The sequence below is a fragment of the Aeromonas sp. Y311-2 genome, from assembly GCF_027706025.1.
In the GTDB taxonomy this organism is placed as follows: Bacteria; Pseudomonadota; Gammaproteobacteria; order Enterobacterales; family Aeromonadaceae; genus Aeromonas; species Aeromonas veronii.
Genome location: NZ_JAPDCL010000004.1, coordinates 1 through 115,343, shown reverse-complemented (window position 1 = coordinate 115,343; position 115,343 = coordinate 1). Strand labels below are relative to the sequence as shown.

The 115,343-nt window shown below is 59.2% G+C and carries 96 protein-coding genes and 2 pseudogenes (1 of these 98 running past the window's edge); 45 read left to right on the top strand and 53 right to left on the bottom strand.

The features are described from left to right. Positions 1–830, top strand: partial view of an alpha-amylase gene (locus OKC42_RS05715; protein ID WP_151286705.1) — the 3' end only. It extends 1,282 nt beyond the left edge of the window; the window shows 830 of its 2,112 coding nt (coding positions 1,283–2,112); its start codon lies beyond the left edge, outside the window; it ends in the stop codon at positions 828–830. Between the two features lie 75 nt (positions 831–905). Here OKC42_RS05715 and OKC42_RS05710 read toward each other — a convergent pair whose 3' ends face one another. Next, the gene (locus tag OKC42_RS05710; RefSeq protein WP_151286706.1) at positions 906–1,532 is read right to left on the bottom strand and encodes a glutathione S-transferase; all 627 of its coding nucleotides are present in this window, start codon (positions 1,530–1,532) and stop codon (positions 906–908) included. A gap of 171 nt (positions 1,533–1,703) precedes the next feature. Between OKC42_RS05710 and OKC42_RS05705 the strand changes: the two genes are divergently transcribed. The 4 genes from OKC42_RS05705 to OKC42_RS05690 all read left to right on the top strand — a co-directional run bounded on the left by OKC42_RS05705 (position 1,704) and on the right by OKC42_RS05690 (position 5,276). Then, positions 1,704–2,348: a response regulator gene (locus tag OKC42_RS05705; protein WP_100654298.1), complete on the top strand. Its 645-nt coding sequence runs from the start codon at positions 1,704–1,706 to the stop codon at positions 2,346–2,348. A 113-nt stretch (positions 2,349–2,461) separates the two neighbouring features. Continuing rightward, positions 2,462–3,058 (top strand): TetR/AcrR family transcriptional regulator, encoded by a 597-nt coding sequence (locus OKC42_RS05700; RefSeq protein WP_005347838.1) that lies wholly within the window; start codon positions 2,462–2,464, stop codon positions 3,056–3,058. A gap of 82 nt (positions 3,059–3,140) precedes the next feature. Next, positions 3,141–4,019, top strand: coding sequence for an alpha/beta hydrolase (locus OKC42_RS05695; protein ID WP_270819205.1), 879 nt, complete (start codon positions 3,141–3,143; stop codon positions 4,017–4,019). A 111-nt stretch (positions 4,020–4,130) separates the two neighbouring features. Beyond that, positions 4,131–5,276 carry a patatin-like phospholipase family protein gene (locus tag OKC42_RS05690; protein ID WP_124929983.1) on the top strand — a complete coding sequence of 382 codons (1,146 nt, stop codon included), beginning with the start codon at positions 4,131–4,133 and terminating at the stop codon, positions 5,274–5,276. A 28-nt stretch (positions 5,277–5,304) separates the two neighbouring features. Here the strand turns inward: OKC42_RS05690 and OKC42_RS05685 are convergent. Beyond that, positions 5,305–7,256: pseudogene (locus OKC42_RS05685) on the bottom strand (cation:proton antiporter domain-containing protein). Positions 7,257–7,374: 118 nt separating this feature from the next. Here OKC42_RS05685 and OKC42_RS05680 point away from each other — a divergent pair. After that, the gene (locus OKC42_RS05680; protein WP_108611918.1) at positions 7,375–8,277 is read left to right on the top strand and encodes a GGDEF domain-containing protein; all 903 of its coding nucleotides are present in this window, start codon (positions 7,375–7,377) and stop codon (positions 8,275–8,277) included. 89 nt (positions 8,278–8,366) lie between these two features. Here the strand turns inward: OKC42_RS05680 and tilS are convergent, their stop codons facing one another. Further along, positions 8,367–9,725 (bottom strand): tRNA lysidine(34) synthetase TilS, encoded by a 1,359-nt coding sequence (gene tilS / locus OKC42_RS05675; protein ID WP_270819204.1) that lies wholly within the window; start codon positions 9,723–9,725, stop codon positions 8,367–8,369. A 180-nt stretch (positions 9,726–9,905) separates the two neighbouring features. On the opposite strand from tilS, the gene OKC42_RS05670 reads away from it, so the two are divergent. Then, entirely contained in the window at positions 9,906–11,939 is a 2,034-nt protein-coding gene (locus OKC42_RS05670) for a M13 family metallopeptidase (protein ID WP_270819203.1), read from the top strand. A 58-nt stretch (positions 11,940–11,997) separates the two neighbouring features. After that, positions 11,998–12,435: a PliI family lysozyme inhibitor of I-type lysozyme gene (locus tag OKC42_RS05665; protein ID WP_040066645.1), complete on the top strand. Its 438-nt coding sequence runs from the start codon at positions 11,998–12,000 to the stop codon at positions 12,433–12,435. Between the two features lie 76 nt (positions 12,436–12,511). Here the strand turns inward: OKC42_RS05665 and pdxY are convergent, their stop codons facing one another. The 6 genes from pdxY to OKC42_RS05635 all read right to left on the bottom strand — a co-directional run bounded on the left by pdxY (position 12,512) and on the right by OKC42_RS05635 (position 21,992). Continuing rightward, positions 12,512–13,372 (bottom strand): pyridoxal kinase PdxY, encoded by an 861-nt coding sequence (pdxY, locus tag OKC42_RS05660; RefSeq protein WP_058056739.1) that lies wholly within the window; start codon positions 13,370–13,372, stop codon positions 12,512–12,514. A gap of 93 nt (positions 13,373–13,465) precedes the next feature. After that, entirely contained in the window at positions 13,466–15,598 is a 2,133-nt protein-coding gene (locus OKC42_RS05655) for a lysine decarboxylase CadA (RefSeq protein WP_139443216.1), read from the bottom strand. Between the two features lie 77 nt (positions 15,599–15,675). Next, positions 15,676–17,010, bottom strand: coding sequence for a cadaverine/lysine antiporter (gene cadB, locus OKC42_RS05650; protein WP_005347861.1), 1,335 nt, complete (start codon positions 17,008–17,010; stop codon positions 15,676–15,678). 754 nt (positions 17,011–17,764) lie between these two features. Continuing rightward, positions 17,765–19,318, bottom strand: a complete 1,554-nt coding sequence (cadC, locus tag OKC42_RS05645) for a lysine decarboxylation/transport transcriptional activator CadC (protein ID WP_151286707.1) — start codon at positions 19,316–19,318, stop codon at positions 17,765–17,767. 392 nt (positions 19,319–19,710) lie between these two features. Then, the gene (gene yjeH, locus OKC42_RS05640) at positions 19,711–20,991 is read right to left on the bottom strand and encodes an L-methionine/branched-chain amino acid transporter (RefSeq protein ID WP_151286708.1); all 1,281 of its coding nucleotides are present in this window, start codon (positions 20,989–20,991) and stop codon (positions 19,711–19,713) included. A gap of 101 nt (positions 20,992–21,092) precedes the next feature. Further along, positions 21,093–21,992 (bottom strand): LysR family transcriptional regulator, encoded by a 900-nt coding sequence (locus OKC42_RS05635; protein WP_064337066.1) that lies wholly within the window; start codon positions 21,990–21,992, stop codon positions 21,093–21,095. A 152-nt stretch (positions 21,993–22,144) separates the two neighbouring features. On the opposite strand from OKC42_RS05635, the gene OKC42_RS05630 reads away from it, so the two are divergent. Together OKC42_RS05630 and OKC42_RS05625 are read left to right on the top strand one after the other, a co-directional pair. Beyond that, a complete protein-coding gene (locus tag OKC42_RS05630; protein ID WP_151286709.1) occupies positions 22,145–23,110 on the top strand; it encodes an MBL fold metallo-hydrolase in 966 nt (321 codons plus the stop codon). A 91-nt stretch (positions 23,111–23,201) separates the two neighbouring features. Next, on the top strand, positions 23,202–23,921 hold the full coding sequence (locus OKC42_RS05625; protein WP_151286710.1) for a substrate-binding periplasmic protein: 720 nt from the start codon (positions 23,202–23,204) through the stop codon (positions 23,919–23,921). Between the two features lie 90 nt (positions 23,922–24,011). Here OKC42_RS05625 and OKC42_RS05620 read toward each other — a convergent pair whose 3' ends face one another. Beyond that, positions 24,012–25,304, bottom strand: a complete 1,293-nt coding sequence (locus OKC42_RS05620; protein WP_005338498.1) for an HAAAP family serine/threonine permease — start codon at positions 25,302–25,304, stop codon at positions 24,012–24,014. Positions 25,305–25,802: 498 nt separating this feature from the next. On the opposite strand from OKC42_RS05620, the gene OKC42_RS05615 reads away from it, so the two are divergent. Both OKC42_RS05615 and OKC42_RS05610 read left to right on the top strand, forming a co-directional pair. Then, positions 25,803–26,741 carry a LysR family transcriptional regulator gene (locus tag OKC42_RS05615; RefSeq protein WP_071912199.1) on the top strand — a complete coding sequence of 313 codons (939 nt, stop codon included), beginning with the start codon at positions 25,803–25,805 and terminating at the stop codon, positions 26,739–26,741. Between the two features lie 73 nt (positions 26,742–26,814). Then, a complete protein-coding gene (locus tag OKC42_RS05610) occupies positions 26,815–28,227 on the top strand; it encodes an MATE family efflux transporter (RefSeq protein WP_151286711.1) in 1,413 nt (470 codons plus the stop codon). An 86-nt stretch (positions 28,228–28,313) separates the two neighbouring features. On the opposite strand, the gene alsS is transcribed toward OKC42_RS05610, so the two are convergent. Further along, positions 28,314–29,984, bottom strand: coding sequence for an acetolactate synthase AlsS (alsS, locus tag OKC42_RS05605; protein ID WP_118854201.1), 1,671 nt, complete (start codon positions 29,982–29,984; stop codon positions 28,314–28,316). A gap of 18 nt (positions 29,985–30,002) precedes the next feature. After that, on the bottom strand, positions 30,003–30,797 hold the full coding sequence (budA, locus tag OKC42_RS05600; protein ID WP_151286712.1) for an acetolactate decarboxylase: 795 nt from the start codon (positions 30,795–30,797) through the stop codon (positions 30,003–30,005). Between the two features lie 108 nt (positions 30,798–30,905). On the opposite strand from budA, the gene OKC42_RS05595 reads away from it, so the two are divergent. Continuing rightward, complete coding sequence (locus OKC42_RS05595; protein ID WP_151286713.1) at positions 30,906–31,841, top strand: LysR family transcriptional regulator; 936 nt, start codon at positions 30,906–30,908, stop codon at positions 31,839–31,841. Positions 31,842–31,883: 42 nt separating this feature from the next. On the opposite strand, the gene tyrS is transcribed toward OKC42_RS05595, so the two are convergent. Continuing rightward, complete coding sequence (tyrS, locus tag OKC42_RS05590) at positions 31,884–33,083, bottom strand: tyrosine--tRNA ligase (RefSeq protein WP_151286714.1); 1,200 nt, start codon at positions 33,081–33,083, stop codon at positions 31,884–31,886. Between the two features lie 109 nt (positions 33,084–33,192). Between tyrS and OKC42_RS05585 the strand changes: the two genes are divergently transcribed. Both OKC42_RS05585 and OKC42_RS05580 read left to right on the top strand, forming a co-directional pair. Beyond that, positions 33,193–34,518: a peptidoglycan DD-metalloendopeptidase family protein gene (locus OKC42_RS05585; protein WP_111901543.1), complete on the top strand. Its 1,326-nt coding sequence runs from the start codon at positions 33,193–33,195 to the stop codon at positions 34,516–34,518. 313 nt (positions 34,519–34,831) lie between these two features. Further along, positions 34,832–35,953 (top strand): anhydro-N-acetylmuramic acid kinase, encoded by a 1,122-nt coding sequence (locus tag OKC42_RS05580; protein WP_151286716.1) that lies wholly within the window; start codon positions 34,832–34,834, stop codon positions 35,951–35,953. 22 nt (positions 35,954–35,975) lie between these two features. On the opposite strand, the gene OKC42_RS05575 is transcribed toward OKC42_RS05580, so the two are convergent. Next, positions 35,976–36,848 (bottom strand): hypothetical protein, encoded by an 873-nt coding sequence (locus OKC42_RS05575; RefSeq protein ID WP_019445246.1) that lies wholly within the window; start codon positions 36,846–36,848, stop codon positions 35,976–35,978. 1,168 nt (positions 36,849–38,016) lie between these two features. On the opposite strand from OKC42_RS05575, the gene OKC42_RS05570 reads away from it, so the two are divergent. Next, positions 38,017–39,282: a RidA family protein gene (locus OKC42_RS05570; protein ID WP_151286717.1), complete on the top strand. Its 1,266-nt coding sequence runs from the start codon at positions 38,017–38,019 to the stop codon at positions 39,280–39,282. A gap of 72 nt (positions 39,283–39,354) precedes the next feature. Here OKC42_RS05570 and OKC42_RS05565 read toward each other — a convergent pair whose 3' ends face one another. From OKC42_RS05565 to OKC42_RS05555, 3 genes are all read right to left on the bottom strand, one after another. Next, positions 39,355–40,077: a PA1136 family autoinducer-binding transcriptional regulator gene (locus tag OKC42_RS05565; protein ID WP_081042825.1), complete on the bottom strand. Its 723-nt coding sequence runs from the start codon at positions 40,075–40,077 to the stop codon at positions 39,355–39,357. After that, a complete protein-coding gene (gene hchA, locus OKC42_RS05560) occupies positions 40,074–40,937 on the bottom strand; it encodes a glyoxalase III HchA (protein ID WP_151286718.1) in 864 nt (287 codons plus the stop codon). Before hchA ends, OKC42_RS05565 begins: the two co-directional genes overlap by 4 nt. Positions 40,938–41,082: 145 nt before the next feature. Then, positions 41,083–41,955 (bottom strand): LysR family transcriptional regulator, encoded by an 873-nt coding sequence (locus OKC42_RS05555; protein ID WP_151286719.1) that lies wholly within the window; start codon positions 41,953–41,955, stop codon positions 41,083–41,085. Positions 41,956–42,090: 135 nt separating this feature from the next. Here OKC42_RS05555 and OKC42_RS05550 point away from each other — a divergent pair, with 135 nt between their 5' ends. After that, positions 42,091–43,119, top strand: coding sequence for an NAD(P)H-quinone oxidoreductase (locus OKC42_RS05550; RefSeq protein WP_270819202.1), 1,029 nt, complete (start codon positions 42,091–42,093; stop codon positions 43,117–43,119). A gap of 207 nt (positions 43,120–43,326) precedes the next feature. Here OKC42_RS05550 and OKC42_RS05545 read toward each other — a convergent pair whose 3' ends face one another. Both OKC42_RS05545 and tkt read right to left on the bottom strand, forming a co-directional pair. Then, positions 43,327–43,956: a hypothetical protein gene (locus OKC42_RS05545; protein ID WP_042010712.1), complete on the bottom strand. Its 630-nt coding sequence runs from the start codon at positions 43,954–43,956 to the stop codon at positions 43,327–43,329. 290 nt (positions 43,957–44,246) lie between these two features. Then, on the bottom strand, positions 44,247–46,238 hold the full coding sequence (gene tkt, locus OKC42_RS05540) for a transketolase (RefSeq protein WP_005338517.1): 1,992 nt from the start codon (positions 46,236–46,238) through the stop codon (positions 44,247–44,249). A 349-nt stretch (positions 46,239–46,587) separates the two neighbouring features. On the opposite strand from tkt, the gene metK reads away from it, so the two are divergent. From metK to ruvX, 7 genes are all read left to right on the top strand, one after another. Next, positions 46,588–47,739, top strand: a complete 1,152-nt coding sequence (gene metK, locus OKC42_RS05535) for a methionine adenosyltransferase (protein ID WP_270819201.1) — start codon at positions 46,588–46,590, stop codon at positions 47,737–47,739. A 68-nt stretch (positions 47,740–47,807) separates the two neighbouring features. Next, the gene (locus tag OKC42_RS05530) at positions 47,808–48,335 is read left to right on the top strand and encodes a SprT family zinc-dependent metalloprotease (RefSeq protein WP_042055152.1); all 528 of its coding nucleotides are present in this window, start codon (positions 47,808–47,810) and stop codon (positions 48,333–48,335) included. A gap of 73 nt (positions 48,336–48,408) precedes the next feature. Then, positions 48,409–49,113 (top strand): endonuclease, encoded by a 705-nt coding sequence (locus OKC42_RS05525; RefSeq protein ID WP_042055150.1) that lies wholly within the window; start codon positions 48,409–48,411, stop codon positions 49,111–49,113. Between the two features lie 118 nt (positions 49,114–49,231). Next, on the top strand, positions 49,232–49,963 hold the full coding sequence (rsmE, locus tag OKC42_RS05520) for a 16S rRNA (uracil(1498)-N(3))-methyltransferase (RefSeq protein ID WP_064338534.1): 732 nt from the start codon (positions 49,232–49,234) through the stop codon (positions 49,961–49,963). Between the two features lie 114 nt (positions 49,964–50,077). Further along, positions 50,078–51,028 (top strand): glutathione synthase, encoded by a 951-nt coding sequence (gene gshB, locus OKC42_RS05515; protein WP_040066605.1) that lies wholly within the window; start codon positions 50,078–50,080, stop codon positions 51,026–51,028. 202 nt (positions 51,029–51,230) lie between these two features. Beyond that, entirely contained in the window at positions 51,231–51,785 is a 555-nt protein-coding gene (locus OKC42_RS05510) for a YqgE/AlgH family protein (protein ID WP_005349793.1), read from the top strand. Positions 51,786–51,828: 43 nt separating this feature from the next. Next, entirely contained in the window at positions 51,829–52,251 is a 423-nt protein-coding gene (gene ruvX, locus OKC42_RS05505; protein WP_005343821.1) for a Holliday junction resolvase RuvX, read from the top strand. 57 nt (positions 52,252–52,308) lie between these two features. Here the strand turns inward: ruvX and dtpB are convergent, their stop codons facing one another. The 3 genes from dtpB to OKC42_RS05490 all read right to left on the bottom strand — a co-directional run bounded on the left by dtpB (position 52,309) and on the right by OKC42_RS05490 (position 56,678). Next, a complete protein-coding gene (gene dtpB, locus OKC42_RS05500; RefSeq protein WP_151286721.1) occupies positions 52,309–53,814 on the bottom strand; it encodes a dipeptide/tripeptide permease DtpB in 1,506 nt (501 codons plus the stop codon). A gap of 710 nt (positions 53,815–54,524) precedes the next feature. Further along, positions 54,525–55,487, bottom strand: a complete 963-nt coding sequence (gene yidZ / locus OKC42_RS05495; RefSeq protein ID WP_127006425.1) for an HTH-type transcriptional regulator YidZ — start codon at positions 55,485–55,487, stop codon at positions 54,525–54,527. An 18-nt stretch (positions 55,488–55,505) separates the two neighbouring features. Next, complete coding sequence (locus OKC42_RS05490) at positions 55,506–56,678, bottom strand: MFS transporter (RefSeq protein WP_151286722.1); 1,173 nt, start codon at positions 56,676–56,678, stop codon at positions 55,506–55,508. Between the two features lie 360 nt (positions 56,679–57,038). Between OKC42_RS05490 and OKC42_RS05485 the strand changes: the two genes are divergently transcribed. From OKC42_RS05485 to OKC42_RS05475, 3 genes are read left to right on the top strand one after another with little or no spacing between them, the layout of a single operon-like run. Further along, on the top strand, positions 57,039–57,968 hold the full coding sequence (locus OKC42_RS05485) for an AAA family ATPase (protein WP_421274871.1): 930 nt from the start codon (positions 57,039–57,041) through the stop codon (positions 57,966–57,968). Further along, positions 57,968–58,963, top strand: coding sequence for a DUF58 domain-containing protein (locus tag OKC42_RS05480; RefSeq protein ID WP_151286723.1), 996 nt, complete (start codon positions 57,968–57,970; stop codon positions 58,961–58,963). Before OKC42_RS05485 ends, OKC42_RS05480 begins: the two co-directional genes overlap by 1 nt. After that, entirely contained in the window at positions 58,950–60,965 is a 2,016-nt protein-coding gene (locus tag OKC42_RS05475; protein WP_270819200.1) for a transglutaminase family protein, read from the top strand. Before OKC42_RS05480 ends, OKC42_RS05475 begins: the two co-directional genes overlap by 14 nt. A gap of 64 nt (positions 60,966–61,029) precedes the next feature. Here OKC42_RS05475 and OKC42_RS05470 read toward each other — a convergent pair whose 3' ends face one another. Continuing rightward, entirely contained in the window at positions 61,030–62,460 is a 1,431-nt protein-coding gene (locus OKC42_RS05470) for an alanine/glycine:cation symporter family protein (RefSeq protein ID WP_151286724.1), read from the bottom strand. Between the two features lie 701 nt (positions 62,461–63,161). Here OKC42_RS05470 and tal point away from each other — a divergent pair. Both tal and OKC42_RS05460 read left to right on the top strand, forming a co-directional pair. After that, complete coding sequence (gene tal, locus OKC42_RS05465; protein ID WP_270819199.1) at positions 63,162–64,112, top strand: transaldolase; 951 nt, start codon at positions 63,162–63,164, stop codon at positions 64,110–64,112. Positions 64,113–64,272: 160 nt separating this feature from the next. Continuing rightward, positions 64,273–64,455 (top strand): DUF3545 family protein, encoded by a 183-nt coding sequence (locus OKC42_RS05460; RefSeq protein ID WP_005338547.1) that lies wholly within the window; start codon positions 64,273–64,275, stop codon positions 64,453–64,455. 285 nt (positions 64,456–64,740) lie between these two features. Here the strand turns inward: OKC42_RS05460 and accA are convergent, their stop codons facing one another. The 17 genes from accA to rpsB all read right to left on the bottom strand — a co-directional run bounded on the left by accA (position 64,741) and on the right by rpsB (position 84,061). Then, a complete protein-coding gene (gene accA, locus OKC42_RS05455; RefSeq protein ID WP_005338549.1) occupies positions 64,741–65,691 on the bottom strand; it encodes an acetyl-CoA carboxylase carboxyl transferase subunit alpha in 951 nt (316 codons plus the stop codon). Positions 65,692–65,706: 15 nt separating this feature from the next. Next, positions 65,707–69,186 (bottom strand): DNA polymerase III subunit alpha, encoded by a 3,480-nt coding sequence (gene dnaE / locus OKC42_RS05450; RefSeq protein ID WP_042081101.1) that lies wholly within the window; start codon positions 69,184–69,186, stop codon positions 65,707–65,709. Positions 69,187–69,224: 38 nt separating this feature from the next. Continuing rightward, positions 69,225–69,815: a ribonuclease HII gene (rnhB, locus tag OKC42_RS05445; RefSeq protein ID WP_005343795.1), complete on the bottom strand. Its 591-nt coding sequence runs from the start codon at positions 69,813–69,815 to the stop codon at positions 69,225–69,227. A 118-nt stretch (positions 69,816–69,933) separates the two neighbouring features. Next, positions 69,934–71,073 carry a lipid-A-disaccharide synthase gene (gene lpxB / locus OKC42_RS05440; RefSeq protein WP_270819198.1) on the bottom strand — a complete coding sequence of 380 codons (1,140 nt, stop codon included), beginning with the start codon at positions 71,071–71,073 and terminating at the stop codon, positions 69,934–69,936. Continuing rightward, complete coding sequence (gene lpxA, locus OKC42_RS05435) at positions 71,066–71,857, bottom strand: acyl-ACP--UDP-N-acetylglucosamine O-acyltransferase (protein WP_005338557.1); 792 nt, start codon at positions 71,855–71,857, stop codon at positions 71,066–71,068. The genes lpxB and lpxA overlap by 8 nt, the downstream gene beginning before the upstream one ends. Before the next feature lie 5 nt (positions 71,858–71,862). After that, the gene (fabZ, locus tag OKC42_RS05430; protein ID WP_005338559.1) at positions 71,863–72,324 is read right to left on the bottom strand and encodes a 3-hydroxyacyl-ACP dehydratase FabZ; all 462 of its coding nucleotides are present in this window, start codon (positions 72,322–72,324) and stop codon (positions 71,863–71,865) included. Positions 72,325–72,348: 24 nt separating this feature from the next. Continuing rightward, positions 72,349–73,368: a UDP-3-O-(3-hydroxymyristoyl)glucosamine N-acyltransferase gene (gene lpxD, locus OKC42_RS05425; RefSeq protein WP_005338561.1), complete on the bottom strand. Its 1,020-nt coding sequence runs from the start codon at positions 73,366–73,368 to the stop codon at positions 72,349–72,351. A 3-nt stretch (positions 73,369–73,371) separates the two neighbouring features. Further along, positions 73,372–73,884, bottom strand: coding sequence for an OmpH family outer membrane protein (locus OKC42_RS05420; RefSeq protein ID WP_005338563.1), 513 nt, complete (start codon positions 73,882–73,884; stop codon positions 73,372–73,374). A gap of 149 nt (positions 73,885–74,033) precedes the next feature. Beyond that, complete coding sequence (gene bamA / locus OKC42_RS05415) at positions 74,034–76,565, bottom strand: outer membrane protein assembly factor BamA (protein ID WP_151286726.1); 2,532 nt, start codon at positions 76,563–76,565, stop codon at positions 74,034–74,036. A gap of 34 nt (positions 76,566–76,599) precedes the next feature. Continuing rightward, entirely contained in the window at positions 76,600–77,952 is a 1,353-nt protein-coding gene (gene rseP / locus OKC42_RS05410; RefSeq protein WP_270819197.1) for a sigma E protease regulator RseP, read from the bottom strand. Beyond that, the gene (ispC, locus tag OKC42_RS05405; RefSeq protein ID WP_151286728.1) at positions 77,952–79,148 is read right to left on the bottom strand and encodes a 1-deoxy-D-xylulose-5-phosphate reductoisomerase; all 1,197 of its coding nucleotides are present in this window, start codon (positions 79,146–79,148) and stop codon (positions 77,952–77,954) included. The genes rseP and ispC overlap by 1 nt, the downstream gene beginning before the upstream one ends. Beyond that, on the bottom strand, positions 79,148–80,005 hold the full coding sequence (locus OKC42_RS05400; protein ID WP_026034918.1) for a phosphatidate cytidylyltransferase: 858 nt from the start codon (positions 80,003–80,005) through the stop codon (positions 79,148–79,150). Before OKC42_RS05400 ends, ispC begins: the two co-directional genes overlap by 1 nt. Positions 80,006–80,032: 27 nt before the next feature. Next, positions 80,033–80,809 (bottom strand): polyprenyl diphosphate synthase, encoded by a 777-nt coding sequence (gene uppS / locus OKC42_RS05395; RefSeq protein WP_005338574.1) that lies wholly within the window; start codon positions 80,807–80,809, stop codon positions 80,033–80,035. Positions 80,810–80,881: 72 nt separating this feature from the next. Continuing rightward, entirely contained in the window at positions 80,882–81,439 is a 558-nt protein-coding gene (frr, locus tag OKC42_RS05390) for a ribosome recycling factor (RefSeq protein ID WP_033137948.1), read from the bottom strand. 101 nt (positions 81,440–81,540) lie between these two features. Continuing rightward, on the bottom strand, positions 81,541–82,275 hold the full coding sequence (gene pyrH, locus OKC42_RS05385; RefSeq protein ID WP_005338577.1) for a UMP kinase: 735 nt from the start codon (positions 82,273–82,275) through the stop codon (positions 81,541–81,543). Positions 82,276–82,346: 71 nt separating this feature from the next. Continuing rightward, the gene (tsf, locus tag OKC42_RS05380) at positions 82,347–83,228 is read right to left on the bottom strand and encodes a translation elongation factor Ts (protein WP_005338578.1); all 882 of its coding nucleotides are present in this window, start codon (positions 83,226–83,228) and stop codon (positions 82,347–82,349) included. Positions 83,229–83,332: 104 nt separating this feature from the next. After that, positions 83,333–84,061, bottom strand: a complete 729-nt coding sequence (rpsB, locus tag OKC42_RS05375; protein WP_005303470.1) for a 30S ribosomal protein S2 — start codon at positions 84,059–84,061, stop codon at positions 83,333–83,335. 371 nt (positions 84,062–84,432) lie between these two features. Here rpsB and map point away from each other — a divergent pair, with 371 nt between their 5' ends. The 4 genes from map (at position 84,433) to OKC42_RS05355 (ending at position 89,457) form a co-directional block, all read left to right on the top strand. Continuing rightward, positions 84,433–85,221 carry a type I methionyl aminopeptidase gene (map, locus tag OKC42_RS05370; protein ID WP_151286729.1) on the top strand — a complete coding sequence of 263 codons (789 nt, stop codon included), beginning with the start codon at positions 84,433–84,435 and terminating at the stop codon, positions 85,219–85,221. Between the two features lie 86 nt (positions 85,222–85,307). Next, the gene (gene glnD / locus OKC42_RS05365; RefSeq protein WP_151286730.1) at positions 85,308–87,944 is read left to right on the top strand and encodes a bifunctional uridylyltransferase/uridylyl-removing protein GlnD; all 2,637 of its coding nucleotides are present in this window, start codon (positions 85,308–85,310) and stop codon (positions 87,942–87,944) included. 174 nt (positions 87,945–88,118) lie between these two features. After that, positions 88,119–88,946 (top strand): 2,3,4,5-tetrahydropyridine-2,6-dicarboxylate N-succinyltransferase, encoded by an 828-nt coding sequence (gene dapD, locus OKC42_RS05360; protein ID WP_005338581.1) that lies wholly within the window; start codon positions 88,119–88,121, stop codon positions 88,944–88,946. Positions 88,947–89,073: 127 nt separating this feature from the next. Next, positions 89,074–89,457 carry a DUF3461 family protein gene (locus tag OKC42_RS05355; protein WP_005338583.1) on the top strand — a complete coding sequence of 128 codons (384 nt, stop codon included), beginning with the start codon at positions 89,074–89,076 and terminating at the stop codon, positions 89,455–89,457. Positions 89,458–89,742: 285 nt separating this feature from the next. On the opposite strand, the gene ptsG is transcribed toward OKC42_RS05355, so the two are convergent. From ptsG to OKC42_RS05325, 6 genes are all read right to left on the bottom strand, one after another. After that, a complete protein-coding gene (ptsG, locus tag OKC42_RS05350; RefSeq protein ID WP_270819196.1) occupies positions 89,743–91,173 on the bottom strand; it encodes a PTS glucose transporter subunit IIBC in 1,431 nt (476 codons plus the stop codon). Positions 91,174–91,596: 423 nt separating this feature from the next. Continuing rightward, positions 91,597–92,556 carry a MalM family protein gene (locus OKC42_RS05345; RefSeq protein WP_042657220.1) on the bottom strand — a complete coding sequence of 320 codons (960 nt, stop codon included), beginning with the start codon at positions 92,554–92,556 and terminating at the stop codon, positions 91,597–91,599. 91 nt (positions 92,557–92,647) lie between these two features. After that, positions 92,648–93,946 carry a maltoporin gene (locus OKC42_RS05340; protein WP_042657219.1) on the bottom strand — a complete coding sequence of 433 codons (1,299 nt, stop codon included), beginning with the start codon at positions 93,944–93,946 and terminating at the stop codon, positions 92,648–92,650. A 529-nt stretch (positions 93,947–94,475) separates the two neighbouring features. After that, complete coding sequence (locus tag OKC42_RS05335; protein WP_219263294.1) at positions 94,476–94,916, bottom strand: flavodoxin; 441 nt, start codon at positions 94,914–94,916, stop codon at positions 94,476–94,478. A 90-nt stretch (positions 94,917–95,006) separates the two neighbouring features. Next, entirely contained in the window at positions 95,007–95,780 is a 774-nt protein-coding gene (gene truC / locus OKC42_RS05330) for a tRNA pseudouridine(65) synthase TruC (protein WP_270819195.1), read from the bottom strand. Then, complete coding sequence (locus OKC42_RS05325) at positions 95,777–96,112, bottom strand: YqcC family protein (RefSeq protein ID WP_005338596.1); 336 nt, start codon at positions 96,110–96,112, stop codon at positions 95,777–95,779. The genes truC and OKC42_RS05325 overlap by 4 nt, the downstream gene beginning before the upstream one ends. 276 nt (positions 96,113–96,388) lie before the next feature. Between OKC42_RS05325 and OKC42_RS05320 the strand changes: the two genes are divergently transcribed. The 5 genes from OKC42_RS05320 (at position 96,389) to OKC42_RS05300 (ending at position 99,320) form a co-directional block, all read left to right on the top strand. Continuing rightward, a complete protein-coding gene (locus OKC42_RS05320) occupies positions 96,389–97,429 on the top strand; it encodes a DUF3549 family protein (protein WP_216949530.1) in 1,041 nt (346 codons plus the stop codon). 110 nt (positions 97,430–97,539) lie between these two features. Further along, a complete protein-coding gene (locus OKC42_RS05315) occupies positions 97,540–97,839 on the top strand; it encodes a DUF3301 domain-containing protein (RefSeq protein WP_216949531.1) in 300 nt (99 codons plus the stop codon). Between the two features lie 74 nt (positions 97,840–97,913). Further along, a complete protein-coding gene (locus OKC42_RS05310) occupies positions 97,914–98,150 on the top strand; it encodes a DUF2789 family protein (protein WP_064338556.1) in 237 nt (78 codons plus the stop codon). Between the two features lie 84 nt (positions 98,151–98,234). Continuing rightward, a complete protein-coding gene (locus tag OKC42_RS05305; protein ID WP_219263292.1) occupies positions 98,235–98,531 on the top strand; it encodes a DNA-binding protein in 297 nt (98 codons plus the stop codon). A 3-nt stretch (positions 98,532–98,534) separates the two neighbouring features. Continuing rightward, entirely contained in the window at positions 98,535–99,320 is a 786-nt protein-coding gene (locus OKC42_RS05300; protein WP_219263291.1) for a Zn-ribbon-containing protein, read from the top strand. Between the two features lie 92 nt (positions 99,321–99,412). Here OKC42_RS05300 and syd read toward each other — a convergent pair whose 3' ends face one another. Beyond that, positions 99,413–99,961, bottom strand: coding sequence for a SecY-interacting protein (gene syd / locus OKC42_RS05295; protein ID WP_181269137.1), 549 nt, complete (start codon positions 99,959–99,961; stop codon positions 99,413–99,415). Between the two features lie 204 nt (positions 99,962–100,165). Here syd and queF point away from each other — a divergent pair, with 204 nt between their 5' ends. The 7 genes from queF (at position 100,166) to OKC42_RS05260 (ending at position 109,388) form a co-directional block, all read left to right on the top strand. Further along, positions 100,166–101,014, top strand: a complete 849-nt coding sequence (gene queF / locus OKC42_RS05290) for an NADPH-dependent 7-cyano-7-deazaguanine reductase QueF (RefSeq protein ID WP_270819194.1) — start codon at positions 100,166–100,168, stop codon at positions 101,012–101,014. Positions 101,015–101,223: 209 nt separating this feature from the next. Next, positions 101,224–103,506: a tetratricopeptide repeat protein gene (locus OKC42_RS05285; RefSeq protein ID WP_270656291.1), complete on the top strand. Its 2,283-nt coding sequence runs from the start codon at positions 101,224–101,226 to the stop codon at positions 103,504–103,506. An 83-nt stretch (positions 103,507–103,589) separates the two neighbouring features. After that, complete coding sequence (locus tag OKC42_RS05280) at positions 103,590–105,206, top strand: GGDEF domain-containing protein (RefSeq protein ID WP_244775407.1); 1,617 nt, start codon at positions 103,590–103,592, stop codon at positions 105,204–105,206. Positions 105,207–105,354: 148 nt separating this feature from the next. Next, the gene (gene ppnN / locus OKC42_RS05275; RefSeq protein ID WP_005338611.1) at positions 105,355–106,710 is read left to right on the top strand and encodes a nucleotide 5'-monophosphate nucleosidase PpnN; all 1,356 of its coding nucleotides are present in this window, start codon (positions 105,355–105,357) and stop codon (positions 106,708–106,710) included. A gap of 134 nt (positions 106,711–106,844) precedes the next feature. Beyond that, the gene (gene xni, locus OKC42_RS05270; RefSeq protein ID WP_123173615.1) at positions 106,845–107,645 is read left to right on the top strand and encodes a flap endonuclease Xni; all 801 of its coding nucleotides are present in this window, start codon (positions 106,845–106,847) and stop codon (positions 107,643–107,645) included. Between the two features lie 159 nt (positions 107,646–107,804). Then, the gene (locus OKC42_RS05265; protein ID WP_005349723.1) at positions 107,805–108,812 is read left to right on the top strand and encodes an isocitrate dehydrogenase; all 1,008 of its coding nucleotides are present in this window, start codon (positions 107,805–107,807) and stop codon (positions 108,810–108,812) included. Between the two features lie 117 nt (positions 108,813–108,929). Further along, the gene (locus OKC42_RS05260; RefSeq protein WP_005349721.1) at positions 108,930–109,388 is read left to right on the top strand and encodes a hypothetical protein; all 459 of its coding nucleotides are present in this window, start codon (positions 108,930–108,932) and stop codon (positions 109,386–109,388) included. Positions 109,389–109,470: 82 nt separating this feature from the next. Here the strand turns inward: OKC42_RS05260 and rlmM are convergent, their stop codons facing one another. The 6 genes and pseudogenes from rlmM to OKC42_RS05230 all read right to left on the bottom strand — a co-directional run. After that, on the bottom strand, positions 109,471–110,565 hold the full coding sequence (gene rlmM / locus OKC42_RS05255) for a 23S rRNA (cytidine(2498)-2'-O)-methyltransferase RlmM (protein ID WP_270819193.1): 1,095 nt from the start codon (positions 110,563–110,565) through the stop codon (positions 109,471–109,473). Continuing rightward, positions 110,558–110,944 (bottom strand): DUF423 domain-containing protein, encoded by a 387-nt coding sequence (locus tag OKC42_RS05250; RefSeq protein ID WP_270819192.1) that lies wholly within the window; start codon positions 110,942–110,944, stop codon positions 110,558–110,560. The genes rlmM and OKC42_RS05250 overlap by 8 nt, the downstream gene beginning before the upstream one ends. Before the next feature lie 51 nt (positions 110,945–110,995). After that, positions 110,996–111,626, bottom strand: a pseudogene (locus tag OKC42_RS05245) (alpha/beta family hydrolase). Next, positions 111,619–112,539 (bottom strand): transcriptional regulator GcvA, encoded by a 921-nt coding sequence (locus OKC42_RS05240; RefSeq protein WP_005338622.1) that lies wholly within the window; start codon positions 112,537–112,539, stop codon positions 111,619–111,621. The pseudogene OKC42_RS05245 and the gene OKC42_RS05240 overlap by 8 nt, the downstream one beginning before the upstream one ends. A 284-nt stretch (positions 112,540–112,823) precedes the next feature. Continuing rightward, positions 112,824–114,965, bottom strand: a complete 2,142-nt coding sequence (locus OKC42_RS05235; RefSeq protein ID WP_151286740.1) for a methyl-accepting chemotaxis protein — start codon at positions 114,963–114,965, stop codon at positions 112,824–112,826. A gap of 207 nt (positions 114,966–115,172) precedes the next feature. Continuing rightward, positions 115,173–115,343, bottom strand: a 171-nt coding sequence (locus OKC42_RS05230) for a transposase (protein ID WP_144033373.1), incomplete at its 5' end; no start/stop codon positions are given.

Below are 115,343 nucleotides of genomic sequence, written 5' to 3'. Positions count from 1 at the left end.
CCAAACCGGTAGGGCTGCCGCCGTTGCTGGCGGCGAAAAAAGATACCCTCGCCAAGGCGCTACCCGACGCTACCGTGAGCGACTACCTGATCGCCTGGCACACCGACTGGGTGCGCCGCTTTGGCATCGACGGCTTCCGCGCCGACACCGTCAAGCATCTGGAGCCCGAGGTGTGGGCCAAGCTCAAACAGGCGGGCACCGCTGCGCTCAAGGAGTGGAAGACTGCGAACCCGGGCAAGGCCCTCGACGATCTGCCCTTCTACATGGTGGGCGAGGTGTGGGATCACGGGGTAGCCAAGGATTTCTGGTATCAGAACGGTTTCGATTCCCTGATCAACTTCGACTATCAGCGCGAGTTCGCACTGTCACAGGCCCAGTGCATGGCCAGCGCCGAGCCCACCTATGCCAGCTACGCCAGCCGTATCAATCAGGATCCCGAGTTCAACGTGTTGAGCTACATCAGCTCCCACGACACCAAGCTGTTCTTTGGCGACTATCAGGATGTGCCGCTACAGCGCCGGGTCGCCAACAGCTTTATGCTGCTGCCGGGCGGCATCCAGCTCTACTATGGCGACGAGTCCGGCCGGGGGCTGGCCAAAGATGGCGGGGTGTTCGATCAGGCGTTGCGCTCGGACATGAACTGGCAGGAGCTGGCCAGCGGTGACAAGGCTGAGCTGGTCAAGCACTGGCAGCAACTGGGCCAGTTCCGCGCCGCCCATCCGGCCATTGCGGCAGGCAGCCACCAGAAACTCTCGGATGCCCCCTACGCCTTCGTGCGGGAGAAGGGGGATGACAAGGTAGTGGTGGTCTTTGCCGGTCGGCAGAAGTAACTCTTGGGCCATATATACCAGCAACAGAGAGGGGAGCCACTGGCTCCCCTCTCTCGTTTATCTATCTGCCAAGGCTCACTGTGACAGGCGCGCCGCCACCGGCCACTGCAACCGCGCCTTGAGCAGGGTCGCCTGCCACAGAGGCCAAGAAAGCAGCGCCTGCTGATAGGCTCCGGCCTGACCGGGCAACAGGATGCCGTAGCTGGCCAGCCGATAGGCCATCACCGCATAGAAGGCATCGACAATGCCCGCCTCGCCAAAGTAGAAGGGGCCCCGCGTCTGCGACCAGATCTCCTGCAAACGGGCCAGCTCACCGACCGCCTCCACCGGGGGATCGATACGGGTTGGCGCCCCAAGAAAGAAGGGGAGCAGAGAACGGATCTGCCGAAATCCCGCGTGCAACTCGGCGCAGAGGCTGCGAGCCAGTGCCCGCTCGGCCAGCGAAACAGGATAGAGCTGGCGGTCGGGACAGAGCTCGTGAACATATTCGGCGATGGCCAGCGAGTCGTGAACCCGCACGCCATCGTGTTCGAGCCAGGGCACCAGACCGGCCGGTGCCAGCCGCTTGAGCCGCGCCAGCGACTTGGCATCCTCCAGATCGAACACCTGCTCCTGCCACGTCAGCCCGCTCATGGCGAGCACTAGTGCCGCCCGCATCGCCCAGGTGGAGCCGGTGCTCACCGCCAATACCAAGGATCCCATCTGTTGCCTCCTGCATGAGTTGCCTGCGACCGGCCTGTCTGCCCTTGATGGCAAAACATCCGATGGTCGCTTCACATTTGCGCACCGGCGGGTTTGACCCTCTTGGTGAGCGATGCTAGTTTGATTTTTCAAAACAATCAGTTAGCAACAATGTGAGCCATTAACCGAAATATGGACAGCCAATTTACCATCGTCATCGCAGATGACCACCCCCTGTTTCGGGGCGCCCTTTACCAAGCGGTGCACATGGCCATCAACGACGCTCAATTGCTGGAAGCGGACTCCATCGACAGCCTGACCAACCTGCTCGGCGAGCACCCCGAAGTTGACCTGTTGCTGCTCGATCTCAAGATGCCGGGGGCCAATGGCTTCGAGGGGCTGGCCCACCTGCGCGGCCAGTATCCCGACCTGCCCATCGTGGTGGTCTCCGCCTCGGAAGATGCGGCCATCATCCAGCAGGTGTTGCGGCTCGGAGCGCTCGGCTTCATTCCCAAGTCGGTGCCGATGAAGGAGCTGGTCAATGCCCTCAATACGGTGATCGGGGGGGATAACTGGGTGCCGGAAGGCATCTCGCTCCATCCCGAATCGGAAGATGGCCCCGATTTCGCCAGCAAGCTGGCCAGCCTCACCCCCCAGCAGTACAAGGTGCTGATCATGCTGCGCGATGGCAGCCTCAACAAACAGATCGCCTGGGAGCTCAACGTCTCCGAGGCCACCATCAAGGCCCATATCACCGCCATCTTCAGAAAACTTGGGGTCAAGAACCGCACTCAGGCGGTCATCGCCCTGCAACAGCTCGATATCAAGGAGAACTGACCCCCGCGCGCAGTGACACGCGGGAGACGACATAGCCAGCCATGCTGGCTATTTGTTGCTCGACAATTAGCACGATCGTACTTTATGCTGCCAGCGCCAACGAGGAGAGAGTGATGAGCAAGGGGCGCCTGACCCGGGAAAACATTTTGCAGACCGCCTTTGAGCAGGCGAGCCAGCAAGGGCTGGAGAGCCTGACCATCGGCTCGCTGGCCAGCGCCTGCGAGATGTCGAAAAGCGGCCTGTTTGCCCACTTTCAATCCCGCGACAATCTGCAGATCGCCGTGCTGGAGTACGCCGCCGAGGTGTTTCGGCTACGGGTGATCCAGCCGGTACGCCAGCAGGAGCACCAGAGCCAGCACGACAAGCTGATCGCCCTGCTGCGCGCCTGGCAGGCCTGGAACCACTGCTTTGCCGGACGCTGCATGTTTCTCGACGCCTGGACCTCGGCGCAGGATGGCCATGAGCAAAAGAGCCAGGTGCAGCAAGCCGCCCGGCAACTGGTGCGCTTCTGGCTCGACTATCTGGCACGTCAGGTGGTGCAGGGGCAGGCCGCTGGTGAGTGGCGACGGGAGATGGATCCCTGGCGCGCCGTTTATCGCCTCTATGGCCTCTATCTGGCGGATCAGGTGTTCAACGATCTCGAACTGTGTCAGGATCCGGCCCGCCACTTCTGGCCCGAGGTGGACGCTCTGCTGAGCAGCTGGCGCTGATGTTTTGGCATCCGTTCAACACTAATTTTTAAAAACCAACAAAAAAGCACGACCGTTCGCACATAAAAACCACAGGATGACCATGAGCAGCAAGATCTACTTCAACACCCGCCGCTTCAGCCCGAGCAAATGGCTGCTGGGGATCGGCACCCGGTTACACCACAGACTCGCCCCCACCCATGCCAAGCGCACCGCCAGCAAGTTACTGCTCACCCCCCAGCGCAACCAGCGGGGTGGCCACGAACCTGCCGGTCTGGTGAAGCAGGCCGTCCATACCAGCGAAGGGGTATTGATGAGCTATCGGCTCGGTCAGGGGCCGCTGTGGCTGCTGATGCACGGCTGGTCAGGCAGCGCTAGCCAGTTCTATCCGCTGATGAGCCATATCGCCGCGCAGGGTTTCACCGCCATTGCCTACGATCATCCGGCCCACGGCCAGAGTGCAGGCAACACAGGCCACCTGCCCCGCTTCGTACGCGCCTTCGACGAGCTAGCGACCAAGCTGGCCAACGAAGTAGGTCAGCTGCACGGGGTCATCGCCCATAGCATGGGGGGCACCGTCACCCTCTCCAGCCGTCAGCCGGGTATCGATACCCTGCCGCTGCTGTTGATTTCGCCGGTGCTCGACTATGTGCCCCAGCTCTACGGCATGGTGGCGCGCTCCGGCTACTCCATCCGGTTGTTCGATGCGGTGGTCAAGGAGATTGAGCAAGAGTACCAGCACCCCTTGAGCACGGTCGATCCGCTGGGTCGCCTCGCCAGTCGCAGCGGCGCGGCGATGATAGTGCACGACGAGGAGGACAGGTTTGCCCCGCACGGCGATTCCTTGCGGGCCAGTCAGGATGGTCATACCCGGCTGGTGAGCACCCGGGGACTGGGCCACGGTCGCATCCTCGCCAGCGCCCCGGTATTCGCCGCCTTCGATCAGCTGGCTCGACCGGAAAATCCTCACCGCGCCCTTTGACATGGGGCCATGAAAAAACGGGCGAGCGCCCGTTTTTATATTTGATACAGCGCCTTATAGTTAACTTGTCAGTGGGAACATTCTTGTCAGAACACGATAAGGCGCCAGCATATGGCCAGACCCAATACAGCGTTGTTGCTCACCGGTGGCGGTGCTCGCGCCGCCTATCAGGTCGGTGCCCTCAAGGCGATTGCGGAGCTCTACCCGCGCAATCTCGGCATCCCTTTTCCCATCCTGTGTGGCACCTCGGCGGGGGCCATCAATGTCACCGCGCTCGCCTGCTACGCCTCCTGCTTCCATCTGGGGGTGCGCAAGCTGGAGTGGGTCTGGCGCCGTTTCGAGACCCACCACATCTTCGATTTTCACCCGGGGCGCCTGCTGTGGCGGCTGATGTACGAGGGGTCGGCGGGGCTGATCAATCCCCATACCAACCACGCCTTTCACCTCTTTGACAACGCGCCGCTGCACCGCCTGCTGGATCAACTCATCGACTATCACCGCATTGATGACAACATCCTCTACGGCAGTCTGGAGGCGCTGGCCATCACGGCGTCGGATTACGATGACGGCCTCTCCACCACCTTCTTTCAAGGGCGGGCCGACCACCATCCTTGGGAGCGAGCCAGACGGCGTGGGGTGCGCACCGTGCTTACATCTGAGCATCTGCTCGCCTCATCGGCTCTCCCCTTCGTCTTTCCAGCCACCCGGATCGGCGAGAAGTTCTACGGCGACGGATCCATCCACCAGCTGAGCCCGCTCAGCCCCGCCATCCATCTGGGGGCGGAGCGGATCCTGCTGATCACGCTAGATCCGCCTGAGCACTCGGCGCCGACCCATCACCACGGCCATCTCACCAGCTCCAATATCGCCAGCCATCTGCTCGATACCGTCTTTACCGATACTCTCAACTCCGATCTGGAGCGGCTGTGGCGCATCAACCAGACTCTGGATCTTATCCCTGAGCGGGAGCGCAATCGCCTCAAGCTGAAGCGGGTGGAGACCTGCGTGCTGAAACCGAGTCAGGATCTCGACACCATCGCACTGGCCTACCTGCGCAAACTGCCGCTAAAGTTGCGCCGCCTGTTGCGGGTGCTGGGCGTGAAGGGGGATGAGACCAGCAGTCTGGCGAGCTTTCTGATGTTCTATCCGGGTTATTGCCAACAGCTGATCAAGCTGGGCTATCAGGACACTCTGAGGGAGCGGGAGAGAGTCGTCGCCTTCCTCGATATCGAAGGGCTACCAAAAGAGCGGGAGTAAAGGGGGCGGCCGATGAGTGCGAGGGGACTCAGCGCCCCTCCAGCAAACGCTGCTCCGCCTGCTCCATCGCCACCACGGTACCAAACAGGATCAGCCGATCACCGGCCGCCAGCACCAGCTCGGGTCTGGGTTCCAGACTCTGATCCCCGCGCTGCACCTCCTTGATCCGCACCTCATCAAGCGGCAACTCGCGCACTTCACGGCCTACCGCCCACGCCTGATCGTGCAGCAAAAGCGGATGGAGGCGTTCGAGCAGCTGATCTGCCTCCAGATTACTGGCACTCTGATCCCCCCAGTAGAAGCCTGCAGGAAGCGATACTGGCTGCTGCGCTCCAGCTCCATCCGGCGGATCACCCGACCGATGGGGATATCGCAGTTGAGCAGCAGGTGGGAGACCAGCATCAGGGCCCCCTCTTGGGATTCGGGGATCACCTCAAACGCCCCCGCCTGCTTGTACTGCTCCAGAAAACTGTCATCCCGGGTACGTACCAGCACCTTGAGATCCCCCGCCAGTTCGCGGATCAGTGCCAGCATCGCCTCCACCCGCTTGCAATCATCGAAGGTGATGATCACCAGCCGCGCCCGCAGCAATCCGGCGGCCAGCAGAATATCGCGGCGGCTGGCATCGCCGAAGGCCACCTGCTCCCCCGCCAGCTTGGCCTCGCTCACCCGCTCGGGGTCGAGGTCTAGGGCCAGAAAGGGGATCTCCTCGATCTTGAGAAAGCGGGCACAGGTCTGCCCCGCCCGGCCAAAGCCGGCGATGATGACATGCTGGTTTTTGCTCAGGCCCGACTGTGCCACCTCGGAGCGAGTCAGCAGCGCCGGATCGGTGAGGCTGCGGGCCAGCGAATGGGCCTGGGTCACCAGCCAGGGGGTCATGGCGATGGAGATGATGCCGATGCCGATCAGCAGGGAGACCAGTTGCTGATCCAGCAAGCCGTGGTGGAGCGCCAGCGCCAGCAGCACGAAGCCAAACTCTCCCACCTGACTGAGCATGATGCCGGCGGCCATGCTGTCGCGCTTGCGCTCCCCCATCAGCCGCCCGGCCAGCAGCACCAGAAGAGATTTGCACAGCACCAGCAGCACAACGCAGATCAGTACCTGCCACCAAGCCCGCGCCACCAGCTCCCACTCCATGGCCATGCCGATGGTGATAAAGAAGAGCCCCATCAGCACGTCGCGAAAGGGCTTGATGTCCACCTCCAGCTGATGACGGTAGTGGGACTCCCCCAGCATCATCCCCGCCAGAAACGCCCCCAGCGCCATCGACAGCCCCAGTGAATGGGTCATGTAGGCAGCCAGCAGCGCCACCAGCAGGGCACTCAGCACGAACAACTCGTCGGAGCGGGCTCGCGCCACCTCGTGAAACAGCAGCGGCAGCAACCACTTGCCCACCGCAAGCAGAGTGAAGAGAGCAAACAGCCCCTTGAGGGTGGCCCAGGCGATCTCGGCGGCCAGGGCGCTCCCCTGCACTTCCGGCTGGGCGAGGATAGGGATCATCACCAGCAGGGGCACCACCGCCAGATCCTGAAACAGCAGCACGCTCACCCCCAGCTGGGCGCGGCGGGTATGGAGCTGCTTCTGCTCGCCGAGCTGCTTGATCACCACCGCCGTCGAGGAGAGTGCCAACGTTCCCGCCACCACCAGCGACTGCGCCAGACCCAGCCCCCACCACCAGCCGATGGCGAAAAAGAGCTGTGACGTGAGCAGCACCTGCAACATCCCGACCCCCAGCACCAACCGGCGCATCGCCAGCAATTTTGGCAGGGAGAACTCCAGCCCCAGCGAGAACATCAGAAAGACGATCCCCAGCTCGGCAATGGTCTGCATGATCGACTGGCCGGTGATCACCGCCAGCCCGTGGGGCCCGAGCAAGACGCCGGCAATCAGATAGGCAAGGATCACCGGCAAGCCGAGGCGCCGGAAAGTTGCCACCAGCAGAACGGCGGCGAACAGCAGGATCAACAGGTCGGTGTACAAATTTCCCTCTCCTTTTATCGACTTAAGCTTAGTCAGCCGATCTGGCGGGCAGGAAAGATATATTGGGCATGCCAATTGCAGGGAGGAGACAGTAGTCAGGTGTTACAGGTGGAAGACCATGGAAAATACGTCGTCACTTAATGGCTTTAGCCATGGCATCGAGCAGTGGGTTCGCCAGATGGAGCGGCTCACGCCGTTGCCCAGCGTTGAACGCAACCAGTTGCTCGAGCAGTTGTTGGGGCAGAGCGATCTCGGCGGTCTGCTGACAACTTTTGCCGATCGTGCGGCAAGAATTGTCAGGATCCACGGTCTCTACCTCGATTGTGGCCAGCCCCATGTGCTGATCCAGCACCCGCCGCTGGCCACCCTCAACCTGCACAACTATCCGTTCGAACTGCGCGGTCAGCATGGCCAGCTGCTCGGCCAGCTCCACTACGAGCTGGAACATCCGCTGAGCGGCAGCCAGCAACGGGTACTGATGCAATACCATCAGCTGCTCTGCCTGCTGCTGCCCCTCTATCTGCGACTGGAAAAACTGGATCAGCTGGTCCGGCTCGATCACCTGACCGGCCTTGGCAACCGCTCCTACTTTGACGAAGCCATTGGCCGCGCCATCGAGCAGCACAGCCGCGAGCCCCATGGTTTGGTGCTGGTGCTGCTGGATCTCGATCGCTTCAAGCAGATCAATGATACCTGGGGCCATCCGGTGGGGGATCTGGTGCTGAGCCGCTTCGCCCAGCTGCTCAAGGGGTGCATCCGCAGTACGGATCAAGCCTTCCGGCTCGGGGGAGATGAATTTGCCCTGCTGCTGCAACCGGCCGAACCCGAGGCGTGGCGCCCGGTCTGGCTGCGACTGCAGCATATGTTGATGACCAATAAGGAGCTCAGCACCTTCTCGGTCGGATGCAGCCTTGGCGCCGCCAGCTGGCAATCCGGGGTCGATGTGCCGAGCCTCTACGAGGCGGCCGACAGTCACCTCTACGCCCGCAAAAAAGCAGGCAAGGCCAGCTCTAACGAATAATCCCGAACTCTTCTTTGCTCCGGCACATGCGCGCCATGTGACCGGAGCTTCTTTTTTTGGGGCTAATCCTCCCTCACACCGAGATCACCTCATGCAAGATCCTGCTCGGGCAGGATTGGGGCGGCACCGTTTCCCTGCCAGTGACAGACCAGCCCGGCACTCTGTGCCATAAAACCGTCGCAGACAAAGAGCCCCACCACCGCCGCCACCTGCTCGCCATAGTAGAGGATGGGAATGCGTCCCCGTTGCCACGAGGGAACACCATACTCTTGCAGCAGCTTCTTCATCCGCCGACTGCCGCTTCGCCCCACCGGTTTGAGGGGGATCCCGGGCGCTACCTGAAAACGCACCGAGAGCGGCTCGTCCGCTCGGGGGGCACGCAGCAGCCCCTCGCCGTGCTCCGCCATGCGTACCACCAGCTCACCCAGCCCGTCCGGCAGGGTCAGCGGCTCACCCACTGTCAGCGGCAACAGCTGATGGCAGGGTTGCAAGTCCGGGCTCACCAGATAGAGCCGCTCCTGAAAACGGCGGCAGCTCTGGCGCCCCCAGTTGAGCCGGGGATTGGCATCGCCGCGCGCCAGCGCTACCTCCTGCCACAGTCGGGCAAGCTGTTCACGGGATGGCATCTCCCCCCCCTGACGGCGGATCCAGTAGCGCAGCAGGTTGTTGCGCCGGGTGGGTGAAAGGGCGTGCAGCGGGCCGATATGGAGCGCCTCCCCCTCGCCCGCCAGCTGCCAGTCGCTCTCGGCCAGCTCATCCAGCAGCGCCTCCTGCTCGGCGCACAGGGCCATGCTGCGCGCCGCGGTCTGGGCCATGGCGGGCCAGCGCGCCTTGAGCTGGGGGATAAGCATCTGGCGCAAAAAGTTGCGGTCATAACTCACGTCCAGATTGCTCTCATCCTCTACCCAGCCAAAGGGGAGGCTCGCCGCCGCCTCGGCCAGCTCGGCGCGACTCATATCGAGCAGCGGCCGCAGCAACAGGCCGCCGGCAAAGGGCTGGCTTGGCAGGATCCCCGCCAGCCCGCGCAGACCGGCACCACGTTTGAGGGCCAGCAGCAGGGTCTCCAACTGATCATCCTGATGGTGGGCGGTGAGCAGCCACTCCCCCTCCGTCATGTGCTCCATCAGCTGCTGGTAGCGCGCCGTGCGCGCCTGCGCCTCCAGACTCTCGCCATTGCCGCGGGCCAGAGTCACCCGCTCCACCAGCAGTTCCACCGCCAATTGCTGACACACGGCTTCACAATGAGCGACCCACTCATCGGCATGGGGACTGAGGCCGTGGTGCACGTGCAGGGCGCGAAGCGGCAGGCTGTGCTCGCGGGCATACTGCGCCGCCAGTACCAGCAGCAGAGTGGAGTCGAGGCCGCCACTGAAGGCCACCAGCAGACCGGTGGAACCTTCCGGCGCTGGCATAGTCAGACAAAAGCGAGAATAAAGATGAGAAATCATAGGCTTCCCCAAAACGGACCGGCCGATCTTAGCAGAGTCGGGCTTATCAAGCTGCAACCCTGCTGCTAGAGTGAGGCTCGCCCGCCCTCTCCACCAGGCTGGCCGCAAGGCGGTCGCACAACCGGTTGGAGCAAGGAAGATGGGCAGGGAAGCAAACAATCCGAATTGGAATCAAACAAGATGAACAATAAGAAAAGCTTACTGGCCGGCCTGATTGGACTGGCCCTGCTGGCTGGCTGCAGTCAGGCACCGCAAGACACCCCCAAACACTCCGGGCTGGCGCTGGCCAATATGGACACCCAGGTCAAACCCGGCGATGACTTCTTCCGCTACGTCAATGGCAAGTGGCTCGCCACCGCCAAGATCCCCGACGATCGCCCCGCCGATGGCGCCTTCTACATGCTGCGGGACAAATCCCTCGCCGATGTGCGGGTGCTGGTCGAGGGGCTGGCCAAGCAGGAGGCCGCCACCGGCACGCCGACCCAGCAGATCCGCGATCTCTACGCCAGCTATCTGGATCAGGCAGGCCGTGACGCCAAGGGGCTCACCCCGCTGGCACCGGCGCTGGCCGATATCGACCGGATCGGTGATCAGGCCGCGCTGGCCCGCGCCTTTGCCCAAAGTGGCCGCATGGGCGGCGGCGCGCCGTTTGGCATCTGGATCGACGCCGATGCCAAGTCCCCCGACCGCTATGCGGTCTACCTCTATCAAGGTGGACTGGGGCTGCCGGATCGGGACTACTACCTCAAGCAGGATACCGAGAGTCAGGCCCTGCGCCAGAAGTACCAGCAGCATATCGCCGCCATGCTGAACCGCCTCGGGGAATCTGACCCGAGCGGCAAGGCCAAACGGATTCTGGCCCTCGAAACCCGGCTCGCCACCATCCAGTGGGACAACGTCGCTCTGCGGGATCGGGAGAAGAACTACAACAAGCGCCCCGCCAGCGAACTGGCACGGCTCGCCCCCCACCTCGACTGGCAGGCTTATCTCAATGCCGCGGACATCGCTGGCCAGCCGGATCTCATCATCGGCCAACCGACCTATCTGAGCGCGCTGGATCAGGTGATGGCCCAGACTCCCATCGCCGACTGGCAGGCCTACCTCAAGTGGCAACTGCTGACCGACTACGCCCCCTATCTCGACAACGAGACCGACCGGGCCAACTTCGCCTTCTACGGCACCACATTGAGCGGCACGCCCAAGCAGCGCGCCAGCTGGGAGCGGGCGCTCGGGGTGCTGAACGATCATCTGGGTGAAGCGGTCGGCCAGCTCTATGTGGCCCGCTACTTCCCGCCAGCGGCCAAGGAGCGGATGGAGCAGCTGGTGGAGAACCTGCGCACCGCCTACGGCCAGAGCATCAAGGAGCTCGACTGGATGTCGCCCGAGACCAAGGCGCAAGCCCTCGAGAAGCTGGCCAAGTTCCGCCCCAAGATCGGCTACCCCGACAAGTGGAAGGATTACAGCGCCATCACCATCAAGCCGGATGATCTGGTGGGCAACCTGCAACGCTCGCAAGCCTTTGAATACGCAGACAGTCTGGCGCGCCTCGGCAAACCGGTCGACCGGGACGAGTGGCACATGTCGCCGCAAACGGTGAACGCCTACTACAACCCGAGCAACAACGAGATCGTCTTCCCGGCGGCCATCTTGCAGCCCCCCTTCTTCGACATGACGGCGGATGATGCGGTCAACTACGGCGCCATCGGCGGGGTCATTGGTCACGAGATGGGCCACGGTTTTGATGATCAGGGGGCCAAATCCGACGGCGACGGCATGATGCGCGACTGGTGGACGCCGCAAGATCTCAAGGAGTTCCGCTTCCGCACCAGCCGTCTGGTGGCCCAGTACAACCGCTTCGAGCCCATCAACGGTCAGTTCGTCAACGGCCAGTTCACCCTGGGGGAGAACATCGGCGATCTGGGTGGTCTCACCATCGCCCACAAGGCCTATGAGCTGTCACTGGATGGCAAGGAGGCGCCGGTGCTGGATGGCTTCACCGGCGAACAGCGCTTCTTCCTCGGCTGGGCGCAGGTGTGGAAGGGGATGTATCGCCCCGAGCTGATGCAGATGCTGCTGCGCTCCGACCCCCACTCGCCGCCCGAGTACCGGGTCAACGGCGTGGTGCCGAACATTCCCGCCTTCTACGAGGCATTCAACATCCAGCCGGGGGACAAGCTCTATCTGCCGCCCCAGAAGCGGGTGAAGATCTGGTAGCAACATCACGGCGGGCTCCCCGGGAGCCCGCACTCAATAGACAGCAAGAGGTTGCAAGATGAACAGAGCATTGATGATGGCAGGGCTGCTGACCCTGCCGCTGGCGGCACAAGCCGAAGAGGGATTTAGCAAGCAGCTGACCCTCCCCTCCGGGCAGGTGATCCGGGTAGCGCAGGGGGCCGGTGAGCCCGCCTCCATCGGCAGCTATGACGTGCGGCTCTATTCGGGTCAGAACGCCCAATTTCCACTGGATGAGTTTCAGGATGGCAAGGTGATGGCCCGTAACGGCTTTATCCGGGAGCTGAAACTGGTCGATTTGAATGGCGACAAGCAGCCCGAGCTGGTGGTCATCATCGAGAGCGCTGGCAGCGGCAGCTATCAGGATGCCGATGCCTACACCGTCAGTCCGCAAGGGGAGCTGGAGATCTTCAATCAGGTCAAGGAGCTGGAGCCCAAAGAGGATGTGGTCAAGGCGCTCAAAAGCCCACAAGACTAAGCCATCTCCCCGAATCTGAAATATAAAAAGCCCTGATGATCAGGGCTTTGTTGTTTCTGCTGTTGGCGTAACCAGCTCAGAGGCGGGTCGCCCGGATGGAGACCTGCGGCAGCGCCATCTCGTGCTGGGCCGCTACCAGTTGCAGCTCGTAAGCCCCCGCCAGCCAGGTGCGAGCCAGCACGGCATCAACGCTGGCGTTGGTAAGCTCGAACGCCGCTACCGGGGTACAACCGGCCAGCAGATTGGCCAGCATGGTGGCGCTCAGCAGATCCCCCACCCCGATGGGATGGCGAGCAAAAGGGTAGAGCGGGCGGGAGAGGTGAAAGGTCCCCTCATCGCACACCAGCAGCATCTCGAAGCGGTCCATGGCAAAACCGGCCTTGCCCAGATGCTTGACCATCACCAGCTTGACCCCTTGCGCGCGCAGCTGCTGGCACGCCTCGATGGCCTCCGGCACATTGCGGATATCGCGGCCGGTGAGCTGTTCCAGCTCCAGCAGATTGGGGGCCAACATATCGGCGCAGGCCAGTGCCCGATGTTTCAGAAAATCGGCGACGCCGGGTGCCACTATGCACCCCTTGTCGGGGTGGCCCATCACGGGGTCACAAAAGTAGAGGGCGGCCGGATTGAGCGCCTTGAGCCGGGCCACAGCCGCCAGGATCTCCTCCCCCTGTTCGGCAGAACCGAGGTAGCCGCTCAGCAGCGCATCGCACTCGGCCAGCACACCGATCTCCGCCAGGCCGTTTACCAGCTGACGGATATGGCCGCCGGGCATCACCATCCCCTGCCAGCCTTCGCGGTATTGGGTGTGGTTGGAGAACTGCACCGTGTTCATCGGCCACACCTCGATCCCGAGGCGACGCATGGGAAAAACGGCGGCGCTGTTGCCGGCACAGCCAAAGACTACGTGGGATTGAATGGAGAGCACTCGCTTCATGATTGGCGACTCACGCAATAAGAACAGGAATTCCGGAGGGAAAAACGGGCCTTGCGGCCCGTTGTTGTCACTTTCGACTGTTGTCACTGTCGATTAACGCAGCACCTTGACGGTGTAGCTGCCATCGGCCTGACGATAGAGGCCGTGGATGTCGGTCTCAAAACCCGGGTAGTGGGCACCGATCTCGCACAGCATCTCGAGGAACTCGAGCACCGGCAGAGAATCCTGGGTCACCATCTCGCCCGGCAGTACCAGCGGTACTCCCGGCGGGTACGGCAGGATCATGTTGGCGCTGATGCGGTCAACCATGTCACGCAACGGCACCTCTTCCAGATTGCCCGCCAGCTCTTGCTGCCATGCAGCATGCGGGGTCATCTTCATCTCCGGCAGCACGTCGAACGCCTTGAACATCAGCTCCGGCAGACGGTATTTGCAGGTCAGATCGTGGATGCTCTGGGCCAGCTCCTGAATGCGCATCCCTTCGTAGAAGCTCGGATCTTCACGATAGAGGCTCGGCAGGATGTTCTTGATGGTCAGGTTCAGGTCGTAGCCACGCTTGAACTCGGTCAGGGCGCGCAGCAGCTGCATCGCCTTGGACTGATCGATACCGATGGAGAAGAGGAACAGCATGTTGTAAGGGCCGGTCTTCTCGACCACGATGCCGCGCTCGTCCAGGAACTTGGAGACCAGTGAAGCAGGAATGCCCTTCTCCAGCAGCTTGCCATCACGACCCATACCCGGGGTCAGCAGGGTGACCTTGATCGGATCCAGGTACATGTGGTTGTCATCGATGTCCTTGAAGCCGTGCCAGTCATCTTTCGGATCAAGCTTCCAGCACTCGACGGTGTCGATGTTGTCCGGCTGCCATACGTCGAAGAACCAGCCTTCGCTCTGATCACGCAGACGCTTGATCTCTTTGCGGAAGGAGATGGCGCGATCGATGGAGTCCTTGATCAGACGCTTGCCGGTGTTGCCACGCATCATGGCGGCAGAGATCTCGGTCGATGCCACGATGCCGTACTGCGGCGAGGTGGAGGTGTGCATCATGAAGGCTTCGTTGAAGGTCTCTTCCTCCACGTCACCCTTGATGTGGATCATCGAGGCCTGGGAGAAGGCCGCCAGCAGCTTGTGGGTGGACTGGGTTTCATAGAACACCTTGCCCGGCATCGCTTCGCCGCTCATGCCGCACTTGCCTTCATAGATCGGGCTGAAGTTGGTGTAAGGCACCCAGGCACTGTCGAAGTGGATGTAAGGGGTATCCAGACTCTCCTTGATGAAGCCGGTGTTGTAGAGCAGGCCATCATAGGTGGAGTTGGTGACGACGGCGTAACGGGGAGCCTGGGCACCCGGTGTCGCGGCAACCTTGGCAGCGATGGTGTCGCGGCTGAATTCGCTCTGCGGGATACCACCCAGAATGCCGTAGGCGTTGCGGGTCGGACGGAAGTAGATCGGCGTCACGTCGTTCATCATCATCAGGTGAGTGAGCGACTTGTGGCAGTTGCGGTCAACCAGCACAGTGCTGCCAGCCGGTGCGGAGAACATGCCGACGATCTTGTTGGCAGTGGAGGTGCCGTTGGTAACGATATAGGAACGATCGGCGTTGAAGGTACGGGCGATGTACTCTTCGGCTTCCTTGTGCGGACCTGAGTGATCCAGCAGGGAACCCAGCTCCGGCATGGAGATGGAAACGTCAGCCTTGAACGCGTTCGGGCCGTAGAAGTCATAGAAGATGCTGCCGGCCGGGCTCATCTGGAAGGCGGTACCGCCCATGTGACCCGGAGTACAGAAGGTGTATTTACCCTCTTCCACGTACTTGAACAGCGCCTTGGTAAACGGCGGCAGGATGGCGTCCTGATACTCCTGGGTGGCCTGGCCCATCTTGAGGGCGATGTCGTCAGCCATGCCGAGACGGTACTCGAAGAAGTGGACGTTCAGACGCAGGTCGGTCAGGTGAATATCCAGGGTGGACTGGTCGTTGGCGAAGGCGAAGATCGGCAGCTTCTCGTTGCGATCGTGGATCTCCTTGCACAGGCCCAAAGAGTATTTGTCCCAGTCGAAGATGGCGCCGCAAACGCGGGGGTTCTTCTCGATCAGTTTCAGCAGGTCAGCGACGTCGACCGGATAAACAACCTCGAAACCCTTGCGCTCGAGGGAGGCTTGCAGCTGGCGAATGGGTTCTTCTTTAAAGAAAACGCCGAGGTGGTTGAGGATGGCAATGATATTCATCGTAATGCTCCACACGTAAAGGGGCGCTCTCCATCAGGGATGGTGAGTGAAGAGCGCTCGGAAGATAAAAGGGGGAATTAGTTGCTGGGTTGTTCGTTCAGCAGGGCGTCGTGCTGACGCAGACCCTGTTTTTTGGCGTAGAACATCAGGATGATGAGCGACACCACGAAGGTAGCGGTAAGGTTGGAACCCTTGGCCCCCATCAGGGCCACCAGACAGAAGACACAGGCAACACCGGAGAAGATCATCGCGCCGATGCTGCGGGAGGTCATGCCCTCGAAGCGGATCAGGTTAATGCTGGAGTAGAAGTAGGGCAGCATGGTCAGCAGCACCGCATCTGTGGTCAGCACGTTGAAGAGATCGGCAGCGTGAGCGGACTGGGAGGTGAAGGCGGTCAGGCCAACCATCAAGGCAGTCATCTTGAGGGAGCCCAGGATCAGACCCTTCTTGGCCACACCGTTCTTGTCCACTTCGCCGTAGATTTTCGGGAAGTTGCCGTCGTTAGCGGCACGCTTGCCCGCTTCGCCCACCAGCATCATCCAGGAACCGAGCGAGGTGAAGCAGGCCAGGGCGGTGAAGGCAGAAACGAATGGCGCAGACCAGCTACCGAAGATGGCGGAAGAGGCCATGGCAAACGGGGCGCCGGAGGCAGCCACTTCACCGGCCGGGAACATGCCGCTGATCACCTGGGTAGAGAGGATGTAGATAACACCGGCAATACCGGTACCCAGCATGGTAGCGAGCGGTACGGTACGCTTGGGGTTCTTTACCATGCCGGAAGAGACGGCGGCAGATTCAACACCGACGAAGGACCAGAGGCAGATCAGCACGGCGCTGATGACCGCATGCAGGTCGCTGCCGCTGGTGGTGTTCCAGTTCTGGCTATAGACAGTGGCATCAAAATGACCCCAGCCCATCACCGCTGTACCGACAACTGGCAGCAGGATCAGCACCAGACCCAGAGTACAGAGTCGGCTCACCCAGCTACCGCCAAGCAGGTTGACGAAGGTGAAGATCCAGACGGCAGCGATGGTGGCTGCGGCGGCCGGAATTGGGCTATTGAGAATGGGGAAGAAGACCGAGAGGTAGGAGACGCCGGTAATGGCGATGGCCAGGTTACCGATCCAGTTGGCGTGGTAATAAAGCACACCGGTCTGGAAACCGAACACCGGAGAGATCTCGCCAGCGTAAGCAATGGGGCCACCCTCTTGCGGGTTCTTGGTAGCAAGGCGGGCGAAGACAAAGGCGAGGCCCATGGCGCCTACCAGACAGATTGCCCAGCTAAAGACAGAGATGGAGCCGATGGTGGCCAGTGCCGAAGGCAGCAGCGCGATGCCACTCCCCATCATGTTGCCGGCCACCACACCTGTACAGGCGATAAGGCCAATCTTCTTGCTCGTATCTAGGGACATAAGATCTCCGGTTCTATAAAAGGTCGGGTCGTCACATACACATTTGGCGGAACGCCCCGCCAAAGAATGGGCACAGACTAGGCCTCTCATCCCCGGAAAACATAAAGACCAGCTAACGGATAAAAATATGAGGCAACTTTTTTCGCCGCTTCACCACTTTTTATAAAAATCATTTAAAAACAGAACCTTGACGTCATATCGCACCACCATCTTGATAAAACCTTGATATCAGACAGCCCCGTTCTTGTCCCTTGATAACCCCCTTATCTCGCCGCCTTGATATTTTTGGCCAGATAAACCCGGGATAAAGCAGCTCCCAATGCACCCCCTCCCCTTGTAACCATCCGAACGCCCAGCTGACCATCACCCTGAGTGGCCGCTCACCTCCTGCTTGACCCTCCGCTCGGCTCATCACAATCCAAACTCAGAGGTAAAGCGCAACGGCGATAACCGGTAAGCAATGAGAAATGGGTCGTGACGGACAGCTTATCCCGCCGCCAACAATGAGCAGATGTCACAAGCTGCGCGCGGCGCAAAGCCGGGCAAACTCGAGTGCCGCGAATGCTGCGTGCAAGACAAAGGCAAATGGGGATAGTGGGGAGCGGCGGGGGATAAATCGGGCCACACCAGAGCGACCATCCCCGGTGGCAAACAAGCAGGATTGAGACAAGCAGAAACAGCACAGGCCGCCCAAAGGCAGCCTGTGGATGGGGTCGGCAACCGCACCGACCGGGGGAAAACCAACACTGCGGTGTTAGAAGAGCTTCACCTTGCTCTGGCCCAGCGCATTGAACAGAGCCGGGGTGAGGCTCTCCATATTGCTGTAGAAACCGAGCTGCTGGCAGAGCAGATAGGTCTGCTCGGTCGCCTCCATCAGGAAAGCCTGACTGTAGGCATCCCCCGCCGCCTCGGGGCGACCGTCCAGCTCCGCCAGCTTGCCCTGCAGTATGTAGTAGAGCACCGAGCGGCCGCGACTCGCCGCCTTCTCCAGCAGATAGTTGGCCTGCTGTTGCTGGCCGTTGAGGATCGCCTGCAGGGTCAACGCCTCCCACACCCGGGCTGGCAGGGCGCCGCTGTTTTGCACCACGCTGGCGAGATGGGTGCCAATCCCCTGCAGTCGCTCGCTCTCGGATTTGCCCGCAAGGGTGGCCAGCGCCTCGCCCGCCAGATAGCGCTCCGCCAACAGCAGCGGCTGATCCGGATGGGCAATCAGCGCCTGCTCCAGCAGATCGATGCCGCGCTTGAGGGCGACCGGATCCCGGCTGTTGATGTAGTACTGCGCCTCCATCATCGCCATCAGGGAGGCATCATCGGTCGGCCAGCCCATCCCCGGCTCGGCATCGGGTTGGTCGAGGGCGCGCAGCAGATCCTGGCTGCTGGCCTGCAACACACCGTGCACACTGTGGCGACTGAGCTGGTACTGATGGCTGAACAGCACCCGGTTGGTATTGATATTGCGATACTCCAGATCGAGATAGGTGCCACGGGGCTGGCGGGTGACCCGCACACTCAGCTCCTTGCCGGGCATGATACCCCCCATCAGAGTGGTGGCGCCGTACTGCACCCGCAGCGGCGTGGCCACGGCCACCTCCCCCATCAAGGCTCGGGTAATGCCATCAGCGAGGCGCACGTTCTCGTTGTTGTCATCCATGCCGGAGTGGAAGCGGAACACCAGCAGATTGGGATCCAGCATGGCATGCACCTGGGGGCTGGTGTGCTGGTAGCTGAGCATGCTGACAATGGCGATCAGCACGATGGCCACGAAGATATCGAAACTCACCATCTTCCAGCGGCTGCGGGCATCCTTGGCATGGGTGGAGATGGCGCGGGTCAGGGGCCCGGCGGGAAAAGGGGCGACATTGGGCTGTGCATCATCATCCTGCTCAGCCGCGGGCGGGCTCAGATCGGAGAGAGTCGGGTTGTCTGAGAGAGTGGTATTGACCGCAGGAGATGGCTGCTCGTCCGCCATCACTACGGAAACCACCTGCAGCGGCCTTACCGGTGCCACCAGCTTGTAGCCGCGCTTGGGTACGGTGACGATATAGTCGGTCGCATCGGTGCGACCATCTTTGAGGATCTTGCGCAGTTCGAAGATGGACTGGGTCACAACCTGATCGGTCACCTCGGCGCCATCCCACACCTCGTTGATCAGGGCATCGCGGCCAAACACAGTGCCGGCATTATGGGCCAGAAACCGCAACAGGTTGACCAGTCTGGGTTCGAGGTAGACCTCGCGGTCGGGGCGACACAACATGTTGTCGTCAACGCTCAGGGTCCAGTCGTGGATCTCAAAAACCGATTCGCTCATGATTCACTCGCTGCAGATGGTGACAATGCACGATGAGAGAGACGCAAAACCCGGGCTGACTGAACGGAACAAGGCGCTATCACCAGAGGTGACAGATAAAAAGAGAACCGAAGCAATCACATCTCTGAGAGTCAGTCTGGCCAGGCCATCCTGTTTACGTCTGAAGGGCATCCTTGCGGGCATTCCGACCACCGGGATCGGAAGGGATCACTTTAAGCAAAACGGGAGCTGGATCCCACTTTTTTTGGCTATAAATCGCCGTTGAGTTGATCCGACACCGCACTTTTCGGCAAATAGCGTGCCAACTAGTATTCATATGAACATCCCATATGCCGGAATCAAAAAGCCCTGAACATCAGGGCTTTCTCATTTCTTCGACCATCGGGGAGACGTTACTTCGCTACCGGAAGCGCATCCTGCTGACGACTGCGGCGCAGATGACGCCGCCACAACGAGAAGCCGCCGTAGCCAAGACTCAGCACCACCGCATAGAGCACCTGAGTGGCGAGCGCCACCAGCACCAGAGCGCAGAGCAGCACGCTTATCCCCGCCAGCCCCTTGCCCACCCCGCCGAGCAGACGCCAGCCCGCCGCCATGCAGAGCAGGTAGACCAGCACGAAGTTGCCGTTGGCGTAGCGGATCAGCTCATCGAGCGGCAGTCGCAGCCAGATGATGAGGGTGATACAGAGCAGGCAGATGGCGAGCACCAGACCGAGCGCCCGCAGCGGCGCGCCGCGCGCGGTGAGCACAGCCAGCGAGGCGGGCAGCTTGCCTTCCCGCGCCATGCTCCAGATCAGCCGGGCAAAGCCCTGAATGTAGATATTGATGCTGGCAAAGCAGGAGAGGTAGCCGAGCACCGCCACCAGCCACTTGGCGGTGGGGCCGAACAGCAGCGCCAGCAGGGAGGGGATGGCGGTGGCGTTTTTCGCCTCATCGCCGTAGAGGCCATATTTGAGCACCACCAGCGAGTGGATCCAGTAGATAAGCCCCGCCAGCAGCACCCCGCCGAGCAGGGCGATGGGGTAGTCCCGCTCCGGCCGCTTGAACTCCTCCCCCATGTGGGCGAAGGCTTCCAGCCCGACGAAACACCAGAACATCACCGCCAGCGCGGTAGCCATAGGGGGCCACTCATCCGCGCTCGGTAGCGGCCGGGCCGCATCGCGCCAGCTCACCTCCCCCTTGAACCAGATCAGCAGGGTGAGCCCCAGAATAGCCAGAGCTATCAACAGCTGCAGGTTGCCGGAGGAGCGCGCCCCGCGCAGCCCCAGCAGAAAGACCCCGAGCAGGGTCAGCAACTGGATGGCCCAGAGGGTCCACTCCCCCATATCGAACAGGGCGTGCCAGAAACCGGCGGCAATCATCAGGGCGGCAGGCAGGCCCACCGGCAGCACCGCCAGAAACAGGAAGGCGGAGAAGCGCTCGGCACCGTTGCCAAAAGCGAGGCCAATCAGGTGCGGCGCGCCGCCCGCATGGGGATAGCGACGGCCGAGGCGAGCGAAGGTAAAGGCGATGGGCAGCACCAGCGCAATCAGCAACAACCAGGCCCAGAGCGAGGCCCCACCCGCCAGCGAGGCGGCGGTCGCCGGTACCACGAAGATCCCGGTGCCGAGCAGCGAGGTGGCGAGCAGCCCCATTCCCTGCCAGAGCCCGAGATCCTTTTTCAACCCAGACATATCCTTTTGTCCCGACTAGAAAAACATCCCGCCATGTTAGGCCTGCTCCGCCCCTTTGTTAAGCACGATGGTTAAGCGCGGCGGCGAGAATATGCAGCCTTTTATTCGGGCTCGGGCCCAACTTGCAGGGATTCGGCCAGAAAATCCCCCAGCAGGGTGATCTTGAGCACCTGCCGCCGCGCCGCCGGATAGATGAAGTAGAGGGTCTTGGCCGGGCTCTGATAGCGACCAAGCAGCGGCAGCAAACGCCCCGCAGCGATATGGTCACTCACCTGTTCGGCGGGCTGCAAGGTGATGCCAGCCCCGGAAAGTGCCGCCGTCAGCAGCGCCGGCCAGTGGTTGATGCGCAAGCGCGAGGCGACCCGCACCTCCTCGCTCTGACCATCCTCGCCAACAAATTGCCAACGCTCGTGCTCGCCCCAGTTGCCGTGCAGACACTGGTGGCGGGCGAGATCGGCCGGATGACGGGGCACGCCGTGGCGATTGAGGTAGTCGGGGGCAGCGCAGAGGCGGTAGTGCTGGGTCAGCAACGGACGGGCGATCAGCGCCTCATCCTGCGGGCGCAGGGTGCGGATGGCGGCGTCGAACCCCTCCTCCACCAGATCGACCCAGCGCGGAGTGAGCTGCAGATCCAGATCCAGCTTGGGGTAGCGGTCGATAAAAGCGGGCAGCAGCGGCACCAGCCGATGGTGGCCAAAACTGAGGGGGGCGGCGATGCGCAGCCGGCCGGCCGGCTCAGCCAACAGATTCTGGGTGAGCGATTCGGTCAATGCCAGCTCCTCCAGTACCCGCTGGCAGCGAGCCAAAAACAGCTGGCCCAGTTCGGTGAGAGTCTGCTGGCGGGTGGTCTTGTGAAACAGCTTGCCCCCCAGCCACTGCTCCAGTCCCAGCACATGCTTGCCCACCATCTGGGCGCTGATCCCCTCTTCGCTCGCCACGGCGCTGTAGGAGCCGAGATCCACCACCCGGGTGAAGATACGCATGCTGGTCAATCGGTCCACAACCGCTCCTTTGTTCGTTCCTGAGTAACACGACCCGCTACCGAGCCCTAATTCACAACCAAAAGTTTAGTAAGAAATGGATTTTAGCCAATTTACTCAACTTTTAGTTACCAATACAGTGATGCCATCCCTTCCCCACAGGATAAATTCCCATGAAAAGCACCTATCTGGCCGCCCTGCTGGTCGGTCTGCTGGCCAGCGGCGCCAGTCAGGCTGCCGAGAGCAGCTTTATCAGCAACCACGATCAAGCCCCAGCCTCAGCAACTCAAGCCCGGCCCGATATCTTTCGGGTCAGCCTGCTCGGCACCGGCACTCCGGTGCCCCAGATAAGCCGGGGCGGCTACAGCACCCTGGTCGAGGCAGGCAACCAGAAGCTGGTGTTCGATTTTGGCCGCAACTCCGCCACTCGCCTGTGGCAGCTGCATATCCCCATCGGCCGGGTCAACGCCTTCTTCCTCACCCACTTTCACTCCGACCACACCAACGGGCTGGCGGATCTCTGGCTGACCGGCTGGCTGCAACCGGCCTATGGCCAGCGCCACGCGCCGATGGAACTCTACGGCCCCAAAGGCACCACAGCTCTCGCCCGTGGCTTGCAGCAGGCCTACGCCACTGACATCGCCACCCGGGTCAAGGATGAGGGAACGCCGCTGGACGGGGTGGAGATCAACAGCCACGAGGTCACCGCCGGGGTGGTCTACAACCATGACGGGGTCAAGGTAACCGCCTTTGACAACGACCACGGGGTCAACATCAAGCCGTCATTCGGCTATCGCATCGACTACCACGGCCACAGCGTGGTGCTCTCCGGCGATACCCGTTACAGCCCCGAAGTAGTGAAGCAGGCCAAAGGGGCCGATCTGCTGGTGCACTGCGTCTCCATGACCTCTGCCGAGCAGGCGGCCCGGGTAATGAACGAAGCCAGACCGGCGCTGACCGTGTTCAGCCATATCGGCCTCAACGGCAAGATCAGGGTAAAAGATCTGGCGCAGGATCTGCGCGCCCGCTACACGGGCCCCTTCGTCATCGGCAACGACCTGATGCAGATTGATCTGCCCACCACGGCTTCCGGCAAGGGTTATGCCCTCTGGCAGTCGGAGAATATCGACAATAAATAGATGGCACGGATGCCGGTCAGCCATGGCCGGCATCCGCAATCGACACCGGGGGCTATCTTTAAGGGGTGTTTGACCACAAGGAGTTATCCCTATGAGCCTGAAATGGAAGCACCTCGCCCTGGCCACTCTTCCCTTGTTCGGCATGTCGGCCGCTCAGGCGGCAGTGTTGACCAGCCTTGAATGGCCCCCTTACACCAGCGCCAGCCTCCCTGAGCAGGGCAAGAGCAGTCAGGTGGTGACCGCAGCCTTTGCCCTGGCTGGCGACCCGCTGACTATCAAGTTCTATCCCTGGCAACGGGCCGTGGACGAGGCAACCAACAACCCCGAGGTACTGGGTTATTTCCCCGAGTATCTCGACCCCAAGAGCAGCTGCCTCTTCTCTGACCCCATAGGTAACGGCCCCCTCGGCTTTGCCCAGCGAGCCGATCAGCCGGTCACCTGGCAGAGCCTTGATGACCTCAAGGGCAAGAAAATTGGTGTCGTCACCGGCTATGTGAATACCACCGAGTTCGACGAAAAAGTGGCCAGCAAGGTGCTCTCGGCTGACGCCACCAGCTCGGACAGCCAGAACCTGCTCAAGCTCGGCAACGGTCGGCTCGATCTGGCGGTCATCGACCAGAATGTGATGACCTATCTGCTGGAGAGCGATCCCCAACTCAAGGACGTTGCCGCCAACCTCGGCTTCAACGGCAAGATCCTCGAGGACAAGTCCCTCCACGTCTGCTTTACCAACTCTGCCAAGGGGAAAAAGGCGCGGGACAAATTCAACAAGGCGCTGGCCAGCGACGAGGTGAAGAAGCTGATGAAGTAGCGATACCGCATCCGCTCACCACCCCAAACAGCCATAAAAAAGCCGCCTCTTGTGAGGCGGCTTCTTCATTCAACTTGGTAACCGGAGTTATCAGGCAATCAGCTTGTAGATGATACCGGACATGGCGATCAGGCCGATGATGGTCACGAAGCCGTTGCTGATGTTGCCAGCGTATTTGCGCATGGCCGGAACCTTGGTGATGGCGTACATCGGCATCAGGAACAGCAGCATTGCGATGATCGGGCCGCCCAGGTCTTCAATCATGCCGAGGATACTCGGGTTGATGGTAGCGATGGCCCAGGTGGTCAGGATCATGAACACGGCAGTGACTTTGTTCAGCTGCTTGGTATCAACGTTCTTGCCCTTCTCGCGCAGCGCCTTGGCCATCAGGCCGTTCATGCCTTCTTGCGCACCCAGGTAGTGACCCAGGAAGGATTTGCTGATGGCAACCATGGCGATCAGCGGAGCCACAGTACCGATAACCGGGTTATCGAAGTGGTTGGCCAGGTAGGACAGGATGGAGATGTTCTGTTCTTTGGCAGCAGCCAGGTCAGCCGGGGAGAGGCTCAGTACGCAGCTGAATACGAAGAACATAACTGTCATCACCATCATGACGTGGGCGCCCAGCAGGATGTTGCTGCACTTCTTCTCGGCACCTTCACCGTAACGACCTTTGTTGTCCACCGCGAAGGAGGAGATGATCGGGGAGTGGTTGAAGGAGAACACCATTACCGGGATAGCCAGCCACAGGGTCTTGATGAAGTCACCGTTGAAGGCGTCGGACAGGGCCGGAGCTTCAGTGATGATGGCACCGTTCCAGTGCGGGATCAGGTAGAACGCCAGACCCATCAGGGTGAGCACGAACGGGAATACCAGCACGCTCATCGCTTTGACGATAACCTGGCCGCCCAGACGAACAACCGCCATCAGACCGAGGATCAGGGCCAGTGACAGAACGGCACGGGGAGGTGCAGACATGCCCAGCTGGTGAACAATCACGCTCTCGACGGTGTTGGTGATGGCGACTGAATACATCAGCACGATCGGGTAGATGGCAAAGAAGTAGAGCAGGGTGATGAATTTGCCTGCGGTCTTGCCGAAGTGCTCTTCTACTACTTCAGTGATGTCGCCATCACGGGTAGAGCCGGACAGCACGAAGCGGGTCAGACCACGGTGAGCAAAGAAAGTCAGCGGCAGCGCCAGGATCAACATGGCAACCAGCGGCCACAGGCCACCTACACCGGCGTTGATTGGCAGGAAGAGCACACCGGCACCGATCGCGGTACCGTACAGACCCAGCATCCAGACCACATCGGCCTTGTTGACGCCGCGGGAGGTGTTGCTGGCTAAACGACCATCAGCTGCAATATTCATGTCAGACATACGTTGTTCCTGTCATCTAGGAAAATGGGATTCTTGTTTGGTCGGGCCTTGGCCCGGTTCCATCTCCCTGGAACGCCTGCTGTCCGTCCTTGATATTAACCTCTCGCCCCCCGGCAACCTGGCCATCACTCCTTGTGACAACAGGATTGCAACAAACAACAGTGCGAGATTTTGACCCTGAGGGTCGGCGCCCGTCTCACTTAACAACCGATTAACGTGCGCCACTCTTGATGGGCTGACTTTAATTAAATGCCCTTATTAATCACAGCGTTTTTTTGAATTAATCAACCAAAGTTTGATTTTGGTCGCCTTTCGGACGACCAAGATCACACTCAAAGTGCCTTATTGTGAGTTTTTTTTAACAATTCAACTTAGTTTCACTGGAATCAATGGCCTGCGAGCAGCTACATATTTGCAACAAGCCACCCGTTTAGCGCGGATTGTGTGCAGCACGGCCTTGGCGTACCCTTGTGACTCACGCCTTTTTGTTGATTGATGATGACCATTACCCGTACCGATCTCGCCGAACTGGCGGTGTTTGCCGCCGTCGCCCGCCACCGCAGTTTCAGCAAGGCCGCCCTCGAACTCGGCGTATCCGCCTCCGCCATCAGCCACAGTCTGAAGGGGATGGAGGAGCGACTGGGGGTGCGGTTGCTCAACCGCAGTACCCGGGCCGTGGTGCCGACCGAAGCGGGCCAACGGCTGCTCAAGCAGCTGCTCCCCACCCTCAATACCCTCGAAGAAGCGCTTGCCGAGCTGGCCCGCAACAGCGATGAACCGGTGGGCAGGCTCAAGCTCTGCGCCCCGCGCAACGCCATCGACAGCCTGCTGGCGCCGGTGCTCATCGACTATCTGGCCCGTTATCCGCGGATGCAGGTGGAAGTAGTGGAGCAGGAGCTGATGCCGCGCATGATCGAGGATGGCTTCGATGCCGCCCTCTTTTACGGGGATCTGCTGCCCAAGGAGATGATCGCCATTCCGCTCGGGCCGCCCCAGCGCTATCTGGTGGTAGGCTCCCCCGCCTATCTGGCGCAAAACGGCACGCCGGAGCACCCGAGCGAGCTGAGCCGCCACGCCTGCATCGGCTATCGCCTCACCCCGCACCACCACTACCGCTGGGCCTTTGCCGCCGATGGCAACCTGCTGGAGATAGAGGTAACCGGGCCGCTCACCACCAGCACCCCGGCTCTCTATCTGGGCGCTGCCGAAGCGGGTTTGGGACTGGCCTACTGCCTTGAGGAGGAGGTGAGCCAGAAGGTTGCAGAAGGGAAACTCATCACGGTACTGGAGCCATGGAGCCCCACCTTTGCCGGCTTCTATCTCTTCTATCCGAGCCGCCATCAGCTCGGCAGCGGGCTGCGCATCCTGATCGACATGCTCAAGGCGCACTATCAAAACAGCGGATTGATGAGTAACACTCAGCAATTCATCAAGTAGAAACCGGATTATCACCAAAAAAGTATTAATCTAGACTAACTGTTCGATAACCGAGCACATCGAGAGAACAGATATGTCTGCCTACTTCACATTACGGCAACGGGCCATGACCCGCCGCTTCTGGGCCTATGCCCTCCCTTCGATCCTTGCCATGCTGGTGTCCGGTGCCTACTACCTGGTCGATGGCATCTTCGTCGGCCACTATGTGGGGGCGGCCGGTCTTGCCGGCATCAATCTGGTCTACCCGGTCATCATGGTGCTGCTCGGTCTGGCCGCCATGATCAGCATGGGCGCCGCCACCGGCATCTCCTACCAGCAGGGCGCCCGCAACTTCGCGCTGGCCCGTCAGGCGCTGGTCAATGCCCTCTGGCTGCTGCTGGTGCTCGGTATTACCGCCCCCATCCTGCTCTATTACCTCCACACCGATATTCTGCTGGGGCTCGGCATCGAGCAGGGTACCGAGACCTGGAAGCAGGCGAGCGACTATCTGCTCTGGATTGGCGGCGGTACCCTGCTGCTGGCAAGCAACCTAGCGGTGCCCTATCTGCTGCGCAACGACGGTCGCCCGAAACTGGCCATGGTGCTGGTGAGCAGCGGCGCCGTGCTCAACATCCTGCTCAACTACGTGATGGTGGCCAGACTGGGGCTGGGACTGATCGGTACCGCCCAGGCGACCCTGATGGCGGAAGGGGCGGTGAGCCTGATCGGCCTTGGCTACTTCTTTACCCCCTGGGCCCGGCTGCGCCTCGGTTGGCGCGACATGGTGCCGAGCCTGCCCACGGTGCCGAACCTGCTCTTTACCGGCCTGCCGAGCCTGATTGCCCAGTTCAACCTCGGCCTGCTGCTGATGCTGCACAACAGCCAGCTGATGGTGTATGGCAATGTGAAGGATCTCGCCGGCTTTACCGTGGCCGGTTACACCGAGGCGGTCTTTATCGTCATCCTGCAGGGACTGGCCTTCGGCATTCAGCCGCTCATCAGCAAGGCGGCCGGGGCCAAGCGCAATCGCGACCTCAAGTATCTGATGGAGATGGGGCTCAAGTTCACCTTCATCTACGGCATGCTGGTCTGGATCACCATCCAGCTGCTGCCCCAGCAGGTAGCCATGCTCTATACCGGCGATGACGACCCCGAGCTGCTGGCCGCCGCCGTCAGCAGTCTGCTGCTCAATCTGGGCGCTATTCCGCTGGAGGGGATCATCATGTTCGGCATCGTGCTGCTGCAATCCATGGCCCGTACCCGTCAGGCGCTGGTCATCTCGATTGCCAAAACCTTGCTGCTGCTGCCGCTCATCTTCCTGCTGCCGCTGCTGTGGGGCCGTGATGGGGTACTGATGGCCCAGCCGGCCACCGTACTGCTGCTCACCCTGCCGCTCTGCTGGCTGCTGTGGCGTGAATGGCTGCGCCTCAAGCGCGCCTGCGCCCCCACAGCCAGGCGCCGCACCAAGCCTGTCAGGGCCGACGGGGCCATTCAGCTGGCTCGCTAAACTCTGCCCAAACCCTGCCTGCAATCGGCATAAAAAAACCGGCATCCCTGATGCCGGTTTTTTCATCTCTCACTGCCCGAGCCAACTCAAGCCATCACTTCCGGTCTGAGCTGGGCCATCAACCCGGGGTTGTCGCTGTAATCCACCGGAATGGCCACCACGGCCGGCCCCTCCACCGCCAGCGCGGCACGCAGGGTGGCGCGCAGCTCGTCGGCCGAGCGCACCGCAAAACCGGCCGCCCCGAACGACTCGGCGTAGCGCTTGAAGTCAATGGCGCCGAACGACACGCCTGAGGTGCGGCAATACTTCTGCTGCTCCTGGATCGCCACCATGTTGTAGCCGTTATCGACCCAGATGATGTGGACGATATTGCTCTTGAGCCGCACCGCCGTCTCCAGCTCCATGCTCGACTGCATGAAGCTGCCATCCCCCGATACCGAGATCACCTTCTCCCCCGGCCGCACCAGCGCGGCGCCGATAGCCCACGGCAGGGCGACCCCCATGGTCTGCTGACCGTTGGAGATCAGCACCTGACGGGCGCGGAAGCTGTAAAGGTAGCGAGCGATCCAGATATGGAAGCTGCCCATATCGACGCAGAGGGTCATGTCATCACGCACCAGATCCTGCAGCTCGCGCACGATCCGCAGCGGATGCACCGGCGTGCCGTGCAGATCGTCGGCCCGCATCGCCAGCCGCAGCCGCTGCTGACGCACCCCTTGCAGCAGGCGATCTACCTCGGGGATGCGCAGCTTGGGCGAACCCATCCGGCGGGTCAGTTGCAACAGGTTGGCGCGGATCGACCCCAGCAGCTCCGCCGCCGGGCAGTAGCAACTATCGATATCGGCGGGCAGCACATCGATATGGAGGATGCGGCGCACCCGGTCGCCATTCCACAGCACGGGGTCGTACTCGATGGGGCTGTAGCCGATGGCAATCACCAGATCGGCCCCTGCCAGCAGCTGATCCCCCGGCTGGTTGTTAAAGAGCCCCACCCGCCCGGCGAAATCATCGAAGTGGCAACTGTCGACCACCCCGGCCGCCTGATAGGTACCGGTCACCGGCAGCCGCGCCTTGTCGAGGAAGGCGCGCACAGCCTCGGCGTTCTCCGGCCGGCTCGCCATCAGGCCGAGCAGCACCACCGGATTGTCCGCCTCGCGAATGAGCTCGAGCGCCTGGGTCAGGCTCGCCTCGTCGGCGGCGCCGGGCTCCGGCATCTCGCGCGGCACCAGCACCTCCCCCTGCACCGGCTTGTTGATGATGTCCATCGGCAGGCTGACAAAGGCAGCACCCGGGCGGCCAAACTCAGCGGCACGAAAGGCGTTGGCCATCACCTCGGAGAGGGCCGCCCCGCTGTTGACCTGAGCGCTGAACTTGGTCACAGGACGGCAGAGGTTGACCGTATCCATGCTCTGGTGGGTGAGCTTGAGGCAGTCGGCGCGGCGCACCGCACCGCCCAGCGCCACCATGGGGTCCCCCTCCGAGGTGGCGGTCGCCAGCCCGGTAATAAGGTTGGAGCAACCGGGGCCCGAGGTGACCAGCGCCACCCCCGCCTTGCCGGTGAGACGCCCCACCGCGGCGGCCATAAAGGCGGCGTTGGCCTCGTGGCGCACCACTATGGTCTCGATGGGAGAGTCCTCCAGCGCATCGAACACCCGGTCAATCTTGGCACCGGGAATACCGAACACCTGCTTGACCCCCTGCGCCTCCAGATGGCGCACCACCAGCTCGGCGCCGCACTTCCACTGTCTGTTTTCCATGATATTGCTCCTTCTATATCAGCCTTCTGCGGCCTGAATGGCGCGATCGAGATCGGCGGGGTTGAGGTCGGCCTGCCGGAAAGCGGGATCCGATGGCAGGGCCAGATTGAGATGACGCACCACGGAGAGACGCAGGGTGCCGTGGGCCATGGTGTAGTCGAGCAGATGACCGCCGCCGCTGCGATCGGCGGTGATCATGTGCTCGTGAAAGCCCGCCACATTGATCCCCTGCACAAACGGCGGGCAGCGAAAGCCCACCAAAGTCCCCGCCACCGCGGCAAAGCGGAACAGCGGCTGCTGCTCGATGGCCTCCAGCATGGGGCGATAGGGCGGCTCCTGACGCGGCACGGTGCGCACCTTGGCCGACTCGAACTGGCCGTCGAGGCGCATGGCGACGAACACGTTGTCGGAGCCCACCAGTCGGTCGACCCACTCGTGAATTTCGTCGCGGCTGAGGGGATGGTCGAAACGGCGCTCCAGACAGGGGCGAAAGTGGGTCATCACCGCAAAGGGGGTCTTCTGATCGGCGCGGGCGGGCCGGGCCGAGCCATCGGCCCGCAACTGGTGGATCTGGCGCTCGAAGGCGATCAGCTCGCCATCGAGGTGGTTGAAGGTACCGAGACCAAAGTCGCCGTGGCGCAGCAGCTCGCTCATGGTGGTCTCCCCTTCGTAGACCCCCGCCAGCAGGGCGCTCATCAGCGAGCTTTGGTAGATCTCGCCGCCATCGTGCTGCCTGCGCCAGCGGGAAAACTGCTGGCTCACTTCGAGGGCACACGCGCATCCGGCACTGTCAGATGTTGCAATACGTTCCATTCGGGTTTCACCTCCGGCCTGAATCCTGTTAGCGTTCGGATTCAATGGTGACCCGGATCACATTTCAACGCCAATACACCGATCCCGCGACTTTGAGACTCTTTCGATATGGAACTGCGAACCCTGCGCTACTTCATGGCGGTCGTCGACAAACAGAACTTCACCCGGGCAGCCGAGGCGCTCAACATGGCCCAGCCGCCCCTGAGCCAGCAGATCCGCAAGCTGGAGGAGAGCCTCGGCACCCCGCTGCTGCGCCGCCTGACTCGCGGCGTCGAGCTGACCGAGGCGGGCGCGAGCCTCTATCGGGATGCCACCCAGATCCTGACGCTGGCCGATGCCGCCAAACAGAAGGTGAAGCGGATCGCCCGCGGCGAGCAGGGGGCGCTGCGCATCGGCTTTGCCGGCTCTACCGTGCTCCACCCCGCGGTGCTGACCCTGCTGCACGACTATCGGGAACGCTACCCCGAGGTGGCGCTCACCCCGCAGGAGGGCACCATGCCGGCACTGGTAGAGGCGCTGCGCCACGACCGGCTCGATGCTGCCATCCTGCGCCTCCCCTGCAGCGGCAGTCAGGGGCTGGATCACCACCTCATCGAACAGGAGCCGCTGCTGATCGCCCTGCCGACCAGCCATCCCAAGGCCAAGCCGGGCCCCTTGCCACTGGCCAGCCTGAAGGATGAGAGTTTTATTCTGTTTCCCCACGCCATCGGGCCCGGGCTCTATGACGGCATCGTGGGCCTCTGTCGGGAGGCTGGCTTCGAGCCGATATTGGGGCCCGAATGCCCGCAGGTGATCTCCACCGTCGGCATGGTGCAGGCGGGCTTTGGCGTAACCCTGGTGCCCAGCTCGGTGGCGGCGCTGCGCCCGCTCGGGGTCAGTTATCACCCCATTGAGGGCAACGGCATGATGACCAGTATCAGTCTGGCGACACGACCACACCCAGGTAGTGCCGTGCTGCGGCACTTTATCGCCCAGATCCGTTCCGCCCAGATACGACAAGGCCTCCCGAAGGAGGCCCTGTTGAACAAGCTTGAACCGGTTTGATGGCAAGCTTGCCTGATGCGACTGCTTATTTGACGGTACTGCTTATTTGACAGTCACGCGGGCAAACTTGCGCTTGCCGACCTGATAGACGGCGGTACCGGCACCGATGAGTGCCTTGCCATCGTCCAGCTTCTCGCCATCAACCTTGACCGCGCCCTGCTTGATCATCCGCAGCGCTTCGGAGGTGGTGGCCACCAGATCGGCCTCTTTCAGCAGGTTGGCAATGGCCAGACCTTCGCCTTCCAGTGCCAGCTCGACCTCCGGCATTTCGTCCGGGATGGCGTTCTTGGAGAAGCGCTGGGTGAAATCTTCGTGGGCCGCTTCAGCCGCCGCTTCGTCGTGATAACGGGCGATGATCTCTTTGGCCAGCCAGATCTTCACATCGCGCGGGTTGAGGGTACCGGCAGCGATGCCTGCCTTGAACTCTTCAATTTCGGCCAGCGGACGGAAGGAGAGCAGCTCGTAGTAGTTCCACATCAGATCGTCGGTGATGGACATGATCTTGCCGAACATCTCGCCCGGAGCGTCGTGGACGCCGATGTAGTTGCCTGCGGACTTGGACATCTTCTTGACGCCATCCAGACCCACCAGCAGCGGCATCATCAGCACGCACTGGGTCGCCATGCCGGCATCTTTTTGCAGCTCGCGGCCCATCAGCAGGTTGAACTTCTGGTCGGTACCGCCGAGCTCAACGTCCGCCTTCAGCGCGACCGAGTCATAGCCTTGCAGCAGCGGATAGAGGAATTCGTGAATCGCGATGGATTGGCCGCCGGTGTAGCGCTTTTTAAAGTCGTCGCGCTCCATCATGCGGGCCACGGTCTGCTTGGCCGCCAGCTTGATCATGCCGGTCGCACCCAGCTCGCTCAGCCAGGTCGAGTTGTACTCGATGCGGGTCTTGGCCGGGTCGAGGATCTTGAACGCCTGCTCGGCATAGGTGAGGGCGTTGTGCTTGATGGCCTCTTCGGAGAGCGGCGGACGGGTGGCGTTCTTGCCGGAGGGATCTCCCACCATGGCAGTGAAGTCACCGATCAGCAGGATCACTTCATGGCCCAGATCCTGGAAGGTCTTCAGCTTGTTGAGGATCACGGTATGCCCCAGGTGAATGTCGGGGGCGGTCGGGTCCATGCCCAACTTGATGCGCAGCGGGCGCCCTTCCTTCAACTTGGCGACAAGTTCTTCTTCAACCAGAATTTCTTCCGCTCCGCGCTTGATCTCGGCTAGCGCCACCTCGAGCTGGGACATTTTTTGACTCTCCATCACGATTCCACAGGGCCAAACATATTACTGGAATGGCGGGCCAATTGGAAAGGCTGTAAAATCCGTCCATTCTGCCCGACTTCATCTGCTTCTCATGGTTATTTGGCACGCCTTCAACGCACTCCCCCACTGGCACCGCAAGATGGTGCTGATCTTGAGCATCATGATCATGATGCTGGCTGCCTGGCCAAGCGAACAGGCAGTAGCAACACGGGTCGATGAAAACGGCAACGAAATTGCCCTGCGGGAACCGGCCAACGACAACGCGCTGAACGACGAGCTGACGGCCGAAGCCGCCCAGCCCGTTACCCCGCCCAAGCCTCGCTACATCACCAAGCAGGTGAAGGTGCGCCGTGGCGACAACATGGGGGTGATCTTCCAGCGCATTGGCCTGAGCACCACGGATCTGCACCTGATAGACCAGCTCGAGGGCAGCGATCCCCTGCGGATGCTGCAACCGGGGCAGGAGCTCACCTTCAAGCTCACCGAGAACGGCGAGCTGCACAGCCTATATTACCCCCACAGTCTGGAGCAGGCGCTCAAGGTGAGCCGCAAGGAGGAGACCTTTGTCGCTCGCAACGTCAAGATCGCCCTCGACACCCGCGAACAGGTGAGCAAAGGGGAGATCCGCTCCAGCTTCTGGGGCGCCGCGGTGGATGCGGGGATGACCGAAGATCAGATCATGGACTTGGCCGCCATCTTCGGCTGGGACATCGACTTTGCCCAGGACTTGCAGCCGGGGGACAGCTTCCGGGTGGTCTATGAAGACAAGTTCCGCGACGACGAGCGGGTCGCCTCCGGCGATATTCTGGCGGCGGAGTTCGTCAACCAGGGCACCGCCTACCGCGCCGTGCTCAATGAAGATGGCAACTACTACACCCCGGAAGGCAAAGCGATGCGCAAGAGCTTCCTGCGCGCGCCGGTCAACTTCAAATACATCAGCTCCAACTTCAACCCGCGCCGCCTCCATCCTGTGACCGGCAAGATCCGCCCCCATAACGGCATCGACTATGTGGCGCCGGTGGGCACCCCCATCATGGCAGCGGGCTCCGGCAGCGTGGTGGCTGCCGGTTACAACCAGTTCAACGGCAACTACGTCTTTATCAAGCATGCCGGCAACTATGTGACCAAGTACCTGCACCTCTCCAAGCGCACCGTCAACAAGGGACAGCGGGTGAAGCAGGGGCAGACCATCGGCACTCTGGGTGGCACCGGTCGCGTCACCGGCCCGCATCTGCACTACGAATTCGTGGTGGGCGGCATTCACAAGAACCCGCGCACCCTCACCCTGCCGCAGGCAGAGACCCTGAGCGGACGCGAGCTGGCCAACTTCAAAAAGCTGGCTATGCCGCAACTGGCCAAACTCGACAACCCCGAGCTGCAGCTGGCCCAGAACAAGCGGGATAGTCGCGGCAACTAAGCCATCAGGGCTGGCAGGGTGAAGGCCCTGCCAGCCCCTTTTATTGAACCCGCGCCAGGAAACCAGATTGAAATGAGTCCAATTTCGGACATAAGATGAGATGGAACACTGGGAGCGGCATGTGGCACGGAAGTAAGGGCTTATCTATCCTGTCTCTCTCACTCTTTTTCCGGTCCGCATTGAGGATGCAACATGGTTGAGCGTTATATCGGTCTGATGTCAAAGACCACGCTATGTGGCATGGGATGAAAGCCGTACCCCTCTTCACCCTCTCTGCACACCGCATTTTCAAGCAGCAATGTAAGGAGACACCATGGCTGAGCGCTATATCGGTCTGATGTCGGGAACCAGCATGGACGGCATTGATGCCGTGCTGGTGATGATCGCCGGGGATGAACTGCGGGTCGAAGCGGCGCTTTGTCACCCCTGGCCGCAAGAGACCGCACGCACGCTGCATGCCCTCTGCACCCCGGGCGACAACGAAATCGACCGCATGGGTGTGGCCGATAATCTGGTGGCGCGAGAGTTTGCCGCCGCCACCCACGCGTTGCTGGCCAAGGCGCGGCTTGAGCCCAAAGATATTCGCGCCATCGGCAGCCACGGCCAAACCATCCGCCATCGCCCCCAGCTTGGCTTTACCCTGCAGATCGGCAACGCCGCCCTGCTGGCCGCCCTGACCGGCATCGACGTTATCGCCGATTTTCGCACCATGGATATGGCCCTCGGCGGTCAGGGAGCGCCGCTGGTGCCCGCCTTCCATCAGGCACTGTTTGCCAAGCCCGGCGCCCTGCGGGTGGTACTGAACCTCGGCGGCATCGCCAATATCTCGGTGCTGCCAGGCAATCCGGGCGGGGTATATGGTTTTGATACCGGCCCTGCCAACACCCTGCTCGATGGCTGGTATCGCCGCCATCAGCCCCACGGCGGCAGCTATGACGCCGGTGGCAAATGGGCCGCCAGTGGCAAGCCCATCCCGGCCCTGCTGGAAAAACTGCTGGCTCACCCCTACTTCGCCGCCCCCGCCCCCAAGAGCACAGGACGGGAGATGTTTACCCTCGATTGGCTCGATGGCGAGCTGGCAGGCACTTCATACGCCCCCGTGGATGTGCAGCGCACCCTGCAGGCACTCACCTGCCACAGCATCGCCCGCCAACTGCCCGCCCGGCCCGAGTCAGTCGGTACCAGCCAGCCGAAAGCCGAGCTGTTTGTCTGCGGCGGCGGCGCCCATAACACCCCCTTGCTGAAGGAGCTGGCCAGCCTGCTGACTGCATGGCGCATCGCCAGCACTGCCGAGCTGGGCCTTGCCCCCGACTGGGTGGAAGGCGCAGCCTTTGCCTGGCTGGCCATGTGCTTTGTCCACCGCAAGCCGGGCAACCTGCCCGCCGTCACCGGTGCCAGCCGTCCGGCTGTACTGGGTGCACTTTATCCCGCCTGAGTGATGACAAGGGGGCTGCGGATCAGTGTGCCCCCTTGAACAGACGCACAACCTGTTGCCGGATCGGTGCAAACAGCGGGGGCTTTGGCGGCTCCAGATTGATATGGCGCCGCCCGGCACGGGTTTCACAGCGAAGCAGATTCTGGATGTAGTGGTGGTGGGAGCGATGGATCAGCTGTGAAGCCTGATACGCCCACAGTCTGGGCACGCCCCACAAGGTGCTGGCAATCGCACCGACGATGCAGAAGAAAGCGGGCTCCTGAATTCCCATCCGGCTGGCGTTCTCCAGCGCCTCCTTGAGCGAGTTGGAGTGGGCAATACAGGTCATGATATTGACCATGAAGGCGTCGTAATCATCCTCCCCACCCTTGCCAACACGCGCCGTCAGGGTCGCCGCGGGCTGATAACCAAACTGATGGCCGATATTTTCCAACACCGTATTCCGCTGGCGGATCACCTTGCCATAAAACATCAGCATCACCATGCAGTCGATCGCCTTGCACAGCGCCTCGTAGTGGGGATGGCTCTTCTTGGGACGCGGCGCCGTGGCGAGGGCCAGCTCTTCAGAGATGGCCAGCAGGCCCACAGGTACGGCGGTGCTGACAAACGAGAGGTCAATCGACAGCTCCAGCCCCTCCTCCCCTTCCATGCGGGCCACAATCACATGTTCGCCAAACAGCCGACGCTGGCGCTCGATAAAGGCGCCAAAGACCAGATCACGAAACTGCTTTTGCGGATAAGGGGTATCGAGCAGGCTCTCGATGGTCATGATGGCGGCGGATACCCGGCCACGCAGTCGGTAATCGGCCGGAATGGGAAAACTCTTTCCCAGGCGAGGAGGTAACCGCTGCCCAGATGTTTGACAATACATATCGCCCAGAACGAAACCCAGCATAAATCCTCCACAGTCAGGTAATGATGATCGCGACGCGATCTCGCTTGCCAATCCTGGGCAATGGCCTGCCGGTGCATCGATGCTCTCCGTCAGGGCTCCTTGATCACCTTATTAATCATACGATTAATAGCGATTGAAAAAAGCGACCTGACTCGCAATCACGCCACTAATTAACAGTTTCATCAAGAAACCATAAGAAGCGGTCGATAAATCCATTTTTTGACGTATTTACCTTTAAAAACAACATATTGAACTTTGCGCCTGCGAAATCACCTGAACTGTTCCAGAGCCCTGAAAACCATCCCAATCATCACAACCAGCCACAGATAAGAGGGAGATCAGACAAAGCCGCAAAAAAAGTGGAAAAAGCGACGACGCGGGGCAACCCCACCCATCGGGGGATGCAACCGGCGTGAAGATAAGCGAATTACCACCACCTCCCCTTCCTCATCCAGCGCCACATCTCATCCAGCACCACAGCTCCCGCACTCCGTCACGCCAACGCCATGCTCCCCACTCCTGTGCAGCAGGGGCAGATCCGCCGTGCAAATTCATGGCATAGAATTTTATGGCGTTAATAACAGATCCCGGCTGCCAGCAAGGCGTCATCGAGTATGCAGGAATAATCATTAACAGAGAGGAATGCAAAAGCCATGAATTATATTCCAGAGGTATCTTTAATAAGGTGGATATGCATATTCACGGGAATTTTCATAGCCCCTTAAAAGAGCTGAAAACAGATATCCATGCACCATAACATGCATTATTTGCACATCGGCGCATAATATTAACCCTTTATTCACACGCCAATATCCCGAAGAGGGGGAGAGCAAACCCAGTCAGGGCAAGGCTGTCCGCCGGTTCGGCACCATTTGCGCACAAATTGGCTCCTATTTCGGGTGAATTGAATAGCAATATGATTAAATTTGCACCCATTGAGCCATCTCATAGAAATGCAATCAGCGGTTTGCAACCCCTGATAGCCACTCATAGAATCGCAGCGTCTGAAATATCTACCCTGTCCTCTTCTCCCTTATTCCTCTCAGTAATTGAGTGGATCACAAATAATAACCGGGGATGCCGCCGCTGGCGCAGTGGCCATGGCGCACAACAAGATGGGGTAAACCTGTACCTGAATGAACAACAAATATTAAAAAGAGGCATATCTATGAGTGGCACCATCATCAAGTCGGCAAGAAATACCCCCCATGCACCCCAGGATCTGGGCCCCTGCACCCAAACGGTGGCGTTTTCTCATTACAACAATATCTCCGCCCAGCTGCCGGTCGATCCCGCCACCGGCAAGATGGTGAGCGGCAATGTCACCGCGCAGGCCAGACAGTGCCTGAGCAACCTCAAGGCAATCATCGAGAGCATCGGCCATGTGATGGACGATATGGTGAAAGCGACCATCTTCCTGAAAGAGATGGCGGATCTGGAAGCGGTCAACGCCGTCTATCGCGAATTCTTCCCGGGCTATCTGCCGACCCGCACCACCCTCGCCGTCGCCGCCCTGCCGCTGGGTGCGCTGGTGCAGATCGATGCCATCATCTCCAACGGCGAAGGCACCTTCCCGCAAGATCCTTGCCCGCTGGTGAAGCTCGCCAGCAACAGTGACAAGGCGCCGCACAATCCGCTCTCCACCCATACCGTGGCCTTCTCCCACTACAACAATATCGGCGCCCAGCTGCCGGTCGATGCGGCCTCGGGCCAGCTGGTTGCCGGTGGCATCAAGGAGCAGGCGGGCCAGTGCCTGCGCAATATCAAGGCGGTGCTGGAGAGCATCGACGTGCCGTTTGACGATATCGTCAAGGTGACCGTCTATCTGACCGATCTGGCCGATCTGGAGGCCGTCAACGAGGTCTACACCACCTTCTTCCCCGACTCCGCCATCGCCCGCTCCGTCGCCTATCTGCCCGCCCGCTCGGTAGTCAGTGCCGCAGCCCTGCCCATGGGGGCACGGGTGCAGATGGATGCGGTCATCTCCCACGGTGACGGCACCCCGCCGCAACTGGTGGAAGACAGACACAATCTGGTGATCCGTGCCCGTAATACCGACAAGGCACCACGCAGCCCGCTCCATTGCCAGACTGTCGCCTTCTCCCACTACAACCATCTCTCTGCGCAGTTACCGATTGACCCCGCCACTGGCAAGATCCTGGCTGGCTGCATCAAGGAGCAGACCGCCCAGTGCCTGAGCAATATCAAGGCAATTGTGGAGAGCATCGGCCATGTGATGGACGATATCGTCAAGGTCAATATCCAGCTCGGCAATATCGCCGATCTGGATGCGGTCAACGCCATCTACACCAAATATTTCCCGGGTTATCTGCCTGCCCGCACCGTATTCGGAGTCAGCGAACTACCCGCTGGCGCCCTGGTACAAATTGATGCGGTAATGTCGAATGCGGAAAGCACCCCGCCGCAGGTGTAATGTTGCGGGAAATAAAAAAGAGACCGGCTGATGGCCGGTCTATTTTTACATGCCAGACAAAGGGATGGCCCCTCAGCCCTCGATATCGCGGTTCCTGATCGCCACTCTGACCGCCTCTGCGGTAGTGGCCACCCCCAGCCGACGGCGGGCACTGCGCAGATGGTTCTCGACCGTGCGCACCGAAAGCTTCAGGGTGGTGGCGATATCGGCATGGCGCCAACCCCGGGAGACCCACTCCAGCACTTCGCGCTCGCGCCCAGTGAGGCCACGCTCGTGACCCGCTACAGGCATCTCCATCAGGCGACGAGCTGCATGAAAAGCCGCCGCCGCGATCAGCGCAAGGCCAACCCGAGCGGGAGCGCTGGCATCGATCTGATCGCCACCAAAGCTCATCGCCCCTTCCAGTCCCAACGGCCCATAGACGGGAACCTGCAAGCCATGTCGGCCCGGCCCCTCAGGCTGGCGAACGATACGGTACTGCTCGCCAGCAGCGCCAACCGTTTTGCTCCAGAAGAAGGGCTGGTCTCGCTCCCTGATATGCATCGCCATCGGGCACTCGCGCATATAGGCATGCAGGTCGACCGCCTCGCCGCTCTCCAGCCACTCCCCCTCCAGCCAGTAGAGATGCTCGACCACCCCCTCCTCGCTGGCACTGATGGAGAAGAGCGCAAAGCGGTGATACCCCAGCGGGGTGGCAAAGGCGCGCACCAGTTGCTGGATCTCCTCCAGCCGCTGGCACCCTTCCAGCGCCACCGCGACCTGCAATGCATTCGCTGGCGATGACGACAACCTCATCGCTTGGCAACCGCCTCCAGCAAGGTGGTGGCGGCCAGCTTGCCGAGGTTATTACCAGCCAGCGGGCTGTCACCGGTCAGCAGATTGCGATCCCGGCACACCTCTCCCGAGATGCCGTTGTTGACGATCTCAAAGCCAATCTCTTTGAGTTTCTCGCCAAACTTCCAGGTAAGGTGGCCAGGCATATAGCCAATTGCCGGGGTCTGGGCATCCAGCTCATCGGGGAAAGCGCAGATCTTGTAGCCCGCGAAGGTCTCTGGATTGGCCACCGCCAGCAGCGCAGCAGGCCCGTGACAGAGGGAGATGATGAAGCGATCGTTGGCCATCGCCCACTCCAGCAGCGCTTTCACCTCGGCACTCTGCGGCAGCCCCATCAGGGCGCCGTGCCCGCCGGGAATAAAGACGCCGATATAGTCGGAGTCGGCGGCCAGCGCATCTTTCAGCAAGTCGGCCAGCTTGGCCGGTTGGCGGAACTGCGCCTGATATTTGGCATAGAGTCCCAGCACCTCTTCGTCTTCGCCGGGCATGGCCCACCACTCGAACTTGACCGGATTGCCGGAGAGGGTGGCCATATCAAAGGCAAAGCCCGCCTTGTCGAGGTGATACATGGGCAGCAGGGTTTCGACCGGATGGTTGCCGGTGGAAAACAGGGTGCCGTTGTCGGTGGGCAGATAACGCTCATCGGCACCGATCAGCAGGATCTTCCAGCGCCCCTCCCGATAGGGAGCGGGATAGTCGGCCCCGGCAAGGTCAGATTTGCGCGAGGTGAACTGGCTCAGGGAGTAGGGCGACGGGAAGAAGGCATTCTGCTCTGCCGGATCCGGGGTCGGTTGTTTATCGTCAACAAGCATGTCGGTCATGGGTCAGGCTCCAGTAGTGGTGGACTCGGTCTCACAGTATTGACTGTCAGAGACCAAGTAAATGAGGGTTTTCCCTCAACCGCCATGACTATGGCAAGAGGTGTGACCACGCTGCGACAAAACCTGAACAGAATCCCCGCCAGACTTAGGCCATTGCGGCAAATGCCCTGACGATAACATCCATGACCGCCCTGACCCGCGCGGCATGTTGCACATCCTGATGGGTCACCAGCCACACATCGTAGGATTGCTGTAACTGCCGCTCGGGCCAGACCCGCACCAACCCGGCTTGCTCTGCGAGCGGAACCGCTACCTCGCCAAGCCCCAGCCCCATCAACAGGGCCTGACGCAGCATCAGGCTGGTATTGACTCCCGCGGCGACCGTGGCTCCCTCGGCCGCCTCTTCGAGCATCATGGGGGATCGCGCGCTCTGCCAGTAGGGCTCATACACCACCAGCGAATGGCCCGCAAAACCGGTGCCCGCTTCGGGAATACCATGGCGAGCCAGATAGTCGGCGGAGGCATACAACCCGACCGGCCAGGAGGCCAGCTTGCGAATAATCAGGTCGGGATTGTCCGGCTTCACCGTCCGGATCGCGATATCCGCTTCCCGCAGGGACAGATTGACCACCTGGGTCGAGGTATTGAGGATGACCCTGATATCGGGATAACGCTGATGCAGCTCGGTCAGAGCCGGTATCAGGAAATCCATCCCCAGGGTGTCTGTGGTCGCCACGCTGACCTCCCCAACCAGGCGGTTGTCGACCCCTTGCGCCGCCCGCACAAAATCAATGGCCGCCAGCTCCATCTGCTGGGCGCTGGCCAGCACTATCTCTCCGACATGAGTCAGCACATACCCTTTGGATGTGCGGAGAAACAGCGTGGCCGCCAGACGATGCTCCAGTGCGGCAATCCGTCTGCCAATGGTGGCCTGATCGACCCCGACCACACGGGCGGCGCCCCTCAGGCTCCCTTCCCGATGCAACGCCAGAAAAATTTTCGCATCATCCCAGTTCATCACGACTCCCGATTGAAATGCATTTTTGCATTACAGGTGAGGGATAATACTGCGTTTATTCATCAGCAATCTCCACTATCTTGGTGCTCATCCCATCCGGGGAACCTCATATCACCTCGTTACAAGGAGCCGCTGATGCATAACGCCTATTCCATTCCCGCCACCATGAGCGCGGTAGAGATTACCCAGCCAGGTGGCCCCGATGTCTTGCAACTGACCACCCGCGCCACACCGGCGCCCAAGCCCGATGAGGTTTTGATCCGGCACTATGCGACCGGCATCAATGGGCCGGATGTGATGCAGCGCAAGGGGCTCTACCCGCCTCCGGCAGGGGCATCGGATATTCCCGGGCTGGAGGTCGCCGGGGTCGTGGTCGCCAAGGGGGAGCAGGTGACTCATCTCAAGATTGGCGACAAGGTCGCCGCGCTGATTTCGGGTGGCGGCTATGCCGAGTACAGCGTCGCCCACCAGAGCAATGTCCTGCCCCTGCCGCCCGGATTGAGCTTTGTCGAAGCCGCGGCACTGCCGGAAACCTTTATGACGGTCTGGTCAAATATGTTTGAACGGGGTCAGTTCAAAAAAGGGGACATTATCTTGATCCATGGCGGTGCCTCCGGCATCGGCACGACCGCCACCATGCTGGCCAAGGCATTTGGCGCCGCCAAAATCATCACCACGGTCGGCTCCCCCGAGCAGCAGGCCGCCAGCATCAAGCTGGGCGCGGATGTGGCCGTGCTCTACAGGGAGGAGGATTTTGTCGAGGCAGTGCATGCAGCCACCGATGGCCATGGCGCCGACATCATTCTCGATATCATTGGCGGAGAGTATGTCGCGCGCAACTATGCGGCGGCCGCCATCAATGGTCGCATAGTCCAGATCGGCATTATTGCGGGCGCCGCCCCCAATCTGGATCTGTTTCCCATGCTGCAAAAGCGGCTGACCCATATCGGCTCCACCCTGCGCTCGCGTACTCCGCAGGAAAAAGCCGAACTGATTGCCCAGCTGCAAACTCATGTCTGGCCATTTATCGAACGCGGCGAGGTCAAACCGCAGGTTTACCAGACCTTCCCGCTGGATGAGGCCGCTGCCGCTCACCATTTGCTGGATTCAGGCCGTCATATCGGCAAGCTGGTATTAACCATGGCGCCGTTGTCGTCAGATTGATAAAGCCCATAGTGGAGCAGGCCGAGGTGGATGCGGTGATATCCAACGCGGAAAGTACCCCCGCCGCAGGCGTAAGGGTTGCAGAAATAAAAAAGAGACCGGCTATATGCCGGTCTCTTTTTAGGTAACAGGAAGGGGCATTATTTTTATGGCATCGTCTTAAAGAACGCGAACGTCCGATTACGCTTCGCTAATCGAACCTACGTGCTACAGGTTATGGCTGTTTAGTTTGATACCATTTTTACGTATAAACTCATCTCTATATGCTGGGTCTAAGATCTTAACCGCCTCTTCAAAACTGGGCGACATATGATATTCAAATAGATGTAGGAGAGAGGGATAAACTGCTTCCCTAGCTCGCCCGACAATATATTTAACACCATCAGCAGTAATTTTTAGTTCTGCTCCAATCTCATGGCGCTTCCCCTTGAATTTATTATCTATAGCTAGAACGGCCATAAGATGCTCGGGATCTTTTTTCCGTTTTATGTTTTTCCTACCCCATGGTTTTCCATCTTTCAGGTGTTCCGTAATTCCAGCTATCAATAGCTCAACCATTCCAGGCAATAACGGGCGGTCCGTTTGAAGGAAGTAGCGCGTTAAGGCGAGGCTTACCTTCAAGGGGTCCTCATCGAAAAATTCGTGGCCAAAATAAGCATCAATCAGAGCATCTTTTGGTGATAAAGCCTTAGTCGTACCGTCTTTGTCGGTACATCTGGTCACCTTGGCACCATCAGGCCAATCGTTTCTAGTCATGCCCTCCGCAAGTTGTTCTAGATCAAAGTTGAACCCATTTACCGAAAAAAAAGGATCCTGCGACATGCTTTCTTTGCTCATGATGACTCCTATTTGGGTTTTTGCCATTTATCAGTGGTGCTTTATCAGGTCGAGTAGATTTTAACAAATCTGTAAATTGTACTCGTGTAGTTTCTGAAAAATGGCAAACTACCTTATTCTTCATCACTAAAAATTCATCAGATAATTTATTTCCTTCAAAAAATGGAATTCTATTTTATGGGAGTGAATATTCCGTATTCTGCAATGTACGGCTTCCTCAGTAAAAAAAGTCCATAAAAAAGCGCCTCCCAAGGGCGGCGCTTTTCAGTTCAATACAAAGCAATCAGCGATTACAAGGATTCAGCGGTCGCAACCACGTTTTCCACAGTAAAGCCGAATTCCTTGAACAACAGCTCGGCCGGTGCGGACTCACCGAAGGTGGTCATACCGATGATCTTGCCGCCGAAACCGACGTACTTGTACCAGTAGTCAGCGATGCCGGCTTCGATGGCCACACGCTTGGTGACGGAGGACGGCAGGACGGACTCTTTGTACTCGGCAGACTGGGCGTCGAACACGTCGGTAGAAGGCAGAGAGACCACGCGCACGGCACGGCCCTTGGCAGTCAGCTGCTCATAGGCGGCAACGGCCAGTTCCACTTCGGAACCGGTGGCGATCAGGATCAGCTCCGGAGTACCGGCGCAATCCTTCAGCACGTAGCCACCCTTGGCGGTGTCGGCCAGCTGCTGGGCAGTACGATCCATCTGGGCCAGGTTCTGACGAGAGAAGATCAGAGAGGTCGGGCCGTCGGTACGCTCGATGGCGTGTTTCCAGGCGATGGCAGATTCAACCTGGTCACACGGACGCCAAGTGCTCATGTTCGGAGTCAGACGCAGGGAGGCGATCTGCTCAACCGGCTGGTGAGTCGGGCCATCTTCACCCAGACCGATGGAGTCGTGGGTGTAAACGAAGATAGCGCGCTGCTTCATCAGGGCGGCCATGCGCAGGGCGTTGCGGGCGTACTCCATGAACATCAGGAAGGTGGCGCCGTAGGGGATGAAACCACCGTGCAGGGCGATACCGTTCATGATGGCGGACATGCCGAACTCGCGTACACCGTAGTGGATGTAGTTGCCGGAGGCATCGTCGTTGGTCAGAGACTTGGAGCCGGACCACATGGTCAGGTTGGACGGAGCCAGGTCGGCAGAGCCGCCCATGAACTCCGGCAGCAGCTTGCCGAACGCTTCCAGAGAGTTCTGGGACGCTTTACGGGTTGCGATCTTGGCCGGGTTGGCTTGCAGGGTTTCGATGATCTTGGCGGATTCAGCAGCCCAGTTGGCCGGCAGTTCGCCAGCGGTACGGCGCTTGAATTCGGCAGCCAGCGTCGGGTGAGCTGCTTCATAGGCGGCGAACTTGGCAGCCCAGTCGGCTTCCAGTGCAGCACCCTTCTCCTGAGCGTTCCACTCGGCAGCGATATCGGCCGGGATAACGAACGGGGCGTGGTCCCACTTCAGGAACGCGCGAGCCGCGGCGATCTCGTCGTTGCCCAGCGGTGAGCCGTGGCAGTCGTGAGAACCGGATTTGTTCGGAGAACCGTAACCGATGATGGTGCGGCAGCAGATCAGAGTCGGCTTGCCGGTCTCGGCCTTGGCGGCTTCGATGGCGGCATTGATGGCTTCCGGGCTGTGACCGTCAACAGCCGGGATTACGTGCCAGCCGTAGGCTTCGAAACGCTTGACGGTGTCGTCGGTGAACCAGCCTTCTACGTGACCGTCGATGGAGATACCGTTGTCATCCCAGAACGCGATCAGTTTGCCCAGTTGCAAGGTACCTGCCAGGGAGCACGCTTCGTGGGAGATACCTTCCATCAGGCAGCCGTCGCCCATAAAGGCGTAGGTGTAGTGGTCAACGATGTCGTGGCCCGGCTGGTTGAACTGCTCAGCCATGGCTTTTTCGGCGATCGCCATACCAACGGCGTTGGTGATGCCCTGACCCAGCGGGCCAGTGGTGGTTTCAACGCCCGGTGCATAGCCGTACTCCGGGTGACCCGGGGTGCGAGAGTGCAGTTGGCGGAAGTTTTTCAGATCGTCGATGGAGAGGTCATAACCGGAGAGGTGCAGCAGGGAGTACAGCAGCATGGAGCCGTGGCCGTTGGAGAGAATGAAACGGTCGCGGTCGGCCCACTTGGGGTTGTTCGGGTTATGTCTGAGGTGGCTACGCCACAGCACTTCGGCGATATCCGCCATTCCCATGGGGGCGCCCGGGTGACCGGAGTTGGCTTTTTGAACGGCATCCATACTCAATGCACGAATGGCATTGGCAAGCTCTTTACGAGAAGGCATCTGAATCTCCTGCGATTGCTTCATTTGATGGCCAAGATTAAGGCGCGTTATTGTCCCAGCAGGGCGCGCGGCGTGCAAATATTATCTGGATGAATAAAGTGGCTTTGGGAGGACAATCGCTTTTCTTGCCCTCTATTGACCAAAGCAACCAGAGAAAAACGTTTGATTTCCATCCCTTTCGGGATAGGAGAGCACCGCTTGTGACCCATTGGACACTGCGCGACAAAATAGTGCTGGCAATCGGGGGGGGCGCTAATTAAAATAGACGTCCAGATGTAGATACCTCTACACCATCCTATTCATCCGGTTATTGCTGTGGCGATAACCCAGACAAGCTGAGACTCTTATCATGGCAAAGCTGTTTACTTCCGAGTCGGTCTCCGAAGGCCATCCCGACAAGATTGCGGACCAGATCTCCGATGCGGTACTGGACGCCATCCTCAAGCAAGATACCAAGGCACGCGTTGCCTGCGAGACCCTGGTCAAGACCGGCATGGTCATGGTGGCCGGCGAAGTAACCACCTCTGCCTGGGTTGATATCGAAGAGATCGTGCGTGATACCGTACGTGAAATCGGCTACACCCACTCCGACATGGGCTTCGATGCTGACTCCTGCGCCGTGCTGAACGCCATCGGCAAGCAGTCCCCGGACATCAACCAGGGCGTTGACCGCAGCGATCCGCTGGAGCAGGGCGCTGGCGACCAGGGCCTGATGTTCGGCTACGCCACCAACGAAACCGACGTGCTGATGCCCGCTCCCATCACCTACTCTCACCTGCTGGTGAAGCGTCAGGCTGAAGTGCGCAAAAATGGCACCCTGCCGTGGCTGCGTCCGGATGCCAAGAGCCAGCTGACCTTCGCCTACGACGACGCAGGCAAGATCATCGGTGTCGATGCCGTGGTTCTGTCTACCCAGCACGCTGAATCCATCAGCCACAAAGATCTGGTTGAAGCGGTACGCGAAGAGATCATCAAGCCGGTACTGCCGGCCGAGTGGGTCAACAAGGACACCAAATACTTCATCAACCCGACCGGCCGTTTCGTTATCGGCGGCCCGATGGGTGACTGCGGTCTGACCGGTCGCAAGATCATCGTCGACACCTACGGCGGCATGGCCCGTCACGGTGGTGGCGCCTTCTCCGGCAAGGATCCGTCCAAGGTTGACCGTTCCGCTGCCTACGCCGCACGTTACGTTGCAAAAAACATCGTTGCCGCCGGTCTGGCCGATCGCTGTGAAATCCAGATCTCCTACGCCATCGGCGTGGCCGAGCCGACCTCCATCAGCGTCGAAACCTTCGGTACTGCCAAGGTCGCCGAAGAGCTGCTGGTCAAACTGGTGCGCGAGCACTTCGAACTGCGCCCGTATGGCCTGATCGAAATGCTGGATCTGAAGCGCCCGATCTACCAGGCTACCGCTGCCTACGGTCACTTCGGTCGTGACGAGTTCCCGTGGGAGCAGACCAACAAGGCCGAACTGCTGCGTTCCGCCGCTGGCCTGTAAGGCTCGCTGTTGTGATAAAAGGGGAGCCTGGCTCCCCTTTTGCTTATCCGCTATCTGACGAGATGTTGATGTCTGCCACTCCTGCCCAGCTTGTCGCCCTGCTGCAACAACGCGTAGAAGCCTGCTTTGTGCAGGCCGAGGCGCGCCTTGGCCGCACCTTCCCCCGCCCGCGGATCTACTGCAATATGCGGGGCCGGGCGGCAGGATCGGCGCGGCTGCAAACCTGGGAGTTGCGCTTCAACCCTGCCCTCTATCAGGCCAACCAGCAGGCGTTTCTGGATGAGGTGGTGCCCCACGAGGTGGCCCATCTGCTGGTCTATGCCCTGTGGGGTGACGGGCGCGGCAAAAACCGGGTGCTACCCCACGGCCGCCAGTGGCAATCGGTAATGCGGGAGGTGTTCGGCCTTGAGCCCAGAACCACCCACAGCTTCGATCTGGCGGTACTGGCCCAGCGCACCGTGCCCTATCGCTGTCACTGCCAGCAGCATCAACTGTCGATACGCCGCCACAACAAGGTGGTGCGTGGCGAAGCCCGCTATCACTGTCGTCGCTGCAAGCAGCCGCTGGAGCGGGAACGGCCGGAGCCAGAGCAGTAAGCCAGCTTGTGTCGCGCCCCTGTGGTAGGGTGCCCGCCATCGTTCGTCAATCACCCCGTTTGCAAGGAATCCCATGCGTTTCATCTCCTCCCTCGCCCTGACCCTGCTGGCCGGTTTACCGCTGCTCAGCGCCCCCCTGCACGCCCAGACCTTTCGCGAAGCCAAGCAGGATCTGGTGAAGATCTATCGCAGCCAGCCTGCGGTCACCACCTTCTACTGCGGCTGCGACATCGACTATCAGGGCAAGAAAATGAGCCCGGATCTCGCCAGCTGCGGTTACGAGCCGCGCAAGCAGGCCAAACGCGCCGCCCGCATCGAGTGGGAACACGTGGTCCCCGCCTGGGAGTTCGGCCACCAGCTGCAGTGCTGGCAGGATGGCGGTCGCAAGAACTGCGAAAAAGCGAGTCCCGAGTTCAACAAGATGGAGGGGGACATGCACAACCTCTTCCCCGCCATTGGCGAAGTGAACGGCGATCGGGCCAACTACCGCTTCTCCGACTGGAACGGCAAGCCGGATCAGTACGGCCAGTGCCAGATGCTGGTGGATTTCAAGGATCGTCGGGTGCAGCCGCCCAAGGGGCCGGTACGGGGCCAGATTGCCCGCGCCTACCTCTACATGAGCCAGCAGTATGGGCTGCGTCTGGCAGCGCAACAGCGTAAACTGTTTGAAGCCTGGGATCGCCAGTACCCGGCAGAGGGCTGGGAGTGCGAGCGCAACCGCCACATCGGCAAGCTGCAGGGCAATACCAATCCCTTTATTGAAAAGCAGTGCCAATAACCCCATTTGACCTGGGAGGGGATAGCCCCTCCTATCATGAAGCCCTTCCCCACTGCCGTGTGAGCCTTGCTCGCCGCAGGATATGAAGGGTTTCCAAGCAAGAGACTGACAAGCAGCCATGCGCATTCCACGTATCTATGAACCGGCCACCCTGCAAGTTGGCCAGACCATCGCCCTGTCGGAAGACGGCGCCAACCATATCGGCCGGGTACTGCGCATGCAGCCGGGCCAGCAGCTCGAGCTGTTCAACGGCGATGGCACTCAATATCCCGCCACCATCGCCAGCGTCGGCAAAAAGTCGGTGGAAGTGACCATCGACAGTTGTGACGTCCAATCGGTGGAGTCACCGTTGGCCATCCACCTAGGTCAGGTGATCAGCCGTGGCGACAAGATGGACTTCACCATCCAGAAATCGGTGGAGCTGGGCGTCACCTGCATCACCCCGCTCTTCTCGGAGCGCTGTGGCGTCAAGCTGCCGGCCGATCGACTGGAGAAGAAGCGCGAGCAGTGGCAGAAGGTGGTGATCAGCGCCTGCGAACAGTGCGGCCGCAACGTGGTGCCCGAAGTGCGTATGCCGATGGAGCTGGATGCCTGGCTGGCGGAAGAGACCAAAGAGCTCAAGCTCAACCTGCACCCGCGCGCCGAGTACAGCATCAACACCCTGCCCGTTCCCGAGCACGGCGTGCGCCTGCTGATTGGCCCGGAAGGGGGATTGTCGAGCGACGAGATCGCCCGTACCGTGCAGGAAGATTTCAAAGAGATGCTGCTGGGGCCGCGGGTGCTGCGCACCGAAACCGCCGCCCTGACTGCGATTACTGCGCTGCAGTGCCGCTTTGGCGATCTCGCTTGATACTATCGGCCGCATCAATCAGCCCCATGGCTGCATCGACTCAGCCTCAAGCGGACGATTACGCTGCGCTAATCGACCCTACAATCCTATCGAGCCATTAAAAAGGAACAGCGGATGACCATTAAACTCGGCATCGTGATGGACCCCATCTCGGCCATCAACATCAAGAAAGATTCCAGCTTTGCCATGCTCGAAGAGGCGCAAAAGCGCGGCTATGAGCTCTTCTATCTGGAGATGAAGGATCTCTACATGGAAGCTGGTCGCGCCTTTGGCACCATGCGCCCGCTCACCGTCAAATATGACTATGCCGACTGGTACACCCTGGGCGAGGTGGTGGATCAGCCCCTCTCCAACCTAGATGTGATCCTGATGCGCAAGGATCCGCCGTTCGACACCGAATTTATCTACGCCACCTACATGCTGGAGCGGGCCGAGGATGAGGGTTGCCTTATCGTCAACAAGCCGCAGAGCCTGCGCGACGCCAACGAGAAGCTCTATACTGCCTGGTTTGCCGAGCACACCCCGACCACGCTGGTAACCCGCCGCGCCGACAAGCTGCGCGCCTTTCACGCGAAGCACAAAGACGTCATCCTCAAGCCGCTGGACGGCATGGGCGGCGCCTCCATCTTCCGCATGAAGGAAGATGACGCCAACGTCGGTGTCATCATCGAGACCCTGACCGCCCACGGCAGCCAGTACTGCATGGCGCAGACCTATCTGCCCGCTATCAAGGATGGCGACAAGCGGGTACTGGTGGTGGATGGCGAACCGGTTCCCTACTGTCTGGCCCGTATTCCGGCGCAAGGTGAGACCCGTGGCAATCTGGCTGCCGGCGGCCGTGGTGAAGCGCGTCCCCTGAGCGAAGCCGACTGGGCCATCGCCCGCGCGGTGGGCCCAACGTTGAAAGAGAAAGGCCTTATCTTCGTCGGCCTCGACATCATCGGCGATCGGCTGACCGAGATTAACGTCACCAGCCCGACCTGCATTCGCGAGATTGAAGCCGCCTTCGACGTGCACATTACCGGCATGCTGATGGATGCCATCGAGCGTCGGCTGGGCAAATAATCGCCAGGCAGGCTAAACCGGCCTGTTCAGGGGTAACCCGTCCCCGACAAGCCCGGAAACAGAGAGGGTGGCCCGGCGCCACCCTCTCTGTTTCAAGACAATCCGGAAAGGGGCGGGATCTCGCCCAGCCCAAAAAGCGGTTTTTCCCATGGGGATCAACTGCCATAATTGACCTCAAATACCTTTGCACTATTTGGCCTCTATGCAAACACTGCAAAATCACTTCCTGCTTGCCATGCCAAGCCTGACGGATCCCTACTTCGAGCGCTCGCTGGTCTATCTGTGCGAGCACAACGAAGAGGGCGCCATGGGACTGGTCGTCAACATTCCGGTCGAGATGTCGCTGGAAACCATGCTGACCCAGCTCCAGCTCAATCCGCCCAACAACCCGGAGCTCAAGCAGCCGGTGCTGCAAGGGGGACCGGTTCACGCCGATCGCGGCTTCGTGCTGCACAGCTTCCGCCCCGGTTTCAACTCCACCCTGCAGGTGGGGGATGAGATGATGGTGACCACCTCCAAGGATATTCTGGAAACCCTGGGTACGAGCGAGGCTCCTGCCCATTGGCTGGTGGCCCTTGGTTATGCCGGCTGGAGCGCCGGGCAGCTGGAGCAGGAGCTGGTGGACGGCGCCTGGCTGGTGATCCCCCCCAATCCGGCTCTGGTGTTCAAGACCCCCATTCACAAACGTTGGCAGCAAGCCGCCGCCAGCATAGGGGTGAACCCGGTTCACCTCTCCAGCGACATCGGCCACAGCTGATCGGCTGGCCCGCTCCGCTCTCTATTTCGAGGATTTATCAGTTATGTCATCACGCAGCATCATGGGCTTTGACTATGGCACCAAGAGCATTGGCGTCGCCATCGGTCAGGAGCTGACTGGCACAGCCCAGCCTCTGCGCGCCCTCAAGGCCAACGACGGCATCCCCAACTGGGACGAGATTGAGAAGCTGCTCAAGGAGTGGCAACCGGATCTGCTGGTGGTCGGTCTGCCGCTGAACATGGATGGCACCGATCAGGAGATCACGGTACGGGCCCGCAAATTCGGCAACCGGCTGCATGGCCGTTTCGGCAAGCCGGTGGAGTTCAAGGATGAACGACTCACCACCACAGATGCCCGCGCCCGGCTGTTTGAGCGAGGCGGCTATCGCGCGCTGGAGAAAGGCAGTGTGGACGGGGTATCGGCGCAGCTGATCGTCGAAGCCTGGATGGAAGAGCAGTACAACTAAACCATCAACAGCAAGGCAAGGGTCGCCGCCCTTGCCTTGTCTCGCACAATCCCCTCATTACGCCTGTGATTGTCCCGCCACCAGCCCCTCGGCCTCTGTCGGCGTCGCATTCATCATCCGGTTGAGCCAGGGCACCATCAGCCCCATCACTACCGCAATCAACAGGGTCGCCATCCCGATCTTGCCAAATACGCCGGTGTAAATGGGCAAGGTTTGCAGCGGATCCGTCATCCCTTGCGGCACGGCGGTAAAAGTCGCCACATAGCCACCCAGCAGGGACGCCATCGCTTGAGTCAGGAACCACATTCCGAGAATAAAACCCATCAGCCGTTGCGGCACCAGCGCAGCCACCATCGCCAGTCCCAGGGCACTGATCATCAGCTCGCCCAGACTCTGGAACAGGTAGATAAGCACCATAAACCAGGGGGAGGTAAGCCCCTGCTCATCGGCAAACCACCAGCCGGATGCCGCTGCCGTCAGAAAGCCCAGCGAGCAGAAGAACATCCCGAGGGTGAACTTGAGCGGCATGGTGAGATCCCGCCCCTTGCTGCCCATCCGGGTATAGATCATCGCGAGTACCGGGCTACCCACCACCACCCAGAAGGGGTTGAGCGCCTGGAAGCTGATGGGGTTGACGCTCATGCCCAGCATTTCGTGGTGCATGTTGTTGATGGCAAAGAAGTTAAGCGAGGTCGGCATCTGGGCATACAGCACATAGAAGAGCACCGCCTCCAGCATCAGCACGAAGGCCACATACATCTTGTTGCGGCCCACTGTGTCGAGCCTGAACGCCTCGCGAAAGAAGAAGATCACCACGGCGATGGTTACCGTCATCAGCACCATGTTGGCGATCACCACGTGGTGCATCAACCAGGCGCAAAAGAAGACCATGGCTACCGAGCCCAATATAACCAGCAGCAGCTTGCTGTAATTCAGTGGCAGGTGATCCGGCTCGGAGCCAATATCCTTGACCATATTGCGGCAGGCAAAGAAGGTAAGCAGCGCAATAATCAACCCCACCCCGCACAGGTTATAGGTCACGGTATAGCCGTAGTGATCGGCAATCACCGGCGCGAGCGAGAGGGAAATAAGGGAGCCGATATTGATCGACATATAGAACAGGGTAAACGCCCCATCCAGCCGCGGATCTTTTGGCTGGTAGCATTTTGACAGCAGGCTGGCCGGATTGGCCTTGAATAGGCAGTTACCGACCGCGATGGTGCCCAGCGCATAGAAAATCAGGTCGGGATTGTAGATCGACAGGCCGGTCATAAAATAACCGACCACCAACACGATAGCCCCGAGCACCATGGTGCGCTTGGTGCCGAGCACATGGTCGCCGACATAGCCGCCGACCGAGATCAGACCATATACCAGCGCCGAGAAGGCACCGAAGGTAATAAAGGATTGCTCTTGGGAAAAACCCAGTTGCTGTACAAAGAAGACCGCCAATATCCCCTGCACGCCGTAATAACCGAAGCGCTCCCAGAGTTCGACGAAAAATATCATAAAGAAGGGTTTGGGCTGTTGTAACAACCCGGTCGGTGCTGTTGCTGGACGCATATCAACCTGCCTTTGCTGAGATTTATTTTTATTAATCTGGTGGTGGCTGCCGCACTATTTTTTGCCCGCCATTGCTATAACGGAGAGCACAGTCAGCCTGCCAATCTGGCTATTTTCGGGTGCACGCGCCCCGTTCGATGAAAGGTGTTTTTCATCTAGCCGGTTTCAATTACGGGTTATCGGGGGATGATGAGTGGCGTCTCCCAGTACAGTTACCGGCTCCGGGTTCTACCTTTGCTGCATCCCTTTACTCAAGCCGGTTTATCAACCTTGATGCTTATTCCCCTCTGCTCCGTCACTCATGGCTGGTGGCCAGATAGCCGGGGCATGGCACGGCCACAGACGACCTGTGGGGCTGGCTCACGCCGCGCTCTAATGGCAGTCACCTACGCAGGCGCTATCTAACCCCGCCATTCCAAGGGGTGTTATGCCATATCACTGCAAATACAGGAACTTAATGGTCGATCACACTTTAAAAGTGACCATTAGTGAAGTTTTCTAATGAAACCACATGAATTTTTTTCGTGAAAAGAGCTTCACTCGAGACGTGCAACCAAGGCCAATCTGTGCATAAAGAGAGTTGAATGGCACACAGTTTGAACCCGAGCTCGGCACTTAAGTCGTGCCAAAGCCCACTCATCCGGGCGATGCGACAACAAAAAGCCGGAGCAGATGGCTCCGGCTGATCGATGGGCACCGTCACGGCCACATTAGCGTGGCGATTCGTCGTTGTAGAGCCGCCGGATCTCGTTGCGCAGCCACATCACCTTGGCATCCTGATTGTGCCGCTTGTGCCACAGCAGGATGAAGGCGATCTCCAGCTGGGCGTAGAGCTTCTCGGGTAGCGGCAGCGGCATGGCGATCAGATTGCCGTGATGCCGACTGGCATAACCACCGCAGTAGGAAGGAGCCACCGCAATCAGTTCGTGGCTCGACTGGGAGGCAATATGCAGCGCCTGCTCGAAGCTTGAGACCATGATGGGCACCTCCCGCTTCAGCCCCTCGTCCTCCAGCAGACTGTCGAGGGCCCAGGTATCGTTCGCCTCCCACACCATGCTGATCTGGGGGCTGGCCAGAAAGTTCTCCAGCGACCACTTCTGCTCGAGCAATGGGTGATCCTTGCGCAGAAAAACCACCGGGCGATCGGTAAAAAGCACCTCGTGATCAATGTAATAAGGCAAGCGGTTGACCCTGGCTTGGGAGCGGCCATGGGTCTCGCGGGCACAAAAGCCGAGATCCGCATCGCCGTTGACGATGTCGTTGAGGGAGTGGTGATCCCACCCCAGCATCCTGACCACCGAGTTGGGGTACTTCTGGTAGATGGTCATGGGCAGATCGCTCAGGAAGCTGATGTAGAAGGGGGACTCCATCACCAGCGTGAAACGAGCTCCGTCGGGGATCGCCTCGCTATTGAGCGAGGTGATGCTGTCGGTGAGCTGGAACCAGACCTTCAGCTCCTCCTCCAGGGTCAGGGAGAGGTTGGTGGGCTGCAACCCCTGCCGCACCCGCACAAACAGGGGATCGTCAAACCACTCCCGCAATTTGGCCAAAGACTTGCTCACCGCCGACGGGGTGACACAGAGCTTTTTGGCCGCCCCTGCCACACTGCGCTCCTGCATCAGGTACTTGAAGACCACCAGCAGGTTCAAATCGAGTTCACCCAGATTGCGCATATCCCCTCTCATCTTCCATCAGCCCTGCGACCGCGCTTCACGAAGCGCGAGCCATAGTACCAGCCCTTTGACAGCCAGGTAACTGAGCAGAGCCAGCAGCAGGGCGCAGATCAGCATCTCGGTCGGGGCAAAGCCAAGTTGGCCCAGCAGCCAGATATAGAGGCCGGAGAGGCTGATCTGCATGATGCAGAGCACGGCGCTGGCAAACGCCACATTGTGCTGACAACCATCGAGCGCCTCCCCCATCGCCACTCCAAAGCCGCAGGAGAAGCCGACACAGACCAAGGCAAATCCCGGCAGCAGCAGATGGATATCGCCTCCCGTCTGCCAGCTGCCGAACAGTGAGCAGGCCGCCAGCAGATAGGAGAGATGAGACACCGCCAGCACCTTGTGCTTACCAAGCCAGCGCAGCAGCAGCGGCGTCAGGAAGGAGGTGGACATGCTCACCCCGGCCATCACCATCATCACGATGGAGTACTGCTCGGTAGTGAAGCCAAACTCCTTCATCAGGATCAGCGGCGAGACGCTGACATAGACCAAAATAGAGGTCACGCTGGCACTGGTCAGCAGGGAGAGCAACATAAAGCGCGGGGAGCGCAGCAGGGCAAATGGCAGCGTTGTGCCCCCCCCCGTTTGCCGGGCCGGGCGGGTCTCCTTGAGCAGCAACCAATTCACCAAACCGCTGACAGCCGCCACCAGCGCCATCGCCACGAAGATCCCGCGCCAGTCAAAATGGGACAGGATGAGGTAACCGAGCACCGGCGCCAGCACCGGGATCACGCAGATGACCCCGTTGATCATCGAGAGCGCCATCGCCAACCGCTCCTGACTTAGCACGTCCCGCAGCACGGTAAAGGTCATGACATAGAGCGCCCCCGCCCCGACTCCCTGCCAGAAACGGCCGAAATAGAACTGGCCAATCCCCTCTGCACTGCCTGCCACCAGCGAGGCGAGGACAAAAATCAGGGCGCCCCCGAGCACCACCCAGCGCCGCCCGTAGCGATCGGCAATCATTCCGCCCAGCAGCACGGTCGCCGCCATGCCAAACAGATAGATGGAGAAGGCGGTGTGGATCTGCGCCTCGCTCGCCTGCAGGGTATCGGCAATCTGGGGCACGGCGACCAGATAGAGATCGATCCCGACCGGATAGAGGATGATCATCAGAAAAGTGCACAACAGGAAAACAGGCATGGATGCTCCATAACAGATTGACCCGCCTACCCCCGCCAGATTGCAGCAACATAGAGCAAAAGTTGGCGGGGCCAAGGTGGTGACAAAGGTAGCAACGCAGCGCGTCGCAATGGGGGCAACTATATGGGCGCCCACCGCCCTCACCTAGTGAAGAGATGGCGATCGGTACATTCCAATCAGGAAATATCATATTAAGTTGCGTGCCTGAGCGGCCATATTTAATCGACCAGACACAGCAATAAACCGGGTCACCTCCCGCTCATTGCCATCTCATCGCCTCACTTTTACCGCCCACCAGTTATCCGCCTTCGGCTTTGCGGGCGTATAAGCTGTAGGGGCAACGCAATACAGGGAATGTGTATGACGGGTATGAAAAAAGAAGAACAGATTGCCGGGCTGCTGGCGGCACTGGAGCAAGTCATTCTGGGCAAGCCGCTGCAACTGAAAATCGCGCTGGTAACCCTGCTGGCGCGCGGTCATCTGCTGATCGAGGATCTGCCCGGCATGGGCAAGACCACCCTGGCCCACGCGCTGGCGCAGGTGCTGGGGCTGGCATGCAGGCGGTTGCAGTTCACCGCCGATCTGCTCCCCGCCGATTTGCTGGGCCTGCAGATCTTTGATCCCCGCCAGCAGCACTTCACCTTTCACCCCGGCCCCATCTTCACCCAGGTGCTGCTGGCCGACGAGATCAACCGCGCCAGCCCCAAGGTGCAGAGCGCCCTGCTGGAGGCGATGGCCGAGGGCAAGGTGAGCATTGAGGGGAATACGCACCCACTCCCCGATCCGTTTTTCGTCATCGCCACCCAGAATCCGGCGGATCAGGCGGGCACCTATCCGCTGCCGGAGTCCCAACTCGACCGCTTCGCCGTGCGACTCTCTTTGGGTTTTCCGCCACGTGAGGCGGAGCGCCAGCTACTGCGGGGCAACCAGCCGACTGACCCGTTGCCCGCCATGCTGAATGCCGCCGAGCTGACTGCCCTGCAAGCGGACGGTGATGCTATCCATGTTTCCGATGCCACCCTCGACTACCTGCTGGCGCTGGTGCACCAGAGCCGCTTTGATGGGGATATGCCACAGCCCCTCTCCCCCCGGGCAGCCCAGACCTTGCTGGCGGTGAGCCGGGCCTGGGCGCTGGTGGCGGGGCGGCGCTTTGTCACGGTGGAGGATGTGCAGGCAGTCTTCCCCTATGTGGCCGAGCATCGGCTGCGGGGCAGCTTTGGCGTGCAACACGGCGAAGCCTGTCCCCTTAGCCAGCGGCTGCTGGCCAGGGTCGATCCGGACAATCCCTGATGAGCACCTTGTTCACCCGCTGGCAGCAGTGGCGTGCCCGCTGGCAGCGACGCTGGCTCGACCGCCGCATTCCCCCGGCCCGCCAGATCACGCTGGGTACCCGCAGCCTCTTTATCCTCCCCACCCGCATGGGGCTGCTCTATCTGCTGGTGCTGCTCGCCATCTATCTGCTAGGCACCAACTACCAGAACAATCTGGTACTGCTGGTGGCCTACTGCCTCGGCAGCCTGTTTATGGCAGCCATGTGGCTCACCCACCGCAACCTGCTGGGGCTGGAGCTGCTGGGTGGGCCGCTGGTGCTGGGGGAAGCGGGTAGCCAGCTTCCTATCCGCATCTTGGTGCAGAGCCCGCGCCCGGTACAGGCACTTCACTTTAGCCTCAACGAAGGCACCCTCTGGCTGGCACAGGCCGACGCTGTGCCCAGCACAGTTATCCTGCCAGTATCGGGCTCTCGCCGCGGGCCACTGCCCCTTGGTCGATTGCGGGTCGAGAGCCGCTACCCCCTCGGTCTGTTTCGCTGCTGGTCCCTGCTGGACTTGCAACTGGAGGGCTGGCTCGCCCCCAAACCGATGTTCGGGGCGCCAAGAGGGGAACATGCGACCCAAAGCGAAGGACATCAGGGCCAGCCCGCTCCAGCGCCCCTCGGTGACTTTGATACCCTGCGGACACATCAGGCCGGTGAACCACTGAGCCGGGTCGCCTGGAAGCAACTTGCCCAGGGGCGCGGCCTGCTGACCAAACAGTTCCATGAGCCACAGCAGGATGACACTCACCTCACCTTGCAGCGGGTCGCGGGCGGGGATCTTGAGCATCGGCTGGCAGTGCTGGCCTGGTGGTGCGCAGATTACGGCAAGCGGGGCATCCCCTTTACCCTGACACTGGCAAACCAGACGCTGGGACCCGATAGCGGCGCCGCCTTTGTGCAGCGCTGCCTGCTGGCACTGGCCCGATTCGATGCCACACCACCGAAGAGCACGCCCGATGCTGCTCGATAACCGCCGCCTGTTGCCACTCATCGCCCTGCAACAGCTGCTGCTGGTCGCGGCGCTCTGGCCCCAGTTGCAACTCTGGGTAGTGGCGGTGGGCGCCATGACCCTCGGCATCCGGGCCATGATGCTGTGGCGTGGCTGGCCGCCCCTCCCTGCCCGCTGGTTGGCGCTGCTGGCCATCACCACTGTGCTGTTGCTGGGGTTGCAGTGGCGCACATTGGGCACCCTGCCCGCCCTGATCAATCTGCTCTGGCTCGGCTATAGCCTCAAGATGATCGAGGTACGGCGCGAGCGGGATATCGAGCTGGTGCTGCTGCTCGCCTTCTTTCTCATCGCGCTGGCGCTGGTGCAGCGACAGAGCATCGGCTGGACGGCCGGAATGACAGTAGCACTCTGGCTGGCAGTAACCACGCTGGTGGCCGCCATCGCTCCCGAGCAGAAACGGCCTTGGCGCAGCGCGGGCGGCGCCCTGCTGCTGGCGCTTCCCCTGCTCATCACTCTGTTTCTGCTGCTGCCAAGGCTGCCGCCCCTCTGGCAGATGCCCACCACCAGTCGCGCCCTGTCGGGGCTCTCGGAAGAGTTGGCCCCCGGCGATATCAGCGAACTGGTCAACTCCTCCGAACTGGCCTTTCGGGTCACCTTTGCCGATGGCCCACCCCCTGTCCGCGAGCGCTACTTTCCGGTGATGCGCCAAGAAGTTTTCGATGGTCAGCGCTGGTTGCTGAGCCCCGAGGTCAAAGCATGGCAGCAGACAGTGCCGGTGCAAACCGGGCTGACCCTTCTGGCATCCTCTTCACAAGCCAGTACACAACTGGCAGATAACCCGTTGCCAGCCGGGAGCTACGAGGTGATCGCAGAGCCCCAGCGCCACCGCTGGGCCTTTGCCCTGAGTGAACCACGTCTGCTGGCGGGCCCTGTGCTGCTCACCCCTCTCGACACCCTCTATCGTCAGGGGAGCGGCGAGGTGGCGATCCGCTATCGCATTGGCCGCGGTGAAGCGCAGCCCGAGGATGACCACCAAGCTGCCCAGCGCAACCTGCAACTGCCAGCCGGAGGCAACCCGAGAGCGCGCGCCCACGGCCAAGGGCTGGCTGCGCGCTATCCAGAACGCGCAGCGCTGGTCGCCGCCCTGCTAGCGCAGTTTCGCAGCCAATCCTATTACTACACCCTGACCCCGCCACGGCTTGGCAGTGACGGGGTGGATGAGTACCTGTTCGATACCAAACGCGGCTTTTGCGGCCACTACGCCATGGCGACCGCTTTCGTGCTGCGCGCCGCCGGTATTCCGGCACGGCTGGTCACCGGTTATCTCGGCGGTGAGTGGAATCCAAGGGGCAACTATCTGGCGGTACACCAGTTCGATGCTCACGCCTGGGTAGAGTATCTCGATGAAGAGGGATCATGGCGGCGAATCGACCCCACGGCGGCAGTGGCGCCGGAGCGCATTGAAGGCGGCGTGAGGGAGGCCCTGAGCGACGAGTTTACCGCCGCCGACCCCCTCGCTCTGCAGCGTTATCGCAACTGGGCCCTGCTCAATCAACTGCGCTGGTGGGGCAACAATATCGACTACCAGTGGAGTCGCTGGGTGATTGGTTACGATGCGGGCCAGCTCTGGCAACAAATTGGCCTGCGCTGGCCTGCACTGGCGGGACACACACCCTGGTTGATCCTCGCCAACCTGATGCTGGTCGCCCTGCTGGTGAGCCTGCCCCTGCTGCGGCCCGCCCGCCTGTCGCCAGAGCGGCGCATCTGGCAGCCCCTGCTCAAACGGGGCAAACGCAGTGGCTACCCACCCCAGCCCGCCGAGAGCATGGGGGCATGGTGCGAGCGGCTGGCACGGCTGCGTCCCGACCTTGCCCACCCCCTGCTAAAGAGTGCGTGGCTCTATCGACTCTGGCGTTATGCCCCCCTCAGCGAACGGCAACAAGGGCGCTGCTGGCGCCAGTTACGACGGCGTGTCAGACAACTCGCCCAGCGCTGGGATCAACAGCCAACGAGTACACCATAAAAGAAGGGGGGAGCCACCGGCTCCCCCCTTCAGGTTTTAATCAAGAGGTTTGATTCACCGCTTGTTACTTTTTGGTCGGATTGTCCCAGATCCCCTCTTCCAGCTGGGAGCGGATCTCGGGGTACTTGTTGGCATCAAAGGTGGGCACCTTGCCCAGCCGGAGCTGGTCGTTGTAATCCTTCGCCAGCTTGATGGCAATGCTGGAGAGCAGCAGGATCGCCACCAGGTTGACGATGGCCATCAGCCCCATGGAAACATCCGCCATCGCCCACACGATCGGCAACTCACCCACGGCGCCGAACATCACCATCCCCAACACGAACACCCGGAACAGCATCAGGCCGCCCTTGTGGTTGTGCTCGAGGAACACCAGATTGGTCTCGGCATAGGAGTAGTTCGCCACGATAGAGGTGAAGGCGAAGAAGAAGATGGCCGCCGCAATGAAGATGTTGCCACCGCTACCAATCTGGGAGGAGAGCGCCCGCTGGGTCAGCTCGACACCTGTCACGCCGGAGCCCGGCTCAAACTGACCGGACATCAGGATGATGGCGGCGGTACAGCTGCAGATGACGATGGTGTCCATAAAGACCCCCAGCATCTGCACATAACCCTGGGAGGCCGGGTGCGGCGGATAGGGAGTGGCAGTAGCCGCGGCGTTGGGCGCAGAGCCCATCCCTGCTTCGTTGGAGAAGAGACCGCGCTTGATACCGTTGATCATCGCCTGGGAGATGGCATAACCGAGCGCACCCGAGCCTGCCTGCTCAATCCCGAAGGCGGACTTGATGATCAGCATGAAGACATGGGGCAACTCGGTGATGTTCATCGCCACGATCACCAGTGCCAGCAAGATGTAGGCCAGTGCCATAAAGGGCACCACCAGCTCGGCAAAACGGGCTATGCCACGAATGCCGCCGAAGATAATCAGGCCGGAGAGCGCCACCAGCGCCAGACCGCTGACCCAGTCAGGAATGCCAAACGCCACCTTCATCGCCAGACTGATGGAGTTGGCCTGCACCGCGTTGAACACCAGGCCAAATGCCAGGATCAGGCAGAGCGAAAACACCACCCCCATCCAGCGCATGCCAAGGCCTTTCTCCATGTAGTAGGCCGGGCCACCACGGTAGTTGCCATCCTCATCCTTGACCTTGTAGAGCTGGGCCAGGGTGCTTTCGACGAAGGCGGTCGCCATGCCGATAAAGGCTATCAGCCACATCCAGAAGATGGCGCCGGGGCCACCCAGATAGATGGCGACAGCCACACCGGCCAGGTTGCCGGTGCCGACACGGGCGGCAAGGCTGGTACAGAGGGCCTGGAAGGAGGAGATGCCCGCGTTGTCCGATTTACGGCTGTTTTTCAGTACGGAAAACATGTGGCCAAAGTGACGGATCTGGATAAAACCCAGGCGGAAGGTGAAAAAGATACCGACCCCGATGAGCAGGTAGATGAGCACGGCTCCCCACATCAGGTCGTTTAGCATCGCAATCAAGGTGTCCATAATTCTCTCGTTGTTATTCACATCCATGGCCAGTCTGCGCTGACCGTTTTCTGTCTGTCGTTTAATTAGCGTTTCGCTAAAGGGGCGGAATCTAGCACAGCGGGAGAGCCCGGAATAGTGATCCCGGTCACGCGAGACACAAAAAACGAACGGTAAAAGCCCATAAAGCTCCATTTAAATCGCAAACTTTCAACAAACTCAATAATTCAATCAGACAGGCCACCATTAAGCCCCATAAGAGAACCATTTTGATATATCCCTGATGAGCTATGCGAAAACGCAAACGCTTGCATGAAATGGCTTTCAAACGGAGACATTTCGCCAAACGTTTTCGCTGTAATTAAATTTCAAGTACGTAGCGAGATAATTTATGTGATCGATGACACAAATATGGATATTGGCTAAAAAAGTTCAGCTGAAAGCAAACCGGAGCGAGGTCGGGAGGAAATGTAAAAAACCTTACTAATCATATAGTTTCAAGCCATAAAACGGGATAACTCAACAGCCTGAATGTTTAACAACCAAGCGCCCCTATTGCAGGATGCACCACATCAGTATTAATTAGGCAGGCAATGACGATGGGCCGCCCCCATCGCGCTTTTCTGAGCCTGAGGCACCAAGATCCTGTAATTTTATTTCAGAACCACCGTCTCAAGCCCGCAACCCAGGGATTACTCCCTCATTAAGAGATGATATTCGCTATGGCCGATAAATTAACCCAGCTGAAAGCCCTGACCACTGTTGTTGCCGACACCGGTGATATCGAAGCCATCAAACGCTATCAGCCCATCGATGCCACCACCAACCCCTCTCTGGTTCTGAAGGCCTCCGAGATCCTCGAGTACGCTCCGCTGATCGAAGACGCCATCAACTGGGCCAAAGCCCAGAGCCAGGACAAGGCACAGCAAATCATCGACGCGGGCGACAAGCTGGCCGTCAACATCGGTCTGGAAGTGCTGAAGATCGTTCCGGGCCGCATCTCTACCGAAGTGGATGCCCGTCTCTCCTTCGATACCGAAGCCAGCATCGCCAAGGCCCGCAAGCTGATCCGTCTTTACAACGAAGCGGGTATCAGCAACGACCGCATTCTGATCAAGCTGGCCTCCACCTGGGAAGGGATCCGTGCCGCCGAGGTACTGGAGAGAGAGGGTATCCAGTGCAACCTGACCCTGCTGTTCTCCTTCGCCCAGGCCCGTGCCTGTGCCGAAGCCGGTGCCTTCCTGATTTCCCCATTTGTGGGTCGCATCCTCGACTGGTACAAGGCCAAAAATGGCCGTGATTACACCGCCAGCGAAGATCCGGGCGTGGTCTCCGTCACCTCCATCTACAACTACTACAAGCAGCACGACTACCCGACCGTCGTGATGGGCGCCAGCTTCCGCAACACCGGCGAGATCCTGGAACTGGCTGGCTGCGACCGCCTGACCATCGGCCCGGCCCTGCTGGAAGAGCTGAGCAAGACCGAAGGCGCCGTGGTACGCAAACTGGACTACACCGGTGAGCGCAAGGCCAAACCGACCCCGATGACCGAAGCCGAATTCCGCTGGGAACTGAACCAGGACGCCATGGCTCACGAGAAGCTGGGCGAAGGCATCCGCATGTTTGCCATCGACCAGGGCAAGCTGGAAACCATGCTGGCAAGCCGCCTGTAATCGGTTCTTTTTTCTGATAAAAACCGGGCCCCCACCAAGGGGCCCGGTTTTTTTTCATGGGCTTTTTTAGCGCTGTCATAGAGTCGTCACGAAAACGTTTTAATTTCAGATTCGTTATGTTATACGGGTGGTGAAAACGATAAAAACCAAGGAGGGAGCCATGGAAATGTTCAACTTCGATTATGACGAGGTGGTTGAACTCGGTTCGCGTAGCCGCGGGACAACGGGAAAAAAACGTAAATGGCGTGAAATCGAGGCGTTGAAAGACAAACATCGCCTGCAGAAGGAGCTGCAATCCATCGATATCGCCTATGAAGGTCTTACAGACGAGATTGAACTGTAATACCGCCAGACACCTGTAAAAGCGCTCCGCATAGTCGGGGCGCTTTTTTATGCCGCAATCGGATGATCAAGCTACTTGTCATGCCACCGCCAGCGATGCCCAAGGATGCTGCAGGCTAATGACAGTCATCACCAACAGCGTGGCATCCAACCCTGCCCCACACCCACGAATGCAGACCTGCGCCGTTTCAGGGCGCATTGGGGCAATCACCGCAAGACAAGTCATCAGCAATAAAAAACCCCCGTCGATGACGGGGGCCTGAACACTCGGGGCTGACGGCTGCGCTTAGCAGTAGCCGTAGCCCAGCAGACGCTGGTAGCGCTGCTCCAGCAGTTGCTCGGTATCGAGCGGACGCAGAGCGTCCAAATCCTGCTTGATGCGAGCCTTGAGGTTTTTGGCCATCTTCTCCACATCGCGGTGGGCACCACCGAGAGGCTCGTCGATCACGTGGTCTATCAACTTGAGCTCTTTCAGACGCTGGGCAGTGATGCCCATCGCTTCGGCAGCTACAGAGGCCTTGTCAGCGCTCTTCCACAGGATGGAGGCACACCCTTCCGGCGAGATGACGGAGTAGGTGGAATACTGCAGCATGTTGACCCGGTCACCCACGCCGATTGCCAGCGCACCACCTGAGCCGCCCTCACCGATCACGGTGCAGACCACTGGCACGGTCAGACCGGCCATCACTTTCAGGTTGCGGGCAATCGCCTCGGACTGACCACGCTCTTCGGCACCGACGCCGGGGTAAGCGCCCGGGGTATCGATAAAGGTGATGATCGGCATCTTGAAGCGCTCGGCCATCTCCATCAGACGCAGGGCCTTGCGGTACCCTTCCGGACGCGGCATGCCGAAGTTGCGCTTGATCTTCTCTTTGGTCTCGCGACCCTTCTGGTGACCAATCACCATCACCGGCTCACCATCGAGACGGGCGATGCCGCCGACGATAGCCTTGTCATCGGCATAGGCGCGATCGCCAGCCAACTCGTCGAAATCGGTGAAGATATGCTCGATATAGTCAAAGGTGTAGGGGCGCTGGGGATGACGCGCCATCTGGGATACCTGCCAGGCACCCAGATCACCGAAGATCTTCTTGGTCAGCTCTTCGTTTTTCTTCTCCAGCCGGCGGATCTCGTCTTTCAGATCCACGGCGTGATTGCCTTCACTCACATGTTTGAGTTCATCAATCTGCGCCTGCAACTCGGCAATCGGCTGTTCAAAATCCAGAAAAAGACTCATAGGGCCTTAGAACCTCTAATCAAAAACCAATTCAACCCGCTCTCGTCCAAGCAGGACTCGCAAGTCATCTATCAGTTGATCGGTGGGCGTCACCCGCCACTCGGTACCGAGCGTCAATCGCACCCGGGAGCCGGGGCGACGATAGTTTACCTGAACCGGACAGACTCCGGCACGGGCGGGCTCCAAAATCTCGCACAAACGCGGGAAAAAGCGATCATCAATCCGCTGTTCATCGAGGGAGATGCGGATTGCTCTGGCAAAACGCTCCCTCGCATCGTTGATATCCAGTAATTCTCGAGCCGACATTTTAAGGCCACCGGAGAAGTCATCAAAGCTGACCTGTCCAGAAACCACCAAAATGCGGTCTTTTTGCATCAATTCTTCATATTTTTCCAGCGCTTCACTGAACAGGGTCACATCGAGGCGACCGGAACGGTCGTCCAGGGTGAAGATCCCCATCTTGTTGCCACGCTTGGTCACCATGCTGCGGGCCGCAATCACCAGCCCCGCCGCCGTGGTTACGGTATCGCGGGAGGTGGGATGCAGATCGCACAGGCGACCCGAGGTATAACGACGCAATTCGCTGCTGTACTGGTTGATGGGGTGGCCGGTGAGATAGAGTCCGAGGGTCTCGCGCTCCCCTTCCAGCCATACCTTGTCAGGCCAGTGCGGCACGTTGGCAAACGCCTTCTTGACGTCGTCAATCTCTTCGGTGAGCACGCCGAACATGTCGACCTGCCCCACCGCCTGCGCCTTGGCGTGCTGCTCGGCGGCACGCATCGCCTCCTCCAGCGTCGCCATCAGGGCGGCGCGGTGGGGGCCGAGCCGATCCATGGCGCCGGAGAGGATCAGCTTCTCCATCACCCGCTTGTTGAGCTTCTTGATGTCGACCCGGTTACAGAAGTCGAACAGATCGCGGAACGGGCCGTCCTGATCCCGGGCGCTCAAGATCGCATCGATGGGGCCTTCACCGACTCCTTTCACCGCCCCGATCCCGTAGACGATATGGCCATCTTCGTTGACCGAGAAGCGATAGCGGCCGGTGTTCACATCCGGCGGGATCACGGTGAGCCCCATCCGCTGGCACTCATCCACCAGGGTCACGATCTTGTCGGTGTTGTCCATATCGGCGGTCATCACCGCCGCCATGAACTCGGCCGGGAAGTGGGTCTTGAGCCAGAGGGTCTGGTAGGAGACAAGCGCGTAGGCGGCGGAGTGGGATTTGTTGAAGCCGTAGCCCGCAAACTTCTCCACCAGATCGAAGATCTTCATCGCCAGTTCGCCGTCGACGCCATTCTTGACGGCGCCCTCCTCGAAACCGGCCCGCTGCTTGGCCATCTCCTCGGGCTTTTTCTTACCCATCGCCCGGCGCAGCATATCCGCACCACCCAGCGTATAACCCGCCAGGGTCTGGGCGATCTGCATCACCTGCTCCTGATAGAGGATGATGCCGTAGGTCGGTTCCAGAATCGGTTTCAGGCTCTCGTGCTGCCACTTCTCGTCCGGATAGGAGATCGCTTCATTACCGTGCTTGCGGTCGATGAAGTTATCCACCATGCCAGACTGGAGCGGGCCCGGTCGGAACAGGGCCACCAGTGCGATCATGTCTTCGAAGCAGTCGGGGCGCAGCCGCTTGATGAGATCCTTCATGCCGCGGGATTCGAGCTGGAATACCGCCGTGGTCTCGTAGCGCTGTAGCAGGTCGAACGACTTCTTGTCATCAATGGGGATGGCGGCGATATCGACCGGCGGCTTGCCCTCTTTGGCAAGACGCGGGTTTATCATGCCGAGCGCCCAGTCGATGATGGTGAGGGTGCGCAGACCCAGGAAGTCGAACTTCACCAGTCCGGCGTACTCCACGTCGTTCTTGTCGAACTGGGTGACCGGGTGATGGCCTTCGTCATCGCAGTAGAGCGGCGCAAAGTCGGTGATCTTGGTGGGTGCGATCACCACGCCACCGGCGTGTTTACCGGCGTTGCGCACCACCCCTTCGAGGCGACGGGCCATGTCGATGAGGTCTTTGACCTCCTCATCCTGCTCGTAGAGCTCGGGCAGCTTGGGCTCGGCCTCGAATGCCTTGGCGAGTGTCATCCCTGGATCCGGCGGGATCAGCTTGGAGATGCGATCGACAAAGCCGTAAGCGTGGCCCAGCACCCGGCCCACGTCCCGCACTACTGCCTTGGCCGCCATGCTACCGAAGGTGATGATCTGGGAGACCGCATCCCGGCCATACATGTCGGAGACGTGCTCGATCACCTCGTCGCGTCGGTCCATGCAGAAGTCGACGTCGAAGTCGGGCATGGATACCCGCTCGGGGTTCAAGAAACGTTCGAACAGCAGGTCAAATTCCAGCGGGTCGAGGTCGGTGATCTTGAGGGCGTAGGCCACCAGGGAGCCCGCCCCCGAGCCCCGGCCCGGACCAACGGGAATGCCGTTGTCCTTGGACCACTGGATAAACTCCATCACGATGAGGAAGTAACCCGGGAAGCCCATCTGGTTGATCACTTTCAACTCGATGTCGAGACGCTCGTCATACTCGGGACGGCGCTCGGCACGCACTTGCGGATCCGGGAACAGGAACTCGAGACGCTCCTCCAGACCCTCTTTCGACTTGGCCACCAGAAAATCTTCGGTAGTCATGTCGCCGGTCGGGAAGTTGGGCAGGAAGTATTCGCCGAGACGCACCGTCACGTTGCAGCGCTTGGCGATCTCCACCGTGTTTTCCAGCGCTTCGGGAATGTCGGCAAACAGCTCCGCCATCTCCTCCTGACTGCGCAGGTACTGCTGGGGGCTGTAGCGACGGGGGCGGCGTTTGTCCATCAGGGTATAGCCATCGTGGATGGCAACCCGGATCTCGTGGGCATCGAAGTCATCGGCGTTGAGGAACACCACCTCGTTGGTGGCGACCACTGGCAGCTCGAACTCGGTGGCGATGGCCACCGCCATGTGCAGGTAGACCTCTTCGTCGGGTCGACCAGTACGCAGCAGTTCGAGGTAGTAGGCATCGGGGAAGTGGGTCTGATAGAAGGCGACACACTGCTCGGTCATCTGCCGATTGCCCTTGAGCAGGAACTTGCCCACATCACCCTCGCGGCCACCGGAGAGGACGATCACCCCCTTGGCATGCTCGGCGAGCCAGCTCTTGTCGATAACCGGCCGCCCTTGCACGTGGCCGCGCTGGTAACCGCGGGAAATAAGCAGGGTGATGTTCTGGTAGCCGTCGTTATCCATGGCTAGCAGGGTTAGACGGAACTGCTCGTCGCCGAGCTCATCGCTCTGCACCCAGAAGTCGGCCCCGACGATGGGCTTGATCCCCTTGCCGTGGGCGGCGCCATAGAAGCGCACCAGACCGCACATGTTCATCTGATCGGTCAGCGCCAGCGCCGGCATGTTGTTGGCCGCCGCCGCCCCGACAATGGGGTTGATCTTCTGCAGGCCATCGACCATGGAGAAGTCGGAGTGGACTCGCAGGTGGATAAAACGGGGGTCAGCCATCGTCATCTCCTCTCGCTGCTCAAACTAAATGGCATGGTCTACTCGATCCCCAGTGCGCGGCGCACCGGTTTGAAGCTCTTGCGATATTCGGGCAACGGGCCACGCTCGGCCAGAATGGCTAGGTGCTCCGCAGTCGGATAACCCTTGTGACGGGCAAAACCATATTCGGGATGACGGCTGTCCAGCTCGGTCATCTCCGCATCGCGGGTCACCTTGGCGAGGATCGAGGCGGCGCTGATGGCGGCCACCAGGCTATCGCCCTTGACCACGGCGCGCGCTTCCATCGGCAATGCCGGGCAGCGGTTGCCATCGATAAAGACCAGCTCGGGCGTCACCTTCAGTCCCGCCACGGCGCGCTGCATCGCCAGCATGGTGGCATGCAGGATGTTGAGCTCGTCGATCTCCTCCGGAGTGGCGCGACCGATGGCCCAGGCGAGCGCTTTCTCTTTGATCTCGTCAAACAGGGCGAGGCGCTTCTTCTCGGAGAGCTTCTTGGAGTCAGCCAGCCCGACAATGGGATTGGCGGGATCGAGAATGACCGCAGCGGTGACCACGTCACCTACCAGGGGGCCACGGCCCACTTCGTCCACACCGGCAACCAGCTTGTCGTCAGGAATATCGATCATCATCTTGTAGCCTTGAATCAAAACAGGCCCCGTGGGGCCTGACAGGGGTCGACTGGCGCGGCATTACCGCTCGAAAACGAATGAACGGGTAGCGCGGCGCAATCGACGGTCCGAAATAGCGTTATCTGCCGAGCAGATCCGCCACCGCATCGGCGGCCTGCAAGTCGGCATTGCAGCGGATCAGCTGGTGCAGCTCGGTGAAGGTGTTGACCAGCGCACTGTTGTCGTGCTCGAAGTACTTGCTCACCTCTTCCACCAGATTCTCCGCGGTGCACTCGTGCTGGATGAGTTCCGGCACCAGCATGCGACCGGCAAGCAGGTTGGGCAGAGAGACAAATTCGGTCTTCACCAGTCGCTGGGCCAGCCAATAGCTGAAGGGCTTGAGCTTGTAACCCACCACCATCGGCTTTTTCACCAGCATGGCTTCGAGCGCCGCTGTGCCAGAGGCCAGCATCACTACGTCGGCGGCGATCATCGCCTCGCGGCCCTGCCCTTCCAGCAGCACCATGTCGAGACCCGGCGCTACCTCGGCCTTGATGGCCATAAACTGCTCACGCCGTTTCTGGTTGACCAGCGGCACGATGAAGCCGAGATCCGGATAGCGCACCGTCAGGTGTTTGCACGCCTCGAGAAACAGCGGCGACATAAAGCCCACTTCTGCGGTACGGCTGCCCGGCAGCACCGCCAACCAGCGGCGATTGGCATCGATACCGAGATTGCGACGCACGGCAGCCTGATCCGGCACCAATGGAATGTCATCCGCCATGGTGTGACCGACAAAACGGCAAGGGGCGTCGAAGCGGTCGTAGAAGGCTTTCTCGAACGGCAGGAAGGCGAGCACCATGTCGGTGGCGGCCTTGATCTTGTGAATACGGTTCTGGCGCCAGGCCCACACAGAGGGGCTGACATAGTGAACCGTCTTGATACCGGCGCGGCGCAGTTTCAGCTCCACTCCGATATTGAAATCCGGTGCATCCACGCCGATGAAGAGATCGGGCGGATTGGCAATAAAGTGGCGCAACAGTTCGCGACGGACCTTGAGGATGCGCGGCAGACGGCCCAGCACCTCGGTGATCCCCATGACGGAGAGCTCTTCCATCTCGAACAGCGCCTTGACGCCGAGGGCCTGCATCCGCGGCCCGGCGATCCCTTCGAACTGCGCGTCCGGGTAGCGGGCCTGCAGCTCGCGCACCAGACCGGCAGCCAGAATGTCGCCGGAGACCTCTCCGGCGACGATACCGATTCGAACCGGATCAGGCACGGATGATCCCGCGCTCGTTATCTTTGAGGAAATCCACATAGAGCTGGACGGCCGGTTCGGCTTGCGCCATCTCGATCAGCACCGGCAGCACCTCTTCGATGGTCTTGCCAGAACGGAAGATCTCTTTGTAGGCACGCTTGACGGCAGAGATGGCCTCGGCGCTGAAACCGCGGCGACGCAGACCTTCGGAGTTGACCCCGAATGGCTTGGCGTAGTTGCCGGCGGCCATCACGTAAGGCGGCACGTCCTTGTTCAGGGCGGCGCAGCCACCGACGAAGGCGTGGGAACCGACGCGACCGAACTGGTGAATGGCGGAGAGGCCACCAAAGATCACGAAGTCACCGATCACCACGTGGCCCGCCAGGGTCGCGTTGTTGGCGAAGATGCAGTTGTCACCGATGATGCAATCGTGGGCAACATGAACGTTGACCATGAACAGGTTACCGCTGCCCACCTTGGTCAGGCTCTGATCCTGAATGGTACCGCGGTGGAAGGTGCAGTTCTCGCGAATGACGTTGTTGTCGCCAATCTCGAGGAAAGTGCGCTCACCGGCGTACTTCTTGTCCTGGCAATCCTCACCGATGGAGGTGTGCTGGAAGATCTTGTTGCCGCGACCAATCTTGGTCGGGCCCTTGATCACCACATGGGAACCTACCCAGGTGTTGTCACCGATTTCCACCTCGGCGCCGATGACAGAAAAGGGGCCGATTTCAACCCCTTTACCGATCACGGCAGACTCATGGACGATGGCAGTATCGTGAATGATGGCAGTCTGGTCGATCACGTGTGTTAAACCTCGCGTTTGGCGCACATCAGCTCGGCGGTACAGACCACTTCACCGTCGACGGTGGCGACACCGGTGAACTTGGCAATACCGCGACGCTCTTTCAGGAACTCCACGTCCAGCACCAGTTGGTCACCGGGGCCGACCGGACGCTTGAAGCGAGCGTTGTCGATTGAGGCAAAATAGTAGAGTTCGTTGGGAGACGGCTTGCCCACCATGGTAAAGGCCAGGATACCGGTGGCCTGTGCCATCGCTTCCAGGATCAGTACGCCCGGGAACACCGGCTTGGCCGGGAAGTGCCCCTGGAAGATCGGCTCGTTGAACGAGACGTTCTTGATGGCGCGCAGGGTTTTGCGCTCATCGCTGATCTCGTAGTCGTCTACACGATCCACCATCAGAAACGGATAACGGTGGGGCAGCAGATCCATGATTTCCTGGATACCCAGGCTCTTCTTTTCAGTAGTCAAAACAGTACCCTATACCAATCGTGATTATTCTTGATCCAGCTTCTTCTCAAGCTTGCTTAACCGCTTGTGCATCTCTTCGATACGCATCACCCGGGCGGCGGTCTTGCGCCACTCTTTATTGGTTTGCAGAGGGATGCCGGAAGAGTAGACACCGGGCTCGGTAATGGGTCGCATCACCATGGCCATACCGGTAACGGTGGCCTGGTCGCAGATCTCCATATGCCCGTTAAAGACGGAAGCGCCGCCAATGATACAGTATTTGCCGACCTTGAGACTACCAGCCATCACGGTGGAGCCCGCCACGGCGGTGCCGTAACCGATCTCCACGTTGTGGGCGATCTGGCACTGGTTGTCGATGATGACGTTGTCAGCGATGCGGGTATCTTCCAGCGCACCGCGGTCAATGGTGGTACAGGCACCGATCTCGACCCGGTTGCCAATGGTCACACCGCCGAGCTGGGGGATCTTGATCCACTCGCCACGCTCGTTGGCGTAACCGAAACCATCGGCCCCGATCACTGTGCCGGATTGAACCAGACAGTCGGTACCCATGGTCACATTGTGATAGAGGGTGACGTTAGCCCACAGCCGGGAGCGGGCTCCCAGCCGGGTATTTTTGCCAACAAAACAGCCCGGACCAATGCGTACATCGTCACCCAGCACGACGCCGGATTCGATCACTGCATTGGCGCCGATAGCCACTCTCTCGCCCAGTTGCACGTCAGCCGCGATAACGGCGCTCGGATGGATATCCGTGGCCGGCTGCGGGGTGGTGTCCAGCAGTTGGGCTACCCGGGCAAAGCCCACATAGGGGTCTTTGAGCACCAGGGCATTGGTGGGACAAAATGGCAGATCCGCTTCTGTAATGAGTACGGCGGTCGCCTTGCTCTGCTCCAGATAGTGCCGGTACTTCTTGTTGGACAGGAAGGTGATATCCCCCTCCCCGGCCTTTTCCAGTGTCGCTACCTTGCGGATTTCCAGGGTTCCGTCGCCATGGACCTGGGCCCCCAGTTGCTGGGCCAGCTGTGCGAGAGTGAATGCCATCAATTAGTTGCTCTTGCTTACCTGAGAAATAACCTGGCCGGAGATGTCCAGCTTGCTGGCGGCATACGGGGCGGCATTGCGCTCCAGCACCAGATCGTAACCATTGCTCTTGGCGATGGAGTCGATGGCAGCCTGCACCTTGGTCAGGATCTTGTTGCGCTCTTCGGACTGACGGCGGCCGTTGTCCTGCTCAAAGGCTTGACGCTTCTGGTTGAACTCCATCTGCAGCTTGGCCAGCTTCTCCTGGTTCTGCTTCTTCTGCTCGGCGCTCATGAAGGCTTCATCCTTGCGGAACTTCTCGACCAGCTTCTGGCCTTCCTGTTCCAGCTTCTGCAGCTCACGCATGCGCGGCTCGAATTCACCTTTCAGCTTGGCTGCAACGGCTTCACGCTGGGGCAGCTTTTGGAAGACTTCGCCCATATCAACCACGGCGATCTTGGTCTCAGCGAAGGCAGAACCCATGCCGGCAGCCATCAGTGCAAAGCTCAAACCAGCTACTTTCAACGCTTTATTCACACTTACTCCTTGTTCCCTCATGGCGAGGGCTACCTGATTTACCCGATTATGCAAGCGGCGTTAAGGCCGTCTTGTTACCTGGTGAGGCACGCATACCGCGCGTCCCATCATTGAAGACCCCCACCGCATGGGTGGGGGCGAAACTCTGCTTAGAAAGTACGACCGATGTTGAAGGAGAAGAACTCGGTACGATCCCCTTCGTATTTCTTGATCGGCTTGGCCAGGGCGAACACCAGCGGGCCCATCGGCGAGAGCCACTGCAGGGAGACACCGGCAGAGACCCGGATATTGCCCGGGCTGGAGTAGTCCTGGCTCAGATAGTTGCAATCAGAACCGGCGGCGCAAGGATATGCTCCGTTGGCAAAATCAGTGCTCCAGACGGTACCTGCATCCATAAAGACGGTGGAACGGATCTGCGGACGATAGGTCTCGGAGACGAACGGGGTCGGGAAGACCAGCTCCAGTGTTGCAACGGCCAGAGCGTTACCGCCCACCGAGGTGTCGGAACCTTCATAACTGCCGGTCTCACAAGGTTGACTGCCAGTACAAGTGCCAACCCCCGGTTTGTTGTAGGTCTTGTAAATCGCCTTGGGACCAATGGTGTTGCTCTTGAAGCCACGTACCGTATCGAAACCACCGGCATAGTAGTTCTCGAAGAACGGCAGCATGGGGTCATCGCCATAGCCGTTACCGTAGGAGACGCGCCCCTTGCCGATCATCACCCAGTTATGATCCGCATCGAGCGGGAAGTAGTGGGCATCTTCGGCGGAAAGCTTGTAGTACTGCAGTTCCATCCCCGGCACGGTCACCTTGGCGTTGACACGCTGGCGGTCACCGGCGGTAGGGAACATCCCCTTGTTTAGGGTGGAGCGGGTCCAACCAGCGGTCACATCGATGGTCACGAAGTCGAGATTGGAACCATCCTGTGAATAGAGATTCCAGAACTGATCCATCTGCACCGACTGGCGGTTATCGTTCCACTGATCCCAGCAGTAGGTATTGCCATCAGTATCCGGATTGTCCTTCAGACACTCCTGATAGTTCTGGCTGTTGAATGATGGACGGCTCAGCTTGGTGCTCTCGATACCGGTGCTGAAGTCGAGACGGTTGAACTCGTTGACCGGGAAGCCGCTGGAGAGACGGAAACCGATGGTTTCGTTCTCGTAATCGACGATATCGGCATCATCGGCGCGGAACTGGTTGTAGTAGACCCGACCACCCAAGCTGACACCATCTACGGTGAAGTAGGGGTCGTTGTAGCTCAGGTCAACGTTCTTGGAGTAGTCGTTGGTGCTGGCGTTGATGGAGACCGTTTTACCGGTACCCATAAAGTTATTCTGAGAGATCCCCGCTTGCAGGCTGAGACCCGATTCGGTGCCGTAACCGATACCGGCGTTGATGGAGCCAGCAGGCTGCTCCTTGACCTTGAAGTCGAGGTCAACCAGGTCATCGTTGCCCGGCACCCGCTTGGTGTCCACTTCGACGCTCTCGAAATAACCAAGGCGGTTGAGACGGCTCTTGGACTGCTCGATGTTGTCGGAGGAGAGCCAGGTGCCCTCCATCTGGCGCATCTCGCGACGCAGTACCTGATCTTCGGTGGTGGCGTTACCGCTGAAGTTGATATTGCGCACATAGACACGGGGGCCCGGTTCAACGTTGACGATCAGCTCCACTTCCTTGGTCTTGTCATTGATCTGCGGGAAGGTGACTACTTTCGGATAGGCATAACCGTAACGACCGAGGAACTTGGAGAGCACCTCTTCGGTATGAGTCACCTGACTGGCAGAGTAGGTACTGCCGGCAGCAATCGGGATCAATCCCTTCATCTCGCCACCGCGATCGATCAGGTCACCCTTGAGCTGGACACCGGAGACCTTGTACTGATCCCCTTCCTTGATGTTGAGGGTGACATAGACGCCCTTCTTGTCGGGGGTCATGGAGACCTGGGTAGACTCCTGCTGGAAGCGGATATAGCCGCGGTCCATGTAGTAGGAGCGCAGGGTCTCGATATCACCCGCCAGCTTCTGCTTCTGATAGCGCTGGTCGGCGGTGAAGTTCCACCAGGGCACTTCGTCGCGCAGGGAGAGCTGAGCAATCAGCTTCTCTTCAGGGAAGACGCTGTTGCCGACGATGTTGATCTGCTGGATCTTGGCCGCTTCCCCTTCCACGAAGGTGAACTTGAGGTCGACCCGGTTGCGCGGCAACGGGGTGACGATGGCCTTGACCTTGGCGGAGTATTTACCCACGCCATAGTAGAAATCTTCCAGTCCCTTCTCGAGGGAAGTGAGTACGGTGCGATCCAGCGGATCACCCACACGAATACCTGAGGACTCCAGACTCTGGGTCAGTTGCTCCTCTTTGATATCCTTGTTGCCGGCAAACTCGATGCTGGAGATGGTCGGACGCTCCTTGACCATCACCTGCAGCACCTGGCCGTCACGGTAAACCTTCACATCCTCGAAGTTACCCGAGGCATAGAGCTTCTTGATGGCGCTGGCCAGAGCCACGGAGTCGACGGTATCACCGACCCGGATCGGCAGGTTCAACAGTGCGGCACCCAGGGTCACCCGTTGCAGACCTTCGACCTGGATATCTTGCACCACAAAAGAGGCAGGGGCCGCCTGGGCCAGGAAACTGGCACCCAGCAGGCAACTCAACACCAATGCTTTTTTAACAGCCATTTTGTTCTTATGTGTCCTTGTTGATGCTCTGGCCTCAGAGGCGAGCGAAATCGTTAAACAGCGCAATGCCCATCAATAACATCAGAATGGCGGCGCCGATCCTGAAACCAACTTCCTGTATTTTCTCTGATACCGGCTTGCCGGTGACCGCTTCGATCAGGAAATAGACCAGATGGCCACCATCGAGCACCGGCAGGGGGAACAGATTGATAATTCCCAGGTTGACGCTGATCAGCGCCAGAAAACTCAAGAAATAGACCAGACCATAGTCGGCACTGCTGCCGGCGCCCTTGGCAATGGAGATGGGGCCACTCAGGTTGTCCAGCGACACGATGCCACCGATCAGCTTGCCAATCATGTCAAAAGTGAGCGTGATCAGGCTCCAGGTCTTGTCCGCGCCATGCCACAGCGCCTGCAAAGGCCCATACTGTAACAGAATTCGATATTCATCCGGTAATGGAACCAGTTGTGGCGAGAGACCGACGAATCCTACCAGCTTGCCCTGCACCTTGCGGCTATCCGGGGTCAGGGTCAGGTTGAGATCACTGTTGTTGCGCTCAACCACCACTTGCAGGGGTTCGCCCGGTGCCTGCTGCACTAGCTCGACAAACTGGGCCCACGCGGTAATAGGCTGATCGCCGACCTGTTTGATACGGTCACCGACCTGCAGCCCAGCCTTTTCACTGGCACTCTTGGCCACCACGGCAGCCACGACGGACAACACTTTGCCACTCAGGGGGACGATCCCCAGACTACCGATGGGCGACTCTTTATCCGGATCGAAGGTCCAGCCGGTCAGCGACAAGGTTTTGTCGGTGGCATAGCTGGTATTGGGTGCCTGCACCTTGAGAGTCACAGCATCATCACCCAGATGGCTGATAAGGGCGTAAGTGACGCTCTCCCAGTCACCGGTCTGCTCATCGCCGACCCCGACAATCTCCATCCCCGGCAGCACACCCGCCTCGGCAACGATGGATGCCGGACGCACTTCACCGATCACCGGCTTGACGCTCGGCACCCCGATGATAAACATCAGCCAGAGGGCAAACAGGGCAAAGACGAAGTTGGCCATGGGACCTGCGGCGACAATCGCCATCCGCGCCCAGACACTCTTGTGGTTGAAGGCATACTGCTCGTCACCGGGCTTGAGTTCATCGACCCGGCCATCGAGCATCTTGACGTAGCCACCGAGCGGGATCAGCGCCAGCACATATTCGGTGCCATCTTTACCCATCCGGCGCCAGATCGCCTTGCCAAAACCGATGGAGAAGCGCTCAACCTTGACGCCACAACGACGGGCCACCCAGAAGTGACCAAACTCGTGCACCGCGACCAGCAGGCCCAGCGCAACAACAAAGGCACCGATATTCCACAACACACCGCCCATCAGCCAAGCTCCTCAATCAAAGTGTGAGCACGGGCTCTTGCCGCACCGTCCAGGGCAAACAGATCATCGAGCGAGCCGACTGCGCTGCTCTCCAGCGCCAGCATCACGGTCTCGTTGACTCGGGCAATATCCATAAAGCCGATGAGCCCGGCCAGGAAGGCGGCAACCGCCTCCTCGTTGGCCGCATTGAGCGCAGTGGTCGCCGCTTGTCCCTTCTGGCAGGCATTGATGGCCAACGCCAGACAGGGGTAGCGATCATAATCAGGCCGGATAAAGCTGAACTCTCCGACACTGAAGAAATCCAAAGGTTCCACACTGGAGGGGATGCGATTGGGATAAGCCAGCGCATGGGCAATGGGGGTACACATGTCCGGATTGCCAAGCTGAGCCAGCACGGAACCATCCTTGTACTGCACCATGGAGTGGATCACCGACTGGGGGTGGATCACCACCTGGATCTGCTCGGGCGCCGCATTGAACAACCAGCGCGCCTCGATGTACTCCAGCCCCTTGTTGATCATGGTGGCGGAGTCGACCGAAATCTTGGCCCCCATCGACCAGTTGGGATGAGCGATAGCCTGCGCAGGCGTCACCTTGGCCAGCTCGCTGATCTCGGTGTAACGGAACGGGCCGCCAGAACCGGTCAGCAAAATCTTGCTGATCCCCGCCGCCGCCAGATCGCAAAAACCGGGCTGGCGCTGCACGGCGGTCGGCAGACACTGGAAGATGGCATTGTGTTCGCTGTCGATCGGCAGCAGCTCGGCGCCATGCTCGCGCACGGCCTCCATGAAGAAAGCACCGGACATCACCAGCGCCTCCTTGTTGGCCAGCAAAATACGCTTGCCGGCACGTACCGCGGCCATGGTCGGGGCCAGTCCGGCCGCCCCCACAATGGCGGCCATCACGCTATGGGCGTCGGGGTGAGCGGCAACCTCGCAAAGGGCTGCTGCACCAGACATGACCCGGGTCGCACTGCCGTGCGCTTTCAGACGGGCAGCCAGTTCACGGGCGGCATCCTCATCGACCATCACGGCAAAACGGGGGGAGAATTCGAGGCAGTCCCGCAACATGGCATCCACGTTGCGGGCGGCGGTCAACGCCAACACTTGCCAACTGCCCGGGTTATGGCGCAGCACTTTCAAGGTACTCTGACCAATGGAGCCGGAGGCCCCCAGAATAACCAGTGACTTGTGCATCAAAACTCCTGACTGAGTAGCAGATAACTGAGCAGAAACACCGGCAGGGCGGCGGTCAGGCTGTCAATCCGGTCGAGAATCCCGCCATGACCCGGCAGCAGAGTGCCGGAGTCCTTGATGCCTGCTTCGCGCTTGAACATGCTCTCGGTCAGATCACCGAGTACGGAAGCAAGCACCGCCAGCAGAGAGCAAAACAGCACGGTGATCATCTTGGCAGGAACAAATCCCATCGACCAGGTAACGCCGATGGCCAGCAGGCTGGCGGTAAAGAGGCCACCGCACATTCCTTCGATGGTCTTGCCCGGACTGACGGCGGGTGCCAGCTTGTGCTTACCGAACGCCTTGCCGAAAAAATACGCGCCAGAATCTGCCGCCCAGACCAGTCCCATCACGAACAACAGGATCCAGGCGCCCATCATGGGGTCATGGTAAAAGTTGTAACCACGGATAGCGACCAGCGACCAGAAGAAGGGAACCAGGGTCACCAGACCAAACAGCGACTTGAGCCAGATAGACTCTTTCCACAGCTTGGCGCTTTGGGGATAGCGCAGCACCAGCAGCAGACCCAGCAGCCACCAGCTTACCGCTGTCCAGAGCACGCCCATCACGAGGGGGTGCAGGTGGGGCGTCCAGAGTTGCTCCACTGGCAGCCAAAAGAGGCTGGCACCGAGCAACAGACAAAATACGATGGGCAACCATTGCTGCGGAGCAGCAGAGACAAACCCACTCCATTCTCGACTGGCCAACAAAAACACCAGCGCTGCCAACAGGGCAAAAAATTTCAATGGCAGAAAGAAGAGCGCCCCCAACACCAGGGGGATCAACATCAAAGCAGTAATAATTCGTTGTTTTAGCAAAAGAAACCTCTCTCTTGGGAGCGGGGTTTAGCCGGTCTGCTGCTCGGCGATCAATTCCCGTATCTGTTCACCCGTGCAACCGAAGCGACGCTCGCGGGCAACGAAAGAGGCGACCGCCTCACTGAACTCGGCCTCGTTGAAATCGGGCCACAATACCGGGGTAAAATAGAGCTCGGCATAGGCGAGCTGCCATAACACAAAGTTGCTGATGCGATGATCGCCCCCAGTGCGGATCAACAGGTCCACAGGTGGCAGATCGGCCATGCAAACCTCGCGGGTCAACATGGATTCATCAATGTCGTCAGCGGCCAGTTCACCGGCCGCCACTGCTTTGGCCAGCTTGCGGGCCGCCTGGGCGATATCCCACTGGCCGCCATAGTTGGCCGCAATGTTCAGGGTCAACCCCTTGTTATTGGCGGTCAAGGCCTCCGCCTTGGCGATTTTGGCCTGCAACCGCTCACTAAAGCGAGCAGTATCGCCAATCACCTTGAGCCGGATCCCGTTGTTGTGCAGTTTCTGCACCTCACGACCCAGCACTGTGATGAACAGTTCCATCAAGGCACTGACCTCCCCTTCCGGGCGGCGCCAGTTCTCGCTGGAGAATGCAAACAGGGTCAATGCCTCGATCTTGGCACGCGCAGCAAAGGTAACGGCCTCGCGCACTGACTTGACGCCCGCCTTGTGGCCATAAACCCGCATCTTGCCTCGGTTCTGGGCCCAGCGACCGTTACCATCCATGATGATGGCGACGTGACGGGGTAAAGACGAGTTGGCACAATCACCCAACGCAGCCAAAAGCGACATGTAATTCTCCCACAAAGACAAAAGCGCCGTGCAGGGGCACTACACGGCGCTCGTAATATACCTTTCAGACGGTTAGATTTCCATTAGCTCCTTCTCCTTTACGGCAAGGGCCTCATCGACCAGCTTGACGTAGGAGTCGGTCAGTTTCTGGATCTCTTCCTGAGCGCGACGGTCGTCGTCTTCGGAGATCTCTTTGTCCTTCAGCAGCGCTTTCAGATCAGCGTTGGCGTCACGACGGATGTTGCGCACGGCAACACGGGCATTTTCCGCTTCGGCACGGACGATCTTGGTCAGGTCGCGACGGCGCTCTTCGGTCAGCGGCGGCAGCGGCACGCGCAGGGTCTGGCCATTGCTGGACGGGTTCAGGCCCAGATCGGAGGTCAGGATCGCCTTCTCTACCGCCTGGATCATGGAGCGGTCAAAAATGGAGATGGAGAGGGTGCGAGCATCTTCTGCCACGACGTTGGCCAACTGTTTCAGCGGAGTGGCAGCACCGTAATACTCAACCTGGATGCCGTCGAGCAGGCTCGGGTGAGCGCGGCCGGTACGGATCTTGGACATTTGAGTCTTGAGCGCTTCTACGCTCTTGCCCATACGGTCCTTGGCGTCGTTTTTAATCTCGTTGATCACAGTGGTTTTCCTTTTGGCGAACGAGCCGCTACACGGCCCGTGTCTATCTTATTTACTGACGTGATGGATAGGATAAGAGCGCCAGGTGGCTCACTTTTATCTTATTTACCAACGTGGTGGATCAGAGTGCCTTCCGGTTCACCCATGACAACCCGGCGCAGGGCACCCGGTTTGTTCATGTTGAACACGCGGATCGGCAGATCATGGTCACGTGCCAGGGTAAAGGCAGCAAGATCCATCACCTTGAGCTCTTTTTCAAGAACTTCATCATAACTCAGTTCATGATACAGCACGGCATCCGGATTCTTGACCGGATCTTCGTTGTATACACCATCAACCTTGGTGGCTTTGAGCACCACGTCGGCTTCGATCTCGATCCCGCGCAGGCAAGCCGCAGAATCGGTAGTGAAGAAGGGGTTGCCGGTACCGGCAGAGAAGATAACGACTTTGCCAGCGCGCAGCTGGCTGATTGCCTCGGCCCAGCTGTAGGAGTCGCAGACGCCTTGCAGGGAGATGGCAGACATCAGACGGGCATTCACATAAGCACGATGCAGGGCATCACGCATGGCCAGACCGTTCATGACAGTTGCCAGCATACCCATGTGGTCGCCCACCACGCGGTTCATGCCCGCTTTGGCAAGACCGGCACCACGGAACAGGTTGCCGCCACCGATGACCAGACCGACCTGAACACCCAACTCAACCAGTTCTTTGATCTCTTGGGCCATCCGCTCCAGCACCGCCGGATCAATGCCGAAACCCTCGGATCCTTGCAGGGCTTCACCACTCAACTTCAGAAGAACACGTCTGTATGCAGGTTTGGGATTGGTACTCATGTCACTGATTCCTGGTCATATAAAGACCGCGACATAAGTCGCGGTCTGGGGAAACGGAAAAACCGGTTCGATTAGGCCTTTTGAGCGGCCGCGATTTGGGCTGCAACTTCAGCAGCGAAATCGGTCTCTTGCTTCTCGATGCCTTCGCCCACTTCGAAACGGGTGAAGGAGACAACGTCAGCGCCTTCTTTCTTCAGCAGCTCGGCAACGGTCATGGAAGGATCTTTCACGAACGGTTGACCAGTCAGGGAAACCTCACCGGTGAACTTCTTCATGCGGCCTTCAACCATCTTCTCGGCGATCTCTTTCGGCTTGCCGGAGTTGATGGCGATGTCGATCTGGATTTCGCGCTCTTTGGCAACGACTTCAGCAGACACGTCTTCAGGCTTGACGAATTGCGGGCTGTTGGCAGCAACGTGCATGGCCAGATCTTTGGCCAGCTCGGCAGAACCACCGGTCAGCTTGGTGATAACACCAATGCGGGAACCGTGAACGTAGGTACCCAGGTTGTCACCTTCAACCAGCATCACGCGACGCAGGTTCATGTTCTCACCGATCTTGGCGATCAGGTTGGTGATGGTCAGCTCGACGGATTCGCCGTTACCGAAGTCAGCGGCTTTCAGCGCGTCAACGTCAGCAATTTTCTGGGTCGCAGCGATGTCCGCGATCTTCTGGCCCATTGCCATGAAGCTGGCATCTTTGGCGACGAAGTCGGTTTCGCTGTTCAGCTCGATCATGACGGCAACGTTGCCTTCGGTGCGAGCAAAGATAACGCCTTCAGCGGCGATACGGCCAGCTTTCTTGGCGGCTTTGGCCTGACCGGATTTGCGCATGTTCTCAATTGCCAGCTCGATATCACCAGCAGCTTCTTCCAGTGCTTTTTTGCAATCCATCATGCCAGCGGCAGTGCGCTCGCGCAGTTCTTTTACCAGGGCGGCAGTAACGTTAGCCATGTCCAGTATCCTCGGTCTTGAATTGACAAGAAACAGGGGCCACAAGGGCCCCTGCTAACCAATTACATCAGCTTGGTTAATAAGGGCTTTACAGTCCTTATCAATTACTCAGCTTCAACGAAGCCATCTTGTTCGGCTTGAACAACGATGTCCTGAGCGCGAGCTTCCAGTACGGTGTCAGCAGCAGCATTCAGGTACAGCTGTACGGCACGGATAGCGTCGTCGTTACCCGGGATGACATAGTCAACGCCGTCCGGGTTGGAGTTGGTATCAACGATGGAAACTACCGGGATACCCAGGTTATTGGCTTCTTTGATAGCGATATGCTCGTGGTCGGCATCGACAACGAACAGAACGTCAGGCAGGCCGCCCATGTTCTTGATACCACCCAGGCTCTTCTCCAGCTTTTCCATTTCGCGAGTACGCATCAGCGCCTCTTTCTTGGTCAGCTTGTCGAAGGTACCGTCCTGGCTCTGGGTTTCCAGATCTTTCAGGCGCTTGATAGACTGACGAACGGTTTTCCAGTTGGTCAGCATACCGCCCAGCCAGCGGTGGTTTACATAGAACTGGTCGCAACGCTCAGCGGCTTCTTTTACGGCTTCAGACGCGGCACGCTTGGTACCAACGAACAGTACCTTGCCTTTCTTGGCAGCTACGGAGCTGATGAAGTTCATGGCATCGTCAAACATCGGAACGGTTTTTTCCAGGTTGATGATGTGAACTTTGCTGCGGGCACCGAAGATGTAGGATTTCATTTTCGGGTTCCAGTAACGAGTCTGGTGACCGAAGTGAACGCCGGCTTGCAGCATGTCGCGCATAGAAACTTTAGCCATTTTATACCTCTGTATTGGGGTTAGGCCTCCACACATCCCATATAACCGACCCGTTAAGGCACCCCGGCATATGTGTCGATGTGTGTGTGTTGTTTAAGTAAGGGTGATGAAATCGGGACGCAAGTTCCCCATTCCGGCGCGCTTTATACCATAACTTTGTTCAGGACACCACCGGCCGACACCCTAAACAGGTGTAAATATGGCTCCCGCCAGAGGATGCTGCGACGCCGATTTGACGTTGTGATGACAATCACACTGGAAGTACGCGGGGGTTGCGGATAAAATTTTGCCCTGATTGCAAACGCATCTATTTTTCATTACCTGTCCTGTCTGCCCTCGCAGGCCCAGCGGCAGGCCGCAAGAGAGATCCCATGTCCATTAAAATCAAGACACCGGAAGAGATTGAAAAGATGCGCGTTGCCGGCCAATTGGCCGCCGATGTGCTGGTCATGATTGCGCCCCATGTCAAAGCTGGCGTCACCACTGACGAACTGAACACCCTCTGCCACGACTATATTGTCGACGTACAACAGGCGGTTCCAGCTCCGCTCAACTACCACGGCTTCCCCAAATCCATCTGCACCTCGGTGAACGATGTGATCTGCCACGGTATCCCGAATCACAAGAAGCTGCGTGATGGCGACATCATCAACCTGGATATCACCGTCATCAAGGATGGCTACCACGGCGATACCTCGGCCATGTTCATCGTGGGTGAAACCACCCCGCTGCGCCGCCAGCTCTGCAAAGTTGCGCAAGAGAGCCTCTATGCCGCCATCAAGAAGGTGCGTCCGGGTGCCTGCATCACCGAGATTGGCGCTGTCATCCAGCCCATCGTCGAGAAGGCCGGTTTCTCCGTGGTGCGTGACTACTGCGGTCACGGCATCGGTGCCGAGTTCCACGAAGAGCCGCAGATCCTCCACTACCGCAACAGTGGCAAGCTGGAGCTGAAAGCGGGCATGTGCTTCACCATCGAGCCCATGGTCAACAGCAAGAAGTATCACTGCAAGGTCAATCCGAAGGATGGCTGGACCGTGACCACCAAGGATGGCGGCGACTCCGCCCAGTGGGAACACACCCTGCTGGTGACCGAGGATGGCTGCGAGGTGCTCACCCTGCGCCCCGATGACGCTATCGACCGCTTCATCAAACACAGCTAGCATCGAACCCCGGCCCTGAACTTCCAAAGCGCCGGGGTTTTTACTTCTGTTTCAGCCGTTTGCCTGCCACTTGCGTGTGAGATGCCATGGACGCCAGCCTGCTTTCCCCCCATTTGTTACCCGATGACCAGCTCACTCGCGACAACTGCAAAGAGTACCTGAGCCGCTTTCTCGGCTGGCTGCACGCCCGTTTTGATGCCGGCGACAACATCATCGAGCTGGTCGCCACCCGCTCCGAATACATGGATCAGCTGCTCTGCCGGTTGTGGCAGAAGTTCGGCTTCGACAAGAGCGACCTCACCCTGATCGCGGTAGGCGGTTATGGCCGTGGCGAGCTGCACCCCCACTCCGACATCGACCTGCTGATCCTCTATGACGGCGACGAACTGGACGAGGTGTTGGGGCTGCGGATCGGCGAGTTCATCACCTTGCTGTGGGATCTCAAGCTGGAGGTGGGTCAGGCGGTGCGCAACGTGGCGGAGTGCCTCGAGCAGGGGCGCGCCGATATTACGGTAGCAACCAACCTCATCGAGGCCCGCTACATCACAGGTCGCCAGGAGGGCTTTCGGCAACTAAAAGAGGCCACCGGCCCCCAGCACTTCTGGCCGAGTGAAGCCTTCTTTCGCGCCAAGCGCCAGGAGCAGGCGGAGCGCCATCAGCAGTTTCTCGGCACCGCCTACAAGCTGGAGCCGGATCTCAAGAGCAATCCGGGCGGCCTGCGGGATATTCAAACCCTCGCCTGGGTCGCCCGCCGCCACTTTGGCGCCACCACCTTGTTCGAGATGACCAGCCACGGCTTTCTCAATCGCGCCGAGTATCGCGAACTGCTCGACTGCCAGAATTTCCTCTGGAAAGTGCGCTTTGCCCTGCACATGGCCATCAACAAGGGAGATAACCGCCTGCTGTTCGATCGCCAGCGCACCGTAGCCCAGATGCTGGGGTTCGAGGGGGAAGGCAACACTCCGGTCGAGCAGATGATGAAGCGCTTCTACCAGACGGTACGGCGGGTTTCCGAGCTCAACGAGATGCTGCTGCAGCTGTTTGACGAGGCGATCCTCGGCAACACCGCCATGGATGTGCGCCGCCTCTCCGACGAGTTCCAGCTCCGTGGCCGCCTCATCGATGCGGTGGATGCCGAGCTGTTTAGCCGTGAACCAGCTGCTATCCTGCGCCTCTTCTATCAGATGGCCCAGCATCCCGAGATTGCGGGCATCCACTCGGCCACCTTGCGCCAACTGCGCGAGGCACGGCGCAAACTTAACTGCTGGCTGCAGGACTTGCCCAACTGCCGTCGTCTCTTTATGGCGTTGCTGCGCCACCCCAACGGCATCGGCCTGCCGCTCACCCTGATGCACAAATACGGCATCCTCGCCGCCTATCTGCCGCAATGGAACCTCATCGTCGGCCAGATGCAGTTCGACATGTTCCACGCCTACACGGTGGATGAGCACACCCATCGGCTGCTCAAGAACATTCATCAGTTCCCCAATCCGGCCAGTCGCCAGAGCCACCCGCTCTGCCACGAGGTCTTCACCCGGCTGCGCAAACCGGAGCTGCTCAGCATCGCCGCCCTGTTCCACGACATCGCCAAAGGGCGGCGCGGCGATCACTCGGAACTCGGCGCCGTCGATGCGCTGGAGTTCTGCCAGCTGCACGGTCTGGATCGCTACGAGAGTCGGCTGGTCGCCTGGCTGGTGCGCCACCATCTGCTGATGTCGGTCACCGCCCAGCGCCGCGATATCTATGACCCCGACGTGGTCACCGACTTTGCCCAGAAGGTGCGCGACGAGCAGCATCTCGACCTGCTCTACTGCCTCACCGTGGCCGATATCTGCGCCACCAACGATACCCTGTGGAACGACTGGAAGGGCACCCTGCTGCGGGAGCTCTACTTCGCGACCCAGAAGGCGCTGCGCCAGGGGCTGGAAAACCCGCCCGACATGCGGCTGCGCATTCGCGAAAACCAGCGTCAGGCCAAGCAACTGCTGGCGCAACGGGATGTATCGATCGATGCGATCAACCAGCTCTGGGCCGATTTCAAGGCCGACTACTTCCTGCGTCACAGCCCGGAGCAGATCGCCTGGCACTGCCGCCACATCATCGAGCATGGCGACAATCCGGCGCCGCTGGTGATCATCGGCAAACACCCGACCCGCGGCGGCAGCGAGGTATTTATCTACTGCCGCGACACGCCGAATCTGTTTGCCACCGTGGCCTCGGCGCTGGATCAGAAGAACCTTAACATCCACGACGCCCAGATCATGAACTCGCGCAGCAACTATGTGCTCGATACCTTCGTGGTGCTGGAGCCGAGCGGCGAGCCCATCAGCCCCAACCGCACAGCCACCATCAAGAAAGCGCTGGAGAAGGCGCTGCAGGAGCCTGGCAAGCTGGTGCTGCGCAATAAGCCGCTGTCGCGGCGCCACCGCCAGTTCAGCGTGCCAACCAGGGTGGTCTTTTTGCCTCATAAAGGGGAAAGCCGCCACACCCTGATGGAGCTGACAGCCCTCGACACTCCTGGCCTGCTGGCGCGGATCGGTGCCGTATTCCAGCAGTGCGGGCTGTCGCTGCACGCCGCCAAAATTGCCACTTTCGGTGAGAGGGTCGAGGACTTTTTCAGCCTGACCAGCCTCGATGGCGAACCATTGACCGCCGAGCAGCAAAAACAGCTGGAAGAGCGACTGGTACACCAACTCAATCCCCAACAGTCGGTACTGGATTAAGCGAAGAGTGATTCGAAAGAGGCTGATTGTCGGGCGTTTTTTGCCATGCCAAACAACTGGTTGGCGCACACAGGATGAAGAAATGGCCGCTGGCCGGAAGAATTCCGGTCAACCCCTTAAAAACAGTCGGAAAAGTGTGATACAACAAACAGAATTTTTTAAAGGAAACCTGTCATGACCGAGTTGCAACAGATCATTGAAGCGGCCTTCGAGCGCCGCGACACCATTACTCCGGGCTCCGTGGATAGCGCCACCAAGTCCGCCATCCTGCAAGCCATCGACCTGCTGGACTCTGGCAAGGCACGGGTTGCCGAGAAGATCGCCGGTGAGTGGGTTGTCCATCAGTGGTTGAAGAAAGCGGTACTGCTCTACTTCCGCATCAACGACAACGGCATCATCAAGGGCGATGATGCCCAGTACTACGACAAGGTTCCCCTCAAATTCTCCAACTACACCGCCGAGCAGTTCAAGGAAGCGGGTGTGCGCGTGGTGCCGCCGGCAACAGCCCGCAAAGGCTCCTTTATCGCCCCCAATACCGTGCTGATGCCCTCCTACGTCAACATCGGCGCCTTCGTTGACGAAGGTACCATGGTCGATACCTGGGCCACTGTCGGCTCTTGCGCCCAGATCGGTAAGAACGTTCACCTCTCCGGCGGCGTCGGCATCGGCGGCGTACTGGAACCGCTGCAGGCCAACCCGACCATCATCGAAGACAACTGCTTTATCGGTGCCCGCTCCGAAGTGGTTGAAGGGGTCATCGTCGAGGAAGGTTCCGTCATCTCCATGGGCGTCTTTATCGGCCAATCCACCCGCATCTATGACCGCGAAACCGGCGAGATCCACTACGGCCGCGTACCGGCTGGCTCCGTGGTCGTCTCCGGCTCCCTGCCCTCCAAGTGCGGCAAGTACAGCCTCTACGCGGCGGTGATCGTCAAAAAGGTCGATGCCAAAACCCGTGCCAAAGTCGGCATCAACGCCCTGCTGCGCTCCATCGACGAGTAATCAGCATTGCCGTGATGAAAAGGGCGCCTGATGGCGCCCTTTTGATTTTGGCGCCCTTGTCACAGGCAAGCCATGAGGCATCGGTTAAGATGGATGGGACAGGATCGTTTCAAACCGAGGAAGCCTGATGTACGAGAATCTGAAGAGCCTGGGGATCCAGGATCCCGCCTCCGTCGACAGCTATACCCTGCGCCAGGAGGCCAACCACGACATCCTCAAGATCTACTTCAAGAAGCAGAAGGGCGAGTTCTTCGCCAAGAGTGTCAAATTCAAGTATCCCCGCCAGCGCAAGACCATGCTGGTCGACTCCGGTACCCATGAGTACAAGGATGTCACCGAGATCAACGCCAACCTCAAGTATGTGGTGGACGAGCTGGACAACCTGACCCAGGGCGTCCATCAGCAAGCCGACCCGGACATCAAGCAAAAGATCCTGCGCGACCTGCGCCATCTGGAAAAAGTGGTACAAAACAAGATCAGCGAAATCGAACGGGATCTGGAGAAACTCTAATCCCCTCGACTCGACGAAAGAGCGCCCAGATGGCGCTCTTTTTATTGGCTGATTACTGGATGACTTTATCTGGCTATAAGGTTGATCTGGTGATGGTGTGCGATAAGGCGAGCGAGGCACACCAGCAGTTGTGCCGACAGAGGGCATCCCGTTACATATCGCCCCTTGGGCAAAGAGACTCCTGCCGAGATCGATCTACAGCGACTCGCACGCTCCATAACCACAAATAGCAAGAGGGAGGCTTTCGCCTCCCTCTTCAAACACGCTGATATTCAGGCAACAGAATTAGTTGCTCTTCATCCAGATGTCCATGTCGGTTTTCAGGTTGTCGGACTTGGTACCGAAGATGGCTTGAACGCCGGAACCAGCCACTACCACACCGGCAGCACCCAGCTTCTTCAGACCAGCCTGGTCAACCTTGGCAACATCTTTCACGCCAACACGCAGACGGGTGATGCAGGCATCCAGAGAAGCGATGTTCTCTTTACCACCGAAGGCGGCAACCAGAGCAGCAGACATCTCGTCTTTGCCTTGGCCAACGGCCTCTTCAGCAGTCTCGTCTTCACGACCCGGGGTTTTCAGGTTCATGGCACGGATAACGAAGCTGAATACCACGTAGTAGATGGCCGCGTAAACCAGACCCAGACCTACCAGCAGCAGCATGTTGTCGGCACGCGGAGATTGCACCACGAAGTCGATGAAGCCGTTGGAGAAGGTGTGACCGTGTACGATACCCAGAGAGTTGGTCAGCACATAAGCCAGACCAGCCAGTACAGCGTGGATTGCGTACAGAACCGGAGCGATGAACAGGAAGGAGAATTCAATCGGCTCGGTGATACCGGTCAGGAAAGAGGTCAGGGCTGCAGAGGCCATGATACCAACGATCTTGGCGCGGTTTTCCGGCTTGGCAGCGTGAGCAATGGCGAACGCAGCAGCAGGCAGACCGAACATTTTGAACAGGTAGCCACCAGCCAGCTGACCGAAGCCGTTACCGGCAGCGCGGGAAGCGTCATCAGCAGTCAGGAAGCAGGTCATGATACCGTGAACAGTTTCACCGGCACCGTTGACGCAGGTACCAGCCTGATAGAAGAACGGTACGTTCCAGATGTGGTGCAGACCGAACGGGATCAGGGAGCGCTCAACCACGCCGTAGATACCGAAGGCCAGTACCGGGTTCTGGTTGGCAGCCCAGTCAGAGAAGGCACCGATGGCGCCACCCACTGGCGGCCAAATCACGGACAGGATCACACCCAGACCGATGGAGAGGAAACCGGTGATGATGGGTACGGCACGTTTGCCCGCGAAGAAGCCCAGGTACTCTGGCAGCTGGATCTTGTAGAAACGGTTGAACGCCCAGGCAGCGATACCACCGGCCAGGATACCACCCAGCACGCCGGTTTCGATGGTTTCAACACCCATCACAGGTGCCATGACCTTCAGGGTTGCGACCATGATGCCGTAGCCAACGATGGCTGACAGACCGGATACGCCGTCGTTATTGGTAAAGCCCAGAGCAACACCCACTGCGAACAGCAGGGCCATCTGACCAAATACGGAACCACCAGCTTGCTCCATCAATTGGGAGACAATTTCTGGCAACCAGCTGAAGTGGGCAGCACCCACCCCCAGCAGAATACCTGCGACCGGCAAGACTGATACTGGCAGCATCAGAGCCTTACCAACCTTTTGCAGATTAGAGAAAGCATTTTTGAACATTGTGTGCGCTCCTGAATGGATTGTCTTCCCTGAACGATCTATCTGAATGAAATAACCACTGATTCATCCAGATATCTTCGAGTCGGGCTTGTTTATTTTGACCATCAGAATATAACCCAGCGGGTCATAAATTGCTGCTTTAGGAAGCGGGGGAATATTGAATTTGGAGGGAAGATCACAACTTGTTTAGCAGCGAAAAAACAACGTTAATATAAGTTAGTAATCGGCATTATCACTCTATTACAAACATATATGAATTGCAGTTTCACTTTGTATTTTAATAATGCAATATGCATCACTGAGAAACCAATTGTAACCAAATGTAACAGCATCATTTTTATTTATTACAGTCTACCGATTAAAAAGGCCTCCAACAAGGGAGGCCTTAATAAATATATCTGACCAACAACAGCCGATATTACTCTATTTTTGCGAGCGCTTTACTGCATCGACAAACACGGTTTTTGCCTTGGTTGAACCGGCCCGCTCGGCCTCGTTCACCAGCTTCATCGCCTTGTCGATATCCCCCGCCTTGACCGCTTTTTCAATCTGGCTCTGATAGAAGGCTTCCGTTTCACTCAGCATGGCAGGAGCAGGTTTGGCTACGACCGCAGCTGTTGCAGTTGTGGTAACAGCAACAGCCGTCGCCGGAGCGGCCTGACTCATCGCAACCTTATCTGCGTACTCGGGTTTGAACACAGCCTCAAGGCCCTGCCCCTTGGCCATATCGACCACCTCAATCTGTACCAGCCCCCACGGTGAATGCGGGATCACGGGATCCGGCATTGCTGGCTCAACCGTTTGGTTGGCACGAGCGAAGGCTTTTGCCGGGTGCAATATGGTGGTACTGCCAGCCAGCTGGCTGGCTGGGGCATAAATAATCATATAGGTTTCAGCTGCAGGATTGCCCGGCATGCTGCGATCAACGAATACCTTTCCTTCGATCCTGTCGTTGTCCAACAGATGCGCCGGCTGGTAACTGAACACAGATTCACCCAGCACGCGCGTCACCTTGAACTGACTATCCAGCATAATGACCTTGGGTACCAACACCGTCTTGCTTACCTGAGATGCGACCTTGATGGCCAGGTTGCCTGTGTTGGCTGGCAGGCGATAAGCCGCAAAGTAGCTCATCCCCTCATCAAACTGAAAAGCGGGTTGCTTGCCATCGATGGCCAGCAAGGTCTCACCTTCAGGCAAGGGGGTATAACTGAAATCTTTAAACGCCACACAGCAGCTTGAGGCTTTGGCCAGCGCTTGCTTGGCCTGGTCTGCATCGCTCAAGATAGAGCCATGTTCTTGCAGAGGAACAACCATGTTTCCGGCACAACCGGTTAATAGCGCAGTGATTACGGCTGCAATAGACATCTTTACCCGTTTCATTTTTCTTATCTCCATAACCCGGTGGCCGTGATCCGGCGAAACAAAACTGCCCCCATACGGGGGCAGTCACTAACTTAACTTAAACCTATGCTTACCACCAGGCTTCCGCTTGAACACCAAAGTTCCAGGTATCTTTAGCAGTTTTGCTGTCGTATGGTGTACCAGCCATGTCGTTGTCTTCTAACGCAACATAGGAGGCAAACACTCGGATCTCAGGACGGGCCCAGAAACTTGAGCCAGCAGACCAAGCCTGCGCCAGTGTCAACTTATAACCAGAATCTTTGGCTTCAGAGCCATCGGTAGACTTGTTGGTGTCTTTGAAGTAACCACCTTCGAAGATGGTCTTGTTGAAATCATCCCACTTGTACATAGGACGAGCAACAACAGACATAGTTTCCCAGCTGTCATTGGTATCCCACATATCATTGCCTACACCGTAGACCAACTGGTGGCCCATCTCCCAGGAGTTACCCATCGGGATCACACCCCAGTTGATCAAGCGATAACCATCGGCACCGTCTTTGGCTTCAGCACCATACCAAGAACCATCACCATAGAAAGCCATGGTCTTGGAATAACCTTCGGTACCGTATTGCAGCACAGTCTTGTTGAAGCCACCCAGCACACTGGCTGTCAGCTCAGCTGTCAGCATTACACCATCTTTGGCATTTTTGTACTGACTGTTTGAAGAGTCCTTTTGGGCATCAGTGGGGTTAACAAGCGCATAATCAACACCGACTTCTAAAGAAGCATCCTGCCATAGCGGAATACCTGCATAACGCAGATCAAGGGTGTTTACATCCATTCCATCGAACTTGGTCCAACCCTCTTTGCCATCCCAGCCGCGGTCATTACGAACCCATGCAAAAGAAACTTTACCCGGACCAGCTTGAACACCTTCAATACCAGCACCAGCACCGGAGATGTTCCAGTAGTAGAAGTCAGAGATATGAATATCGTGACGCTGGTAGTAACGCTTACCAGCCCACAATGTTGCCTCAGGAGCAAAGTTCAGCAAGCCTTTGGCTTGTACGTTGAACTGACGCAGAGCGAACTCAGAGTCGCCGCTACACTGTTTTTCATCGAAGTTACATACTGAGCCAGTACCTTCCCAGTCATTGGAACCGTTAGAGCTCATGGCAAACATGGAGTCAACATAGAAAGTTTTGCCATCTTTGTTGAATACTTCCTGGCCCAGCTGAACTTCACCATAAGTGTCATCTTCATTACCAAGACGACCCACTTTTTGTTTGCTCAAAGTCTGCATGTCACCATCACTGGAAACACCGACACCAGAACGCATATAACCGTGGAAATCTACAGCAAAGGCGGCTTGGGAAGCCAGGGCGGCAGTAACAGCTGCTGCAATCGGGAGCCACTTCATTTTCATTGTCATATTCCTTATTTCCCGCAGTGAGGAGTGTGATCCTGAATATTCAACTTCTTATCACCACATAATCCTGTTGGTGATAACCGAGGTTGATTATAGGGAGCGTATTTCACGACAAATATGAAGCGACTCACAAAATGGCGACAAATCGCTCGGCAAACGATCGCCACAACACTAGCAAGTTAAAAATCACCAACCAAGGCAATAAAAAACCAACAATCACATAAATTATGCAATCATAACAAACCTGAAAGCGTTACCAGCAATTAATTCGCGATAGAACCAAAGTCATTATTTTACGATTGGATGACAAAAACATGACTGAGATCGCTTTCAAGATTGAACTTTTATTTAGATGACGGGTCTGCAGCAAGGTTGCAACCATTTCAGCCATGGGATACGGCGTGAGGGGAATATCCCTCTTTCAGTTAGGGAAATATGCCGGTGACAGGCTATTGAATTTGTACAAATAACAATCCCCTGCCGATTAGGGATCAGGGGATTGATATGGCTCGATTTCAGAGAATATTCAGGGCTGAATATCCCACTTTTTCAGCCAGCTGAGTGCCACCTGTTCGGGTTCATCGTGCACAGTGGCATCCAGCTCCAGCGGGGGAATCACTCGCGTGGCGCCCAGCTCTTGCAGCAATCCGTCCAGCCGACGGCCCGCGCCACAAAAATGGTCATAGCTGCTGTCGCCCATGGCAATCAGGGCATACCGCAGCCCCTTGAGCCAGGGCGCCTTGTCAGCCAGCTCGCTGGCAAAGGGCTGCAGATTGGGAGGAATGTCCCCCTGCCCTGTGGTGGCACTGACCAGCAATAAAAAACGGCCGGGGTCGATGTCCACCAGCCGTGCTTCTTCGTGCAGGGTACAGTGATGCCCCTTGCGTTCCAGCTCATCTGCCAAGGTCTCGGCCACCAGCATGGCTGCGCCGTAGACAGTTCCTACCACGATATCGATCTGCGCCATTCTCCTCTCCCTGTTTGAGTCACTCTTTTGAGCAACTCTATCAGCAAGCTGGCGTCAGATGCCACCGGTTCAGGGCTGAGGATCAGGCGCTTAGTAGTCGCTCTCGCTGGCGGGCCAGCCCAGCTCGCCAAACAGGCGCAACACATCCTGACCGAGCGGCGCCTGGATCCGCATCGGCACTTTGAGCACCGGATGGGTAAAGCTCAGGGTGCGGGCCACCAGCAGCAGCCGTTCGCAGCCAAAGTGCTCGCGAAAGAAACGGTTGTGACGACCATCCCCATGGGTGGTATCTCCGACGATGGGGTGGAACAGGTGATCCATATGACGGCGCAGCTGATGCTTGCGGCCGGTCTTCGGGAACAATCTGACCAGACTGTAACGACTGGTGGGGTGCTTTTTGGAGACCGCGTGGGGCAGCTCGACCTGATGCAGGCGCCGGAAGGTGGTGACGGCATCCTGCGCCGGACGATCCGGGTTGCTCATGGCATCGGCAATCTTGTCCAGCTGCTCCTTGAGGGGGTAGTCGATCACCCCCTGCTCGGGCGCCCAACCGCGCACCAATGCCAGATACTCCTTGTGCACCTGACGCTGGGTGAAGGCTTCGGTGAGTGCGCGGGCAATCACCGGATCGAGCGCAAACAGCAGCACACCGGAGGTGGGTCGGTCGAGGCGATGCACCGGATAAACATGGCGACCGCCGATGAGATCCCGGGTCATCTGCATGGCAAAACGGGTCTCGCCCTTGTCGAGCCAACTGCGATGCACCAGCAGACCGGACGGCTTGTTGACCGCCACCAGCCACTCATCCTGATAGAGCAGGGTCAGCTTCAGGTCACTCTCTTCTCGGGTTTGATCTGGCATCATTGTTCGATCACTTTGCCGGAAAGCAGCAGGTCGAAGCGGGCGATCAGGCGCAGCAGCGCTTCTGCCTCGGCCAGATCCTCTTTGTAGACTTCGCTGGCCATGGGATAGAGGGAGACGCTGGTGGGCAACGGCGCCTGCAACATCACCAGCTGCTCCATGCGCGGGATCAGCACGAACTGCAGCCACTGATCAAAGCTCAGGGTATCGACACAAAAAGGCAGGGTGCTTGCCAGGGCTTCGTCACCGGGATGGTCAGCTTGCCAGCGCTCAAGGCGCTGCAACTCGGCGGTGAGTTCCCCCAACAGGCCAGCTACCAGCAAATATTGATTCATCTCGCTCTCTTCCTCATCACCACAGATTGATCCGCTGATCCGACAGGGCCAGCCAGGATGCCGGTACATTCGGTCGCGCAGCACCGGCGATTCAGTCGGCTCATCGACATACACGGCAGCCAGCGCGGCCTGCCGCCGTTAAAAAAGGGCGTTACTATACACCTCCCCCCGCATGGCTGCCATGTTGATATCTGCCGCAGCGCACGTCTGCTGCCACTGGCTATCCTCGGCAAGGGCCTTATAATCGGCCCGCATCACCATTAGCCGGATCTCACCATGTCTGCGACGCCTACTGCCATCAATACCTTGACCGAATTTCTGACTCAGGCTGGCACCCAGTTCCAGCTGTTTGACATGGGCCGCCAGGTGCGGCCACTGGCAAGCGATACCTTTGTGCGCATCGAACAGCAGCAAGAGCCCTATCCCTGGCCGCTGCAACAGCACGCCTGGCTCGGTGTGCACTTCTTCCAGCCGAGCGAGTCTCGCCACTACCTCTGGTTCCTCAAGTTTGCCCTCGATGAGCGCGGCCTGCTGATGTCAAATGGCCCCAAGCTGTTCATGGATCAGGTGGTGGAGACCCTGGGCTACAAGCTCACCGGCGATCTGGATGAAGAGAAAGCCCAGCGCTTGGCCGACAATCCCTACACCTTCCGCCCGGCGGAGGCTAAAATGGCCAGTCTGCATGCCAAGCTGGCGCGACAACTGGAGCAGGCCCCTTCTGCCTATTACGATGCCCTCTGCCACTATCTGGCCGCCCCCAACGACACCGGTTGGCAGACGCTGGGGCTGCAGGGCTTTGCCGACCTTGCGGAGCGGCTGCATGATGAGCGCAATCTGGCGCTGATCTGCAAGGCGCTGCCCAAACTGCCGCAAGAGCCGCTCTACGCTCTCTGCCAGAGCCTTGAAAACGCCCCGCTGCCGCCGGCAGTACAAGGCGCCCTGCTCGAGCGGATCGGCAAGGAGCAGGAGTGCGCCGCCCCCAACCCTGAGACCCTGGCCTACCTCTGCCGCGCCATGGCCTCCTGTCCCGGCAGCTCTTTGCGCACCAACAAGCTGCTGACCCTGCTGCAAACCCAGCCGAGCCCTGCGCTGCTGCTCGCCATCGCCGGCCGGCTCTGGCCCGATCTGAAAGATGCCAATCTGCTCAGCCACTATCTGGAACAGCTGGCACTGCAACCGACCCAGTTCTTCAATCAGGTTTTTGCCGAGTTGGTCACTTTACCGGCCCTGCGCAATGATATGCTGGCCAGACTGCGAGACCCCGAGCGCAGCGATGCGCTGGGCAAGGCCATCGGCCGTCTGTTTGCCTCGGCCTGATCCCTCGCCTCCCCCTCACGCCACGAGGCAACACGGCGGGAAATAGAAAGGAGATCGGGAGTGCCGAGCAGGACTCCCGGTTATCGACATCACGATAAGGAAGCCCGCCTATGGGAGAGATGCTCGGAATTTTGTTGCTGATTGCGATTGCCAGCCTGTTCTGGCTGCAACGCCAACAGGCAGAAGTGGCCTGGCAATATGTGCGCCGCTACTGCCAGCACCATGATCTGCAACTGCTGTCACTGGCTCGCCATCGGCGGGAGCTGGCACATAATCCCCTGCGGCTGCTGACCCACTATCAGTTTGAATTTTCCAGCGATGGCGAGAGCCGCTATCAGGGCACCCTCAAGATGCAGGGGCTGCACGTCGTGGGCGTTGATCTGCCACCCCATCGCATCCCCTCTGCCTGATCCCCAATCTCGTCTCTGCGCCCGATGGCTGTGCCTGTCTATAATCTCAGGGATTAAACAAAGGGAGAGACGAGATGGAACCCCTTGTCCACGATCTGCCAGCCCTGTTTGCCCAGCTCGGGATGGCCAACGACGAGCTGAGCCTGCACCGCTTTGTGCACGACCATCACCTCGACAATGAGACCCTGCTGCCGGAGGCCGTTTTCTGGAACGCCGCCCAGGCCAGCTTTCTGCGCGACGCCCTGTGGAACGACTCCGACTGGTGCGAGGCGATCGACCAGCTAGATGTGATGCTGCGCCAGCCCCGCTAAGCCGCCCGCCCCTTTCCTCCCCTGCCGGCTTTGGTTAAGATCCCGCCCCGATATCGATCCCTCCTTCTCACCCAGAGCATGCTTATGTCCGCCCACGAGATCATCCGAATTGCCAACGAGCTGGCCGCCAAGGGCCTGACTCCCACCACAGCCATGATCAAGGCCCGCCTCACCCAGCCCGTGCCGATGGCCGAGCTGCTGAAAGTGCTGAGCCAGTGGAAGCAGCAGCCAGTCGCGGCCGCCGAGAGCGAGATCCTGCCAGAGGCAGCCCCCCAGGCAGCACCGGAGCTCACCCTGCAGCAACTCGCCGAACAGCTCGCGCGCATCGAACAGAAGGTGGATCGCCTGACCGACCTGCTCCTCCAGCAGGGGCAAGGCTGAACCATGTATATCGTCGAACTCTGCTTTGAGTGTTACCGCGATACCTCCCTTGGCGACGCCGAGCGGGCCATCGTCAACTACCTAGACATGCTGCGTTATCAGGGCCAGATCCTCGGGCGGGAGTTCCCCACCAGCATGCATGAGGGCTATTTCGTCAGTCGGGTGGTCTGCCCAGAGCAGGATAGCCTGCACCCCGACAACCAGAGCGAGCAGGTCAAACTGGCCGAACAGCAGCTCAATCAGGCGGGGTTGCTGGCGCCCAAACTCCAGTTGCAGGGGGCGGATCTGCTCTCCGACAGCACAGATCCTTGCGGCCAGCAGGGCGAGCGGCCGAGCTGGATGATGCTCTATACCAGTTTTTTGCATACCTGCTCGCCGCTGCGCTGTGGCGACCACTTCGCCCCCATTCCGCTCTACCAGCTGCCCGCAGTCGCCAACGGAGATCAGAAGCAGATCATCAAGTGGCAGGAGGATTGGGAGGCGTGCGATCAGTTGCAGATGAACGGCTCCATCGCCGAACATGCGGCGCTGCACGAAATCGGCGAAGTGGGCAGCCGCCTCTACCGGCGCGGCACCGATCTGGCCAAACGGCTGGAAGTGCTGAGCGGCATCCCCACCTACTACTACCTCTACCGAGTGGGCGGGCTGAGCGCGGCCGAGGAGAAGGCGCGCTCCTGCCCCAGCTGTGGCGGTGAGTGGGCGCTGGCAGAGCCGCTACACGAGATCTTCGACTTCAAGTGCGACAGCTGTCGCTTGGTCTCCAACCTCTCCTGGGATTTCAAGGATTAAGCGCGTTCCCTGTACGCGATGCCATAAAAAAGAGCCTTGCCGCATGGCAAGGCTCTTTTCGTTCCGATGAGTAACCTTGGCTCGAACAGGTGCTATTGCGGCAACGTCTCCAGCCGTTCCAGAAACGCCGGCAAAGAGGGAGCCAGCGTCAGACGGCGGCCTGAATCGAGCCACTCCAGCCACACCTGACCACTCTCGTTATCAAGGGAAATGAGCGTCATCTCGTTGCGGGTGGTGGCAATGAAGATGGAGGGGGTTCGTTTTAGCTTGCGCAGCATCAGCAGGTGGCCGATGAGGTTCTCCTTGAGCAGGTCGAGATCCGCGTCGTTCCACGGCAGGATCAGTTCAAGGCGCAGCCCCTTGAAAAGGCAGGGGATGGGGCGGCTGAACCAGTGGCCAAACAGGGCAATGGCGCTGGGATGAATTGTCAGCTCAAGGGCATCGGCCATGGCCGTAAAATCGGCGGGCTCGGGGCGATGGTCAGGACGCCAAGCCACCCGACCATCGGCGGGCTCACCAAGCTGGCAGGGGGAACGCCAGTCCGCCTCCCACTCGCACAGGGGCAGGCCTCGTCTGGCCTCGCCATCCCGTTGCCAGCGGGCAAAAAAGTGCTCCAGGGCAGACAAAACTTGATCCGACATCGAAAATCCCCACAATTGCTGGCAAAGTCCGCTATTGCACCACCAAACCCGGTAACAGACAAGGTTGCCAGCCGACCTAGTGACCCGGGAAACAGAACCCGGGATACAGAGAGGCCGACGCCCAAGCCAGACGGCTGCAACCATCCGGCCCTGCAATGGCCCGTTTCATTCCACTCATCATGAGCACATTACGTGAGCAACCCTGTGAGCAAACAAGATAGATACGCCGGGGCCAGCGCCCTGACCGGCCTGAGCCTGGGCCAGCAATCCGATTACATCAGCCAGTACACCCCCTCCCTGCTGCAGCCGGTTCCACGTAGCCTGAACCGGGATGATCTCCAGCTGGGCGATGACCTGCCCTTTAGCGGTTGCGATGTCTGGACCCTCTATGAGCTCTCCTGGCTCAATGCCAAGGGCAAGCCGATGGTGGCGGTGGGGGAAGTGGCCATTCCGGCCACCAGTGCGAGCCTGATCGAATCCAAATCCTTCAAGCTCTACCTCAACTCCTTCAACCAGACCCGTTGCGACTCTATCGAGGCAGTCGCCGCCATGCTGACCAAGGATCTGAGTGCCTGTGCGGGCGAGACCGTCAAGGTGACCCTGTTCCCCCTTGCTCAGGCGCCGCACCAGATTGCCCTGCTGCCCGGCGAGTGCATCGATGAGCAGGATATCGAGGTAGACAATTACGAGTTTGATGCGTCCCTGCTGCAAGGGGCAGCCGGTAGCGATCAGGTAGAAGAGACCCTGCACAGCCACCTGCTCAAATCCAACTGTCTGGTGACCAGCCAGCCCGACTGGGGCTCTGTGGTGATCCGCTACAAGGGGCCGAAACTCGATCGGGAGAAGCTGCTGCGCTATCTCATCTCGTTTCGCCAGCACAACGAGTTCCACGAGCAGTGCATCGAGCGGATCTTTATCGACCTCAAGCACTATTGCCAGCCTGAGCAGTTGACCGTCTATGCCCGCTATACCCGCCGCGGCGGCCTCGACATCAACCCGTTCCGCTCCGATTTCGAAGCCGTGCCCGCCAACCTGCGTCTGATCCGCCAATAAAGTCGAGCTGCGACAGAGAGGGCAGGTACGCTGCCCTCCATGACTGGCAAAAGGCTTCAATTGATGCTTTACGCAGCAGGGATAAGGGTGCTGGATAATAAAATCCAGACGAAACCCACTTGCCGGCCACCAGCAAACCACAGTAAACGCTGGACTCGCAGGGGGGGGCTTGGATAACATGCCAACACCTCTGCGCCGTCCTTAATCCAATGAATCAACTGTTTTTTCTGGCCATGATGATGTCCTCCCTGTCAGCTCCGAATCTGGATCTGGACAAGGAGCAACTCTCTATCGATCTGCAACAAGCGCAATCGATGGTACTGACCGATCCTGCCAGATGCGTCCAGATCACCACCGCCTTCCTGACGCGCGCAGCCAATAATCCCCAGCAAATCATCAGCAATCGCCAGGAGTTCGGTTATCGCGAGCCCATCCTGAGTTACAGCACGGCGGCCCAGACTATAAGCGCCCATCTGCTCAAAGGGGAGTGTCTGCTGCAACTGGGCCAATATCAGGCCACCCAGCAAGCGCTCGACAAGGCGATGGCGCTGGCAGACAAAGAGCGACAACCGGAACTCAAGGCCCACGGCCTCTATCTCAAGATCCGCAGTCAGGCCCTCAAACCGGATAACCAGAGCACCAGCCGTGCCCTGATGGATCAACTGGACGAACAGCTGGCCGTCCCCACGCTCAAGCAGAGCCAGCTCCAGATTTATGGCCGCCTGCAACGCACCAGCTACGACATCGAGAACCAGCACTTCGATGATGCCAAGGCCCACTTGGCAGATGCGCGGATCTGGGCCGCCAAGACCCCCAATCCTCTCGCCAGTGCCTGGGTCAGCGCCATCAGCGGCGATCTTTATCGCGCGCTGCAGCAGCCGCAACTGGCGCTGGGGGAATATATCGATGCCCAGCAACAGGCCAAAAGCCTCAATGACCCGCTCTTTCTCGGCCTGCTGTCGAACCAGATAGTCAAACTCTACCAGCAGGAGCAGGAGCCCCAGAAAGCGCTGCAGTATGCCAATGAGGCGGCCAACTACTTCCACTCCATCGGCAACCCTTCCCTGCTGTGTGACTCCCTGATGGTGCTGGCGCGGCTCAATCGCGAGCAGGGCGACCTCAATATGGCGCTGGTCTACTTCTTTAATGCGCTGGATCTGCTCGATGAGGGGAGCAACCGACCGCAAGCCTCCCTGCTCAAATACGAAATCGGCAAAACCTACCTGCAAAGCGGCAACCTCTCGCTGGCCAGCAACTACCTCAATGCGGCCCGTCAGTCCCATGAGCTGAGCGATGCCAAAGAGCCGCTGATCGATACCCTGTTGCTGCTCGGCGAGCTCTATCTGAAGAAGCAGGAGGCCGCCATCGCCATTCTGCAGTTGGAGAACGCCCGCGCGCTGGCCAATCAGCTCGGCGATACCCGCCGTCAGTACGAGGTATTCCGCCTGTTGTCGCTAGCCTATGAGCAGAAGGGGTATCTGCGTCAGGCACTCGACAGCTACAAGCGCTTCCACCGTCTTGGCGAAGAGGTGCGCCAGCAGGAACAGGCCATGGAGCAGGCGGCGATCCGTGACAACTATGTCCAAGTCGAGCGGGTGCAACATATCAAGGAGCTGGAGCAGCGGCTTAACAACAGCCAGCATCAGCAGGAGCGCTATCTCTGGTCGAGCATCACCACCAGCCTGCTGCTGGCGCTTTTTATCTACCTCTTTTTCACCCTCTGGCTCAAGCTGCGTACTGCCCGCCTGCAACTAAAGCGGACCAATGAAGCCCTGCTGATCGAGCCACGCTCGGGGCTGGCCAACTGGCAACGGCTGATGAACCGCTGGCCGCGGGAGATGGCAAAGCGCCAGCTGAAATCGGATCGCTGGTACCTCAGCGAACAACCCTCCAGCGAGTTCGATGACAAGCTGCACTATCTGCTGTTCCGTGTGCCTTTCCTGGTCAACACGCTGGAGCGCCACGGCTATCAGGCCAGCAGAGAAATCGAGCAGGCCTTCGGTGCCTATATGGACACCCTGACCCCGCAAGATGGCCGTATCTATGACTTGCGTGAAGGACACATGCTCTATGTGGTGCCACAGCGCCACGTCACCAACCTGCATCAACTGGCGGGAGACCTGCTGACCGCCATCGCCGCCTTCCCTTGCAACTATCCGCTGGATCGCCAGATCAGCCTCGGGATTGTCAGTCACCCCTTCCTGCCGAAAGCGGCGACCGCGCTCGATCACAATGGCCTGTTTGACCTCTGCTATCTCGCCCTGTCGGGAGCCATTCAGCTCAGTGAAAAATGCCAGCAAAACGCCTGGTTGGAGCTCGCGGCGATCGATTGCCAACAAGCGGCATTTTTTAATGGAGATGTGTGGCAATGCGGCCTGATGGCAATTGACAAGGGACTGGTAAAAGTCAATTCTTCTCATGAAAAGCAATGGGTTAATTGGCCCAGCCTTGCAAGGAAGCCGGCAGCCGATAACCACCAGGAAATAATGTAGATAACAGGCGAGGATCGAAACCAGGTTCGACCACTGTTGCTATCCAACACCAAAAACAATAATGACAACAGGGCGACCTGATAATGAATGACATCGCTGCCGTAGCAGGACAATTGGCAAGACTCAGGGAATCCCTTCAGCAGAAACAGCTGGAACTCGACGGCGTGCTGTCGTTTTCCGATGCAGAGCGTGCTCGCGGCATCCAGTTTATCAACAAGTTGATGCTCTCCTGCCGTGGTTTCGACCGCGAGCTGGACAATCGCTTCGCCAAGCTCAAGCAGAAACTGGATAACAATCCCGCATTTACCTCGTTGGACGCCGACCTGCTGGCCATTGAAAAATTGCTGCAGCAGCACAGCAATGCGCTGGAAGAGTCGATCACCCTGACCCAAACTGCCATCGATCTTGGTTCCAAACAGCTGAAAACCATCAAGGGCTTCCCGGAAGAGACCCGCAAGTCCCTCAAGGAATTTCTGGCAAGTCCTGCCGGTTACGGCATTGCCGATCACCAGAAGAAGGTGATCAAGCTGCTGGAGTTCTACCAGCAGGCGATCAAGATCCAGCTGCTGCCAAGCCAACCCCTGTTGGCACCTTCAGGTGCAACTCAACAAGCAAGCGATACTGCCAGCAACGATGGCCAGCCCGATGTAGACCCGTTTGATCTAAAAGATCACGCTCGCATCGCCGATGAGTTGCAGCGGCTTATCACCGAACTCGACTTTGCCGGCGCCATCGGCGAGAGCCTGAGCGACATTCGCCGCCAACTGCTGATCGGGATCAACCCTGCCCTGCTGGCGGAAACCTGCCTGCAGGTGATCGAGCTCATCATCGAAGGCACCCGTGAGGAGCGCAAAGCCTCCCGCGCCTTCCTCAGCTCCCTCAACGAGAGTCTGTCCGCAGTACATGTCGGCTTTACCGAATCCCTCGATGAAGGGCGTGCACTGCAAAACGAAACCCGAGAGACCCGCGAAGCACTGGTCAACGAGTTGCAGGCGATCGATCACTCTCTGGCCAGCCATAACTCCATCGATGCGCTCAAGCGCGCCATCTCCGGCCATATGGGCGCCATCAACCTGCTGCTGCAAGAACGGGAAAGTACCGCAGCACGGGAACGTCACCTGCTCACCCGCCTCTCCACCATGGAGTCCAAGCTGCGCTTGATGAAGGAGGAGACCGCCGAGTACAAGAAGCGGCTGACCATTCAAAAACACAAGCTGTTCCTCGACAGCCTGACCCAGGTGCACAACCGGGCCGCCCTCGATGAACGGCTGGAGCAGGAGTACAAACGTTGGCTTCGTTACCGCACTCCGCTCTGCATGGCGATCATCGACATCGATCACTTCAAGAACATCAATGACAACTACGGCCATATGGCGGGTGACAAGGCACTGAAAGTAGTCGCCAAGGCGCTGCAGAGCGCGCTGCGTGACACCGACTTCATCGCCCGTTTTGGTGGGGAAGAGTTCGTGGTGTTGCTGCCCAACATCAACCCGGACAAGTTCCAGAAGCCGCTGGAGACCCTGCGCCAGACCATCAAGAGCATCCCGTTCCGTTTTCGCGATGCCAAGGTGGAGATCACCATCTCCATCGGTGCAACCCTGTTCAAGGATGGGGACAACCCATCAGATGTGTTCGAGCGGGCGGACAAGGCGCTCTACCACTCCAAGCACACCGGTCGGGATCAAGTGACTCTGGCCTGACAAGCGGCTAAAAAAACAGCGAACAGTCGTCGCCCTATTTCCCTCCCCCCTCTATTACCACTACTATCGATCTCAGGGGATGCAACATAGCGTCCCCTTTTCTCCCCAGGGAAAAGCACAACGATAACAAGTGAGTAAAGGGGAACCTATGATTACGCACATCAATCCCGTTGGCAGCATGGATTTGCTGTCACAGCTTGAGGTGGATCGCCTCAAGCAGACTGCCTCCAGCGATATCTATCAACTGTTTCGCAACTGCTCGCTGGCAGTGCTCAATTCAGGTAGCCATACCGACAGCTCCAAGGAGATCCTGGAGCGTTTCAAATCGTTCGATATTCATGTGATCCGGCGCGAGCGCGGGGTCAAGCTGGAACTGTTCAATGCCCCCGAACACGCCTTTGTCGATGGCGAGATCATTCGCGGCATTCAGGAGCACCTCTTCTCGGTGCTGCGCGACATTCTCTATGTCTCCAATCAGCTCGAGTCCAACCGCCAGGTCAATCTGACCAACTCCACTCATATCTCCAATGTGGTGTTCGCCATCCTGCGCAACGCCAAGGTGATCCTGCCCGGCGCCGATCCCAACCTGATCGTCTGCTGGGGTGGCCACTCCATCAACGAGATCGAGTACCAGTACACCCGTGCCGTGGGCAGCGAGCTGGGCTTGCGTGAGCTGAATATCTGTACCGGCTGTGGCCCTGGCGCCATGGAGGGCCCAATGAAGGGGGCCGCCGTCGGTCATGCCAAACAGCGGGTGCGCAACGGGCGCTACATCGGCCTCACGGAGCCTTCCATCATTGCGGCAGAACCGCCCAACCCCATCGTCAACGAACTGGTGATCCTGCCGGATATCGAGAAGCGACTTGAAGCCTTCGTGCGTCTGGGCCACGGCATCATCATCTTCCCGGGCGGGGTGGGCACCGCCGAAGAGCTGCTCTATCTGCTCGGCATCATGATGCATCCGGCCAACGAGCGGCAGCCGATGCCCATCATCCTGACCGGCCCGAAAGAGAGTGCCGACTACTTCCGTGCCATCGACGACTTCATCAAGGCAACCCTCGGTGAACCTGCGACCAAGCTCTACCGGATCATTGTCGGCGATGCGCCGGAAGTGGCCCGGGTGATGAAAGAGGCGATGCCGAAAATCCGCGAATACCGCAAATCGGTCGGCGATGCCTACTCCTTCAACTGGTCCCTCAAGATTGAGCCGGAGTTCCAGCTCCCCTTCGAACCGGATCACGCCAGCATGGCCAGTCTGGATCTTCACCGCAACCAGCCGCCCCAGTTGCTGGCCGCCAACCTGCGTCGAGCCTTCTCCGGCATCGTCGCTGGCAACGTCAAGGAAGGGGGCATTCGCGCCATCGAGAAGAAAGGCCCCTTCAAGCTGCACGGCGACAAGGAGCTGATGCACCTGATGGACAAGCTGCTGGAGAGTTTCGTCAAGCAGCAGCGGATGAAGCTGCCGGGCAGCCAGTATGTGCCCTGCTACGAAATCGTCCGCTAGGGTACAGATACATCATCGACAGAGGGGCGCATCGGCGCCCCTCTTTATTGGTGCTATGCCTTCCCGACCGCCATCAATCCCCATAAGGCGAGCGGTTTGTTACAATGGGGCGTCCCGACCGCCAAGAGTGCCCCATGTCAACTATCCGGCCACACCTGCTCATCATCGATGCCCTCAACCTCATTCGCCGTCTGCACGCGGTACAGGCCCAGCAGGCACTGACCCCTGCCCAGGCACTGGTCGCAACCCGCGCCAACCTTATCAATACCTGCCGCAAGCTGCTGGCCAATAGCGAGCCAACCCATGTCATTGCCGTGTTTGATGGCGAGGTGCATAGCTGGCGCAAGGAGGTCTATCCGGCCTACAAGGAGGGGCGAACCCCCATGCCCCCTGAACTGCGTGAGGGGTTGGCGACCCTGCAGGATGCCTTTTGGGAGTGCGGGGTCGACGCTCTGCTCTCCGAGACCGATGAAGCGGATGATCTTATCGCCACTCTCGCCTGCGGCATCGCCAGCCATGGCCATCAAGCGACCATCATCTCCACCGACAAGGGCTTCTGCCAGCTCATCTGCCCGCAGATCCGGGTACGCGACTACTTCAACAAACGCTGGCTGGATGCGGCCTTCGTCCAGCAGCAATATGGGGTAGCCCCTGCTCAGCTGGTCGATTTCTGGGCGCTTACCGGTATCGGGGGCTCCAATATCAAGGGGGTTCCGGGGATCGGCCCCAAGACCGCCACCCAGCTGTTGCTGCAATATGGCAATCTGGCGGCCATGCTCGAGGTCTGCCAGCAAGAGGACACCGCCAAACCACTGCTCAAACTGCGCCAACATCAGGATGAGGCCCTGCTGGCCCAGCGGCTGGTGCGCTTGCAGCGGGATATTCCGCTGGGATTCAACCTGCGGGACATCCGCTACCCGCCCCAGCCAGACTAAAGTGCCGAACAAAAATGCAGGCAAGGGCGTGAACCATGACGAGACTCACCCTCGCTGTTGATAAAAGTGAGTAGAATGTAAAGGAATGTGGTTGGTTTGCTGAGTAAATGCTATAAAGCAGCCCCATCCTCCCCTATACCCTAGAAGTGGAACCCTCTCATGTCCAAAAGAAAAATTACCGTGATCCCCGGCGACGGCATTGGCCCCAGCATCATTGAATCAGCCATCCAGATCCTGACCCATGCGGGCTGTGACTTTGAGTACGAATACGCTGATGCGGGTCTGGTTGCCCTCGAGAAGCATGGCGAGCTGCTGCCCCAGGCTACCCTGGATCTGATTGAGAAGAACAAGGTGAGCCTGAAAGGGCCATTGACCACCCCGGTCGGCGGCGGTTTTACCTCCATCAACGTCTCCCTGCGCAAGAAATTCAACCTCTACGCCAACGTGCGTCCGGTCATCTCCTTCAAGGGCACCAGAAGCCGTTACGACAACATCGACATCATCACAGTGCGTGAAAACACCGAAGGGATGTACTCGGGAGCAGGTCAGAAGCGCAGCGATGACAACAAGAGTGCCGAGGCGATGAGCATCATCACCCGCGAAGGGGCCGAGCGCATCGTCAAGTTCGCCTTCGAGCTGGCCCGTCAGGAAGGGCGCAAGAAGGTCACCATCATCCACAAGGCGAACATCCTCAAGTCGACCTCCGGCCTGTTCCTCGAAGTGGCACGTGAAATCGCCAGCCACTACCCAGATATCCAGAGCGAAGAGATGATCGTCGATGCCGCCTGCATGAACCTGGTGATGTACCCGGAGCGTTTCGATGTCATGGTCACCACCAACCTGTTCGGCGATATCCTTTCGGATCTTTGCGCCGGTCTGGTTGGCGGCCTTGGTATGGCGCCCGGCGCCAACATCGGCGATGGCGCCGCCATCTTCGAAGCGGTGCACGGCTCGGCACCGGATATCGCAGGCAAGAATATCGCCAACCCGACCTCGGTGATCCTAGCCTCCATCCAGATGCTGGAGTACCTCGGCATGCAGGATAAAGCAGAGCGGATCCGCGAAGCAGTACGAGCCACCATCGAATCCGGTGATCGGGTCACCCGCGATCTGGGTGGCACGGCTTCCACCAGCGAATTCACCCAGGCCATCATCGATCGTCTGTGAGTTAATTCATTGATTTTAAAAGGGAGCTTCTGCTCCCTTTTTTATATTTCCGAATCCTTTGCCACTCCCCGAACAGCAACTATGTTCAATAGAGAAGAAGAACAGGGAGTGTTTTTCATGAAGGGATACGGGTGCTATCTGGTTTCGGGTCTGATGCTGGTTTGTGGTACTGCCAGTGCTTTCGAGCAGGATCAACAGACCCAAACCGCCAAACTGCCACAGCAGGAAAAACGGACTGCCACCGAGGTATGGCGCTCGAGCCTGAATACCAACGACCTGCTCAAGGCACCCAAACCCCTGTCGTTTGGTATTGAAGTCTCCACCGACAACTTTGGTAATCAAAAGATCACCTCCTACCCGCAGCTTAATCTAACCCCGGAAAAGAGCGTCAGTCTGTCGGTTGAACGCTTCAGACCCAAGGTCAAGTTCAAGGCTGGCGGAATGAACACCGCCCTCAGGCTGAGAGGAGACGGGATAAAGATGCAATTCAATCCGGTCGACAAAACCATCCCGCTGCAGATAGAGATCAAGGTGACCGACGACGAATCCTCCCTGCGCCTCGATTACCGTTTCTGATATTTTCCGGCAGCCGAATAGCAAAAGGCCGACAGGTTTCCCTGTCGGCCTTGGTATTTATCGTACGGGCAGAACTGCTACATCACGCCTTGGGCTCGAGTTTGGAGACCCAGTACTTGTTGTAAACATGCACGGTGATCTCTTCTCGATCGTGATAGAGCTGCTTGGCCTGGATCACGAACGCGTTGTCGATCTCCTTGAGCATCTCGCGCAGCACTTCGATATTGTGTACCGATTCGGCATAACGCTTCTTCATCGGCAGCTTGAGGTTGAACATCGCCTCCTGGCAGTCACCCTCACGGAACCAGTCCGCAATCATGTGAACGACCCGCGCCGGTTTATCAACCATGTCGCACACCAGCCAGTAGGTGTTCTTCTTGCTCGGACGCCAGACGAAACCGTCATCCCGGATATGCTTGACCTGACCGGTATCCATCAGGGATTGGGCCATCATGCCGTTGTCGACCGCCGTCACCATCATGCCACGACGCACCAGCTGATAGGTCCAACCGCCCGGGCAGGCACCCAGATCCACCGCCTTCAGACCGGAGCAGAGACGCATATCCCACTCTTCCCGCGGCACGAACACGTAAAACGCCTCTTCCAGCTTGAGGCTGGAGCGGCTCGGCGCATCGGCCGGGAAGCGCAGACGCGGGATCCCCATGTGGAATCCGGAGTTGTTGAACGAATAGGAGTAGCCCAGCAAGACATGATCATTGGCCATGAAGAAGGCGTGGAACACCGGACGGTTCGGCGTCTCCTTCTTGGTCAGGATCTCGTTGCTGCGCAGCGCCTGACGAAGCGGCACGGTGAACTTGCGGCAGAAGGCCGACAGCTCTTTCGCTTCGTTGGTGTCCGCGGTTTCGACCCGCAGATCACCGCAAATGGTGTAGTCACTCACCGTCTCAAGGATCGGGGAGATCCTGTCCGCGATATCCAGCTCCTTCAGCTCATGGGTGACCACCAGCATCTGGCGGATGAAGATGAGCTCCCGGAATGGCAGCTTGCGAGCCAGCAGGTCCGCCTGCTCCTCGTCATACAGTTCGAAGATCACATAACCGCTGTCGTCCTTGACCCGGGCGAAACCGTAGCACTGCATGTTACCGGCACGCTCGGTGATCTCTGCAGCCGCCTCTTTCTCAAAACCGGGGCGGCAATAAAGCAGCAGATTATTCATTTTTTCCTCCAAGACGACAGCCGGCCCAAATCAAAGCCGCCCATCCCAACATAAAACAGAGGCCACCGGCCGGGGTAATCAGCCCCAGCCCCTTGCTGCCAAGCAGCACCATGGCGTAAATACTGCCGGAGAATCCGAAGATCCCCAGCACAAAAGCGGTGCCAGCCAGGTGGATCACCTTGCTGCGCACACCACACCAGCCCAGAACCAGCAGGGCCAATGCGTGAAAAAACTGATACTGCACGGCGGTATTGAACGCCGCCAGACGCTCGGGCGTAATGCCGGTCGCCGCCAATCCATGAGCGCCATAAGCCCCCAACATGGTGGCCGTCAACCCGAAGAGACCGGCCAGTATCAGCCAATGTCGATGGATCTGCATCCTCACACTCCCTCTCTCATCACGGCTGGCCATAAGGCCAACTCTCTCTTGCTATCCGTGCCGGGCGACAAAATGGCTGATGGCCGCCGCTACATGCTGCATATTCTCCTGCTCACTCACGCCACTGGCTTTACGCGGTTTGAAACCATGATCACCATCGGTCAACCAATGGACCGATACGGCGGGTGAGAAGGGGAAATCGGCCAGTTCGGCGCGACTACCGAAGGTATCGCGCTCCCCCTGCAACAGCAGAGTCGGCCACTGCAATATGCTTGAGTACCTCGCCTCGCCAGTTGTCGGGCTTGGCCGGAGGGTGGAAAGGATACCCGAGAATGAGCAATCCTGCAGCATTCATCTCACCCTCGCCTTCGCTATACAGTTCCGCCGCCATCCGCCCCCCCATCGACTTGCCCGCCAGAAACAGCCGTGGATGGGCAAACTCGCGGATCATGTCGCGCCAATGAGCAAAAAGCACAGGCGCCCTGTCCGGCGTGCGGCGCTTGCCATCCTGTGCACGCTTTGTCATGTAGGGAAAGTTGAAGCGCACCACTTCGATGTCGGGGCCAGCCAGCAGGCGTGACAACTCGGCAAGAAAAACATGCTCCATCCCGGCGCCTGCCCCGTGGGCCAGCAAAATGCGAACGGGGGCATCAACTGCCCCCTCGCGGATCACATCAGGCATCGGCGAGCCTTGCTCTGCGACGCGCCTCTTCCTGCTCCACCAGCTCCAGCATCCAGTCGCGGAAGGCAACGATCTTGCCCTGATCCGACTGTTGTTCCTGGCACACCAGATAGAAGGCATTTTTGCTCACCAGCACCTGCTCGAACGGGCAGATAAGGCGGCCGGCCTCAATCTCGGGTTGCGCCAGCACGCTGTGGCCAAGCGCCACCCCCTGGCCGTGGATCGCCGCCTGGATCACCATGGTGGAGTGGCTGAAGATGGGCCCCTGATTGACGTTGGGTGCATCAATATCTAGCTGGCGAAACCAGGCCTTCCAGTCGCGGCGGGAGGTATCGTGCAGCAGGGTATGAAGAGTCAAATCTTGCGGCGTACGCAGCGGTTTGGGCCCGGTCAGCAGCAAGGGGGAACAGACCGGGATCAGATATTCGGTATGCAGCTTGTCCGAGCGCAGACCCGGCCAGTTGCCGCGCCCGTAGTAGATGGCCACATCCACATCGTCGGTGAGCGACCCTTCGTCGAGATCGACCGCCTTGATCCGCACGTCGATATCGGGGTGGCGCTCGCTGAACTTGACCAACCGCGGCACCAGCCACTGGATGGCGAAACTAGGCTGCAAACTGACAGTCAACGCCCCCTTGGCACTGCGGGCCAGCAGCTTGTCGGTCGCCTCAGAGATGGAGGCAAAGATGTCCTTGATATCCAGGAAATAGCCCTGCCCCTCTTCGGTCAGCAACAAGGAGCGATTTTTGCGGCGGAACAGCTTGATGCCAAGATACTCCTCCAGCGCCTTGATCTGGTGACTGATGGCAGCCTGAGTCACAAACAACTCTTCTGCTGCGCGGGTAAAGCTTAAGTGACGAGCCGCTGCTTCAAAGGCCTTGAGGGCATTGAGCGGGGGTAAACGACGAGACATGACACCAGCCGACGATGAGTTTTTCTAATGGGGCGCATTATAATTTGTCGGTTGCGGGTCGACCAGTGAATAAACATAATTCGCCCAGCAACCAGTCGTCATATGGCTCACATTTTCTACTACGTGTTGGTTTACATGTGTTTTTAGTGAGCCTTTCGACTGTGATTGTGGTGTTGTGTTTCTTCCTCTGCGGGAAGAGGGGCTCAAATCTCACCGGTTTGACCCAGTCTGTCATCTGAATGTGTTTGGCGCCTCCAGCTGGATGGCGCCTTTTTTCATCCCTTCTATACCTTGAACTGCCCCACCAGCTGCTGCTGTTTATCCGCCAGCGCAGAGAGCTCGCGACCATTTTCGGCGGAGGTCGCCGCCTCGGCCCGAATGGTGTGGCTCACATCGCGAATGTTGCTGACGTTGCGGTTGATCTCGTCCGCCACCCGGCTCTGCTCCTGCGCCGCCCGGGCAATCTGCTCGTTCATCTGATGGATGGTGGAGACCGACTGGATAATCTGCTCCAGCACCTGCACCGAGAGATCCACCTTGGCGAGCGTCTCGTCAGCCTGACCATGACCATCTCGGATCGCCTTGACCACGGCGCCGGTACCGGATTGCAGTTGGCTGATCAGAGTCTGGATCTCGACGATGGCATTCTGGGTGCGACCGGCCAGATTGCGCACCTCATCGGCCACCACGGCAAAGCCACGGCCCTGCTCACCGGCCCGCGCCGCTTCAATAGCCGCATTCAGCGCCAGCAAGTTGGTCTGCTCGGCAATCCCCTGGATCACGGTGAGAATATCGTTGATGTTGTCGCTGTTGGCGGAGAGCCGCTCCACCACCGGCTGGGCATCGTTGATAATGGTCATCAGCTTGCGCATCGCCTCCTGGGTGTCAGCAACGACATATTTGCCCTCTTGCGCTGCAGCGTCAGTGGTGTTGGCAGCCGCCACCGCCGAGCCGGCATTACCGGAGACCTGCAACGCGGTGGCGCTCAGCTCTTCAAATGCCGTCGCCACCAGATCGATCTCCTGATACTGGGCCTGCATGCCGCTGCTGGTGCGCTCGGCCACTTGCGCGGCTCGCTCGGCACTGTTACGCGTACCGGAGACGGTATCAATCACCTGACTGATGGTGGATTGCAACTTGTTGAGGAAGCTGTTGAACCACTTGGCCAGCTCGCCGATCTCGTCTTGCCGCTGGATCTCGATACGCTGGGTCAAATCCCCCTCACCACTGGCGATATCCTTGAGGCGGGCAACTACGGCGCGGATGGGTGCCACAATCTGGCGCGCCATCAACCAGATAAAACTCAGGGCAACCAGCGAGATCAGCACTCCGATCGACAGCTGCGAGACCACGCTGCGATTGGCCTCACTGGCCAGCTCATCTTGCAGTTGCTGGGCCGAGGCCAGCACTACGGCCCGTGGCAATTCAATGTAGATGCCCCATTTACGGTCGGTGCCACGCATGGATACCGGGACAAAGGTCTGCAACAGGGCGCCGTCGCTGCTCCAGCGAGTCAGCTCCTGCCCCTGACTGAGCCAGCCTTTCAGCTCGCTGACCAGCCCCTGATACTTCTGATCCAACCCGCGCCCCATGGTCACATCGAACTCATCGGCTCCCGCCACGCGCCCCTCGTGGCTGACCAGCAAGATTCTGCCCTTGCCGTCATAGAGCTCCTTGTCCATGGTACTGACCAGACTCTGCAAAGTGGCCAGCGAGATATCGACCCCGACCATCCCCAGCAAGGTCTCCTGCTCCAGCAGCGGGACCGTCACCGAGGTCATCAATATCTGTTTATCGCCCACATCGTCCAGATAGGGCTCCAGCAGGCAGAGGGCACGGGTGCGAATGCTGCAGCGATACCACTCGTTTTCGATGCCACCAGCCTCGGTCGGGCTCTCATCGGCCAGTACATCCTCATTCTGCACTTCCGGCTCTATCTTGCCGTTGTCATAGGCCCAGTAACTGGAAAAACGCCCCTTGTCGTTGGAACCCAGCGCCGTTGAGCCCTGATAGTTGCTGTCTTCCCCATCCAGCTGATCAGGCTCGAACACCGCATAGACACCAAGCAGATTGGTCGATGAGGCAACGGCATCGTGCAGTTGCTGATTGACGGCGCTGCGCAGCGCCTCCGAATGGACAAAGTTCTCGGCCGCATTCTTGCGCTGGAACAACACGCTCTCCGCCAGCAAACTGGCCCGGAAATAGGCCTCATCGAGATAGCTGGTCACCTTGGCAGCCTGCTCCGAGCCCATCGCCTTCATCCAGTTCTCGGCAGACTGCTGCGCCTCGTGCATGGTGGCTTGCCGCACCTGCTGCTGCATCTTGTTCGCGTTGTAAATCGAAGAGGCAACCAGAGCGGCGGCTGTCACCAACAGACAGCAACCGGCGATCAGGGTAATCCGACCCTGGACAGAAAGAGCGCTCATGCCAATATTCCTACGTCATACAGATATGGATAGATTATCGACTTTATAAACAAAAACCTAAGGAAGGTGCGAATAAGCGGGGAAATTCTCCTCGGCTGACTCAGTCATTTCATTTCTTCATGTTTGAGCCGATTTTTTCTCCCGTAAATGCCTTGAATCAGCCTATTTAGACCGTTTCTTCGCCATTTAAGGCGTTATTCCCAGTTTTTAGTGAGATCTCTCCCACTGACGTATCATTTGGTCCGCCCGAAACAGGTTGGCCAGCGTGAATAACATCGCCAGTTGGTTATCGTTTTTCAGCAACCCCTTGTATCTGGCTTTCACGAAGCCGAACTGTCGCTTGATGATGCGAAACGGGTGCTCCACCTTGGCCCGGAT

Bases quoted from the DNA above. Each gene is read 5' to 3' on its own strand.
- OKC42_RS05300 (WP_219263291.1), top strand. From the start codon at position 98,535: ATGTATATCGTCGAACTCTGCTTTGAGTGTTACCGCGATACCTCCCTT.
- OKC42_RS05265 (WP_005349723.1), top strand. From the start codon at position 107,805: ATGTCCAAAAGAAAAATTACCGTGATCCCCGGCGACGGCATTGGCCCC.
- OKC42_RS05355 (WP_005338583.1), top strand. From the start codon at position 89,074: ATGTACGAGAATCTGAAGAGCCTGGGGATCCAGGATCCCGCCTCCGTC.
- OKC42_RS05335 (WP_219263294.1), bottom strand. From the start codon at position 94,916: ATGGCGCAGATCGATATCGTGGTAGGAACTGTCTACGGCGCAGCCATG.
- OKC42_RS05340 (WP_042657219.1), bottom strand. From the start codon at position 93,946: ATGAAAATGAAGTGGCTCCCGATTGCAGCAGCTGTTACTGCCGCCCTG.
- OKC42_RS05485 (WP_421274871.1), top strand. From the start codon at position 57,039: ATGACGGGTATGAAAAAAGAAGAACAGATTGCCGGGCTGCTGGCGGCA.
- OKC42_RS05565 (WP_081042825.1), bottom strand. From the start codon at position 40,077: ATGAGGTTGTCGTCATCGCCAGCGAATGCATTGCAGGTCGCGGTGGCG.
- tsf (WP_005338578.1), bottom strand. From the start codon at position 83,228: ATGGCTAACGTTACTGCCGCCCTGGTAAAAGAACTGCGCGAGCGCACT.
- glnD (WP_151286730.1), top strand. From the start codon at position 85,308: ATGGACGCCAGCCTGCTTTCCCCCCATTTGTTACCCGATGACCAGCTC.
- hchA (WP_151286718.1), bottom strand. From the start codon at position 40,937: ATGACCGACATGCTTGTTGACGATAAACAACCGACCCCGGATCCGGCA.
- OKC42_RS05585 (WP_111901543.1), top strand. From the start codon at position 33,193: ATGGTTATTTGGCACGCCTTCAACGCACTCCCCCACTGGCACCGCAAG.
- OKC42_RS05655 (WP_139443216.1), bottom strand. From the start codon at position 15,598: ATGAATATCATTGCCATCCTCAACCACCTCGGCGTTTTCTTTAAAGAA.
- pdxY (WP_058056739.1), bottom strand. From the start codon at position 13,372: ATGAAGCGAGTGCTCTCCATTCAATCCCACGTAGTCTTTGGCTGTGCC.
- OKC42_RS05680 (WP_108611918.1), top strand. From the start codon at position 7,375: ATGGAAAATACGTCGTCACTTAATGGCTTTAGCCATGGCATCGAGCAG.
- accA (WP_005338549.1), bottom strand. From the start codon at position 65,691: ATGAGTCTTTTTCTGGATTTTGAACAGCCGATTGCCGAGTTGCAGGCG.
- OKC42_RS05580 (WP_151286716.1), top strand. From the start codon at position 34,832: ATGGCTGAGCGCTATATCGGTCTGATGTCGGGAACCAGCATGGACGGC.
- ptsG (WP_270819196.1), bottom strand. From the start codon at position 91,173: ATGTTCAAAAATGCTTTCTCTAATCTGCAAAAGGTTGGTAAGGCTCTG.
- uppS (WP_005338574.1), bottom strand. From the start codon at position 80,809: ATGTCGCTTTTGGCTGCGTTGGGTGATTGTGCCAACTCGTCTTTACCC.
- OKC42_RS05705 (WP_100654298.1), top strand. From the start codon at position 1,704: ATGGACAGCCAATTTACCATCGTCATCGCAGATGACCACCCCCTGTTT.
- OKC42_RS05305 (WP_219263292.1), top strand. From the start codon at position 98,235: ATGTCCGCCCACGAGATCATCCGAATTGCCAACGAGCTGGCCGCCAAG.
- rpsB (WP_005303470.1), bottom strand. From the start codon at position 84,061: ATGGCTAAAGTTTCTATGCGCGACATGCTGCAAGCCGGCGTTCACTTC.
- rlmM (WP_270819193.1), bottom strand. From the start codon at position 110,565: ATGAATAATCTGCTGCTTTATTGCCGCCCCGGTTTTGAGAAAGAGGCG.
- dapD (WP_005338581.1), top strand. From the start codon at position 88,119: ATGACCGAGTTGCAACAGATCATTGAAGCGGCCTTCGAGCGCCGCGAC.
- OKC42_RS05550 (WP_270819202.1), top strand. From the start codon at position 42,091: ATGCATAACGCCTATTCCATTCCCGCCACCATGAGCGCGGTAGAGATT.
- OKC42_RS05690 (WP_124929983.1), top strand. From the start codon at position 4,131: ATGGCCAGACCCAATACAGCGTTGTTGCTCACCGGTGGCGGTGCTCGC.
- OKC42_RS05470 (WP_151286724.1), bottom strand. From the start codon at position 62,460: ATGGACACCTTGATTGCGATGCTAAACGACCTGATGTGGGGAGCCGTG.
- alsS (WP_118854201.1), bottom strand. From the start codon at position 29,984: ATGGAAAACAGACAGTGGAAGTGCGGCGCCGAGCTGGTGGTGCGCCAT.
- dnaE (WP_042081101.1), bottom strand. From the start codon at position 69,186: ATGGCTGACCCCCGTTTTATCCACCTGCGAGTCCACTCCGACTTCTCC.
- cadC (WP_151286707.1), bottom strand. From the start codon at position 19,318: ATGAGCGAATCGGTTTTTGAGATCCACGACTGGACCCTGAGCGTTGAC.
- budA (WP_151286712.1), bottom strand. From the start codon at position 30,797: ATGGAACGTATTGCAACATCTGACAGTGCCGGATGCGCGTGTGCCCTC.
- OKC42_RS05710 (WP_151286706.1), bottom strand. From the start codon at position 1,532: ATGGGATCCTTGGTATTGGCGGTGAGCACCGGCTCCACCTGGGCGATG.
- lpxD (WP_005338561.1), bottom strand. From the start codon at position 73,368: ATGGCATTCACTCTCGCACAGCTGGCCCAGCAACTGGGGGCCCAGGTC.
- OKC42_RS05700 (WP_005347838.1), top strand. From the start codon at position 2,462: ATGAGCAAGGGGCGCCTGACCCGGGAAAACATTTTGCAGACCGCCTTT.
- OKC42_RS05620 (WP_005338498.1), bottom strand. From the start codon at position 25,304: ATGTCTGACATGAATATTGCAGCTGATGGTCGTTTAGCCAGCAACACC.
- OKC42_RS05595 (WP_151286713.1), top strand. From the start codon at position 30,906: ATGGAACTGCGAACCCTGCGCTACTTCATGGCGGTCGTCGACAAACAG.
- OKC42_RS05490 (WP_151286722.1), bottom strand. From the start codon at position 56,678: ATGCCTGTTTTCCTGTTGTGCACTTTTCTGATGATCATCCTCTATCCG.
- OKC42_RS05235 (WP_151286740.1), bottom strand. From the start codon at position 114,965: ATGAGCGCTCTTTCTGTCCAGGGTCGGATTACCCTGATCGCCGGTTGC.
- OKC42_RS05285 (WP_270656291.1), top strand. From the start codon at position 101,224: ATGAATCAACTGTTTTTTCTGGCCATGATGATGTCCTCCCTGTCAGCT.
- OKC42_RS05670 (WP_270819203.1), top strand. From the start codon at position 9,906: ATGAACAATAAGAAAAGCTTACTGGCCGGCCTGATTGGACTGGCCCTG.
- OKC42_RS05280 (WP_244775407.1), top strand. From the start codon at position 103,590: ATGAATGACATCGCTGCCGTAGCAGGACAATTGGCAAGACTCAGGGAA.
- OKC42_RS05260 (WP_005349721.1), top strand. From the start codon at position 108,930: ATGAAGGGATACGGGTGCTATCTGGTTTCGGGTCTGATGCTGGTTTGT.
- yidZ (WP_127006425.1), bottom strand. From the start codon at position 55,487: ATGCGCAATCTGGGTGAACTCGATTTGAACCTGCTGGTGGTCTTCAAG.
- OKC42_RS05570 (WP_151286717.1), top strand. From the start codon at position 38,017: ATGAGTGGCACCATCATCAAGTCGGCAAGAAATACCCCCCATGCACCC.
- map (WP_151286729.1), top strand. From the start codon at position 84,433: ATGTCCATTAAAATCAAGACACCGGAAGAGATTGAAAAGATGCGCGTT.
- rsmE (WP_064338534.1), top strand. From the start codon at position 49,232: ATGCGCATTCCACGTATCTATGAACCGGCCACCCTGCAAGTTGGCCAG.
- OKC42_RS05510 (WP_005349793.1), top strand. From the start codon at position 51,231: ATGCAAACACTGCAAAATCACTTCCTGCTTGCCATGCCAAGCCTGACG.
- OKC42_RS05475 (WP_270819200.1), top strand. From the start codon at position 58,950: ATGCTGCTCGATAACCGCCGCCTGTTGCCACTCATCGCCCTGCAACAG.
- tkt (WP_005338517.1), bottom strand. From the start codon at position 46,238: ATGCCTTCTCGTAAAGAGCTTGCCAATGCCATTCGTGCATTGAGTATG.
- metK (WP_270819201.1), top strand. From the start codon at position 46,588: ATGGCAAAGCTGTTTACTTCCGAGTCGGTCTCCGAAGGCCATCCCGAC.
- OKC42_RS05460 (WP_005338547.1), top strand. From the start codon at position 64,273: ATGGAAATGTTCAACTTCGATTATGACGAGGTGGTTGAACTCGGTTCG.
- ispC (WP_151286728.1), bottom strand. From the start codon at position 79,148: ATGCACAAGTCACTGGTTATTCTGGGGGCCTCCGGCTCCATTGGTCAG.
- truC (WP_270819195.1), bottom strand. From the start codon at position 95,780: ATGATGCCAGATCAAACCCGAGAAGAGAGTGACCTGAAGCTGACCCTG.
- OKC42_RS05480 (WP_151286723.1), top strand. From the start codon at position 57,968: ATGAGCACCTTGTTCACCCGCTGGCAGCAGTGGCGTGCCCGCTGGCAG.
- xni (WP_123173615.1), top strand. From the start codon at position 106,845: ATGTCAACTATCCGGCCACACCTGCTCATCATCGATGCCCTCAACCTC.
- OKC42_RS05315 (WP_216949531.1), top strand. From the start codon at position 97,540: ATGGGAGAGATGCTCGGAATTTTGTTGCTGATTGCGATTGCCAGCCTG.
- bamA (WP_151286726.1), bottom strand. From the start codon at position 76,565: ATGGCTGTTAAAAAAGCATTGGTGTTGAGTTGCCTGCTGGGTGCCAGT.
- OKC42_RS05345 (WP_042657220.1), bottom strand. From the start codon at position 92,556: ATGAAACGGGTAAAGATGTCTATTGCAGCCGTAATCACTGCGCTATTA.
- cadB (WP_005347861.1), bottom strand. From the start codon at position 17,010: ATGTCCCTAGATACGAGCAAGAAGATTGGCCTTATCGCCTGTACAGGT.
- gshB (WP_040066605.1), top strand. From the start codon at position 50,078: ATGACCATTAAACTCGGCATCGTGATGGACCCCATCTCGGCCATCAAC.
- OKC42_RS05555 (WP_151286719.1), bottom strand. From the start codon at position 41,955: ATGAACTGGGATGATGCGAAAATTTTTCTGGCGTTGCATCGGGAAGGG.
- OKC42_RS05525 (WP_042055150.1), top strand. From the start codon at position 48,409: ATGCGTTTCATCTCCTCCCTCGCCCTGACCCTGCTGGCCGGTTTACCG.
- ruvX (WP_005343821.1), top strand. From the start codon at position 51,829: ATGTCATCACGCAGCATCATGGGCTTTGACTATGGCACCAAGAGCATT.
- OKC42_RS05575 (WP_019445246.1), bottom strand. From the start codon at position 36,848: ATGCTGGGTTTCGTTCTGGGCGATATGTATTGTCAAACATCTGGGCAG.
- OKC42_RS05625 (WP_151286710.1), top strand. From the start codon at position 23,202: ATGAGCCTGAAATGGAAGCACCTCGCCCTGGCCACTCTTCCCTTGTTC.
- ppnN (WP_005338611.1), top strand. From the start codon at position 105,355: ATGATTACGCACATCAATCCCGTTGGCAGCATGGATTTGCTGTCACAG.
- OKC42_RS05240 (WP_005338622.1), bottom strand. From the start codon at position 112,539: ATGTCTCGTCGTTTACCCCCGCTCAATGCCCTCAAGGCCTTTGAAGCA.
- OKC42_RS05250 (WP_270819192.1), bottom strand. From the start codon at position 110,944: ATGCAGATCCATCGACATTGGCTGATACTGGCCGGTCTCTTCGGGTTG.
- tilS (WP_270819204.1), bottom strand. From the start codon at position 9,725: ATGATTTCTCATCTTTATTCTCGCTTTTGTCTGACTATGCCAGCGCCG.
- dtpB (WP_151286721.1), bottom strand. From the start codon at position 53,814: ATGCGTCCAGCAACAGCACCGACCGGGTTGTTACAACAGCCCAAACCC.
- rnhB (WP_005343795.1), bottom strand. From the start codon at position 69,815: ATGATGATCGATATTCCTGACGACAAGCTGGTTGCCGGTGTGGACGAA.
- OKC42_RS05630 (WP_151286709.1), top strand. From the start codon at position 22,145: ATGAAAAGCACCTATCTGGCCGCCCTGCTGGTCGGTCTGCTGGCCAGC.
- OKC42_RS05615 (WP_071912199.1), top strand. From the start codon at position 25,803: ATGACCATTACCCGTACCGATCTCGCCGAACTGGCGGTGTTTGCCGCC.
- OKC42_RS05320 (WP_216949530.1), top strand. From the start codon at position 96,389: ATGTCTGCGACGCCTACTGCCATCAATACCTTGACCGAATTTCTGACT.
- rseP (WP_270819197.1), bottom strand. From the start codon at position 77,952: ATGGGCGGTGTGTTGTGGAATATCGGTGCCTTTGTTGTTGCGCTGGGC.
- OKC42_RS05695 (WP_270819205.1), top strand. From the start codon at position 3,141: ATGAGCAGCAAGATCTACTTCAACACCCGCCGCTTCAGCCCGAGCAAA.
- yjeH (WP_151286708.1), bottom strand. From the start codon at position 20,991: ATGTCTGGGTTGAAAAAGGATCTCGGGCTCTGGCAGGGAATGGGGCTG.
- tyrS (WP_151286714.1), bottom strand. From the start codon at position 33,083: ATGTCCCAGCTCGAGGTGGCGCTAGCCGAGATCAAGCGCGGAGCGGAA.
- syd (WP_181269137.1), bottom strand. From the start codon at position 99,961: ATGTCGGATCAAGTTTTGTCTGCCCTGGAGCACTTTTTTGCCCGCTGG.
- OKC42_RS05325 (WP_005338596.1), bottom strand. From the start codon at position 96,112: ATGAATCAATATTTGCTGGTAGCTGGCCTGTTGGGGGAACTCACCGCC.
- OKC42_RS05545 (WP_042010712.1), bottom strand. From the start codon at position 43,956: ATGAGCAAAGAAAGCATGTCGCAGGATCCTTTTTTTTCGGTAAATGGG.
- pyrH (WP_005338577.1), bottom strand. From the start codon at position 82,275: ATGAGTACCAATCCCAAACCTGCATACAGACGTGTTCTTCTGAAGTTG.
- OKC42_RS05665 (WP_040066645.1), top strand. From the start codon at position 11,998: ATGAACAGAGCATTGATGATGGCAGGGCTGCTGACCCTGCCGCTGGCG.
- OKC42_RS05610 (WP_151286711.1), top strand. From the start codon at position 26,815: ATGTCTGCCTACTTCACATTACGGCAACGGGCCATGACCCGCCGCTTC.
- OKC42_RS05310 (WP_064338556.1), top strand. From the start codon at position 97,914: ATGGAACCCCTTGTCCACGATCTGCCAGCCCTGTTTGCCCAGCTCGGG.
- OKC42_RS05530 (WP_042055152.1), top strand. From the start codon at position 47,808: ATGTCTGCCACTCCTGCCCAGCTTGTCGCCCTGCTGCAACAACGCGTA.
- tal (WP_270819199.1), top strand. From the start codon at position 63,162: ATGGCCGATAAATTAACCCAGCTGAAAGCCCTGACCACTGTTGTTGCC.